At 69.7% G+C, this 115,343-nt stretch carries 97 protein-coding genes, 3 tRNA genes and 9 pseudogenes (2 of these 109 only partly in view); 47 read left to right on the top strand and 62 right to left on the bottom strand.

Annotation, left to right across the window (positions count from 1 at the left end; translation table 11 throughout):
• A protein-coding gene (locus tag OG395_RS31355; RefSeq protein WP_327245924.1) for a DMT family transporter crosses the window boundary here: on the top strand, positions 1-474 show its 3' portion. It extends 378 nt beyond the left edge of the window; the window shows 474 of its 852 coding nt (coding positions 379-852); its start codon lies beyond the left edge, outside the window; it ends in the stop codon at positions 472-474.
• Positions 475-741: 267 nt separating this feature from the next.
• On the opposite strand, the gene OG395_RS31350 is transcribed toward OG395_RS31355, so the two are convergent.
• The 5 genes from OG395_RS31350 to OG395_RS31325 form a co-directional block, all read right to left on the bottom strand.
• Positions 742-1,536, bottom strand: coding sequence for an SDR family NAD(P)-dependent oxidoreductase (locus tag OG395_RS31350; RefSeq protein ID WP_327245923.1), 795 nt, complete (start codon positions 1,534-1,536; stop codon positions 742-744).
• Positions 1,533-2,696 (bottom strand): serine hydrolase domain-containing protein, encoded by a 1,164-nt coding sequence (locus OG395_RS31345; RefSeq protein ID WP_327249510.1) that lies wholly within the window; start codon positions 2,694-2,696, stop codon positions 1,533-1,535. The genes OG395_RS31350 and OG395_RS31345 overlap by 4 nt, the downstream gene beginning before the upstream one ends.
• A gap of 329 nt (positions 2,697-3,025) precedes the next feature.
• Positions 3,026-3,793, bottom strand: a complete 768-nt coding sequence (locus OG395_RS31335) for an energy-coupling factor ABC transporter ATP-binding protein (RefSeq protein WP_327245922.1) — start codon at positions 3,791-3,793, stop codon at positions 3,026-3,028.
• Positions 3,790-4,551 carry a cobalt ECF transporter T component CbiQ gene (cbiQ, locus tag OG395_RS31330; RefSeq protein ID WP_327245921.1) on the bottom strand — a complete coding sequence of 254 codons (762 nt, stop codon included), beginning with the start codon at positions 4,549-4,551 and terminating at the stop codon, positions 3,790-3,792. Before cbiQ ends, OG395_RS31335 begins: the two co-directional genes overlap by 4 nt.
• Complete coding sequence (locus OG395_RS31325; protein WP_327245920.1) at positions 4,551-5,606, bottom strand: energy-coupling factor ABC transporter permease; 1,056 nt, start codon at positions 5,604-5,606, stop codon at positions 4,551-4,553. The genes cbiQ and OG395_RS31325 overlap by 1 nt, the downstream gene beginning before the upstream one ends.
• Positions 5,607-5,793: 187 nt before the next feature.
• Here OG395_RS31325 and OG395_RS31320 point away from each other — a divergent pair, with 187 nt between their 5' ends.
• A complete protein-coding gene (locus OG395_RS31320; RefSeq protein WP_327245919.1) occupies positions 5,794-6,147 on the top strand; it encodes an SsgA family sporulation/cell division regulator in 354 nt (117 codons plus the stop codon).
• A gap of 135 nt (positions 6,148-6,282) precedes the next feature.
• Here OG395_RS31320 and OG395_RS31315 read toward each other — a convergent pair whose 3' ends face one another.
• Both OG395_RS31315 and OG395_RS31310 read right to left on the bottom strand, forming a co-directional pair.
• Positions 6,283-8,511 (bottom strand): MMPL family transporter, encoded by a 2,229-nt coding sequence (locus OG395_RS31315; protein ID WP_327245918.1) that lies wholly within the window; start codon positions 8,509-8,511, stop codon positions 6,283-6,285.
• 116 nt (positions 8,512-8,627) lie between these two features.
• Positions 8,628-9,200: a TetR/AcrR family transcriptional regulator gene (locus OG395_RS31310; protein WP_327245917.1), complete on the bottom strand. Its 573-nt coding sequence runs from the start codon at positions 9,198-9,200 to the stop codon at positions 8,628-8,630.
• Between the two features lie 176 nt (positions 9,201-9,376).
• On the opposite strand from OG395_RS31310, the gene OG395_RS31305 reads away from it, so the two are divergent.
• A complete protein-coding gene (locus tag OG395_RS31305; RefSeq protein ID WP_327245916.1) occupies positions 9,377-12,658 on the top strand; it encodes a S41 family peptidase in 3,282 nt (1,093 codons plus the stop codon).
• Between the two features lie 120 nt (positions 12,659-12,778).
• On the opposite strand, the gene OG395_RS31300 is transcribed toward OG395_RS31305, so the two are convergent.
• From OG395_RS31300 to OG395_RS31285, 4 genes are all read right to left on the bottom strand, one after another.
• Positions 12,779-12,958: a hypothetical protein gene (locus OG395_RS31300; protein ID WP_327245915.1), complete on the bottom strand. Its 180-nt coding sequence runs from the start codon at positions 12,956-12,958 to the stop codon at positions 12,779-12,781.
• 98 nt (positions 12,959-13,056) lie between these two features.
• On the bottom strand, positions 13,057-13,950 hold the full coding sequence (locus OG395_RS31295; protein WP_327245914.1) for an SDR family oxidoreductase: 894 nt from the start codon (positions 13,948-13,950) through the stop codon (positions 13,057-13,059).
• Complete coding sequence (locus OG395_RS31290; RefSeq protein ID WP_327245913.1) at positions 13,947-14,891, bottom strand: alpha/beta fold hydrolase; 945 nt, start codon at positions 14,889-14,891, stop codon at positions 13,947-13,949. The genes OG395_RS31295 and OG395_RS31290 overlap by 4 nt, the downstream gene beginning before the upstream one ends.
• Complete coding sequence (locus OG395_RS31285; protein WP_327245912.1) at positions 14,888-16,453, bottom strand: flavin-containing monooxygenase; 1,566 nt, start codon at positions 16,451-16,453, stop codon at positions 14,888-14,890. Before OG395_RS31285 ends, OG395_RS31290 begins: the two co-directional genes overlap by 4 nt.
• A 168-nt stretch (positions 16,454-16,621) precedes the next feature.
• Here OG395_RS31285 and OG395_RS31280 point away from each other — a divergent pair, with 168 nt between their 5' ends.
• The 3 genes from OG395_RS31280 to OG395_RS31270 all read left to right on the top strand — a co-directional run bounded on the left by OG395_RS31280 (position 16,622) and on the right by OG395_RS31270 (position 17,925).
• Positions 16,622-17,272 (top strand): MerR family transcriptional regulator, encoded by a 651-nt coding sequence (locus OG395_RS31280; RefSeq protein WP_327249509.1) that lies wholly within the window; start codon positions 16,622-16,624, stop codon positions 17,270-17,272.
• Between the two features lie 111 nt (positions 17,273-17,383).
• Positions 17,384-17,518 (top strand): hypothetical protein, encoded by a 135-nt coding sequence (locus tag OG395_RS31275; RefSeq protein ID WP_327245911.1) that lies wholly within the window; start codon positions 17,384-17,386, stop codon positions 17,516-17,518.
• A gap of 131 nt (positions 17,519-17,649) precedes the next feature.
• Positions 17,650-17,925 carry a DUF2087 domain-containing protein gene (locus OG395_RS31270; RefSeq protein WP_327245910.1) on the top strand — a complete coding sequence of 92 codons (276 nt, stop codon included), beginning with the start codon at positions 17,650-17,652 and terminating at the stop codon, positions 17,923-17,925.
• Between the two features lie 6 nt (positions 17,926-17,931).
• On the opposite strand, the gene OG395_RS31265 is transcribed toward OG395_RS31270, so the two are convergent.
• Positions 17,932-18,747 carry an exodeoxyribonuclease III gene (locus OG395_RS31265; RefSeq protein ID WP_327245909.1) on the bottom strand — a complete coding sequence of 272 codons (816 nt, stop codon included), beginning with the start codon at positions 18,745-18,747 and terminating at the stop codon, positions 17,932-17,934.
• A 49-nt stretch (positions 18,748-18,796) separates the two neighbouring features.
• Between OG395_RS31265 and OG395_RS31260 the strand changes: the two genes are divergently transcribed.
• Positions 18,797-19,282 (top strand): GNAT family N-acetyltransferase, encoded by a 486-nt coding sequence (locus OG395_RS31260; RefSeq protein WP_327245908.1) that lies wholly within the window; start codon positions 18,797-18,799, stop codon positions 19,280-19,282.
• 18 nt (positions 19,283-19,300) lie between these two features.
• On the opposite strand, the gene OG395_RS31255 is transcribed toward OG395_RS31260, so the two are convergent.
• Positions 19,301-20,101 (bottom strand): alpha/beta fold hydrolase, encoded by an 801-nt coding sequence (locus tag OG395_RS31255; RefSeq protein ID WP_327245907.1) that lies wholly within the window; start codon positions 20,099-20,101, stop codon positions 19,301-19,303.
• Between the two features lie 71 nt (positions 20,102-20,172).
• Positions 20,173-20,958, bottom strand: a complete 786-nt coding sequence (locus tag OG395_RS31250; RefSeq protein ID WP_327245906.1) for an SAM-dependent methyltransferase — start codon at positions 20,956-20,958, stop codon at positions 20,173-20,175.
• A gap of 760 nt (positions 20,959-21,718) precedes the next feature.
• Between OG395_RS31250 and OG395_RS31245 the strand changes: the two genes are divergently transcribed.
• Positions 21,719-23,371: a hypothetical protein gene (locus OG395_RS31245; protein ID WP_327245905.1), complete on the top strand. Its 1,653-nt coding sequence runs from the start codon at positions 21,719-21,721 to the stop codon at positions 23,369-23,371.
• A gap of 124 nt (positions 23,372-23,495) precedes the next feature.
• Here the strand turns inward: OG395_RS31245 and OG395_RS31240 are convergent.
• Positions 23,496-23,754 (bottom strand): annotated as a pseudogene (locus tag OG395_RS31240) (glycogen debranching N-terminal domain-containing protein); the annotation flags it as partial.
• Positions 23,755-23,864: 110 nt separating this feature from the next.
• Between OG395_RS31240 and OG395_RS31235 the strand changes: the two are divergent.
• Positions 23,865-24,173, top strand: a pseudogene (locus tag OG395_RS31235) (site-specific integrase); the annotation flags it as partial.
• A 213-nt stretch (positions 24,174-24,386) separates the two neighbouring features.
• On the opposite strand, the gene OG395_RS31230 reads toward OG395_RS31235, so the two are convergent.
• The 7 genes from OG395_RS31230 to galU all read right to left on the bottom strand — a co-directional run bounded on the left by OG395_RS31230 (position 24,387) and on the right by galU (position 29,835).
• Positions 24,387-24,460 (bottom strand) — tRNA-Ala (locus OG395_RS31230).
• Positions 24,461-24,548: 88 nt separating this feature from the next.
• Positions 24,549-25,673, bottom strand: coding sequence for a divisome protein SepX/GlpR (sepX, locus tag OG395_RS31225; RefSeq protein WP_327245904.1), 1,125 nt, complete (start codon positions 25,671-25,673; stop codon positions 24,549-24,551).
• A 163-nt stretch (positions 25,674-25,836) separates the two neighbouring features.
• The gene (locus OG395_RS31220) at positions 25,837-26,442 is read right to left on the bottom strand and encodes a GNAT family N-acetyltransferase (protein ID WP_327245903.1); all 606 of its coding nucleotides are present in this window, start codon (positions 26,440-26,442) and stop codon (positions 25,837-25,839) included.
• Between the two features lie 17 nt (positions 26,443-26,459).
• Positions 26,460-26,996: a MogA/MoaB family molybdenum cofactor biosynthesis protein gene (locus tag OG395_RS31215; protein WP_327245902.1), complete on the bottom strand. Its 537-nt coding sequence runs from the start codon at positions 26,994-26,996 to the stop codon at positions 26,460-26,462.
• Positions 26,993-27,493 carry a cyclic pyranopterin monophosphate synthase MoaC gene (moaC, locus tag OG395_RS31210; protein ID WP_327245901.1) on the bottom strand — a complete coding sequence of 167 codons (501 nt, stop codon included), beginning with the start codon at positions 27,491-27,493 and terminating at the stop codon, positions 26,993-26,995. The genes OG395_RS31215 and moaC overlap by 4 nt, the downstream gene beginning before the upstream one ends.
• Positions 27,494-27,617: 124 nt before the next feature.
• The gene (gene glp / locus OG395_RS31205) at positions 27,618-28,928 is read right to left on the bottom strand and encodes a molybdotransferase-like divisome protein Glp (RefSeq protein WP_327245900.1); all 1,311 of its coding nucleotides are present in this window, start codon (positions 28,926-28,928) and stop codon (positions 27,618-27,620) included.
• A gap of 4 nt (positions 28,929-28,932) precedes the next feature.
• Complete coding sequence (gene galU, locus OG395_RS31200) at positions 28,933-29,835, bottom strand: UTP--glucose-1-phosphate uridylyltransferase GalU (protein WP_327245899.1); 903 nt, start codon at positions 29,833-29,835, stop codon at positions 28,933-28,935.
• 94 nt (positions 29,836-29,929) lie between these two features.
• Between galU and OG395_RS31195 the strand changes: the two genes are divergently transcribed.
• The gene (locus OG395_RS31195; protein WP_327245898.1) at positions 29,930-30,523 is read left to right on the top strand and encodes a 5-formyltetrahydrofolate cyclo-ligase; all 594 of its coding nucleotides are present in this window, start codon (positions 29,930-29,932) and stop codon (positions 30,521-30,523) included.
• A 59-nt stretch (positions 30,524-30,582) separates the two neighbouring features.
• On the opposite strand, the gene OG395_RS31190 is transcribed toward OG395_RS31195, so the two are convergent.
• On the bottom strand, positions 30,583-33,333 hold the full coding sequence (locus tag OG395_RS31190) for a penicillin acylase family protein (RefSeq protein WP_327245897.1): 2,751 nt from the start codon (positions 33,331-33,333) through the stop codon (positions 30,583-30,585).
• A gap of 217 nt (positions 33,334-33,550) precedes the next feature.
• Here OG395_RS31190 and OG395_RS31185 point away from each other — a divergent pair, with 217 nt between their 5' ends.
• The 6 genes and pseudogenes from OG395_RS31185 to OG395_RS31160 all read left to right on the top strand — a co-directional run.
• The gene (locus OG395_RS31185; RefSeq protein ID WP_327249508.1) at positions 33,551-35,071 is read left to right on the top strand and encodes a potassium/proton antiporter; all 1,521 of its coding nucleotides are present in this window, start codon (positions 33,551-33,553) and stop codon (positions 35,069-35,071) included.
• A 303-nt stretch (positions 35,072-35,374) separates the two neighbouring features.
• Positions 35,375-36,661, top strand: coding sequence for an MFS transporter (locus OG395_RS31180; protein WP_327245896.1), 1,287 nt, complete (start codon positions 35,375-35,377; stop codon positions 36,659-36,661).
• Between the two features lie 226 nt (positions 36,662-36,887).
• Positions 36,888-37,232 carry an FmdB family zinc ribbon protein gene (locus tag OG395_RS31175; RefSeq protein ID WP_327245895.1) on the top strand — a complete coding sequence of 115 codons (345 nt, stop codon included), beginning with the start codon at positions 36,888-36,890 and terminating at the stop codon, positions 37,230-37,232.
• A gap of 89 nt (positions 37,233-37,321) precedes the next feature.
• Positions 37,322-38,155, top strand: a complete 834-nt coding sequence (locus tag OG395_RS31170; protein ID WP_327245894.1) for an S-methyl-5'-thioadenosine phosphorylase — start codon at positions 37,322-37,324, stop codon at positions 38,153-38,155.
• Positions 38,156-38,303: 148 nt separating this feature from the next.
• Positions 38,304-38,888: a hypothetical protein gene (locus OG395_RS31165; RefSeq protein ID WP_327245893.1), complete on the top strand. Its 585-nt coding sequence runs from the start codon at positions 38,304-38,306 to the stop codon at positions 38,886-38,888.
• Between the two features lie 60 nt (positions 38,889-38,948).
• Positions 38,949-39,260 (top strand): annotated as a pseudogene (locus tag OG395_RS31160) (MscL family protein); the annotation flags it as partial.
• A 32-nt stretch (positions 39,261-39,292) separates the two neighbouring features.
• Here the strand turns inward: OG395_RS31160 and OG395_RS31155 are convergent.
• The 6 genes from OG395_RS31155 to OG395_RS31130 are packed head-to-tail and all read right to left on the bottom strand — an operon-like array spanning position 39,293 to position 44,693.
• Positions 39,293-39,520: a hypothetical protein gene (locus OG395_RS31155; RefSeq protein ID WP_327245892.1), complete on the bottom strand. Its 228-nt coding sequence runs from the start codon at positions 39,518-39,520 to the stop codon at positions 39,293-39,295.
• 39 nt (positions 39,521-39,559) lie between these two features.
• Complete coding sequence (locus OG395_RS31150; protein ID WP_327245891.1) at positions 39,560-39,946, bottom strand: DUF6755 family protein; 387 nt, start codon at positions 39,944-39,946, stop codon at positions 39,560-39,562.
• Entirely contained in the window at positions 39,943-40,659 is a 717-nt protein-coding gene (locus OG395_RS31145) for a Rieske (2Fe-2S) protein (protein ID WP_327245890.1), read from the bottom strand. Before OG395_RS31145 ends, OG395_RS31150 begins: the two co-directional genes overlap by 4 nt.
• Positions 40,656-41,258 (bottom strand): 4Fe-4S dicluster domain-containing protein, encoded by a 603-nt coding sequence (locus OG395_RS31140; RefSeq protein WP_327245889.1) that lies wholly within the window; start codon positions 41,256-41,258, stop codon positions 40,656-40,658. The genes OG395_RS31145 and OG395_RS31140 overlap by 4 nt, the downstream gene beginning before the upstream one ends.
• Before the next feature lie 7 nt (positions 41,259-41,265).
• Positions 41,266-43,590, bottom strand: coding sequence for a molybdopterin oxidoreductase family protein (locus tag OG395_RS31135; RefSeq protein ID WP_327245888.1), 2,325 nt, complete (start codon positions 43,588-43,590; stop codon positions 41,266-41,268).
• Complete coding sequence (locus OG395_RS31130) at positions 43,587-44,693, bottom strand: MFS transporter (RefSeq protein WP_327245887.1); 1,107 nt, start codon at positions 44,691-44,693, stop codon at positions 43,587-43,589. The genes OG395_RS31135 and OG395_RS31130 overlap by 4 nt, the downstream gene beginning before the upstream one ends.
• 416 nt (positions 44,694-45,109) lie before the next feature.
• Between OG395_RS31130 and OG395_RS31125 the strand changes: the two genes are divergently transcribed.
• The 3 genes from OG395_RS31125 (at position 45,110) to OG395_RS31115 (ending at position 48,336) form a co-directional block, all read left to right on the top strand.
• Positions 45,110-46,297, top strand: a complete 1,188-nt coding sequence (locus tag OG395_RS31125) for a low temperature requirement protein A (RefSeq protein ID WP_327245886.1) — start codon at positions 45,110-45,112, stop codon at positions 46,295-46,297.
• 10 nt (positions 46,298-46,307) lie between these two features.
• Entirely contained in the window at positions 46,308-47,387 is a 1,080-nt protein-coding gene (locus OG395_RS31120) for a P1 family peptidase (RefSeq protein WP_327245885.1), read from the top strand.
• Between the two features lie 178 nt (positions 47,388-47,565).
• Positions 47,566-48,336 (top strand): DUF6227 family protein, encoded by a 771-nt coding sequence (locus OG395_RS31115; RefSeq protein WP_327245884.1) that lies wholly within the window; start codon positions 47,566-47,568, stop codon positions 48,334-48,336.
• Between the two features lie 109 nt (positions 48,337-48,445).
• Here the strand turns inward: OG395_RS31115 and OG395_RS31110 are convergent, their stop codons facing one another.
• Entirely contained in the window at positions 48,446-49,999 is a 1,554-nt protein-coding gene (locus OG395_RS31110) for an MFS transporter (RefSeq protein WP_327245883.1), read from the bottom strand.
• Positions 50,000-50,060: 61 nt separating this feature from the next.
• On the opposite strand from OG395_RS31110, the gene OG395_RS31105 reads away from it, so the two are divergent.
• The gene (locus OG395_RS31105; protein ID WP_327245882.1) at positions 50,061-51,071 is read left to right on the top strand and encodes a helix-turn-helix transcriptional regulator; all 1,011 of its coding nucleotides are present in this window, start codon (positions 50,061-50,063) and stop codon (positions 51,069-51,071) included.
• An 88-nt stretch (positions 51,072-51,159) separates the two neighbouring features.
• Here the strand turns inward: OG395_RS31105 and OG395_RS31100 are convergent, their stop codons facing one another.
• A complete protein-coding gene (locus OG395_RS31100; RefSeq protein WP_266984679.1) occupies positions 51,160-52,158 on the bottom strand; it encodes a sigma-70 family RNA polymerase sigma factor in 999 nt (332 codons plus the stop codon).
• A 148-nt stretch (positions 52,159-52,306) separates the two neighbouring features.
• Between OG395_RS31100 and OG395_RS31095 the strand changes: the two genes are divergently transcribed.
• Positions 52,307-52,846 (top strand): GNAT family N-acetyltransferase, encoded by a 540-nt coding sequence (locus OG395_RS31095; protein ID WP_327245881.1) that lies wholly within the window; start codon positions 52,307-52,309, stop codon positions 52,844-52,846.
• A gap of 72 nt (positions 52,847-52,918) precedes the next feature.
• Positions 52,919-53,989 carry a questin oxidase family protein gene (locus OG395_RS31090; RefSeq protein ID WP_327245880.1) on the top strand — a complete coding sequence of 357 codons (1,071 nt, stop codon included), beginning with the start codon at positions 52,919-52,921 and terminating at the stop codon, positions 53,987-53,989.
• 4 nt (positions 53,990-53,993) lie between these two features.
• On the opposite strand, the gene OG395_RS31085 is transcribed toward OG395_RS31090, so the two are convergent.
• The gene (locus tag OG395_RS31085; protein WP_327245879.1) at positions 53,994-54,776 is read right to left on the bottom strand and encodes a dioxygenase family protein; all 783 of its coding nucleotides are present in this window, start codon (positions 54,774-54,776) and stop codon (positions 53,994-53,996) included.
• Positions 54,777-54,906: 130 nt separating this feature from the next.
• Between OG395_RS31085 and OG395_RS31080 the strand changes: the two genes are divergently transcribed.
• On the top strand, positions 54,907-55,419 hold the full coding sequence (locus OG395_RS31080; protein ID WP_327245878.1) for a MarR family winged helix-turn-helix transcriptional regulator: 513 nt from the start codon (positions 54,907-54,909) through the stop codon (positions 55,417-55,419).
• A 95-nt stretch (positions 55,420-55,514) separates the two neighbouring features.
• On the opposite strand, the gene OG395_RS31075 is transcribed toward OG395_RS31080, so the two are convergent.
• Entirely contained in the window at positions 55,515-57,047 is a 1,533-nt protein-coding gene (locus tag OG395_RS31075; RefSeq protein WP_327245877.1) for an MFS transporter, read from the bottom strand.
• A 186-nt stretch (positions 57,048-57,233) separates the two neighbouring features.
• Complete coding sequence (locus OG395_RS31070; protein ID WP_327245876.1) at positions 57,234-57,896, bottom strand: TetR/AcrR family transcriptional regulator; 663 nt, start codon at positions 57,894-57,896, stop codon at positions 57,234-57,236.
• Between the two features lie 294 nt (positions 57,897-58,190).
• On the opposite strand from OG395_RS31070, the gene OG395_RS31065 reads away from it, so the two are divergent.
• On the top strand, positions 58,191-59,468 hold the full coding sequence (locus OG395_RS31065; protein ID WP_327245875.1) for a M6 family metalloprotease domain-containing protein: 1,278 nt from the start codon (positions 58,191-58,193) through the stop codon (positions 59,466-59,468).
• Here OG395_RS31065 and OG395_RS31060 read toward each other — a convergent pair whose 3' ends face one another.
• The 3 genes and pseudogenes from OG395_RS31060 to OG395_RS31045 all read right to left on the bottom strand — a co-directional run.
• On the bottom strand, positions 59,469-61,253 hold the full coding sequence (locus OG395_RS31060; RefSeq protein ID WP_327245874.1) for a class I adenylate-forming enzyme family protein: 1,785 nt from the start codon (positions 61,251-61,253) through the stop codon (positions 59,469-59,471).
• Between the two features lie 39 nt (positions 61,254-61,292).
• Positions 61,293-61,517, bottom strand: coding sequence for a hypothetical protein (locus tag OG395_RS31055; protein ID WP_327249768.1), 225 nt, complete (start codon positions 61,515-61,517; stop codon positions 61,293-61,295).
• Between the two features lie 205 nt (positions 61,518-61,722).
• Positions 61,723-61,896, bottom strand: a pseudogene (locus tag OG395_RS31045) (IS5/IS1182 family transposase); the annotation flags it as partial.
• A 549-nt stretch (positions 61,897-62,445) separates the two neighbouring features.
• Here OG395_RS31045 and OG395_RS31040 point away from each other — a divergent pair.
• Positions 62,446-62,521, top strand: a tRNA-Arg gene (locus tag OG395_RS31040).
• 165 nt (positions 62,522-62,686) lie between these two features.
• On the opposite strand, the gene OG395_RS31035 is transcribed toward OG395_RS31040, so the two are convergent.
• The 3 genes and pseudogenes from OG395_RS31035 to OG395_RS31025 all read right to left on the bottom strand — a co-directional run bounded on the left by OG395_RS31035 (position 62,687) and on the right by OG395_RS31025 (position 65,520).
• Positions 62,687-63,199 carry a protein-tyrosine phosphatase family protein gene (locus OG395_RS31035; protein WP_327245873.1) on the bottom strand — a complete coding sequence of 171 codons (513 nt, stop codon included), beginning with the start codon at positions 63,197-63,199 and terminating at the stop codon, positions 62,687-62,689.
• Between the two features lie 108 nt (positions 63,200-63,307).
• Positions 63,308-64,311, bottom strand: a pseudogene (locus tag OG395_RS31030) (tyrosine-type recombinase/integrase); the annotation flags it as partial.
• A gap of 987 nt (positions 64,312-65,298) precedes the next feature.
• Positions 65,299-65,520 (bottom strand): hypothetical protein, encoded by a 222-nt coding sequence (locus tag OG395_RS31025; protein ID WP_327245872.1) that lies wholly within the window; start codon positions 65,518-65,520, stop codon positions 65,299-65,301.
• A 224-nt stretch (positions 65,521-65,744) separates the two neighbouring features.
• Between OG395_RS31025 and OG395_RS31020 the strand changes: the two genes are divergently transcribed.
• A complete protein-coding gene (locus OG395_RS31020) occupies positions 65,745-65,969 on the top strand; it encodes a cold-shock protein (RefSeq protein ID WP_327245871.1) in 225 nt (74 codons plus the stop codon).
• Positions 65,970-66,057: 88 nt separating this feature from the next.
• A tRNA-Phe gene (locus tag OG395_RS31015) sits at positions 66,058-66,125 on the top strand.
• A gap of 428 nt (positions 66,126-66,553) precedes the next feature.
• Here OG395_RS31015 and OG395_RS31010 read toward each other — a convergent pair.
• The 7 genes and pseudogenes from OG395_RS31010 to OG395_RS30980 form a co-directional block, all read right to left on the bottom strand.
• A pseudogene (locus OG395_RS31010) lies at positions 66,554-67,234 on the bottom strand (DUF234 domain-containing protein); the annotation flags it as partial.
• Positions 67,235-67,677: 443 nt separating this feature from the next.
• Positions 67,678-67,845: pseudogene (locus OG395_RS31005) on the bottom strand (tyrosine-type recombinase/integrase); the annotation flags it as partial.
• A 163-nt stretch (positions 67,846-68,008) separates the two neighbouring features.
• Positions 68,009-69,220, bottom strand: coding sequence for a PucR family transcriptional regulator (locus OG395_RS31000; RefSeq protein WP_327245870.1), 1,212 nt, complete (start codon positions 69,218-69,220; stop codon positions 68,009-68,011).
• A 34-nt stretch (positions 69,221-69,254) separates the two neighbouring features.
• A complete protein-coding gene (locus OG395_RS30995; protein ID WP_327245869.1) occupies positions 69,255-70,637 on the bottom strand; it encodes an NAD-dependent succinate-semialdehyde dehydrogenase in 1,383 nt (460 codons plus the stop codon).
• A 34-nt stretch (positions 70,638-70,671) separates the two neighbouring features.
• Positions 70,672-71,325 carry an RraA family protein gene (locus OG395_RS30990; RefSeq protein WP_327245868.1) on the bottom strand — a complete coding sequence of 218 codons (654 nt, stop codon included), beginning with the start codon at positions 71,323-71,325 and terminating at the stop codon, positions 70,672-70,674.
• Positions 71,322-71,738 (bottom strand): RidA family protein, encoded by a 417-nt coding sequence (locus OG395_RS30985; protein WP_327245867.1) that lies wholly within the window; start codon positions 71,736-71,738, stop codon positions 71,322-71,324. Before OG395_RS30985 ends, OG395_RS30990 begins: the two co-directional genes overlap by 4 nt.
• A complete protein-coding gene (locus OG395_RS30980) occupies positions 71,735-73,096 on the bottom strand; it encodes an MFS transporter (RefSeq protein ID WP_327245866.1) in 1,362 nt (453 codons plus the stop codon). Before OG395_RS30980 ends, OG395_RS30985 begins: the two co-directional genes overlap by 4 nt.
• A 339-nt stretch (positions 73,097-73,435) precedes the next feature.
• Between OG395_RS30980 and OG395_RS30975 the strand changes: the two genes are divergently transcribed.
• Entirely contained in the window at positions 73,436-75,118 is a 1,683-nt protein-coding gene (locus tag OG395_RS30975; RefSeq protein ID WP_327245865.1) for a thiamine pyrophosphate-dependent enzyme, read from the top strand.
• Between the two features lie 158 nt (positions 75,119-75,276).
• Positions 75,277-76,554, top strand: coding sequence for a M20 family metallo-hydrolase (locus OG395_RS30970; RefSeq protein WP_327245864.1), 1,278 nt, complete (start codon positions 75,277-75,279; stop codon positions 76,552-76,554).
• 370 nt (positions 76,555-76,924) lie between these two features.
• Here the strand turns inward: OG395_RS30970 and OG395_RS30965 are convergent, their stop codons facing one another.
• The 3 genes and pseudogenes from OG395_RS30965 to OG395_RS30955 form a co-directional block, all read right to left on the bottom strand.
• On the bottom strand, positions 76,925-77,641 hold the full coding sequence (locus OG395_RS30965; protein WP_327249507.1) for a YwqG family protein: 717 nt from the start codon (positions 77,639-77,641) through the stop codon (positions 76,925-76,927).
• A 447-nt stretch (positions 77,642-78,088) separates the two neighbouring features.
• On the bottom strand, positions 78,089-78,382 hold the full coding sequence (locus tag OG395_RS30960) for a hypothetical protein (RefSeq protein ID WP_327245863.1): 294 nt from the start codon (positions 78,380-78,382) through the stop codon (positions 78,089-78,091).
• 929 nt (positions 78,383-79,311) lie between these two features.
• A pseudogene (locus OG395_RS30955) lies at positions 79,312-79,473 on the bottom strand (site-specific integrase); the annotation flags it as partial.
• A 108-nt stretch (positions 79,474-79,581) separates the two neighbouring features.
• Between OG395_RS30955 and OG395_RS30950 the strand changes: the two are divergent.
• Positions 79,582-80,685, top strand: a complete 1,104-nt coding sequence (locus OG395_RS30950) for a hypothetical protein (RefSeq protein ID WP_327249506.1) — start codon at positions 79,582-79,584, stop codon at positions 80,683-80,685.
• Between the two features lie 581 nt (positions 80,686-81,266).
• Here OG395_RS30950 and OG395_RS30945 read toward each other — a convergent pair.
• Positions 81,267-82,022 carry a hypothetical protein gene (locus tag OG395_RS30945; RefSeq protein WP_327245862.1) on the bottom strand — a complete coding sequence of 252 codons (756 nt, stop codon included), beginning with the start codon at positions 82,020-82,022 and terminating at the stop codon, positions 81,267-81,269.
• 510 nt (positions 82,023-82,532) lie between these two features.
• On the opposite strand from OG395_RS30945, the gene OG395_RS30940 reads away from it, so the two are divergent.
• The 3 genes from OG395_RS30940 to OG395_RS30930 all read left to right on the top strand — a co-directional run bounded on the left by OG395_RS30940 (position 82,533) and on the right by OG395_RS30930 (position 85,144).
• Positions 82,533-84,059, top strand: coding sequence for an alkaline phosphatase (locus OG395_RS30940; RefSeq protein ID WP_327245861.1), 1,527 nt, complete (start codon positions 82,533-82,535; stop codon positions 84,057-84,059).
• 82 nt (positions 84,060-84,141) lie between these two features.
• A complete protein-coding gene (locus tag OG395_RS30935) occupies positions 84,142-84,675 on the top strand; it encodes a hypothetical protein (protein ID WP_327245860.1) in 534 nt (177 codons plus the stop codon).
• Entirely contained in the window at positions 84,557-85,144 is a 588-nt protein-coding gene (locus tag OG395_RS30930) for a GNAT family N-acetyltransferase (protein ID WP_327249505.1), read from the top strand. The genes OG395_RS30935 and OG395_RS30930 overlap by 119 nt, the downstream gene beginning before the upstream one ends.
• 352 nt (positions 85,145-85,496) lie before the next feature.
• Here the strand turns inward: OG395_RS30930 and OG395_RS30925 are convergent, their stop codons facing one another.
• A complete protein-coding gene (locus tag OG395_RS30925) occupies positions 85,497-85,967 on the bottom strand; it encodes a hypothetical protein (protein ID WP_327245859.1) in 471 nt (156 codons plus the stop codon).
• Between the two features lie 56 nt (positions 85,968-86,023).
• Here OG395_RS30925 and OG395_RS30920 point away from each other — a divergent pair, with 56 nt between their 5' ends.
• Positions 86,024-86,221 carry a hypothetical protein gene (locus tag OG395_RS30920; protein ID WP_442818620.1) on the top strand — a complete coding sequence of 66 codons (198 nt, stop codon included), beginning with the start codon at positions 86,024-86,026 and terminating at the stop codon, positions 86,219-86,221.
• A gap of 63 nt (positions 86,222-86,284) precedes the next feature.
• Positions 86,285-88,009 carry an IS1182 family transposase gene (locus OG395_RS30915; RefSeq protein ID WP_327245858.1) on the top strand — a complete coding sequence of 575 codons (1,725 nt, stop codon included), beginning with the start codon at positions 86,285-86,287 and terminating at the stop codon, positions 88,007-88,009.
• 153 nt (positions 88,010-88,162) lie between these two features.
• Here OG395_RS30915 and OG395_RS30910 read toward each other — a convergent pair whose 3' ends face one another.
• From OG395_RS30910 to OG395_RS30895, 4 genes are all read right to left on the bottom strand, one after another.
• On the bottom strand, positions 88,163-89,011 hold the full coding sequence (locus tag OG395_RS30910) for an isocitrate lyase/PEP mutase family protein (RefSeq protein WP_327245857.1): 849 nt from the start codon (positions 89,009-89,011) through the stop codon (positions 88,163-88,165).
• Between the two features lie 59 nt (positions 89,012-89,070).
• The gene (locus OG395_RS30905) at positions 89,071-89,208 is read right to left on the bottom strand and encodes a hypothetical protein (RefSeq protein WP_327245856.1); all 138 of its coding nucleotides are present in this window, start codon (positions 89,206-89,208) and stop codon (positions 89,071-89,073) included.
• Positions 89,209-89,622: 414 nt separating this feature from the next.
• Positions 89,623-90,522, bottom strand: coding sequence for an adhesin (locus OG395_RS30900; RefSeq protein WP_327245855.1), 900 nt, complete (start codon positions 90,520-90,522; stop codon positions 89,623-89,625).
• 120 nt (positions 90,523-90,642) lie between these two features.
• Entirely contained in the window at positions 90,643-91,596 is a 954-nt protein-coding gene (locus OG395_RS30895; protein ID WP_327245854.1) for a hypothetical protein, read from the bottom strand.
• A gap of 21 nt (positions 91,597-91,617) precedes the next feature.
• Between OG395_RS30895 and OG395_RS30890 the strand changes: the two genes are divergently transcribed.
• From OG395_RS30890 to OG395_RS30870, 5 genes are all read left to right on the top strand, one after another.
• Entirely contained in the window at positions 91,618-92,859 is a 1,242-nt protein-coding gene (locus OG395_RS30890; RefSeq protein ID WP_442818619.1) for a CapA family protein, read from the top strand.
• Positions 92,860-93,113: 254 nt separating this feature from the next.
• Positions 93,114-95,408 carry a HAMP domain-containing protein gene (locus OG395_RS30885; RefSeq protein ID WP_327245853.1) on the top strand — a complete coding sequence of 765 codons (2,295 nt, stop codon included), beginning with the start codon at positions 93,114-93,116 and terminating at the stop codon, positions 95,406-95,408.
• Positions 95,409-95,414: 6 nt separating this feature from the next.
• Entirely contained in the window at positions 95,415-96,998 is a 1,584-nt protein-coding gene (gene pgsB, locus OG395_RS30880) for a poly-gamma-glutamate synthase PgsB (protein WP_327245852.1), read from the top strand.
• Positions 96,995-97,477, top strand: a complete 483-nt coding sequence (locus tag OG395_RS30875) for a poly-gamma-glutamate biosynthesis protein PgsC/CapC (RefSeq protein ID WP_327245851.1) — start codon at positions 96,995-96,997, stop codon at positions 97,475-97,477. Before pgsB ends, OG395_RS30875 begins: the two co-directional genes overlap by 4 nt.
• A gap of 56 nt (positions 97,478-97,533) precedes the next feature.
• Entirely contained in the window at positions 97,534-98,616 is a 1,083-nt protein-coding gene (locus OG395_RS30870; RefSeq protein ID WP_327245850.1) for a C40 family peptidase, read from the top strand.
• 46 nt (positions 98,617-98,662) lie between these two features.
• Here OG395_RS30870 and OG395_RS30865 read toward each other — a convergent pair whose 3' ends face one another.
• Positions 98,663-100,564, bottom strand: a complete 1,902-nt coding sequence (locus OG395_RS30865; RefSeq protein ID WP_442818618.1) for an MFS transporter — start codon at positions 100,562-100,564, stop codon at positions 98,663-98,665.
• A 219-nt stretch (positions 100,565-100,783) separates the two neighbouring features.
• Between OG395_RS30865 and OG395_RS30860 the strand changes: the two genes are divergently transcribed.
• Positions 100,784-101,182 carry an acetyltransferase gene (locus OG395_RS30860; protein WP_327245848.1) on the top strand — a complete coding sequence of 133 codons (399 nt, stop codon included), beginning with the start codon at positions 100,784-100,786 and terminating at the stop codon, positions 101,180-101,182.
• A 74-nt stretch (positions 101,183-101,256) separates the two neighbouring features.
• Here the strand turns inward: OG395_RS30860 and OG395_RS30855 are convergent, their stop codons facing one another.
• The gene (locus OG395_RS30855) at positions 101,257-103,821 is read right to left on the bottom strand and encodes a D-alanyl-D-alanine carboxypeptidase family protein (protein WP_327245847.1); all 2,565 of its coding nucleotides are present in this window, start codon (positions 103,819-103,821) and stop codon (positions 101,257-101,259) included.
• Between the two features lie 193 nt (positions 103,822-104,014).
• Here OG395_RS30855 and OG395_RS30850 point away from each other — a divergent pair, with 193 nt between their 5' ends.
• The 3 genes from OG395_RS30850 (at position 104,015) to OG395_RS30840 (ending at position 106,265) form a co-directional block, all read left to right on the top strand.
• On the top strand, positions 104,015-104,737 hold the full coding sequence (locus tag OG395_RS30850; RefSeq protein ID WP_327245846.1) for a GOLPH3/VPS74 family protein: 723 nt from the start codon (positions 104,015-104,017) through the stop codon (positions 104,735-104,737).
• A gap of 214 nt (positions 104,738-104,951) precedes the next feature.
• Positions 104,952-105,821 carry a helix-turn-helix domain-containing protein gene (locus OG395_RS30845; RefSeq protein WP_327245845.1) on the top strand — a complete coding sequence of 290 codons (870 nt, stop codon included), beginning with the start codon at positions 104,952-104,954 and terminating at the stop codon, positions 105,819-105,821.
• 237 nt (positions 105,822-106,058) lie between these two features.
• Positions 106,059-106,265 (top strand): DUF397 domain-containing protein, encoded by a 207-nt coding sequence (locus OG395_RS30840; RefSeq protein WP_327245844.1) that lies wholly within the window; start codon positions 106,059-106,061, stop codon positions 106,263-106,265.
• Between the two features lie 107 nt (positions 106,266-106,372).
• On the opposite strand, the pseudogene OG395_RS30835 reads toward OG395_RS30840, so the two are convergent.
• A pseudogene (locus OG395_RS30835) lies at positions 106,373-106,889 on the bottom strand (hypothetical protein).
• Positions 106,890-106,969: 80 nt separating this feature from the next.
• Between OG395_RS30835 and OG395_RS30830 the strand changes: the two are divergent.
• Both OG395_RS30830 and OG395_RS30825 read left to right on the top strand, forming a co-directional pair.
• Complete coding sequence (locus tag OG395_RS30830; protein ID WP_327245843.1) at positions 106,970-107,752, top strand: SDR family oxidoreductase; 783 nt, start codon at positions 106,970-106,972, stop codon at positions 107,750-107,752.
• 429 nt (positions 107,753-108,181) lie between these two features.
• Positions 108,182-109,753 carry a sodium:solute symporter family protein gene (locus OG395_RS30825; RefSeq protein ID WP_327245842.1) on the top strand — a complete coding sequence of 524 codons (1,572 nt, stop codon included), beginning with the start codon at positions 108,182-108,184 and terminating at the stop codon, positions 109,751-109,753.
• An 82-nt stretch (positions 109,754-109,835) separates the two neighbouring features.
• Here OG395_RS30825 and OG395_RS30820 read toward each other — a convergent pair whose 3' ends face one another.
• From OG395_RS30820 to OG395_RS30810, 3 genes are all read right to left on the bottom strand, one after another.
• The gene (locus tag OG395_RS30820) at positions 109,836-110,951 is read right to left on the bottom strand and encodes an ADP-ribosylglycohydrolase family protein (protein ID WP_327245841.1); all 1,116 of its coding nucleotides are present in this window, start codon (positions 110,949-110,951) and stop codon (positions 109,836-109,838) included.
• A gap of 292 nt (positions 110,952-111,243) precedes the next feature.
• On the bottom strand, positions 111,244-113,826 hold the full coding sequence (locus tag OG395_RS30815; protein ID WP_327245840.1) for a bifunctional FO biosynthesis protein CofGH: 2,583 nt from the start codon (positions 113,824-113,826) through the stop codon (positions 111,244-111,246).
• 337 nt (positions 113,827-114,163) lie between these two features.
• Positions 114,164-114,901: a FadR/GntR family transcriptional regulator gene (locus OG395_RS30810; protein WP_327245839.1), complete on the bottom strand. Its 738-nt coding sequence runs from the start codon at positions 114,899-114,901 to the stop codon at positions 114,164-114,166.
• A 250-nt stretch (positions 114,902-115,151) separates the two neighbouring features.
• Between OG395_RS30810 and OG395_RS30805 the strand changes: the two genes are divergently transcribed.
• Positions 115,152-115,343, top strand: partial view of an MFS transporter gene (locus tag OG395_RS30805; protein WP_327245838.1) — the 5' portion only. It continues 1,182 nt past the right edge of the window; only the first 192 of its 1,374 coding nucleotides appear in the window; its start codon is at positions 115,152-115,154; its stop codon lies off the right edge, out of view.

The raw sequence follows: 115,343 nt of genomic DNA, 5'->3' as shown, positions 1-115,343 counted from the left end.
CTCGTCGGCGTCGCGCTGTGGGGTATCCGGGGCTCGGAGACCCGCCCCCACTGGCCGGCGATCGCCGCGGCGCTCGCGACGGGTCTGTCGATCGCCGGGTACACCACCGTCGACGGGGTGGGGGTCCGGGCCTCCGGCACCCCGCTCGGCTACATCGCCTGGCTGATGATCCTGGAGGGGCTCGCCGTCCCCGCGTACACGTTCTACCGCCGCCGCGCACAACTGGCCGCCCAGCTGCGGCCGTACGCGGCACGGGGGCTGGCGGGCGCGGCCATGTCGGTGGTCGCCTACGGGCTGGTCCTGTGGGCGCAGACGAAGGCGCCGCTGGCCCCGATCGCCGCCCTGCGCGAGTCGTCGATCATTGTGGGCGCGGCGATAGGGACGGTGTTCTTCAAGGAGCGGTTCGGCGTGCCGAGGATCGCGGCGGCCGGACTGATGGTGGTCGGGATCGGGCTGATGCTGCACACGAGTTGAGCGCGGCGGCGTCCGGAGAAGCAACCGTGCGGACGGCAGACGCGGAGCGCAGGCAACCGCCGCCGGTGGCGTCGGGGCGCGACAGCTGCTGCAGCTCATACGCCGTCGCCGGTGCCGACTGATCCGGAGGCTGCTGAGCCGGAACATCCCGCGGATCCTCAAGCGGAGGCGGAGGCTGCGGAACCAAGGGCCTCCGCAGGTTCTGCGGCGGCTGCGACGCGCGGGTGTCGGCGCAACCCGCGCAGCACGCCGGGCCGCCCCCAGGCCTCAGTCCTGCGCCATCGCCCTCCGGAAACCCGTGTTCACGGCGAGCAGCCCACCGTCCACCCGCAGCGTCGTCCCGGTGATCCAGGACGCGTCGCGGGAGGCGAGGAAGGCGACGGCCGCCGCGATGTCGTCCGGTTCGCCGACCCTGCCGAGGGGGTAGAGCGGGCTCACCCGGTCCAGTTCGTCGGCACGGTCCGCCCACGCGTCCGTGCGGATCGTGCCGGGGGCGACGAGGTTGACGCGGACCCCGCGCGGGCCGGCGTGGCCGGCGAGCGTACGGGTCAGGCTGCCCAGGCCCGCCTTGGCGGCGCTGTAGGCGTGGTTGCCGAAGTCCTGCTCGCCGTTGACGGAGCCGATGTTGACGATCGCGCCCCTGCCCGACGCCACCAGGTGCGGCAGTGCTGCCCGTGAGCAGCGGTACGGGCCGGTGAGCGTGGCGTCCAGATCGCCCTGCCAGACGTCGTCGGGCTCGTCCTCGAAGAGTGGGGTGTCGGGGGTGCAGCGGTACGCGTTGTTGACCAGCACGTCGAGCGTGCCGAACACCTCGACCGCACGGGCCACCGCCGCCTCGACCGCGTGCCGGTCGCCCACGTCGCAGGCCAGCGCCTCGGCGGTGGCGCCCGTCTTCCGTATCGCCGCCGCCGTGTGCTCGGCGCGGTCACCGTCCAGATCGGTCACCAGGACGCGTGCGCCCTCGGAGGCCAGCCGGCGGGCCGTGGCCGCGCCGATGCCCTGTCCCGCGCCCGTGATGAGTACGCCGTATCCGTCGAACCTGGAATCACCGGTAGGAGTCATAGCGCCGACCGTACTGCTCTGACCAGGGCCTGGGCACGGGGATCGGCGGTGACTCCCTTCTGCAGACCGTTCGTCACATAGCCGAGCGAGATACCCGATTCGGGGTCGGCGAAGCCGAGTGAGCCGCCGCGGCCCGGGTGGCCGAAGGAGCCGGGGGCGAGGAGCGGGGCGGCCGGGCCGTGCAGCATGTAGCCGAGGCCGAAGCGGGTGTTCACGACGAGCACCCGGTCCGGGCCCGCGGACTCCTCGGTGCGGGCGAGGGTGAGCGTGGCCGGGGCGAAGAGCCGGTGTCCGTCGACCGGGCCGATCATCGCGGCGTAGGCGCGGGCCAGCGCGCGGGCGGTCGCGATGCCGTTGGAGGCGGGGAGTTCGGCCGCCCGGTAGCCGGCGTCGTTCTCGTCGGGGAACGGGTCGATGGCGCCGAACGCGCGGCGGGTCAGCGACCCGGGATCACGGTAGGCGTCCACGACCGACCGCTTGGGGCGCATCCGCAGCGCCCCGCCGTTGCCGTCGAGAACGGGCGGCTCGACCGGTCCGATCCGGCCCACCCGGTGCGCCTCTTCCTCCGGGAGCCCGAACCAGAAGTCGAGGCCGAGCGGGCGGGCGATCTCCTCGGCGATCCAGCGGCCCACGGTGCGCCCGGTGACCCGTCGCACCAGTTCGCCGATCAGCCAGCTGTACGTCTGTGCGTGGTAGCCGTGCGCGGTACCGGGCTCCCACTGCGGGCGCTGCGCGGCGACGGCGTGCGCCCCGGAGCTCCCGTCGGCGGCCTCCTGCGGCGTCAGCGGCCGGTCGAGGGCGGGGACTCCCCCGCGGTGGGCGAGGAGGTGCCGCACAAGGACGCGCTCCTTGCCGGCCGCCTTGAACTCCGGCCAGTACGTGCCGACCGGGGCGTCCAGGTCCACCTGTCCGCGCTGGTGCAGCAGCAGCGGTACGGCCGCGGCGATGCCCTTGCCCGCGGAGCGGACGATCTGCACCGTGTCGACCGCCCACGGTTCGACGCCGTCGACGTCTCTCGTACCGGCCCACAGGTCGACGACCTTGCGCCCGTCCCGGTAGACGGCGACCGCCGCCCCCCGCTCCCCCCGCTGCTCGAAGTTACGGATGAAGGCGTCCCTGACCGGTTCGAATCCGGTCGCCACCGTGCCCCGTACGTCCACGCCTGCTCCTGCGCTCCCGCTCATCCCCCCATGGTGCATCGCTGCGCAGGTGAGCTGTACCGCGGGTGACCCTCAGCTCACCACGACCGAGGCATCGATGTTGCCGCGGGTGGCGTGGGAGTACGGGCAGACCCGGTGCGGACTGTGTACCCGGTGGCGAAGAGCTGCTCGGGACCGGTGCCGTCGCCGCCGGGCGCGGGCGGCATCGCCACCCGCACATCGACCTGGCCGTCGGCGCGCGCGGCGCGGGTGTGCAGCTCCGCCCGCAGCCGCTCGACCTCGTCGGCCCCGCAGCAGCGAGGCCGCGGGACGGCTGGTGTCGCCGTCGGTCACGCGCCCATGGTCACGGAGCGCGGGTCGAACCCGAAGGGCAGCTCCAGTCGGTGAGCGCGCATCAACTCCTCGTCACAGAGCAGGTCCTGAGTACGGTTGTCGGCCGCGATGGCGCCTTCGCTGAGGATGACGGCGCGCGGGCAGAGCTCCAGGGCGTACGGCAGGTCGTGCGTGACCATCAGCACGGTGACGTCCAACGACCGCAGGATGTCGGCGAGTTCGCGCCTCGATGCGGGGTCCAGGTTGGACGAGGGCTCGTCCAGGACAAGGATTTCCGGTCGCATGGCGAGCACGGTGGCGACGGCGACACGGCGGCGCTGGCCGAAGGAGAGGTGGTGCGGCGGCCGGTTCGCGTACTCCTCCATACCGACCTGCCGCAGGGCCTCGGCGACACGTTCCTCCAGTTCGGCGCCGCGCAGCCCGGAAGCGGCGGGGCCGAAGGCGACGTCCTCGCGGACGGTGGGCATGAAGAGCTGGTCGTCGGGGTCCTGGAAGACGATGCCGACGCGGCGGCGGATCTCCGCGAGATTGCGCTTCTCCACCGGGAGACCGGCGACCCGGACGGTGCCCGCTCCGGCGTCGAGGATGCCGTTGAGGTGGAGGACGAGCGTGGTCTTGCCGGCGCCGTTCGGACCGAGCAGGGCGACGCGCTCACCCCGGGCTACCGTCAGGTTCACCCCGAAGAGCGCCTGGTGGCCGTCGGGGTAGGCGTAGGCGAGGCCGCTGACTTCCAGGGACGGCGCGGGGGCGGTGGGCTTGCTCATACGGTCCATCCCAGCAGGCAGATGACGAGGGCGAGTACGGGGAGTGCCGAGGCGTGGGCCCATTGGGTCCTGGAGGCCGTCACCTCGTCGATGACCGGCATGGAACCGGCGTAGCCGCGGCTGACCATCGCGAGGTGGACGCGTTCGCCGCGCTCGTAGGAACGGATGAAGAGCGCGCCCGCCGACTTGGCGAGGACGCCCCACTGCCGTACCCCGCGCGCCTCGAAGCCGCGGGAGCGGCGGGCGATCGACATCCGCCGCATCTCGCCGGTGATCACATCCCCGTACCGGATCATGAAGGAGGCGATCTGGACGAGCATCGGCGGCAGCTTGAGCCGCTGCAGGCCGAGCAGCAGGGAGCGCAGCTCGGTGGTGGACGCGAGGATCACCGAGGCGGCGACGCCGAGGGTGCCCTTGGCGAGGACGTTCCAGGCGCCCCAGAGACCGGGGACGCTGACGGAGACGCCGAGGAGCTCCGTCTGCTCGCCCGGCACCACGAACGGCATCAGCACGGCGAACGCGACGAACGGCACCTCGATGAGCAGCCGCTTGAGGAGGAACCCGGCGGGGATCCGGGCGACCGCCGCGACCCCGGCGAGCAGCGCCGCGTACAGCGCGAACGCCCAGACCGCCTCGCGCGGCGTCAGGACGACGACCAGCACGAAGCTGAACACAGCGGCGAGCTTGCAGTGCGGGGGCAGGTCATGGACCGGCGAGTGCCCGTGCCGGTAGAGCTTGTGCGCGTGGCCCGCGCCCATCAGACGGTTTCCTTGGTGCGGATGTCGGCGGGTGCGTCCGGCGTACGCCGGCGGCGGACGGCCCAGAAGACTCCGCTGCCGGCCACGATCGTGGCGCCGACGCCGATCACCCCGGCCAGACCGCCGGAGAGGCGCGCGTCGGAGATGTCCTTGACGCCGTAGTCGGCGAGCGGCGAGTCCTTGGCCGCGTGCTCCTCGGTCTTCTTGTCGATGCCCTTGTCGGCAGCGACCTTCTCCAGGCCGTCCGGGTTGGCGGAGGCGTAGAAGGAGACGAAGCCCGCCAGCACGAGGGCGGTGACCAGGCCGGTGGCCCAGAGCCCCCGGCCGGAGCGGGCGGCGGCCGGCGCGACGGACTGCCGGGCGGGGGCGTCGACGAGCTCGCCGTCGATCCGGAGCTTGAGCGGGGAGGTGAGGCCGCGGGCGCCGTGCACCAGATCGGGGCGGACGGCGATGACGGCTCCGACGGTCAGTCCGGTGATCACGGCCTCGCCGATGCCGATCAGGATGTGCACGCCGACCATCGCGGTGAGGACCTTGCCGATCGGGATGTCGGTGGTGCCACCGATCCAGTAGATCAGCGTGAAGACGCAGGCCGCGGCCGGTACGGAGATCAGTGCGGCGACGAATGCCGCGGCGGTTGTGGAGCGGCGGGTGCGCGGCAGGACGGTGGCGAGACCGCGGAAGAGGGCGTACGAGACGACGGTGGTGGTGACGCCCATGACGGTGATGTTCACACCGAGCGCGGTGAGCCCGCCGTCCGCGAAGAGGATGCCCTGCATGAGCAGCACGACGGATATACAGAGCACCCCGGTGTACGGCCCGACCAGGATCGCGGCGAGCGCCCCGCCCAGCAGATGCCCGCTGGTACCGGCCGCGACCGGGAAGTTCAGCATCTGCACGGCAAAGATGAACGCGGCGACGAGGCCCGCGAGCGGCGCGGTGCGTTCATCCAGTTCTCGGCGGGCGCCCCGCAGACTGACCGCCACGGCACCCGCGGCGACCACACCGGCGGCGGCGGAGACGGGGGCATTGATGAATCCGTCGGGTACATGCATGGGGGAGGCTCCGCTTCCTGCGTTGCTGCACTGCTGCGCGGGGTCATGAACCTCTCAATGATAGGGCCTTGTTGCGAATGGCTCGCAAGAGCGCATTCGCAACAAGTACCCGGCTTCCTCATCGTGCTCTTCGGTCAAAATATGGGACATTAGATATCAAACATTCACAAATAGGAGGATTCGGCCCATGCCCCCCGTGATCGAAGAACAGGCCGAAGCCCGGCTCATCACCGAGGCGACCGACACCTTCTCCGTCCCCGTCGACCTGCGGTACGACGCGGCCGTCGACCCGCGTACGGTGCATCTCACCTTCCCCGGCGGCACCGACTGGGCCTTCGGCCGAGACCTGCTGGAGGGCGGGCTGCACTCGCCGACCGGGCACGGCGCGATACGGATCTGGCCGTGCGGACGGGCGCAGCTGGTCGTGGAGAGGCACTCGGCGGACGGCGTCGAGGTGGTGCAGTTCGACAACGCGCCGCTGATCCGCTTCCTGGACCGCACCCACGGCGAGACCAGGACGTCCGAGACTGCACCGGCGTGACGCCATGGATGAGCCCCCGTGCCGCTCGCACGGGGGCTCATCGTCGCTCCGGCCCCCCGTCCCCACAGGTAACCGGTGCATTCCGGGGCCGCGCTCCGCTCAGGCGCGGGCCTCGGGGCTCGGGGCTCGTACGGATCAGACGCGCGTCAGTTCGCGCTCGCCCCGGGCGTCGCCGTGCCCGTCCCCGCCGGACGTCTCGCCGAGCTGCCTGCGCAGCCCCTCGCCCTCCACATCGACATTGGGCAGCAGCCGGTCCAGCCAGCGCGGCAGCCACCAGGCGCGCTTGCCGAGCAGGGCGAGGACCGCGGGCACGATCGCCATCCGGACGACGAACGCGTCGAAGAAGACGGCGATGGCGAGCGAGAAGCCGATCATCTTGATCATCGACTCGCTGGAGCCGATGAACCCGGCGAAGACCGCCATCATGATCACGGCCGCGGCGGTGACGACGCGGGCGCCGTGCTTGAAGCCGGTGACGATCGCCTGCGGGGGCTTCTCCCCGTGGACGTACGCCTCGCGCATCCGGGTGACGAGGAAGACCTCGTAGTCCATGGCGAGACCGAAGACCACACCCACCATGAAGATCGGCATCATGGACATGATCGGACCGGTCTGTTCGACACCGAAGAGCGAGCCCAGCCAGCCCCACTGGAAGACCGCGACGACCGCGCCCAGGGCCGCGACGACCGAGAGCAGGAAGCCGAGGGCCGCCTTCAGCGGCACCAGCACCGAGCGGAAGACCACCATCAGCAACAGGAACGCCAGGCCGACGACGAGCGCCAGATACGGCAGCAGCGCGTCGTTCATCTTCTGTGAGAAGTCGATGTTCATCGCCGTGGATCCGGTGACCAGGACCTCGGCGCCGGTGTCGGACTTGATGTCCGTGCCCGCGTCACGGATGGCGTGAACCACGTTCTCCGTCTCGGTGGAGCTCGGCCGGTCCTGCGGGATCACGGTGATCATGGCGGTGTCGCCGGCCTTGTTGAAGTGGGCCGGGGTGACCGCGACGACGTGCGGGATGCCGGAGATCTCGTCGGAGACCTGCTTGACCGCGGTCTTGCCGTCCGAGCTGTTCGCCGTGTCCACGACGACCATCAGCGGCCCGTTGAAGCCGGGGCCGAATCCGTCGGAGAGCATGTCGTAGGCGCGGCGCTGGGTGGTGCTGGTGGGCTGGGAGCCGTCGTCGGGCAGGCCCATCTCCAGCGAGGCGGCCGGTACGGCGATGACCCCGAGGCCGAGGACTCCGACCAGCAGCACCCAGACCGGCTTGCGCAGGACGAACCGCGCCCACCGGGTACCCATGTTCGGCTTCGCCTGCGGCCGGCTCGAGGTCTCGGCGGCCTTGCGCGCCTTGCGCCCCATGACCCGCTTGCCCGCGAAGCCCATCAACGCCGGGACGAGGGTGAGCGCGATCAGGACGGCGATCGCGACCGTGCCGGCCGCGGCGAAGCCCATCTTCGACAGCATCGGAATGTTGACGACGGCCAGGCCGACCAGGGCGATGACGACGGTGAGACCGGCGAAGACGACCGCGGAACCGGCCGTGCCGACCGCCCGCCCCGCCGCTTCCTCGCGCTCGCGGCCCTCGGCCAGCTCGGCACGGTAGCGGGAGACGATGAAGAGCGCATAGTCGATGCCGACCGCGAGGCCGATCATCATCGCGAGAGTGGAGGTGGTGGAGCCCAGGTCGAGCACGTTGGCCAGGGCCGTGATCGTCGAGACGCCGATGCCGACGCCGATGAGCGCGGTGAGCAGCGGCAGACCAGCCGCGACGAGCGAGCCGAAGGTGATGACCAGCACCACCGCGGCGATCGCCACACCGATGATCTCGGTGGCCCCGGTCTCCGGCATCACCTGGAGCGCGTCACCGCCGATCTCCACGGTCATCCCGCTCTTCTGCGCCGCGTGGCCCGCGTCCTCCAGGGCGCTCCGGGTCGCATCCGTCAGCTCCATCGAGTTGACCTTGTAGGACACGGAGACGTACGCCGTGGAGCCGTCCTTGCTGACGGCGTTGCCGGTGTACGGGTCGGTGACCGAGGCGATCTGGTCCGAACCCGACTTCAGCTCGTCAGCGATCTTGTTGACCTCGGCCTTGTTCGCCGGGTCCGTCATCTTCTGACCGGCGTCGGCCTTGAAGACGACCCGCGCGGTCGCGCCGTCGGCGCTGGAGTCGGGGAAGCGCTGTTCCAGCAGGTCGAAGGCCTTCTGAGCCTCCGTACCCGGGATGGAGAAGGAGCTGGAGGTGGCGGTGGACGCGGAGGCGGCGCCGAATCCGGCGAGCGCCAGCAGTGCCACCCAGACAAGGGCGACATAGCGGCGGCGCCGGAAGGCGAACCGTCCGAGCTTGTAGAGGAATGTGGCCACGGAGGCGTACTCCCGGTCAGGTCGTATGGGTGGAAAAGGGCGTGAGGAACCAGCCCGACGACGAGAGCGGCGTGTCAGGTGGGGCTTGGGGAGAGGGTCGTACGGAGGGGACGGGGTCAGACGCCGAGAGCGGGGAGGATCACGGAGTCGACGTAGTCGGTGAGAAACGCGTGGTCGATGGGGCGGTCCTCGACCAGCTGTCGAGCGGTGAAGGCGCCGACCAGCATGTGCGGTACATATTTCAGCGCCGGGTTGTCCGGACGCAGTTCACCCCGGTCCACGGCTCGGCGGAGCAGCGAGTCGAGGCCGGTTATCTCCGGCTCGATGAGCAGTTCGCGCAGTGCCTGGTACAGATCGGGATTGTCGTGGACGGCTTGCATCAGGCCCCGCATCAGCGCGGAGCTCTTCTGCATCCGGCAGTCGTCGGTCCGGCCCAGCGCGGCATGGAAATCTCCGCGCAGCGAACCGGTGTCGACATCGGCGAGGTCGCCCGGCTTGTCATGGCGCAGCGCCTTGACGACCAGCTCCGGCTTGCTCCCCCACTGGCGGTAGAGGGTGGCCTTGCTGGAGTGGGTACGGGCGGCGACAGCGTCCATGGTCAGGGCGTCGTAGCCGACCTCGCGCAGCAGGTCGAGCACAGCGGCGTAGAGCTCGCTCTCGCGCTCGGGCGTGAGGCGGGTGCGTGCCACGGGTCGACCTCCTGTCCTGTCACTCGTACGTCAGCCAACCGAACGAAACTGTTTCGTACACCTCGAAGGTACACCCCCCGGCCGAGCGAAACTGCATCGTTTCGCTTGTGTGTTGCACCACAAGTTCTTCCGCACCACGAGTTGCCGCGTCCCGCTCACGCGGAAAGCATTGGGGGGTGAGTGACGACGTCGCGTATCTCCGTTTCCCGCACCTTCACAAGGGCCTGCTCTGCTTCGCGGCCGAGGACGACCTCTGGGTCTCTCCCCTCGCCCCCGAGGGGCAGCAGCCCGGCCGGGCGTGGCGGGTGACCGTCGACCGGACGCGGGTCAGTCACCCGCGCTTCTCGCCCGACGGGACCCGTATCGCGTACACGACCTGGCGCACCCTGGATCCCGAGATCCATCTCGCCCCGGTCGAGGGCGGGCCGGCCCGCCGGCTCACCTACTGGGGGGCGACCGACGCCCGGGTCTGCGGCTGGACCCCCGATCCGGACGAGACGTCGCACATCCTCGCCGTGTCCTCGCACGCGCAGCCGTTCTCGTACTTCTCCTGGGCCTACAGCCTTCCCACGGACGGCTCCCCCGGCGGCAAGCTCCCGTGGGGTCCGGTCTCCGACATCGCGGTCGCGGACATCGACGGCGAACGGCGCACGCTGCTGCTCACCGGCACACCCCCGCACGAACCGGCCGCCTGGAAGCGGTACCGGGGCGGGGCGATGGGGCGGCTGTGGCTGCACGGCGAGCGGCTGCTGCCCGATATCGGCGGCCATCTGGACTCGCCGATGTTCGTCGGCGGCCGGATCGCGTTCCTCTCCGACCACGAGGGCGTCGGCAATCTGTACTCCTGCCTGCCCGACGGCTCCGGCCTGCGCCGTCACACCGACCACGACGCCTTCTACGCCCGGCACGCGTCCAGCGACGGACGCCGCGTGGTCTACCAGTGCGCGGGCGAGGTGTGGCTGGTCGAGGACCTCGAATCACCGGACGCGGTGCCGCGGAAGCTGCAGGTGCGGCTCGGTGGGCCGCGGGCCGGGCGGCGTACGTACCAGGTGCCCGCCGCCACCAATGTCGACTCGCTGTCCGTGGACGAGACGGGCCGGGCGAGTGCCGTCTCGGTCCGCGGCAGTCTGTACTGGCTGACCCACCGCGACGGGCCCGCCCGCACCATCACCGACACCCCCGGGGTCCGGGTCCGGCTGCCCGAGATGCTCGGCAGCATGGGCCAGGTCGCCTACGTGACGGACGCGGACGGCGAGGACGCCATCGAGATCGCGTACCTGCCGCGCGCCAGCGGTGACCGGGCACCGCGCAGGCTGGCCTCCGGGCAGGTCGGCCGGGTCCACGAACTGATCGCCGACCCGGAGGGCGACCGGCTCGCGATCGCCACGCACGACGGTCGGCTGCTGCTCCTCGACACGGCCGAGGAGTCCACCAGTGAACCGACCGAGCTGATCCGCTCCATCAACGGACCGGTCCGCGATCTGGCGTTCTCACCGGACGGCGCCTGGCTGACCTGGTCGCATCCCGGGATCGGCCGCTCGCTGCGGCAGATCAAACTGGCCCGGATCATGGGGCCGGGCACCCCGGTGATCGTCGATGTCACCAACGGCCGCTTCGAGGACGAGAACCCGGTGTTCACCGGCGACGGCCGGTATCTCGCGTTCCTCTCCTGGCGCGGCTTCGACCCGGTGTACGACGTCCACACCGGCGACCTCTCCTTCCCGCTCGGCTGCCGCCCGTACCTGGTGCCGCTCTCCTCCGCCACCCCGTCCCCGTTCGCTCTCTCACCGGAGGGGCGTCCGGCGGCGGGCGGCCTCGACCCGGTCGACACGTCGGAAGAGGCTCCGGCCGAAGGGGCCACGGTCACGGTCGAGTTCGAGGGGCTGGAAAACCGGGTGACGCCGTTCCCGGTCACCGCGTCGAAGTACTCGGCTCTGCGCCCGGTCAGCGGCGGCGGGCTCGTCTGGCTGCGCTGGCCGATCTCGGGCGCGCTCGGCGAGACGTTCGCCAACCCGGCAGACATGTCGGGCCGTCCCACGCTCGAACACTTCAACATCACGAAGGCCAGGAAGACCGAACTCGTCGGCCATCTCGACTGGTTCGCCGTCAGCGGCGACGCGACCCGGCTGGTCGTCATGGACGAAGGAGAACTGCGCGCCGTACCGGCCACCGAGGTCGGCGACAGCGACTCGACGGTCTACCTCGACCTGCGGCGGATCCTGCATGATGTCGACCCGGCGGCGGAATGGCGGCAGGCGTACGGGGAAGCGGGTCGCATCATCCGCTCCTACTTCTGGGACCCCGACATGAGCGGCATCGACTGGGCGGGCGTGCTCGACCAGTACCGTCCGCTGGTCGAACGGGTCGCGACCCCCGACGAGTTCGCGGACCTGCTGCGCGAGGTCCTCGGCGAACTGGGCACCTCGCACGCGTACGTGGCACCCGCCCGCCGCAACGAGGGCCCGCCGCACTACCAGCGGGCGATCGGCATGCTCGGTGCGAACCTGGTGTGCCGGGACGGCAAGTGGGTCGTCCGGCGGATCCTGCCGGGCGACTCCTCGGACTCCAAGGCGCGTTCACCGCTCGCCGGTACGGGCATCCGGGAGGGCGCGATCCTCACCCACGTCGACGGCCGCCCGGTGGATCCGGTCGCAGGCCCCTACCCCCTTCTCTCCCAGGCGGGCGGGACCACCGTCGAACTCACCTTCTGCCCGTCCGAGGGCGAAGGGCCCTCCCGCCGTGTCGCCATCGTCCCCCTGGTCGACGAGCGCCCGCTCCGCTACCAGGACTGGGTCGCCAAACGCCGCGATGTCGTACGGGAACTGAGCGCCGGCAAGTGCGGATACCTGCACATCCCCGACATGGGCGGCTCCGGCTGGGCCCAGTTCAACCGGGACCTGCGGATGGAGGTCTCCCGCCCCGCCCTGATCGTCGACGTACGCGGCAACGCCGGCGGCCACATCAGCGAGCTGGTCGTCGAGAAACTGACCCGCACGATCCTCGGCTGGGACCTGACCCGCGACGCCCAGCCGGTCTCGTACGCCTCCAACGCCCCCCGCGGCCCGGTGGTGGCCCTCGCCGACGAAGCGACCTCCTCCGACGGAGACATGATCACCGCCGCGTTCCGCCTGCTGGACCTGGGCCCGGTGGTGGGCCAGCGGACATGGGGCGGGGTCGTCGGCATGACGGGCCGGCACCGGTTGGGCGACGGCACGGTGATCACGGTGCCGATGAACGCGGCGTGGTTCGACGCATACGGATGGTCGATCGAGAACCACGGTGTCGAACCGGACCTGGAGGCGCTGCGCACGCCGCTGGACTGGGCGGAGGGCCGGCACGCGGTGCTGGACGACGCGGTGCAGATCGCGCTCGACCTCCTGAAGTCCCACCCGGCGTCGACCCCACCGACGTACGAGGACGCCCCGAACCGCGCACGGCCACCGCTGCCGCCGCGATAGGCGCACATCAAGCCCGTCCGGCGATTGAGGACAAAAGAAGGGGGCCGGGGGCGTGCCCCCGGTTTCGGGACACGCGAAAGGCGCGTCCGGTCTCCCGAACGCGCCCCTCGCACCGACGAGTCAGGTCTCGTCGTCGTACCGGTCGCGCGCCCCCTGCGCCGCGTCCCGGGCCTTGCCCCGCGCCCGTTCCGACGCATCGGACGTCCGCTCGCGCGGCTGGCCCTTCTTCTCGCCCACGTTCTTCTTCGACTGGTCGGCGAGCTCTTGCGCCTTGTCCTTGAACTGGTCTGCGATACCCATGCTGTTCACTCCTAGCGAGGTGCTCGGGATGCGTTGGGGGGTTGACCCCGTTGGGGCCTCGACCAGACTTACACGGCAGGACATCCCACGCATTTCGATCACTTACGCTGTGTGCTCGCACCCCGCGCGACCTCGTCCGCCGCACCCCCGGCGCCCACAAGTCCCTTGCTCACGCCCTCGAGCCGCGACCCGAACCGCTTCATCTCGCGCTGCCCGACCACCCCGATGACCGCCGGCAGGTATCCCCGCACCGACTGCATGCCACGCAGCCACCACTGCGCGTACACGTGCGCAGAACGCCGCTCGATGCCCGCCACGATCCGGTCGACCGCCGGGCCCAGCGGATACGTGCGGTTCGCCGGCCACGGCAGCCGCTGCCGCAACTCCCGCATGACGTCGTCCTCGTCGGCGCCCCGCACCATGTCGGTGTCCGTCCAGGACAGGTAGCCGACACCGACCTTCACTCCCCGGTATCCGACCTCCGCCCGCAGACTGTGTGCGAACGCCTCCACGCCCGACTTCGACGCGCAGTACGCGGTCATCATCGGCGCCGGAGTGATCGCGGCGAGCGACGCGATCTGCAGGAAGTAGCCGCGGCTCTCCATCAGTACGGGCAGGAACGCCCGCCCCGTCACCGCGCCGCCGATCAGATTGACCTCGATGACCCGCCGCCACGCCTCCGGGTCCGAGTCGACGAACGGCCCGCCCGAAGCGACCCCCGCATTGGCGACGACCACGTCGACCTTGCCGAAGCGCTCCTTCACCTCCTGCGCGACCTGTGCCATCGCCACATGGTCGGTGACGTCCGCGTACCAGTGGCCGCTCTCCGCGTGCAGCCGCTCGGAGACCTTCTTCAGCTCGTCCGGCTCCAGGCCGACCAGCGCCAGCTTCGCGCCGCGCGCCGAGAGCTTGCGGGCCAGCAGCTCGCCCACGCCGCGCGCCGCGCCGGTGACGACCACGACCTGTCCTTCGAGACTGCGCCTGCCGCTCATACGACCTCCTCCTCAACAGTGCCACTGACGGTGCCGGTGACAGGGGTGACATGCCCGGCGACCAGTTCGCGGATTTTCGCGGTGACCGCCTCCGGCGCCTCCACCGGTGTCATGTGGCCCATCCCCGCCAGCTCGGTGAGCCCCAGGCATTCGGGCAGCGCCGCCGCGAGGGCGCGCGCGTGGACGGGCGGGGTCAGCCGGTCCTCCGCACCCGCGATCACGGCGGTGGGCACCCGCAACTCCCTTACGCCCGCGTCGAGATCGAGCTCGGCGAGCACATGCCCCCAGGAGACCCGGGCCGCCCGCGGGCAGGCGTGCACGATCCGGGCACAGGACTCGACCCGGTCCGGGTCCGAACCTGCGCCCATCGTTGCGTACTTGAGGATCCTTTTGGAGACAGGTGTGACCGGCCCGAGCGGGGCCCGCGCCCCGAGGATCGCGCGGGTCATCCGGGTGCGGACCGCACCGGCCCGCATCGGTACGACGAGCGACTCGGCGATCAGCCGCGAACTGCCGGTGCTGCACAGCAGTACGGCTGCCGCGTGCTCGCGCAGCCCGGCCCGCCGCGAGGCGGCCATCAGCGTCATGCCGCCCATGGAGTGCCCGGCGAGCACCGCCTGCTCGCCGCGGGCCAGCGCCGCGGTCAGCACCGCTTCGAGGTCGTCGGCGAGCGCATCGGTGCTGTACCCCTCGGGGCGGACGGCGGGCGTGCGGCCGTGGCCGCGCTGGTCGTAGACGACGACCCGGTGGTCGGCCGCCAGGTCGCGGATCTGCGCGGCCCAGAAATGGGTGTTGCAGGTCCAGCCGTGCGCGAGCACGACCGCGGGGGCGCCGTCCGGCCCGTGCAGCTCGACATGGATGCGGGAGCCGTCGGCGGAGACAGCGGTCAGTTCGCGCGTGGGCACCGGCGGGGCGTCCTCGCGCCGCAGCGGCCGGCTCATCGCGCGACCTCCTCGGCGACGGCCTTCCCGGCGACGACGGTCCCGGCGGCATCGGTCTTCCGAGGCCGGATGACCTCGTACTCCCCGAGGTCCACCGTCTGAGTCGCCCGGCGGAACTCACCTGTCGTTCCCGGCCAGACCGTGGTGTTGCGCCCGCCTGCGTCCAGATACCAGCTGTTGCAGCCACCGGTGTTCCACACGGTCCGCTTCATCCGCTCCTGGACCCGCCGGTTCCACGCCCCGACCGCCGACGTCCGCACATCGAGAGCGGCCCGCCCGCCCAGGACGTTCAGCTGGCGCAGGTAGTCCGCCATGTAGTTGAGCTGGGACTCGATCATCAGGATCATGGAGGAGTTCCCGAGCCCCGTGTTGGGGCCGATGATCGTCATCCAGTTGGGAAAGCCCGCCGCGGTCGCGCCGCGCAGCGACTGCATGCCGTCCTTCCAGGACTCGGCGAGCGTGATGCCTTCCGCGCCGACGACCCGGTCGGCGATCGGCATGTCCGTCACGTGGAAGCCGGTACCGAAGATGATCGCGTCGACCTCGGCCTCCGTGCCTCCCCCAGAGACTCCGTCCTGGGAGGTGCCCCCTCCGGCGACGACGGTCGAGCCGCGTACCTCGGCCAGCCCGGAGGCGACCACATCCACATTGGGCTGAGCGAGCGCCGGGTAGTACGTGCTGGAGAGCAGAATCCGCTTGCAGCCGATGCGGTACGAGGGCGTCAGCTCGGCCCGAAGCGCCGGATCCTTGATGGCCCGTGCGATGTTGGACTTGGCTATCCTCTCCACCAGGCCGAGCTCGTTGGGGTGCTTGGTGAAGGCGCTGACCTGCAACTCCCGTATGCCCCACAGCAGTCCGCGGCGCGCGGTGCCGGTGAACGGAAGCGCGCGGTGCAGCCACCGCTCGGCGCCGCTGATGTTCCGGTCCATGCGCGGCATGACCCACGGCGGGGTGCGCTGGAACAGGGTCAGCCTGCCGGCCTTCGGCTGGATCGCCGGCACGATCTGGATCGCGGAGGCGCCGGTGCCGATCATGGCGACGCGCTTGCCGGTCAGGTCGTAGTCGTGGTCCCAGCGGGCCGAGTGGAAGACCTGGCCGGGGAAGTCGGCGAGACCGGGTATGTCCGGCATCTTCGGGTCGGAGAGCGGGCCGGTCGCGGAGACGACGACATCGGCGACGATCGTGGTCCCGTTCGCGGACTCGATCACCCAGTTCAGCTCGTCGTTGTCCCACCGCATCATGGCCACTTCATGGCCCAGCCTGATGTGCGGGCGCAGCCCGAAGGTGTCGGCGACACGTTCCAGGTAGGCGCGGATGTGCTCCTGCCCGGAGAAGGTGCGCGGCCAGTCCGGGTTGGGGGCGAACGAGAACGAGTAGAGGTGGGACGGTACGTCGCAGGCGCAGCCGGGGTAGCTGTTGTCGCGCCAGGTGCCACCGACGGAGTCGGCCCGTTCCAGGACGACGAAGTCGGTGATGCCTTCGCGGCGCAGCCGGACCGCGGCCCCCAGGCCCCCGAATCCGGATCCGATCACCGCCACGCGTACATGCTCGTGCTGGGCCATGCTGCCGCCTCCCGCGGTACGTCACACGACTCTGCCAGCAATCGCTGGCATTGTTGGGAGAGTAGAGCAGCTCCGTACCGATGGGTAGGGGTCCGGCACGGGAAAGTTACCGGCGGTACAACATAGGGTGCGGTAGTGGCTGAAGGACGCGAGCACCGCGAATACCGCATGGAGGAGCTGGCCGAGGAGGCCGGCATCCCTGTGCGGACCCTGCGCTTCTACCGGGAGCGCGGTCTGATCGCACCACCGCGCCGGGAGGGGCGCATCGCCTGGTACGACGACCACCACCTGGCCCGGCTGCGGACCATCGCCGGGCTGCTGGAGCGCGGCCACACCCTCACCGGAATCGCCGATCTGGCCCGCACCTTCGAGAGCGGCCGCGATGTCGCCGAGGTGCTGGGGCTGGGCGAGCCGACCGAGGAGACCCCGGTCCGCCTCACGCCCGAACAGCTCGCGGACCACTTCGAGGGCGAGGTCACCCCGGAGAACCTCGCCACGGCCCTGGACCTGGGCTATCTCGCCACCGACGGCGACGAGATCGTGCACATCAGCCGCCGTCTCCTGGAGGTGTCGGCGGAGCTGGTACGCGAAGGCGTGCCGCTCTCCACGGTGCTCTCGGCGGGGCGCCGGGTCCGGGAACACGCGGACGCCCTCGCCGATCTCTTCGTGCAGGTGCTGCAGGCCCACACCACGGAGACCGAACCGCCCCGACTCCGCCCGCTCGCCCGCGCAGTGGTGGACGCCGAGCTCTCCATGGCCCTGGACCGACGGCTGCGCCGCGACGACGGCACGCAGCCACCGAAGGGGCCGGAGACGTAACCGTTCCTGGGCAGTGAGCAGGAGTGAGTCCTGGCTCACCGGCACGCTCCGAACGGGCTTGGGCGCGCTGGTCCTCCGCTTTCGCGTCCCGGTCGGCGGCGCATATCCCGTATGCGCTCCGTCCCAGGCGGGCGGAATCCCTCACGACCCGAGCAGTGGCGCGGTCACGGCTGGGTGACCACCGGCCGCAACCGGCTGCTCATCGACGCCCCCGACACCCTGAAGCGACAGCGCGCCGGCACCTGACCGCCTGGCGGACACCCGCGCCTCATGGGACGGCAGAAACGCACCGCGGTACACGCCGGATGGCGCACAGGAGCTGCCCACCCCGACGAAATCACGTTGCCCGCCCTTCCCCCGTACGCAAGGCTTCCCCCATGTCCGACAACAATCCGAGCAGTTCACACGGGGTTGCAGCCCTGTTCTCCCACGGGCGGCTGATCACGATCCCCCGCAAGCCGGGCCGCCGCGAGCAGCTGCTCGTCCACCTGGCGCAGACCCTGTTCGAGCCGGACCGCACGTACAGCGAGCGCGAGGTCAACGAGGCGCTGCTCACCGTGCACGACGACTACCCGGCGCTGCGCCGTTTCCTGGTCGTGGCAGGCCTGCTGACCCGCCCCAAGGACGGCAGCAGCTACCGGCGGGCCGGTTAGCAGGCCCTACAGCTCGAAGACGGCCGTCACCGGCGCGTGGTCGCTCCACCGCTCGCCGTGTGTGGCGGCCCGCTCCACCCATGCCTTTCTCGCACGCCCGGCGAGACCGGGGGTGGCCACCTGGTAGTCGATGCGCCAGCCCGTGTCGTTGTCGAAGGCCCGCCCGCGGTAGGACCACCAGGAGTACGGCCCTTCCTCGTCGGGGTGGAGCGCCCGCACCACATCGACGTACGCAGCCTCGTCGAAGACCCTGGTCAGCCACTCCCGTTCCTCCGGCAGGAAGCCGGAATTCTTCTTGTTGCCCTTCCAGTTCTTCAGGTCGGCCTCCTGGTGGGCGATGTTCCAGTCGCCGCACACCAGCACCTCACGGCCGCCGGCCGCGGACCGCTCCCTGAGCCCCTTCAGATACGGCAGGAACGCGGCCATGAAGCGCTCCTTCTCGTCCTGCCGCTCCGTACCGACCTCACCGGACGGGAGATACAGGCTCGCCACCGTGACACCCGGCAGGTCGACCTCGACGTACCGGCCGCTGTCGTCGAACTCCTCGCCCCCGGTGCCCCCGAAACCGCCGAACCCTATCTGCACCCGTTCCGGCGCCCGGCGCGTGTAGAGAGAGACCCCGGCCCGCCCCTTGGCGGCCGCCGGTGCGTGGACGGCGTGCCAGCCGTCGGGCTCGCGCACCTCGTCGACGAGCTGGTGCGGCTCGGCACGCACCTCCTGCAGGCAGATCACATCGGCTTCGGTCCCCGCCAGCCACTCGACGAAGCCCTTCTTCGCGGCGGCGCGGAGCCCGTTCACATTCACGGTGGTCACGGTGAGCATCAGGGCACAATACCGACCCCAGCGACCGCATACCTGTACCATTCACCGCATGAATATCCAGCCTCGGTCGTTCGACCACCCCGACGCCGTCAAACTCAACGACCAGGTGCAGCTCGAATACGCGGAGCGCTACGGGGACGAGGGCGATGTCACACCACTCACGCCGTCCATGTTCCGGCCTCCGCGCGGCCTCTACCTCCTCGCCTACGACGAGTCGGGCACACCGGTCGCCACCGGCGGCTGGCGTGCGCAGGATCAGAACGAGGAGGGCTACCTGGACGGCGACGCCGAGCTCAAGCGGATGTTCGTGATCCCGGAGAGCCGCGGACGGGGTCTGGCCCGCCGCATCCTCGCCGCTCTCGAGGCGGACGCCCGGGCGGCGGGCCGCACCCGAATGGTGCTGGAGACCGGCGACCAGCAGCCGGAGGCGATCGCGCTGTACACCTCCAGCGGCTACACCCCCTGCGAGAAGTTCGGCTACTACCGCACGTACGAGAGCAGCCGCTGCTTCGCCAAACCGCTCCAGGAGTCGTGAACCGGGCCCTGTCCTGATCTAGAGCCCTCCGAGGAACCCGAGCAACGCGGCGTTGAACCGCTCGGGCTGCTCCAGATTCGGCAGATGCGCGGCACGGTCGACGACCACGAGCGCGGAGTGCGGGATCAGCCGGTGCAGGGCCTCCCCGTCCGCGACCGGCGTGTACGTGTCGTCCGCACCGAAAACGAGCAGGACCGGCACCTCGGCCCCCGCGAGCGACTCCCGGTAGTCGGGCCGCTCGGCCCTGCCCCGCAGCGCTGCCGCGGCGCCCTCGGGAGCGGTCGTACGCATCATGGCGAGCACCTGCGCGGCGACCCCGGGCAGCGCCGTGACGTTGTACGGGGCAATCATCCTGTCGATCACCTCGTCCGCGTACCCGGCCATCCCCTCGCCGAGCAGCCGGTCGGCCAGCCGGTTACGGAAGGCTTTGCCGTCGTCGGTCTCGGAGACCGGGGAGGTGTCGGCGAGGACCAGCGCCGACACCCGGTTCCTGTGCAGGCGGTGGAACTCCATGGCGATCTGCCCGCCCATGGAGAGCCCGCCGGCCACGGCCCGTTCGACGCCGAGATGGTCGAGGAGCGCGGCCATGTCGTCGGCGAAGTCGGCGAGCAGGGTGCGGCCCGGTACCACGGCGCTCTCCCCGTACCCGCGCAGATCCGACGCGATCACCCGGTACCCGGCCCGCTCCAGCGCCTCGGCCTGCGGTGCCCACATGGTCCGGTCGAACGGATGACCGTGGATCAGGACGACCGGCAGACCGCCGGACGGCCCCCGGTCGTCGTACACAAGGGTCGTACCGCTCTTCGTCCGGAACTCCATGCCGATTCCCCCTGGTTGTGCCCGGCGGCGGACGCCGACCCGGCCGCGAGACAGCGTCGCACCCCGATGCCTCACCGCACGCGGGCAACACCCACATAGAACCCGCTGCGTTCGTTCTCCGGCGCCGGCTCCTCCCGGTACCACTCCGCGGCCGGCACGAGCCCCGGCTCGACGAGATCCAGACCGCCGAAGAACGGCTCCACCTCGCTGTGGCTGCGCATCCGCAGCGTGATGGCGCCCTTCTCGTAGGCGGACTCGGTCTCGGCCCGGAGCTCCGGGTGCTGGTCGGCCGTGCCGTGCGACAGCACCAGATAGCTCCCCGACGGCAAGGCGTCGACCAGGGTGCGGGTGATGCCGTACGGGTCCTGATCGTCGGGCAGGAAGTGCATCAGCGCGATCAGCGACAGGGCGACCGGCCTGCGGAAGTCCAGCAGTCGGCGGGCGTGATGGAGGATCAGCTCCGGCTTCCGCACATCCGCGTGGATGTAGTCGGTGGCCCCTTCCGGACTGCCGACCAACAGCGCTTCCGCATGGCGCAGAACGATGGGGTCGTTGTCCGCGTACACGATCCGGGCGGCGGGCGTGATCGCCTGGACGATCTGATGCAGGTTCGGCGAGGTGGGGATGCCGGTGCCCACGTCGAGGAACTGATCGATGCCCTGCCGCGCCAGCCAGGCGGAAGCGCGATGCATGAAGGCCCGGTTCCGCGCCGCGTTGCCCCGCGCCTCCGGAGGCAGCTTCTGCCCCACGGCCTGATCGACCGGGTAGTTGTCCTTGCCACCCAGCAGCCAGTCGTAGACGCGCGCCGGGTGAGGTTTGCTGGTGTCGATCTGGGGCGTGGGCGGGCCGGCCGTCACAGGACGCTCCTCCGTACGGGGAATCACGGGCAGGGGGCTGCGCCTCAATCCTGCCGCAAGATGTCCGCGCGGGAAGTACCGGATAGGCCGAACTGCCCTGGGGATCAAGCCGACTTCGTCGTGCGGTGGACCTGTGGGGATTTGAACCCCAGACCCCCTCGATGCGAACTACCGGCACGGCGGTTGCTGAGGGCTGTGGGGCTGTCCGCAAGAGGGGCATGTCGCGGCCCTACGGAAGGCGGACGTGGAGCTCATCCACGGTCCTGACGTCTGGCCGCTCCATGAACCCCGCGAAGGGCCAGCGGTTCGACAGCTCCCCTGGGCCGCGATCACGGAGTCCATCCAGTACGTGACGGGCCCGGGCTGCTCGACACCCGCTTGAGGAGTTCCGTCTTCGCACCTCCGGGCCAGGCTCTCCGAGCGCAATCCTTGCTTGCAAGGTATGCGGATGCTTCCAGCTGGACGGCGGGGTGCGCCCCCATTGCCGTCAACAGTTGCCGCCAGGGGCTCGTTCGGCAGCGCGTGAACGGGGGACCTTGCTGATGCGGTAGACCCCCTCCTCACCAAGCAGCGCCCCCTCTACTGGACAGAACCCGTCGGCGGAAAGGTGATTGCTGCATACCCGTTGGCGACCGCTCACGCGCCTCGGCAAACACCCGGCAAACGCCCGTCCAACACTCGCTTTGGTTGTCCCTACAACCTTCCAGCCCTTCCAGAGGTCTGGAGGGCTGATTAGATCTTGATTCCCTGGGGGGAACACATGAGAAGACGCACCCTCTCGGCGCTGTGCACACTCGGCGCACTCGCTGGCGTGCTGGCGGCTCCGACGGCGGCACAGGCGGCCGACCCGCACCCGTCGGGCCCTTCGGTCCGGACCGACGAGACCCGGATCTACGTGGACTTCGGTACGCGCACGCTGCCGAAGGACCTGAAGGTGCTCCTGCGCAAGACGGGTACCGACACCCCGGTGGCGACCATCACCGAGTTCGGCTTCCTGGAGGACATGGACCCCTGCAATCCGTCCTGCCAGGACGACCCCGGTGAGACCGCCGTCGAGACCACCCCGCTGCGCCTGGCGGACCTGGGCCGGTACGCGGTGGACGTCGAGTACGACGGCACCGGGGGTGAAACGATCCTCCACAAGGACGAGGCGGTCTTCGACTACCACCTGATCCCGCAGGTCAAGACGTTCGAGGTGAGCGGGAAGCCGGACCTGGAGCACAGGACGGTGACCGTCAAGGCGGACGCGACGCTGCGCGACCCGCGCGACGACTCCGAGACGCCGATGGCGAAGGGCCGGCTGGTGCTGGAGACGACCGCGGCGAGGACGGGACTGACCACCGACGCCGCGGGTCATGTCGAGACGCCGTTCACCTTCACGGGCGCGGAGAAGCACGACACGACGACGTGGCAGAACGACGTCAGGATGGTCCTCCGGCCGGCCGGCGCGGACGCCGCGCACGGTCTGACCCGCCAGGTCGAGGTCGGCTACACCACGACCGACATCACGCTGGACTCGCCCACGGTGAGGGGCGCGGACGGGACGGACGCCCCGTTGACCGGCCGGGCCACCTACCGCGGCACCAACGGCGTCTCCAAGCCGGTCCCCGTCGGCACGCCCATGTCGGTGTACACCGTACGGACCTTCAAGACCGGGGAGGACGGGCGCTTCACCACCCAGGTCCCCGTCTACGGCACCCAACGGCAGACGATCGCCCTCCTCGGCACGCCATGGCTGTCCAACAGGTACGCGTACGTCAGCTCCGACCCGACGACGAGCGCGGGCTTCCACAGGCTCCCCACGGTCACTGTCAGCCGGTACAAGAAGGTCACGGTGTCAGGTGTCTTCGACCGCTACGACCTCCCGGCCTCGACGACCCTGAAGGTGAATCTCCAGTTCAAGGCGAAGGGCACCACGACCTGGGTCACCAAGAAGACCATCGACAGCCCCGCCATCGCGGGCGACAGCTCCCGCACGGTCACGGCCGCGGACCTGCCCTACCAGGGCGTGGGCGTCTGGCGGTTCCAGTTCCCCGGCACCAAGCAGATCCCGGCCGGCCCCGCCCCGGAGTCGTACACGGTGTACCGCCAGATAACGGCCTTCCCGGAGTTCAACGCGAACCCCGAGCCGGTCAAGGCGGGCGCCCCCCTCACGATCACCGGCAAGCTCAACGCGAAGAACGAGGACAACGGGCAGTGGTCCGCGTTCGCCGGCGCGCGGATCGACATCTACTTCCGCGCGAAGGGCACGACCACCTGGCGCGGGGTCGGCGTCGCCGTGACGGGCAATGACGGCAGGTTCACAAAGACCTTCAAGGCGACCAAGGACGGCGACTGGCAGGCCAAGTACGACGGCAACGAGTGGAGTCACTTCTACAGCTACAGCCGCCTGGACTTCGTGGACGTCCAGTGAGCACGGCCCGCGTGAGGTGACCGCACCCGCCCGCTCGCGTCCCGGTGCTCTTCCGGGCAGCGGGCGGGCGGCTGGGGCCGCAGTGCGGCCAGGACGCCGCGCGGCCCTGGTGGGATGCGCCCGGTCACGAGGGTGACAGCACCCCGACGGCCCCCACCGCCGTGAGCAGCGCCGGCGGCGCGCGGCCGACCGGGCCTCCCGCACACACGCGTGCGGATACGGCACTGGCTGAGCATGGGTGTCCCTCGCGTACCCCGCGAGGACCTCCGGCAGCCGTGCCCGCCGGCCGTCGCTGCGTCGACCGGTGCCTCGGCGGCCGCGCGGGCCTCGTCGTGCAGGCCGTAACGCGCCGGCCCGAGCGCGATGACCGCGTTGTCGTGCGGCCGGCGTGGTCACGGGCCACGGGCCACGGGCCACGGTCAGCTTGGTGACGAAAGTGGACGGCTCAGCCAACTCCCGTTCCGTCCACAGGCCCTCTTCTGCCTCCCGCCTGATGGCACGTAAGAGGAACCCGAACGGCGCTGGCAGCATCTGGCAGCGCAAGGACGGGCGGTACGAAGCCCGTGTCTATGTCCCCCAGCCCGACGGCACACGCAAGCGCAAGACCGTCTACGGCAGCACGTGGGAGAAATGCGACACCAAGCGTCAGGAGTTGGTCTTGCGGGACCGACGGGGAATCCCGACGCCCACCCGGTCGGCCACGCTCTCCGAGTGGCTGCCGCACTGGCTGGAGCATTACGTTCGGCCGCGTCGCAAGCTCAGTGCGTACGACAGGTACGAGGCACACATACGGCTCTACTTGGCCGGGTGCTGCACGTCCGTCAGCAGACACAGCGTCGCAGGGGAACGCTCTACGACGAACTCGGCCGCATGACCCTCACCGACCACGCCCGCCAGATGATCCGAACCGCCTGGACCCTCGGCGCGCAAGATCAGAAGTAGTTGCCGTACTTAGCTGCTGTACGACGACAAAGAGCCCCTACCGAATTTCCCCGGTAGGGGCTCTGAGCTGCGGTGGACCTGTGGGGATTTGAACCCCAGACCCCCTCGATGCGAACGAGGTGCGCTACCAGACTGCGCCACAGGCCCTTGCAACGAGTGAAACTCTAGCACCCTCACAGGGGTGCTTGGAAATCCGCTCCCTTGCTGGTCAGCCGGGTCGGCGTCGGAGCGGGTCTCACTCGTTGGCGGCGCGGGGCCGGTCGCCGTCGTCGTACTGGTCGAAGAGCGGGGTCCGGCCGTGGTCGCGGAAGCGGCGGGACGAGCCGGTGCGCTGGCGTGGTGCCGGTTCGACCGGAGGCGCGGCGGGGGGCGCGGCGCCCGTCTGGGTCGGCTCGGCCGTGCTGGAGCGGGCCGCGCTCCAGGTCTCCGGGTCGCCGACCTCGACGCCGCCCGTGGCGCGCGGGGCGACCGGTGCGGTGACGTAGGTCGGCAGCGGGACCGGGACCGGCTCCCAGCTGTCGCCCTGGACCCTGCCGCGTTCACGCTGCTGGTCGACCCATTCCGCATGATCCGTCTGCTCGACCAGAGCGCGGCGACCGGCCTCCTGCGGAGAGACCGCGGGGGCGGGCTCGGGCTCCGGGTGGCGCGCTTCGGGCTCCTCGTCGGACTCGGCGGGGGCCGTCGTCGCGGGCTGGTGCCTGCGGGGACGGTTCTCGCGCAGGCGCTGCGCCGCGACCTCTGCCCTGCGCCGGTCCATGGTGAAGACGAACCGGCGCCGTTCCTGGGCGCGCAGATGAACGATGTACATGCTCAGCAGCACGGCCGGCACCGCGGGCGCCCACAGGAAGCGGAGGCCGCCGACCGCCGCGACGACCGCGCCGAGGGTGAAGGCGAGGAAGAGGATCGACGTGGTGCGCCTCCGGCGCGCGAGGACCTGCGAGCGCTGGGCACGCCGGGCGCGCTCGGCGTCGGCCCCGCCGGGTCGTGTGCGCCGTGCGGGCACGGGCGCGTGTACGGGTCTGTCCTGGGCCTGCGGCTCCGGTGCGCGCGCCGGGTCGTGCACCCGGGCTTCGGTGTGCGCCGGAGGCGCGGCAAAGGCCCGGACGTCCACGGAATCCATTCGGTCCGTGTCCGCGTCCGGGTCGGCGTCGGGGTCCGCCTCCTCGGCGGTGCGTTCCCGCAGCTCCTTGGCATATCGGCGCTCCATGGCCGCCCGTCCGGACAGCAGCCGGATGGCGGTGCTGAAGCGTTCCGTCGGACGGGCTTCATTGAGCTCGTCCTGCCTGCGGAGCCACATCGGCACCAAGTAGGCGGCCCAGGCCCCGACGATGACTGCATAGATGAGGCCGCTGCTGCTCACGTCTCACACCGTAGAGGGGTTTGCACGGAGGCATCCGCCAATTGGCCCGGTGTGTCGCACGATCCGGCGGATATCGCGGACTTTTTTTGTGATTGTTCAGACCGGCAGTCGGCGTTTGCGCGTTCGTTAGCAGCCACACGCCGATCAATTTCGAACACTTATTTTATTTCGTGTGGCGTTCCGGTCGTGCCTGGTGCCAGCGCCGGAGCAGTCCGTCGGGCACCTCCTCCGCCGTGAGCGCAAAGATCAGATGGTCCCGCCAGGCACCGTCGATGTGGAGATAGCGCGGACGCATCCCTTCCTCGCGGAATCCGAGTTTCTCCACGACCCTCCGGCTGGGCCCGTTCTCCGGCCGAATGCACACCTCGATGCGGTGCAGTCCGACCGTCCGGAAACAGTGGTCGACAGCGAGCGCGACCGCGGTCGGCATCACACCGCGGCCTGCCACATCCTGATCCACCCAGTAGCCGACGTGTCCCGAGCACATAGACCCCCAGGTGATCCCGGCGACCGTCAACTGCCCGACCAGGCGCCCCTCGTACTCGATGGCGAAGGGCAGCATCCGGCCCGCGTTGGCCTCGGAACGCAGATGGCGGATCATCTGACGGTACGTGGGGCGCCGGGCGACCGGGCCGCCCGGGGCGGGCGGTGGAACCGTCGCCTCCCAGGGGCGCAGCCAGTCGCGGTTGCGCCGGTTGACCTCGCGCCACACGCGCTGGTCCCGCAGCTTTATCGGCCGGAGGGTGATCGCGCCGTCCGTCAGGATCACCGGCCAGGTCGGGACGTTCAGCTCGGGCTCCCGGGTCGGGGGTGGTCGCCGCCGCGGAGCTGGTCGACGGCGTGCACCAGAAGACGTTCGAGGACGGCAAGTCCGTCCCGCACCCCACCGGTGGAGCCCGGCAGGTTCACGATGAGGGTGCCGCCCGCCACACCCGCGAGGCCACGGGAGAGCGCGGCCGTGGGGACCTTCTCGCGGCCCTCGGCGCGGATCGCCTCCGGGATGCCGGGGATCTCGTGGTCGAGGACGCGGCGGGTGGCGTCGGGGGTGCGGTCGGTGGGTGAGATGCCCGTACCACCGGTGGTGACGATGGCGTCGTACCCGGCGGCCACCCCGGCTCGCAGGGCCTGCTCGACGGGGTCGCCGTCGGGGACGACCTGCGGCCCGTCGACGGCGAAGCCGAGCGCGGTGAGCGCCTCGACGATCAGGGGACCGCCCCGGTCGGCGTAGACACCGGCCGAGGCGCGGTTCGAGGCGGTCACGACGAGGGCGGCGTACGGGGCGGTCGGCGCACCGCCGAACGGCGCCGCGTCGGGCGCCGTCATGCGTCCGCTCCCTCCGGCGCCGGGCGCCGGTAGTCGCCGGACTTGCCGCCGGACTTCGCCTCGACCCGGACATCCGTGATGACCGCGCTCTTGTCGACCGCCTTGATCATGTCGATCACGGTGAGCGCGGCGACCGAGACGGCGGTCAGCGCCTCCATCTCCACGCCCGTGCGGTCCGTCGTCTTCACCGTGGCGGCGATCTCCACCGCGTCGTCGGCGACGCTCAGATCGACCTTCACGCCCGAGACGGCGAGCGGGTGGCAGAGCGGAATCAGCTCCGGGGTGCGCTTGGCACCCATGATCCCGGCGATGCGGGCGGTGGCGAGGGCGTCGCCCTTGGGGACTCCCTCGCCACGGAGCAGTTCGACGACGCGCGGCGAGACGAGGACCCGGCCGCTGGCGCGCGCGACGCGCGCGGTGACGTCCTTCTCGGACACGTCGACCATCCGGGCCGCGCCCGCCTCGTCGAGATGCGTCAGCCTGTTCTGCGTACTCACTGAACTCCGCCTAGCGGTAGGGCGCCGGTTGCCCGCTCGGCCTGCACCGGGGTGCGGCCGGGGGTCCGGGGGGTGTCCCCCGGTAAGGCACAGCGGCAGACACCGTACCGCCACCGGCCGGCGTTCAGCGGAGCAGGATCACCTCGGTGACCGTGCCGGGCTCCGCGGAGGTGACGTCCTCGGGCAGCACGATCAGCGCGTCCGCCTGGGCGAGGGCCGCGATCAGATGCGATCCGGAGCCGCCGACGGGCGTGACGGTGCCCGCCTCCGCGTCGTACGTGCCGCGCAGGAACTGGCGCTTGCCGGACGGCGAGGAGAGCGCCTTGTCGGTGTTCAGCGTGGCCTGGACGGTCGGGCGGGTCACCTCTTGCAGGCCCATCAGCGTGCGGATCGCGGGCCGCACGAACAGCTCGAACGAGACGTACGAGGAGACGGGATTGCCCGGCAGCGCCAGCAGCGGTGTGTGCTCCGGGCCGATCGAACCGAAGCCCTGCGGCTTGCCGGGCTGCATGGCGAGCTTGCGGAAGTCGATGCCGCTGCCCGGCTCGTCCTCGTCGCCGACGGAGGACAGTGCTTCCTTGACCACGTCGTACGCACCGACACTGACCCCACCCGTGGTGACGACGATGTCCGCGCGGATCAGCTGGTCCTCGATCGTGGCGCGGAGCGAATCGGCGTCGTCCTCGACGGCTCCGACCCGGTAGGCGATCGCTCCGGCGTCGCGCGCGGCGGCGGTCAGCGCGAAGCTGTTCGAGTCGTAGATCCGGCCGCCGGTCAGCTCCTCGCCGGGCTGCACGAGTTCGCTGCCGGTGGAGATGACGACGACGCGCGGCCGCGGGCGCACCTTCACGGTGGAGCGGCCGATCGCTGCGAGCAGCCCGATCTGCGGCGGCCCGATCACCGAACCGGCCCGCAGGGCCAGATCGCCGGGCTGCACATCGCTGCCGCGGGCCCGGACGTGGGCGCGGGCCGCGACCGGGCGGTGGACGCGGACCTCCCCACCCGCGACCTGCGGGGCGTCGCTGTGGGCGCGCATGGTGTCCGCCGGGCCGCCGCCCGTACCGCCGTCGGTCCACTCGACCGGGACGACAGCCTCGGCACCGGCCGGCAGCGGTGCGCCGGTCATGATGCGGGCGGCCTCGCCCGGTCCCACGGTCTGGTCGCCGGAGAGCCCGTCGCTGCCCGCCGCGATGTCACCGATGACCGTGAGCACCGCGGGGAACTCCTCGCTGGCGCCCTCGACATCGGCGATCCGGACCGCGTACCCGTCCATCGAGCTGTTGTCGAAGGGCGGCAGGGCGATCTCCACCATGACGTCCTCGACGAGGACACAGCCCTGGGCCTCGGGCAGTTGCAGCTCGATGGGTTCGAGCGGCCGCACGGCGCCGAGAATGTCTTCCAGGTGCTCGTCCACCGACCAGATCGTGCTGCTCAAAGTGCTACATCTCCTCGGTGACATAACTGCGGAGCCAGGCCCGGAACTCCGGGCCCAGATCTTCACGTTCGCACGCGAGTCTGACAATGGCACGCAGATAGTCGCTCCGGTCGCCGGTGTCATAGCGGCGTCCCTTGAAGACGACACCGTGCACCGGGCCGCCGATCTTCTCGTCCGCGGCGAGCAGCTGCAGCGCGTCGGTCAGCTGGATCTCGCCCCCGCGGCCCGGCTCGGTCCTGCGCAGTATGTCGAAGACGGCGGGGTCGAGGACGTAGCGCCCGATGATCGCGAGATTGCTGGGCGCGTCGGCCGTTTCGGGCTTTTCGACCAGGCCGGTGACCCTGACGACATCGCCCTCGACGGTGGTGTCGACGGCTGCGCAGCCGTACAGATGGATCTGCTCCGGCTCGACCTCCATCAGCGCGATGACGCTGCCGCCCTCGCGCTCCTGGATCTCGACCATGCGGGCGAGCAGCGGGTCCCGCGGATCGATCAGGTCGTCGCCGAGGAGAACGGCGAACGGCTGGTCGCCGACGTGCGGTGCGGCGCACAGCACGGCGTGGCCGAGGCCGCGCGGGTCGCCCTGGCGGACGTAGTGCATGGTGGCGAGGTCGCTCGACTGCTGGACCTTCTGGAGCCGTTCGGCGTCTCCCTTGCGGGTGAGCGCCGACTCCAGCTCGTAGTTGCGGTCGAAGTGGTCCTCGAGCGGACGCTTGTTGCGGCCTGTGATCATGAGTACGTCGGAGAGACCGGCCGCCACCGCCTCCTCGACGACGTACTGGATCGCAGGCTTGTCGACCACAGGCAGCATCTCCTTGGGAGTGGCTTTGGTGGCCGGCAGGAAGCGGGTACCGAGTCCCGCGGCCGGGATGACAGCCTTGCTGATCCTGGGGTGCGACTGAGTCATGCGCGCAACCATAACCGGTGAGTATGGGCGGAAGATGAGCCTCCGGTTAACTTTGTACTTCTATATGCACATACGAGAGATGCGCAGGTGCACGTTGAACACCGACATGTCCGGAAAGGCCTCGCTCAGGCGTCAACTACTCGCCTCGCGAGCCCTCCTGACCAGCGAAGACGTCGAAAATGCCGCGATGGTTCTGTCCCGGGGCGCAGTCGGTCTCACCGAGCTGGCCGGGGCCCGTACCGTCGCCGCCTATGTCTCGGTCGGGAGTGAACCAGGGACTCGCGCGCTGCTGGACGCGCTGCGCGCACGGGGCGTACGGGTACTGCTGCCGGTGCTCCTCCCGGACAACGACCTGGACTGGGCGCCGTACGAAGGTGCCGGCCGCCTTCTCCCGGCGGGCCGCGGGCTCCTGGAGCCGGACGGTCCGCGGCTCGGGCCCGACGCCGTCCTCGACGCGGACGCGGTCCTGCTGCCGGGCCTCGCGGTGGACGGACGCGGGATGCGGCTCGGCCGGGGCGGTGGTTCGTACGACCGGGTGCTGGCCCGGCTCGCGGCCGCGGGGGCGCACCCCTCGCTGATCGTCCTTCTCTACGACAACGAGGTGGTCGCGACGGTTCCCGTGGAACCGCACGACCACCCCGTGGACGCCGTGGTGACGCCGGCCGGAACGCGGCGCTTCAGCGGCTGAGCCCGGCCGGCACCGCGCCGGGCCCGTCGGCCCGAAACCGCGGTGCCGGGTCCGCCGCCCTACGACGGCTTGAGCGTCAGTGTGTCCTTCGTCGACTTGGCCACGGCGTTCGTTCCGAAGGACCAGTCGAGCAGATCCCCGTCGGCCCACTTGTCGGTCTGATCGGTGTAATGCGCGCTGAACGCGTGGCCGGACGCGCCGGTGAGGTTGATCCAGCGGGACTTGTCCCAGTCCCCCACGTTGACGACCATGCGCATCGACGGGACCCAGATGACCTCGTAGCCGCCCGCCGCGTTCCAGCCGCTGGCGTTGACCGCGGCCTCGCCGCCGCCCAGGTTCCACGGCCCGCGGTTGAGGGCCCGCTGGAGCAGATCGGGGCCTTCGGTACCGAGAGTCTGGTTCTTCAGGGTCAGCTGGTGCAGTCGGCCCCAGCTCCAGGTGGAGATGTCCTTGCCGAGCTTGGCGGTCAGCTCCCAGCGGGCGTCCTTCATGGCGCGGGCGAACAGCTGATCACGGTTCTCGGTCGCCTCGTCCTTGCGGTTTCCCGGCGCCTTCCACCAGTCGTTGTTCTCGTCGTCCTTGAGGTTCATGACCACCTGGTACCAGCGGTCCCCGCCGTCCGGCTGCGCCGAGTCCGCGTCGCGCTGACCGCACTCGCGCACCGGCTTGTCCTGCTCGTCGACCGGCCCCGTGCTGTCGGCCGGGAGCACGGTGAGGCACTCGCCCTTGACCCGCATCTCCTTGGGCAGCTTGTCGCCGAAGGCCAGCTTCAGGATGTTGCGCCAGACCGCGTTGAAGTACGCGGCGGCCGCCGAGTCGGGCTCCTGGTGGGAGTCCCAGCCCTCCAGGAGCTTCTGCGCCTCACGCACGCTCTTGTCGGAGACCTTGATCTTCAGCAGTTCGGGCACCAGCTCCGCGGCGATCTCGCTGGTGTTGTCCATCTGCATCTTCTGCATGTCTTCGGTCGAGATCTTCTCGCCGCCCTTGATCTTCCCCGCAATGAGGTCGTTGATCCGCTGGCTGCGGGTGCCGTAGCCCCAGTCCTTGGTGAGCAGGTGGGGGTACTTCTCGTCGATGACGGCCTGGTTGGCGGTGACGATGTAGCCGCGCTTCGGGTTGTACTCGTACGGCAGCTGGGCGAACGGGATCGGGGCCTTCTCCCAGCCGTACTTCGAGGTCCATCCGGGGCTCGGCGTCGTGCCGTCGCCCGTCTTGCGGACCGGGATCTTGCCGGGGGCCTGGTAGCCGATGTTGTTCTTGTTGTCCGCGTAGATGAGGTTCTGCGAAGGCACCTCGAAGTGCTCGGCCGCCTTGCGGAAGGACTTGAAGTCCTTGGCCCGGTTGAGCTCGAAGACGGCGTCCATGGACTTGCCGGGTTCCAGCGCGGTCCACTTCAGGGCGACCGCGTAACCGGCGGCGCGGTCCGGAGCCCCGCTGGGGACGGGGGCCTTCTGGCCGACCTTCTCCAGCTCGCTGCTGCGGTCGGAGATCAGCGGACCGTTGTTGGTCTCGCGCACGGTGATGTGCCGGCTCGCGCCCCCCGCGACCTTGATGGTCTCCTCACGGGTGACGAACGGCTTCACCTTGCCGTCGTACTGGTAGCCGTCGCCGGAGACCTTCTCCAGGAAGAGGTCGGTGACGTCGGCGCCGAGGTTGGTGAAGCCCCAGGCGATGTCCTGGTTGTGACCGATTATCACGCCCGGCATGCCGGAGAAGGTGTACCCGGCGGTGTCGTACTGGCAGGTCGCCGAGATCTGACGGCAGTGCAGCCCCATCTGGTACCAGAGCGAGGGCAGCTGCGGCGCCAGGTGCGGGTCGTTGGCGAGCAGCGGCTTGTCCGTCGTCGTGTACTGGCCCGAGACGACCCAGGAGTTGGACCCGATGCCGTTGCCGTTCGGACCGAGCAGCGCGGGGATCTGGTCGAGGGTGTCGGAGAGCGAGGCGAGCTGCGTGTTCACTCCCTCGGTGGCGCCCTGCACGGTGTCCGCGCCGATGCCCGAGGTCGGCTTCGCCTTCGGGTCGAACGTGCCGGTGACCGGCGAGATCGCACCCTCGCTGACGATCGGATCGTGCTTGTCGTACCGGTACGCCGGGTACAGGTCCTTGATCTGCTTCTTGCTGAGCCTGCTGGTCATCAGCGAGCGGTCGATCTCGTCCTGCATGTTGCCGCGCAGGTCCCAGGCCATCGCCTTGAGCCAGGCGACCGAGTCGACCGGGGTCCACTTGGTCGGCTTGTAGTCGTTGGTGAGGCCGAGCGCGGCGTACTCGACGGAGATGTCCTTGCCGTCGCGCCCCTTGAGGTAGGCGTTCACCCCGTCCGCGTACGCCTGGAGGTTCTTCTTGGTGCCCGCGGAGAGGACGGTGTCGTACTCCCTCTGCGCGACCTTGCGCCAGCCCAGCGTGCGCAGGAAGGCGTCCGTGTCGACCTGCCCGGAGCCGAACATCTCGGAGAGCCGGCCGGCCGTCATGTGACGGCGGACGTCCATCTCCCAGAAGCGGTCCTGCGCCTGCACGAAGCCCTGGGCGCGGAAGAGGTCGGCGTCGGAGTCCGCGTAGAGCTGCGGGATCCCGTAGCTGTCGCGCTTGACATCGACGTTGCCGGCGAGGCCGTCGATCTTGATGGAGCCGTTCGTCTGCGGGTACGAGGCCCGCACAGTGGTTACGGACCAGAACGCGCTGTAACCGATACCCGCGACAAGCGCCAGCACCAGGACGATCACGATCAGGCGGGCGCGTCGCCCCTTCTTCTTGCCGGTCTTCGCACCGGCAGAACCGGAAGAGCCGGAAGAGGCGGTTGTGTTGGCGGGCATCGCTGTCCTTCGAGGGGCAGGGTGGTCCTGGGGAGTGCAGGAGCAACCATAGGCGCAGCACCGAAGCGGCTCCGACGCGGTATCGGGATGCTTCGAATCGAGGAGCGATCGCACGAATGCTCGAAGCCGTCAAGAAAACGTTAAAGATTAGGTAAGGTAACGAAGTACCGGCCGCCGGAAGACGATTCGGCAGGCGTACGCAGGGAAGGAACGGCCACTGACTGTCCACGCGCTCAACGAACTCCTGCTCGTCTGCTCACTCGTGCTGCTCGTCGCCGTCGTGGCGGTTCGCATCTCGTCCCGCAGCGGCCTCCCCAGCCTGCTCCTGTATCTCGGCATCGGGATCGCCATAGGGCAGGACGGGATCTTCCACGTCAAGTTCGACAACGCCGAACTCACCCAGGCGTTCGGCTACGCCGCTCTGGTCGTGATCCTGGCCGAGGGCGGCCTGGGCACGAAGTGGAAAGAGATCAAGCCGGCGCTGCCCGCCGCCGCCATGCTCTCGGTCGTCGGCGTCGCGGTGAGCGTCGGCGTCACCGCGGCAGGGGCGCACTATCTGGTCGGCCTGGACTGGCGGCAGTCGCTGATCATCGGCGCGGTCGTCTCGTCGACCGACGCCGCCGCGGTCTTCTCCGTGCTGCGCAAGGTGCCGCTGCCGGCCCGGATCACCGGTGTACTGGAGGCCGAGTCCGGCTTCAACGACGCCCCCGTGGTGATCCTGGTGGTGGCCTTCTCGACCAGGGGGCCGGTGGACAGCTGGTACGTACTGGTCGGCGAGATCGCCCTGGAACTGGCGATCGGCGCGGCCGTCGGTATCGCCGTCGGCTGGCTCGGCTCGTTCGGACTGCGTCATGTCGCCCTGCCCGCGTCCGGCCTCTACCCGATCGCGGTGATGGCGATCGCCGTGTCCGCGTACGCGGCGGGCGCCATGCTCCACGGCAGCGGCTTCCTCGCCGTCTATCTGGCCGCGATGATCCTCGGCAACGCCAAACTGCCCCACTGGCCCGCCACCCGCGGCTTCGCCGACGGGCTCGGCTGGCTGGCACAGATCGGCATGTTCGTCCTGCTCGGACTGCTGGTCGCCCCGCACGACCTGCTCGAGGACTTCTGGCCCGCGGTGATCGTCGGTCTGGTGCTGACAGTGGTGGCGCGCCCGCTGGAGGTCTTCATCTCGCTCATCCCGTTCCGGATGTCCTGGCAGGAGAAGACCCTCATGTCATGGGCGGGGCTGCGCGGCGCCGTACCCATCATCCTGGCGACCATTCCCATGGTGTCCGGGATCGAGGGCTCCGCCCACGTCTTCAACATCGTCTTCGTACTCGTTGTCGTCTACACGCTGATTCAGGGACCGACCCTGCCCTGGCTGGCCAAGGCCCTGAAGATCGCCGAGGACCCGTCCGAGGCCGCCGACCTGGGCATCGAGTCGGCGCCGCTGGAACGGCTGCGCGGTCATCTGCTGTCGGTCGCGATCCCCGCGAAGTCGAAGATGCACGGCGTGGAGGTCGCCGAACTGCGACTGCCCGCCGGAGCCGCGGTCACCCTGGTCGTACGGGACGGCAAGAGCTTCGTCCCCGCGCCGTCGACGGTGCTGCGGCGCGGGGACGAACTGCTGGTCGTCACGACCGATCCGGTACGCGACGCGGCGGAGTCGCGGCTGCGGGCAGTCGGCGAGGGCGGCAAGCTGGCCAGCTGGCTGGGGACCGACGGGGACAGCAGGGGCGCGAGGGCCCATCACTGACCATCCGAAGCGCACGACCAGGAGTCTGCGCACAATCGCAGGCAAGCAGGCAATCCTGCCTGTAGCATGAAGGAAACCTGATCGATACATCTGGTCACTCCACCTGATCGACCAACTCTGCCTGATGCAGAGCTGGCGCGACCGTATGGCGGTCGTGGCGTCCTCCGCCTCTGCAGCGAGCGCCCGGCATCTACCGCAGTTCCGCGCGAAGAGGACAGCTCTCGGCAGCCCCCGTACGGGACCGGCACCCACAGGTGCGGACCGGCGGGGGCACCGCTACCAGGCGGCAGAAAGGCATGGACCGTGGCGTCCACGGTCTCCGACCGCCCCGGTTACCAGCAGCTGCTGCGCACCCCGGGTGCGTGGACCTTCCTCCTGCCGGGCTTCGCCGCACGGCAACCCTTCGCCATGCTGACCATCGGCATCGTGCTGCTGATCCAGCACACCACCGGTTCGTACGGCAGCGCGGGCGCCGTCGCCGCTGTCACCGGCGTCTCCATGGCGCTGTTCGCGCCCCAGAGCGGCAAGCTCGCCGACCGCATCGGCCAGCGCGCCGTACTGCTGCCGGGCGTCCTCGTGCACGCGGCGTCCGTATCGGCACTGACCGCGCTCGCCCTGACGGACGCGCCGCTGTGGCTGCTGTTCCTGGCCGCCGTTCCGACAGGTGCGTCCGTCCCTCAGATCGGTCCCATGGTGCGGGCCCGCTGGGCGGCCCTGCTGGGCGCGGCTCCGGGCCGGGAGGCCTCGCCGCTGATGTCGACCGCCGCCGCCTTCGAGTCGGTGACGGACGAGTTCACCTTCGTCATCGGGCCGGTCCTCGCCACCGCGCTGTGCACCGGCGTGCACCCGGCGGCCGGGCTGGTCACGGAAGCCGCGCTGACGCTGGTGGGCGGGCTGCTCTTCGCGGCGCAGCACCGCACCCAGCCCGCGGTCCGAGCCGCCGCGGCCGGCGCCTCCGGACAGCGCGTCTCCGCTCTGTCCGTGCCGGGCGTACGGGTGCTCGCGGTGGCCTTCCTCGGGATCGGCGCGGTCTTCGGCGGCATGCAGGTCTCGCTGACCGCGTTCGCCGAGGAGATCGGCCGGCCCGGCGCGAACGGCCTGCTGTACGGGATCTTCGCGGCCGGCAACATGCTGGCCGGGATCGCCTGCGGCGCCATCGCCTGGAAAAGCGGGCCGCGGCGCAGGCTGATCGCCGGGTACGCGGCGCTGACGCTGACCGCTTCGGGGCTGTGGGCGGTGCACTCCGTGCCGCTGCTGGCCGGGCTCGGGCTGCTCGTCGGGCTCTCCATCGCACCCGCGCTGATCAGCGGATACACGCTGGTCGAGACGCTGGTTCCGGCGTCCGCGCGGACCGAGGCGTTCACCTGGCTGACGGGTTCGGTCGCGCTCGGCCAGGCGGCTGCGGTGACGGTCGCCGGACGGCTCGCGGACGCCCATGGCGCGAGCACCGGCTTTGTGGTGCCGCTGGTGGGAACCATGCTTGCGCTGGTCACCCTGGTGGCACTGCGTTCGAGGCTGACACCGGCCCGCACGACCATCACGGCCGCACGCGGCGCGGTTCACCGCGATCCTGTCGCGGCCAGAAAGTGACGATTCATGCGCTCGCATCACGCTCATGCTCAGCGGAATACGTCAGCGTGACTCCTCCGCCACATAATGTGACAGCTTCTCACTCAGGCAGACGGCCCTCATGACGGCCAAGCCCTGACCGCTGCCCTGCGGGCAGGTGACAGACATTACTGCAAACAGCGGCTCGTAGCAGTTACCATTGACGACTGTTAGCACTCATCGAGTGAGAGTGCCAGGAGGAAGACAAGTGCCGACCTATCAGTACCAGTGCACCGAATGCGGCGAGGGCCTCGAGGCGGTGCAGAAGTTCACCGATGACGCCCTGACCGTGTGCCCGAGCTGCGAGGGACGCCTGAAGAAGGTGTTCTCGGCGGTCGGCATCGTCTTCAAGGGTTCCGGTTTCTACCGGAACGACAGCCGCGGATCGTCGTCGAGCAGCACGCCGTCGTCTTCGTCCGCGAAGGCATCCGGTTCCGCTTCGCCTTCCTCGACGGGGTCGGACTCGAAGTCGTCCGCTTCGTCCGCCTCCGCTTCGTCCTCTTCCTCGCCGACGTCCTCCGCGTCGCCGGCGAGTGGTACGTCGGCCGCCTGAGCCGAGGTACCCAGCCTCTCTTCACCGGGGACCCCGCCGATCCACTCGGCGGGGTCCCCGGCGTTTTTGCGCCCCGCTACTGTGATCGCATGGTGAACGCAGAGATCGGTGTCATCGGCGGCTCGGGCCTGTACTCCTTCCTGGAGGACGTCACCGAGGTTCGCGTGGACACCCCGTACGGACAGCCGAGCGACTCCCTCTTCCTCGGCGAGATCGGCGGCCGCCGGGTCGCCTTCCTCCCCCGCCACGGCCGCGGCCACCATGTGCCGCCGCACCGCATCAACTACCGCGCCAACCTGTGGGCCCTGCGCTCCGTGGGCGTACGTCAGGTGCTCGGCCCGTGCGCGGTCGGCGGGCTGCGACCGGAGTACGGCCCCGGGACGCTGCTCGTTCCGGACCAGCTGGTGGACCGCACCAGGACCCGTACCCAGACGTATTACGACGGGGAGACCCGGCCGGACGGGGTGGCGCCGAACGTGGTGCATCTGGGCTTCGCCGATCCGTACTGTCCCGAGGGGCGCAAGGTCGCGCTGGCCTCGGCCCGCGGCAGGGACTGGGAGCCGGTGGACGGCGGCACACTCGTCGTCGTGGAGGGGCCGCGCTTCTCGACCCGGGCCGAATCGCGCTGGCATGCGGCGATGGGCTGGTCCGTGGTCGGGATGACCGGGCATCCGGAGGCCGTGCTCGCCCGCGAACTGGGGCTCTGCTACACGACGATGACGCTGGTGACGGACCTGGACGCGGGTGCCGAGGCAGGCGAGGGCGTCTCCCACGGGGAGGTGCTGAAGGTGTTCGCCGCCAATGTGGACCGGCTGCGATCGGTGCTCTTCGACGCGGTGACCGCGCTGCCCGCGGAGGGGGATCGCCACTGTCCCTGTGCGCACGCGCTGGACGGGATCGAGACGGGACTCGAACTGCCGTAGGAGGGTGCCCCGGTGGCGGGTGGGTGACGGAGTTGTCCACACCGTGGGGGCTGTCCACAGGGCGCAGCGGGAATCTCGCGGAAGGCGGAGAGTGAGGGCGTCGGCGTTCGTCCGGACTCCGCGCTCCTCACGACTGGTGGTGTTGGCCATGTTCCCGCCCGCTTCTGCGACCTCCTCCTCGCTTCATGTACGCCCGTCCGTCCCGGGTCCGCCGGTGTCGGCGCCCGCGCCCTGCGGGGTGCCCTCGTTCACGCCGTTGCGGGTGCGCGGGGGCGGGGGGCGTCGGCTGCGGCGTGCGATGTGGCGCCAGCGTCGCGCGATGGCGGCCGGGCTGGCGCTGACGGCTGCGGCGCTGGCCGCCGCGGGACTGGGCGGCGGCGAGGCCCCGGCCGGTGCGGGGGGCGCAGCAGGTGCCGGGCCGGTGAAGCGACGGCCGGTTCCGCTGGTGTCGGCGCCGGTCCGGATCGCGGATGCGGCAACCGTCCGGCTGCTGCGCCCCGGCGACCGGGTCGATGTGATCGCGGCCGGGGGCGCCGGGGCCGAGGCCAGGGTGGTGGCGAAGGGGGCCCGGGTGGCGGCGGTGCCGCGGGCGCCGGGCGACGGCTGGGCGGAGGATCCCGTGGAAGGCCCTGCGGCGGGCGGCGCGCTGGTCGTGCTGTCCGTGCCGCGGAGCACAGCCGCATCGCTGGCCGGCGCGGGGATCTCGGCCCGGCTTGCGGTGACCCTGTGCTGAACCGGACCCACCGCACCCTGCGCACTGACGCACGGTCAGGCAACCGGCCCGAAGGCGAGGATCGGGGGGTTCTGCCGCGTACTTCCTCAGGTCGGGGAAGAGTGCGCTCCCCCTGCGGCTCCCGCGGAGGAGGACTCACTCGCGAGCGAGAAGAAGAAGGCCGGTCCGGGGAAGGGCCACAACGCCTTCCTGCTGCGCGGCCATGTGATCGACCTGGCGATCACGGTCGTCAGCGGCGCCGCATTCGCCGACATCGTGAACGCGATCGTCAAGACCGTCATCAACCCGCTCGTCGGCGCGTTCGGCACCCAGGATCTGGAGAGCTACAGCTCCTGCCTCAAGGAACCCTGCGTCACCGCCCCGAAGACAGGCGGGCCAGGACCCGGGGCGCGGGCACGAGTAGCTCAGACGTGGTGGGGCGGCTTCTCGTCGAGGAAGCGCGCAAGGTCGGCGGAGCTGTCGCCGCCCGGGGCCCGCTCACCCCACCCTCGGTCCGTATCGTCCGCGGACTGCTGGTCCAGTGGATCGTCGAAGATCAGAGCCGGCTTGGGCTTCCTCTGTTCCGGTTGTACGGGGTGTGCCGGCTGTGTCGGTTTCGAATCGCGCGGTCCGGAGGTGGGGGCGGTGCTCATGTCTCCAGGGTACGGCGGCTCTCCCGGGTACGGCAGCGGTCAGCGGTCCTTCGGGTCGAGCATCCAGAGCCCGAGGACGACGGCGAAGGACAGGCAGAGGAAGCCCGCACCCCACCAGGCCGTTGCGGTGTTGCCCTCCATCCATTCGTCGACGACGACGGTCAGGCCCCAGAGCTGGCCGATGACCACGGTCATGGCCAGGGCCAGCCGGGCCGTCAGTTTCGAGGAGCGCTCGGGTTCCTGGTCGGTGCCCGCTCCCGGGCCGGGACCGGTGCGGCGGACCCGGGGGTCGCCGTAGCCGCTGGTGGAGCGGATCTGCGGATAGCGCTCATGGACGGGGCGGTTCAGCTCCGGCCGGGCGCTGCCCGGGTGGTACTCCGGGTAGGCCCGCGGGTCCGGGCCGGCGGGCTGCTGGGCGTCGGTCATGTCCGCCTGCCGGGGGGCTCGGCTTCGGTTGCCTGGGTACGGTGCGCCTTCCCGCTGGGAGCCTGCGCGGGAGGTGCCTCCCCGCCACCCCGGACGGAGGGGCAGCCGATCCGGGAGGCGAGGTCCGGGCGCTCGGAGCTGATCTGGCGGCACAGTCCCTGTTCGATGCTCTCGCCGGAGCGGGTGGTGCCGATGGCCCAGACGCTGCCGTCGGTCTCCTCCGTGAGCACCACCTTGGGCAGCGCACGGGGCGGCGGTCCGGCGGTGACCTCGCCGGTGCGGGCGTCGAAGACGCCGTCGTGGCAGGGGCAGTAGAGCTCCCCCTCCGCACCACGGTCCTTGCGCCAGAGGACCGCGCAGGCGAGATGGGTACAGATCGCGGAGTAGCCGACGAGGGTGCCGTCGTTCAGCCGGACGGCGACCGCCTTGTCCTCTTCGTCCGGGTAGCTGAAAGCGAGGGACTCGCCCGGCAGGAGCTGGGCGGCGATCTTCGTCGGCCCGGGTGCCTTGCCGCCCTCGGGTTCCCCGTGGCGCGGAAGCATCCCGGAGGCCACGCCGAGCCCGCCGACCGCCAGCCCGCCGGAGACGGTGGCGACGATCCGGAGATAGTCCCGCCGGGAGGTGAGGGAGTCGGCGGCGATCCGGTCGTGCAGTGCCTCGCGCGGGTCCCCGCCGTGCCGGTCCCCGGCCGGTGGCTGTTTGCTCACACTCATCGGCGGACGTCCTTCCCGTTGATTTCGACGACGGGAAGACCTCCGGGCACCGGCCACTGGACCTTGTCGGCGGGAACGACCATCGCGACGCCGGTACGGACCTCCGTCGTGCCGAAGATGAAGGTGTCGGCGATCTGGACACCGGGCCGCTCGGCCTGGAGTTCCTCGGCCGTTCCGTAGAACAGCGCCCCCGTCGGACAGACGGTGGCGCACATGGGGGCGAGGCCGTAGGCGGTGCGGTCGTAGCAGAGGTTGCACTTCATCTGCAGCTTCGCCTGGAGGTCGATCTTCGGGACGCCGAAGGGGCAGGCATTGACGCAGTTGGCACAGCCGATGCAGCGGGTGGTGTCGGCCTGCTGCACCACACCATCGGCGGTGACCAGGATGGCGTCGGCCGGGCAGACCTCGGCGCACGGGGCGACCGGGTCCTCGCAGTGCATACAGACCGTAGGGAGGGAGGCGACGGAGTGGCCCTCGTCGGTGTAGTCGAGGTGGATCATCGATTTACCGCGGTGCGAGTCGCACTCCCGGCAGGCGGAGACACAGGCCTGGCAGCCGATGCAGCGCCCTGGGTCGATGAAGATCGTTCTTCCCATCATCCGGGTCTCAGCCCCTCTCCGACGTGCCACGGCCCTGTGGGGACGTGGGCGGCCACGGGTCGGTGCGGGAGACCTGGGCCTCCGGATAGGCGACGTGGCCGGGTGCCACGGGAGGTGCGGGGACCTCGTCGATCTTTTCGGCGTGCTCGATGCGGCAGGCGCACACCTTGTATTCGGGGATCTTGGAACGGGGATCGAGGGCGTCGATGGTGAGTGCGTTGGCAGCGGTGGGTACCGGCCAGTGGTACGGGATGAAGACGGTGTCGGGGCGGATCGCCTCGGTGACGAGGGCGGGGAAGACCTCGCTTCCGCGCCTGGTGACGACGCGGACCGGTTCGCCGTTGCGGAAGCCGTGGGAGGGGTGGATCTCGGCCCAGGGGCGCGGGGTCTGTTCGACGAGGCCGCCCAGGCGTCGGGTCTGGTTGCCGGAGAGGAAGTGGGCGACGGTGCGGCCGGTGGTGAGCGACATGGGGTGCTCGTCGTCGTACGGGTCCATCGGCGGATGCCAGTCGACGACCTGCAGATGGATCTTTCCGTCGGGGTGGTAGGTCCGGCCGTCCTCGAAGAGCCGGGGGGTGCCGGGGTGGTCGATGGAGGGGCAGGGCCAGGCGATGCCGCCGGTCTCCTCCAGCCGTTCGTAGGTGATGCCGTAGTAGTCGTTGACGGTGCCGGCGGAGGCGATCCGCAGCTCGTCGAAGACGGCGCGCGAGTCGGCGAACGCGAATTTGTCGCCGACGCCGAGCCGCCGGGCGAGTTCGCACATCACCCAGGTGTCGGTGCGTACCCCGGGAGGTGGGTCCTGGGCCTTGTTGTGCTTGACGACGCGGGCCTCGGCGTTGGCCATCACCCCTTCGTCCTCGGCCCAGGTGGTGACGGGGAAGACGACATGTGCGTTGACAGCGGTCTCGGAAAGGAAGAAATCGAATTGGGCATGGAATTCGGCGGCGTCGTACCCCTCCTTGACCACTTTGTAGTTGGGCAGGGAGACGAAGGGGTTGTTGCAGATGCCGATCAGGCCCCGGATCTCGCGGCGCTGCATCTGCCAGACCATTTCCATCATCGAGGTACCGGCGGGCGGGAGTTCGGACTCCTCGATGCCCCAGATCTCGCAGATCTGCCGACGGTGCTCCGCGTTCATGATCGAGCGACCGCCGGGCAGGAGGTCCGACTTCTGGCCGTGCTCGCGGCCGCCCTGCCCGTTGCCCTGGCCGGTGATGGTGCCGTAGCCGGCGCCGGGCTCGCCGATGTGGCCGGTGGCGGCGCAGAGGTTGATCACGGCGAGGCAGTTCTCGACGCCCTGCGAGTGGTGCTCGATGCCGCGGGCGTGCCAGGCCATGGCCTTGGGGGCGCGGGCGAAGGTCCGGGCGACCTGAACGATCTGTTCGGCGGGGACACCGCAGATCTCGGCGCCACGGGACGGCGGGTACTCGGCGGCCTTGGCCCTGACCTCGTCCCAGCCGGTGGTGTGGGCGGCGAGATAGGCCTCGTCGGTGAGGCCCTCCTCGATGACGACGTTCAGAACGGAGGTGAAGAACGCCGAGTCGGTGCCCGGCTTGAGGGCGACATGGATGTCGGCGGTGCGAGCGATCGCGGTCTCGCGCGGATCGATGACGATCAGGCTCGCGCCGCGGTCCCGGGCTCCCCACACATACTGGGTCATCACGGGGAAGCATTCGCCGACGTTGGAGCCCGCGATCAGCAGGCAGTCGGTGAGCAGGATGTCGGAGAACGGGTTGCCGGCCCGGTCGATGCCGAAGGCGAGCTTGTTGGCTCCCGCCGCGCTGACCATGCAGAGCCGGCCGTTGTAGTCGACATGCCGGGTCTTGAGTGCCACCCGGGCGAATTTGCCGACCAGATACGTCTTCTCGGAGTACAGGCTGGCGCCGCCGAGCACCCCGAAGGCGTCGTTGCCGTACGTCTGCTGGATGCGCTTGACCTCGGAGACCGTGAAGTCGAGCGCCTCGTCCCACGAGGCTTCACGGAACGCCTCGTCACGAGAACGGCGCATCAGCGGGGCGGTGAGCCGGTCGGGGTGGTTGACCTGCTGGTACGCGTTGACGCCCTTGGGGCACAGCCGCATCCGGTTGATGTCGTGATTGCGGGGTTCGACGCCGAAGACCTTTCCGCCGCGGTCGACACGCAGATACATCCCGCACTGGACGCCGCAGAAGCAGCAGTGGGTGGGGACGAGGGTCTCGCCGTTCTGGTCGGCGCGCCACTGGTCGGCAGGGATGCCGCCCGCGTCCCGGAAGGCCCGGGTGCCGGGCGGGGCGAGGGACGGGTCGAGCGGAACGGCCCTACGGGGGTCGTCGGCTCGCGGATCCGCGGTCACTTGAAGCCCTTCTTCACATGGGAGAGATAGGCACTGCCGCGCAGGACCCTCTTGCAGCGCGGGCAGTATTCGGCCCACTCGTCGAAGTCCAGGCTGAGATCGCGCATGGTGCCGCGGAGGTTCTCGACGTACGGTCCGGTGTCGATGGGCTCCTCGCAGCGGCGGCAGGTGAAGATCTCCTGGTCCTGCAGGCCGGTGTACTTGAACAGCTGCATACCGACCGCGGCCGGGCGCTGGACGATGTGGAAGAACTTCCCGAACGGGAGGTAGATGAGGGTGAAGACCACCGACACCATGTGGAGGATCGCCAGGAATTCGTATCCGCCGCCGTGCAGGAAGATCGACGAGAAGGTGAGCAGCAGCCCGGTCACGGAAATGACGATCAGCGCGATCAGCGGGACGAGGTCGTAGGCGAAGCGCTGGCCGGTGATGGCGCCGCGGTCCTTCATCCGACGCCACAGGAAGTAGCAGGCACCGGGGATGACGAGCACGGCGGCGATGTCGAGGCCGTGGAACATCAGCCAGCCGAGGACGTTCAGCGAATCGAAGCCGATGATCTTGAAGCCCCAGATGCGCATCTCGTAGCCGGGGCCCGAGCCGCTGCCCGAGGTGAAGGTGAACCAGCCCCAGGTCAGCGGGAAGGTGATCAGCGACGCGAGGACGCAGCCCCAGAAGATCAGCTGGTGGGCGGCCCAGCGGGCGTGGGAGCGGGCGCCGAGGAACTTCTGGAAGCCCAGATAGGTGGCGATCATCTTCGGCAGGGCGGTCGGGGCCTTGCGGAAGTTGGCCATGGAGAAAAAGGTCCGCCGGCCCTGCCGGAACAGGCGCCGGGCGCCTGGCGCGGAGATCCAGACCGTGTAGCGGTAGGCGACACCGAAGGCGAGGAAGACCGTGGCGACCGCGTACGGGAGGAGGGCGGAGTCGAAGTTCTCCAGAAGCCGGCTGCCGAAGAGGATCGCGAGGATCAGCAGGACGGAGACGACGACGCCGGCCGCGGTCGCGCGGAAGGTGACGGACAGGAGAACGCCGGCACCGGCACCGTCCGGGGCGGGCGGTGCCGGTGCACCTGTGGCTGCGGCTGCGGCTTCTGGTGGCTCGGTCACTCAGCCACCGTAGGGATGAATAGGGCCATTAGTCCTGTTTGGGCCATCGGCAGGGTGAGCCCGTCGCCCGGACGGCGCGCAGCCGGGTTTCGGGCGGCGCGCAGGCCGTGCGACGCGAAGGGAGGAAGCGGACGGTGGACCTCCTTGGCCCGCACCTTCCGACGTCGTCCGTACGCCTCTCCATCCGCTGCCTTCCAGACACTCCCGGTGTCCGCTGATCGGGGCGCCACTGACCCTCGATCCGGCAGGCACCGCCCGGCTCCGGGCTTCACTCCCCTCACACCTGCGGTTTCGTTCGGGACTGTGGACCACCGTCCACTGGATGAATGCGTTCGCAGGAATCTCCGGGAGGCTTTCCCCGATCGGGCTGCGCGTCCCGGCGCCCGCCCTCGGGGTGGTCTGCTGTGCTGAGGCGCATGCCCCGGATGACCGCTCGCAGCCGCACCGAGGAACACCGCGCGTCGACCCCGCTGGAGCTCTTCTTCGACCTGTGTTTCGTCGTCGCCGTCGCCCAGGCGGGCGGCCGTCTCGTGCACGCCGTCGTCGAGGGGCACCCCGGCACCGGGGTCGCCCACTACCTGGCGGTGTTCTTCGCGATCTGGTGGGCCTGGGTCAACTTCTCCTGGTTCGCCTCCGCGTACGACACCGACGACGCGTTGTACCGCGTGGTCACGTTCGTCCAGATCACCGGCGTGCTCATCTTCGCCGCCGGGGTGCCACGCGCCTTCGACAACGGGGACTGGACGCTCGGCGTCATCGGATATGTGGTGATGCGGCTCGCACTGACCAGCCAGTGGCTGCGGGTGGCCCACTACGCCGACGGTGCGGAGCGCACGGTCGCACAGCGGTACGCCACCGGCATCGTCCTGCTCCAACTGGGCTGGATCGGCATGCTGTTCGTGCCCGCCGGTGCGAACGGCGCCCGTACCGCAGTCTTCGTCGTGCTCGCCCTGTGCGAGCTGGCGGTCCCGACGATCGCCGAGCGCGACCTCGGGACGAGCTGGCATCCGCACCACATCGGCGAGCGGTACGGGCTGTTCACCATCATCGTGCTCGGGGAGACGATCGCCGCCGCGACGGTCGCCGTCCAGGATGCGGTCGACGAGCACGAAGCACTCGACGAACTGCTGCCGGTCGCCGCGGGCGGGCTGCTGCTGGTCTTCGCCGCCTGGTGGATCTACTTCGCCGTGCCGATCCACAGCTATCTCCGCGGCAGCAGGCAGGCGTTCCTCTGGGGATACGGCCACTACGTGATCTTCGGCTCCGCCGCCGCGATCGGCTCGGGCATCGAGGTCGCGGTGGAGGAGGCCATCGGCAAGGCGCATGTGTCGACGACGGCCGCCTCGGCCGCCGTGACGGTGCCCGCCGCGGTCTATCTGCTGACGGTGTGGCTGATCCACGCCCGCCACTTCAAGCGCGACCTCGCGGAGCAACTGCCCCTCCCCCTGGCCGCGGTGGCCATCCTTGGCTGTACGTTCGCCGGGGAGTGGGCGGTCTTCGCGGCCGGTCTGGTGGCGGCCGCGACAGTGGCCGTCGGGGTGTCGCTGTCGCGACGCCCGGCACCCGGCGCACCGGGCGCCGTGGTTTCGCCGAACCGGACGTGAGGAGCACGGGATGACCGGACAGGATGCACAGTTCCCGCTTTCACCGGCGGCAGGGACGATGGACGCGCTGACCGATGTCGCCGGGCTGCGCGTCGGTCATGCGCAGGTGCCGGGCGACGGCGCGCTGAGCGGCACCACTGTCGTCCTCGCCCCCGAGGGCGGCGCCGTCGCGGCTGTCGACGTACGCGGCGGTGGCCCCGGCACCCGGGAGACGGACGCACTCGACCCGCGCAATCTGGTGCAGCGGATCGACGCCGTCGTCCTGACCGGTGGCAGCGCCTACGGTCTGGACTCGGCGTCCGGTGTGATGGCCTGGCTGGAGGAGCAGCGGCGGGGTGTACGGGTCGGCCCCGATCCGTCGCAGGTGGTGCCGGTGGTCCCGGCCGCGTGCATCTTCGACCTGGGGCGGGGCGGCGACTGGCGGGCCCGCCCGGACGCCTCGACCGGCCGCGCCGCCGTGGAGGCCGCAGCCGGTACGGAGCCGGGGGCCCCGGTCGCCGAGGGCGGGGTCGGTGCGGGTACGGGCGCGGTCGCCGGTCAGCTCAAGGGCGGCGTGGGCACGGCGAGCGTGCGGCTGCCGTCCGGAATCACGGTCGGCGTGCTGGTCGTGGTGAATGCGGCGGGCTCCGTGGTGGATCCGGTGACCGGGGTGCTGTACGGGGAGTACGGCGCCGCGGAGCCGCCCGTGCACCCCGCGGCGGGGGTCCACGAAGCCGCCGTCCGCCGCCTGGCCGAAGCGCGGGAGGTGAACGCGCTCCCCACGCTCAACACCACGCTCGCCGTCGTCGCCACCGACGCGGATCTCACCCGGGCGCAGGCACAGAAGCTCGCGGGCACGGCGCACGACGGGCTGGCGCGCGCCGTGCGGCCCGTACATCTGCTGACCGACGGGGACACGGTCTTCGCGCTGGCCACGGGCGAGCGTCCGCTGTCGCAGGAGAACCCGATCGCTCTGAACGAGCTCCTGGCAGCGGGCGCGGACACCCTGGCCCGCGCCGTCGTGAAGGCCGTACGGGCGGCGGAGGGCGTCGACCTCCGCCCCGGCGCGGGCGTCCACCCCTCGTACAGCGATCTCTACGGCCCCCGCTGACCCACCCGCCGCGGTCGGCGCCCACCGACTCACCATCCACAGAAGGAAGTTCGGACGAATCGCCAGGAACCTTCCGCACGCGTCATACGTTTTCAGGAACCCCGGTCACGATGTCGGACCCAGGGACTACGTTAAGCACGCATCAAGTAACACGCGGCAACGGCCTGGAGACAGCACCTTGAGCGATCCGTACGAGACAACCGAGCAGCATCTCGACCGACTCCTACGACGGGCACTCAACTCTTTCGACCTGCCCGACTGCACGGTCGAGCAACTCGGGACCGCGCTGGCCCACAGCAGTTCCCTGCACTCCTCGCACCACAGTTCCGTGCTGCATCGCGAGACCTACCGGCACACTTACCTGCTGGCCGACGGCTCCGCGCTCACCTTGTGGGAGCTGGTCCACAGCACCGCCAGGAACGCGGCGGATCCCCGGTCGCGGAGGCAGCCCGCCCCCCAGCACCACGAGTTGTACGACGACGAGGCGGACGTCCATGTCGCCGCCGCCCGGCTGTCCGGCAGTTTCTCCGACGTACCCGTGTTCGGCGAGGACGGCCCGCAGGCCGACCTGGAGACACTGACGGTCCTGATGGCCGCTCCACCGGCCCCGCTGCCCCGGATGTACGCGCCGGACAACTCCGCGGACCACGCCCGCCGGGTCCTGCGCCGCGCGGAGAACAGTGACGGTCCGGGCGAGGAGACCGCGCGCCTCCTGCGGGCCGCCTTCGCCCACCACATCACCCAGATCTTCGGCAGGCAGTGCCGGGTCGACGGGCGGGACGCCGGATTCACGCTGTACGAGCACGCGTTCCTGCTCCTCGACGGCAGTGAGACGAGCCTCTGGGAGGTCGAGCACACGGCTACGCCGGACGGTCGCCACATGTGCGAGGTGTACGGGGACGAGAAGACGGCACGCGAGGCGATGGAGAGCCGTACGCGCATCTGCTGACCGCTGCGCCGCCCGCCGCCCGTTCACCGAGGGAGGCCGCCGAGCGGCACGCGAAGGTGCCCGCGCCCCCGAGGGGGGTGCGGGCACCTTCGCGTGCGGGCAGGCATCTTCAGGACGTCAGCACGGGCTCCTTGGCCACCTCGCCCGGCGCACTGTCGGCGTCCTGGACGTCCTCGCCGCCCTCCACGTGCCGGCGCGGCCGGGCGGGCAGCGCGAACATCACCAGGAAGATCACCGCGAGAACTCCGGCCACCCACCAGAGCGAGTGCTGGAACGCCTCGACGAACGCCGGCCCCACTGCCTCCGGCGCCAGCCGGTCGCTGATCGATCCGAAGAAGACGACCGAGACCAGGCCGAGCCCCAGCGCATTGCCCATCTGCTGGACGGTGTTGATCAGCCCGGACGCCGACCCCGAGTGCTCCTTCGGCACCTCGGACAGCACCGCGTCCGTCAGCGGGGCCACGATCAGCCCCATCCCGATCCCCATGACCACCAGCGGCAGAGCCATCTGCCAGGGCGCGATGGACATGCCGTACCGGTCGGACTCCCAGATGTAGAGCAGCAGGCCGACGACCATCAGGAGCGCGCCCGCCTGCAGCACCTTGCGGCCGAACCGGGGCACCAGCTTCTGTACGGAGATCCCGGCGGCGAACGAGACGGCGATCGAGAACGGGATGCCGGTCGTGCCGGCCCGCAGCTCGCTCCAGCCGAGGCCGATCTGCATGTACAGCGTCCAGACCAGGAAGAAGATGCCGAGCCCGATGCCGAAGGTCAGCTGGACGGCGATACCCGCCGCGAAGCTCTTGACCCGGAACAGCGAGAGCTCGACGAGCGGCGAGCCGTCCTTGCGCGCCTTCTCCCGCTCGAACAGCACCAGGGCCAGGAAGACCAGCGCGCTACCGGCCATCAACGCGTACCCCCACAGCGGCCAGCCCAGCTCGCGCCCACGGGTCAGCGGGTAGAGCAGCATCAGCAGCCCCAGTGTCACCAGCGCGACACCGACCAGGTCGAGCCGGAGGGCCTTCGGAGCCTTGGACTCCGTGATGAACTTCCGGCCCAGGACCAGTCCCGCGATGCCGACCGGCAGGTTGATCAGGAAGATCGGCCGCCACTCCAGACCGGCGATGTTCCACTCGGTGAGCAGTGCGCCCAGCAGCGGTCCCATGACCGCGCCGAGGCCGACGACCGCTCCGAAGAGGCCGAAGACCTTGCCGCGCTCGTGCGCCGGGAAGGTGGCGTGCACGATCGACAGCACCTGCGGGACCATCAGCGCGGCGGTGCCGCCCTGCAGGATGCGGGAAGCGACCAGCATCTCCGGGTTCGCGGCGAAGCCGCAGAGCGCCGAGGCCAGCGTGAAGCCGCCGATGCCGATGAGGAAGAGCCGCTTGCGGCCGTAGATGTCGCCGAGCCGGCCGCCGGTGATCAGACCGGCCGCGAAGGCCAGGGCGTATCCGGCGGTGATCCACTGGATCGAGCTGAACGTGGCACCGGTGTCCTGCTTGATGCTCGGGATGGCGATGTTGACGATCGTGACGTCCACCAGGTCCATGAAGGCCGCGGTCATCACGATGGCGAGCGCGAACCACCGGCGCCGGTCCGACGGGTCCGAGGACACCGCGGGAGCGGCCGCCGTGGACGGCAGAGGGGATTCGGAAGAATTCATGCGATGAAGCTAGAGGCCCATTAGGTCAGGTCATGACCCAATGGGCGGGCATCCTGGATCCATGACCGATACCCCGGCACGACTGCTGAATCTGCTGTCGCTCCTGCAGACGCCGCGCGAGTGGCCGGGCAGCGAGCTCGCCGAGCGGCTCCGGGTCAGCCCGCGCACCATCCGCCGCGACATCGACCGGCTCCGCGACCTCGGCTACCCCGTCGAGGCGTCGCGCGGCTCGGTGGGCGGCTACCGCCTGGTCGCGGGCGCCGCCATGCCGCCGCTGCTCCTCGACGACGAGGAGGCGGTGGCCATCGCCGTGGGACTGCGGGCGGGCGCCGGGCATGCCATCGAGGGGGTCGACGAGGCGTCCGTGCGGGCGCTGGCGAAGCTGGAGCAGGTGCTTCCGTCACGGCTGCGGCACCGGGTCTCGGTCCTGCAGAACGCGACGGTGCCGCTGGCCCGCGGCGACGGTGCGACCATCGACCCGCAGACACTGACGGTGATGGCGGCGGCGGTCACCGGGCAGGAGCGGCTGCGGTTCACCTACCGGGCGGGGGACGGCGCCGAGACGAAGCGGCTGGTCGAGCCGTACCGGCTGGTGAGCACGGGGTGGCGGTGGTACCTCGTGGCGTACGACCTGGGGCGCGAGGCGTGGCGTACGTTCCGCGTCGACCGGGTGAGCGAGCCGTTCGCCACGGGGGCCCGCTTCACCCCGCGCGAGCTGCCCACGGGCGACGCCGCGGAATTCCTCGCCGGCTCCATCCAGCGCCGCCAGCCGGAGCTGGCTGTCGAGGTGAGCTTCGCGGCCCCGGCGGAGTTCGTCACCTCCCGGCTGCCCTCGGCGTTCGGCCCACTGGAGCCGACCGGCGAACGCAGCTGCCGGCTGCATGTGGTCATGGCGGACTCGCTGGAGTGGGTGGCGCTCCGGCTGGCGCTGGTCGACTGCGAGTTCACCGCTCACGCGCCGCCGGAGCTGGTGGCGCACCTGAGTGAGCTGGGTGCCCGCCTGACTCGCGCGGCCGTGCCTCCGGAGTCACCACCGGCAAAGCGGCCTGCGCAGCCCGGCGCAAAAGAATGAGCCCCGGCGCCAGGGGGGGGTGGGCGCCGGGACTCAGCTCAGGGGGTCCGTACGAAGCGACCCATATCGGAGGCTACTGGACGCGGGGTCACGCCGCAGCGTCAAAACCCGTGTCGTGAGCCATTCGCTTCAGTTCGAGCAGCGCGTGCTTCTCGATCTGACGGATCCGCTCCCGGGTCAGCCCATGTTGCTTGCCCACCTCGGTGAGGGTCCGCTCACGGCCGTCCTCGATGCCGTACCGCATGCGGATGATCGACGCGGTGCGGTGGTCGAGCTTGCCGATCAGGTCCTCCAGCTCCTCGCTGCGCAGCAGCGTCATGACGGACTGCTCGGGCGACACGGCGGAGGTGTCCTCCAGCAGATCGCCGAACTGGGTCTCGCCCTCGTCGTCCACAGACATGTTGAGGCTGACCGGGTCGCGGGCCCAGTCGAGGACGTCACCGACGCGCGTGGGCGTGGAGTCCAGCTCTGCGGCGATCTCCTCGTGCTCCGGGTCACGCCCGTGCTCACGATTGAACTCGCGCTGCACACGGCGGATCCGGCCGAGCTCCTCCACCAGGTGGACGGGGAGCCGGATCGTACGGGACTGGTCGGCTATGGAGCGGGTGATGGCCTGACGGATCCACCACGTCGCATACGTGGAGAACTTGAAGCCCTTGGCGTAGTCGAACTTCTCGACCGCGCGCACCAGGCCTGCGTTTCCCTCCTGAATCAGGTCCAGCAGGGGGAGACCTGCCCGTGGGTAGCGGCGGGCGACAGCAACCACGAGTCGGAGGTTGGATCGGATGAAGATGTCCTTGGCGCGCTCGCCCTCGGCGACCAGCGCCTCCAGCTCCTCACGCGTCGCTCCACCGGCTTCGCTCTCCACCGCACCGTCGAGGATCTGCCGCGCATATACGCCCGCCTCGACGGTCTGCGACAGTTCGACTTCCTTGGCGGCATCGAGCAGCGGCGTGCGCGCGATCTCGTCCAGGTACATGCCGACCAGGTCGCGATCGGCGATCTCTCCGCCCACGGCGCGAACACTGCTTGCCCGGTTGGTCCCGCCACTGGCGGACGAACGACGGGCGACGGCACGGGTTGCCATGCGTGCTCCCTTGCTGAGTAGGTCGCGACACCCTCTCGGGTGCCCTGCATCCGATGGAAACAACGACTGGAATCCGGACAGAATTCCCACGGTGCCCACTCATTTTCGCGATCATGCAGTACCCTGTCCGGTTGCGAGGGGGGTGCACATGCCGGGATTCCGTACAGAAGTGCAGGTCAGACCCGGCGTCGAGGGCGATCTGGCGGCTCTCACGGACATCTACAACCATTACGTACGTGAGACCGCGCTCACATTCGACACCGCTCCCTTCACACCCGAACAGCGGCTGCCGTGGCTGCGCTCCCACCCCGAAGACGGCCCGCACCGCCTTCTGGTTGCTCAGGATGTCCGCATTGCCCGTCCCGCATCACTCCTGGGCTACGCCACCAGCAGCGCCTTCCGCCCCAAGGCGGCATATGCCACGTCGGTCGAGGTGAGTGTGTACTGCGCACCGTGGGCCACCGCGCGCGGGATCGGCACACTCCTCTACACGGCACTCTTCGAGGCGCTCGCCGCCGAGGACCTGAACCGCGCGTACGCGGGCATCACCCAGCCCAACGACGCCTCGGTCGCACTGCACAAGCGGTTCGGCTTCCACCATGTCGGTACGTACACCGAGGTGGGCCGGAAGTTCGACACGTACTGGGACGTGGCCTGGTACGAGAAGCGGCTGGGACCGGAGGCCTAGGACCCGGTGGGGTCGCGACGTAGGTCCGCAGCCCGTTACCAGCGGCGGGCCCCGCGCCTAGCGTGTTCCGGCATGACCGACACGACAGACTCCACAAGCGCACCGGACACGGCGCCGGTCGACCCCACCGGCACGCTCGACGAGGCGCTGGACCGGCTCCATGCCGCGGGTCCCGAGCGCAATGGCTGGCTGAGCAACCACGGCCCGATGGCCGTCGAGGCGCTCGTACGGCACGGCCAGGCGCCGGCCGTCCACCGTTGGCTCGACCACTACAGCCACAAGCTGGAGGACATGCCGGCCCCCGCGACCCGGATCACAGCGGAGAACTGGCACGAGGCCCTGGGCGACCCGCGGAGGATCGCCGACTGGACGGTGTACTTCGCGCAGGAGACGGCCGGGCACCCCTGGCAGGACGTCCTCGCCGAATGGTGGCCGCGGCTGCTGCCGGGCATCGCCGCAGGCGCCACCCACCCCGTGATCCGGGTCGGCCACGCCGTGCGCACCCTGCTCGCCGGTGGAGCGAACGCGCCCCGGGTCACCGAGCTCGCGCACGGCCTCGGCTACTGGGCCGCCCGCCACCAGCCGCTGCCCGCGCTGAACCCACCGGCCTCGCTCGTGCCCGCGCCGAGTGCCGCGGCCGCGCTGGACGCCGTACCGCCGGTGGCCGACCAGAGCGGCGGCATCCGCGACCGGCTGGCGCAGCTCACCGCGTTCCCGCTGTGGCCGCAGCAGTTCGCGGACGACCCGGAGGTGGCACGCACGCGGCTGGCGGAACTGGTCAGGGCCGCGACCCACCGCTACGCGACCCACGGCCATGGCGAACCGATCATGCTGGTGCACGCCGCGACCGCACCCAACGCCGTGCTGCGTACCCTGCCCGCCCTCCCCCGTGAACTGTGGCCGCAGAGCCTGGCCGCCGCCTGGGCCGCGAGCGCCGCGGTCACCGCCGCGTACAGCCCGGCCGACCCCGTCCCGTGCACCGCATCGCCGTCGGCATCCTCCGCCGACGAGATTTTCGCGCGGGCGGCGGCGCACGGTGACGACCACACCATCAAGTTCACCGACACCGCACTGGACGTCGGTGACACGACGGCCCTGGCCGCCGCGCTCCGCTCGATCGAACTGAACCCCCCGACCCTCTGACCACTCAGCCGAACTGCACCGACCGCTTCGCGAGCCCCATCCAGAACCCGTCGATGATGCTGCGCCCTTGATCCAGCTCGCCCTCCGAGGCACCCAGCGTCACGAAGAGCGGCGCGAAGTGCTCGGTGCGGGGGTGGGCCAGCCGCCCGGCCGGGGACTTGTGCTCGAAGTCCAGCAGCGCGTCGATGTCCTGCGCCTGCAGCGCCCGGTGCCCCCAGTCGTCGAACTCCACCGACCAGCCGGGGTTGCCGCCGCCCGCGTGCCGCAGGGCTGCGAGGTTGTGGGTGAAGAAGCCGCTGCCGACGATCAGGACGCCCTCGTCGCGCAGGGGCGCGAGCTTGCGGCCGATGTCCATCAGCTTCTGCGGGTCCAGCGTCGGCATGGAGATCTGGAGCACGGGGATGTCGGCGCCCGGGAACATCTCCACCAGCGGAACGTACGCCCCGTGGTCGAGCCCGCGGTCCGGGATGTCCTGGACCGGCGTACCGGCGCCGCGCAGCAGCTTGCGTACGCTCTCCGCCAGCTGCGGGGCACCCGGGGCCGCGTACTGCACGCGATAGTAGTGCTCCGGGAAGCCCCAGAAGTCGTAGACGAGCGGGACGGTCTCGGTCGCGCCGAGGGCAAGCGGAGCCTCCTCCCAGTGGGCGGAGACCATGAGGATCGCGGTGGGGCGCGGCAGCTCGGCGGACCAGGCGGCCAGCTGACCGGGCCAGACCGGGTCGTCGGCCAGCGGCGGCGCACCGTGGGAGAGATAGAGGGCGGGCATGCGCTCCGCGGTGACAGTCATGACACTCCCCATCCACTACTACTCAAACCAAGTCTTCTGCGGCGACGGGATCCAGCTCATTGAAGCTTCAAGTTCCCATCCCAAGAGACCTTAGCTCTATCTAGTTCAACTTTCAAGAAAAGGTCGTACAGTGGAGTACATGACCACGGCATCCACCGGCGGGACCCGCTGGCTCTCCGACGAAGAGCAGAGCGTTTGGCGCGCCTACCTTCACGCAACCACGCTCCTGGAGGACCACCTCGACCGCCAGCTGCAACGCGATGCCGGCATGCCGCACATCTATTACGGACTGCTCGTCCAGCTCTCCCAGGCGCCCCGCCGCCAGATGCGGATGACCGAGCTGGCCAAGGACGCCAAGATCACCCGCTCCCGCCTCTCGCACGCCGTCGCCCGGCTGGAGCGGAACGGCTGGGTGCGCCGCGAGGACTGCCCGTCCGACAAGCGCGGCCAGAACGCGGTCCTCACCGACGAGGGGTACGAGATGCTCCGCCGATCCGCGCCGGGTCATGTCCGCGCCGTACGCCAGGCGATGTTCGACCGGCTCACACCGGAGCAGGTGCGCTCGTTCGGCGAGATCATGCAGGTCATCGCCACCGGCCTGGAGCCGGAGGGTACGGACGCCGACCTGCCCTGGCTCCGCTGAGCCGCCCTCGCACACCGATACGGGTCTGCCCCGGTTCCGCCGAGCGGAGCCGGGGCAGACCCGTATTCACATCACTTCACCTCGCGCGTCCCGCGTCAGTGCGCGACGACCGGCACCCTGAACTCGTCCTCGACGCCATCGGCGTCACCGGAGCCCGAACCGGAGCCGGCCGGGGCGGTCGACGGACGCCCGGCGTTGATGAACGTCACCGCGATCGCGGAGGCCACCACCAGGATGCCGACCGCCCACCAGATGGCGCCGGTGAAGCCGTGCACCATCGACTGCAGCTTCAGCAGCTGCGGGTCGGTCGCGCCGAGGGCGGCGTGCGAGGTGGCGTACGCCGTCGCGGCCGAGGCGGCGACGGTGTTCAGCAGCGCGGTACCGATCGCGCCGCCGACCTGCTGCGAGGTGTTGACCATCGCGGACGCGACACCCGAGTCCCGCGGCTCGACCCCGTGCGTGGCCAGCGACATGGCCGGCATGAACGCCGTACCCATGCCCAGACCCAGCAGGACCTGCGCCGGGAGGATGAGCGCCGCGTACGAGGAGTCGATCTCCAGCTGCGTCAGCAGCAGCATGCCCACGGCGGCGGTCAGGAAGCCCGGGCCCATCAGCTTGCGGGCCGGGACCCGCGTCATCAGCCGTGCGCCGATCTGCGTCGAACCGGTGATCATGCCCGCGATCATCGGGAGGAAGGCGAAGCCCGTCCTGATCGGCGAGTAGCCCCTCACGACCTGCAGGTAGTACGTCAGGAAGAGGAACAGCCCGAACATCGCGATGATGGCCAGACCCAGCGAGAGGTAGACGCCACCGCGGTTACGGTCCATCACCACGCGGAGCGGCAGCAGCGGCGACGCGACCTTGGCCTCGGTCAGGACGAACGACAGGAGCAGCACACCGGAGGCGACGAACATGCCGATGGTCAGCGGGTCCGACCAGCCGGAGGACTCGGCACGGGTGAATCCGTACACCAGCGAGACCAGACCCAGCGCGGAGAGGACCACGCCCGGAATGTCGAGCGAGGAGCGGTTACGGCTGCCGGCCGGCTCACGGATCACGAAGTACGCACCCGCGGCGGCGACGACGGCGAACGGGATGTTGACGAAGAACGTCCAGCGCCAGTTCAGCGTCTGGGTGAGGAAGCCGCCGAGGATCAGGCCGACGGCGCCACCGCCACCGGCGATCGCCCCGTAGATACCGAACGCCTTGGCGCGCTCCTTGGCGTCGGTGAACATCACGGCGAGCAGCGAGAGCGCGGCCGGGGCGAGCAGGGCGCCGAAGACACCTTGGAGCGCACGCGAGCCGAACAGCATGCCCTGGTTCTGCGCCGCGCCACCGAGTGCGGAGGCCAGCGCGAAGCCGATCAGACCGACGACAAAGGTGCGCTTACGGCCCCAGAGGTCGGCGATCCGGCCGCCGAAGAGCAGCAGTCCGCCGAAGGCGAGGGCGTAGGCCGTGATGACCCACTGCTTGTTGGCGTCGGTGATGCCGAGTGCCGTCTGGGCGTGCGGCAGCGCGATGTTCACGATCGTGGCATCGAGCACGACCATCAGCTGTGCGAGCGCGATGAAGGCCAGCGCTTTCCAGCGACTGGGGTCGGGAAGTCGGATATCAGCTGTTTTTGACATGGGAGTAGCCGCCTAAGGACGCGCATGGACGCGAGGAGTCGTGATCCGTGACCGTGAAGACGTGCACCCGGTCAACGGTGAAAGTGGGAGAGATGAGGGTGATGGGAGTGGACGTGAAGTAAGTCGGGTGGTGAGGGCCTGGCGGACAGACGGCCCGGAGCCTGTCTCAGGCGCCGGGCACGGGCGTCATGAGCGATGCCGCAGATCCTCCAAGGTCGCCGCCGTCCCGGGCAGTTCGGACCGGGCCGGAGCCTCCAGGCCGTCCAGGAACAGCTGGAGATGACGGTGGGTGAAGCGGTCGATGTCCAGGCAGGCGATGCCGGGCAGCGGCCGGGTGAGCTGGGAGAGGCCGACCAGTACGTCACCGACGGCGATGTCGGTGCGCAGGCGCCCCGCGGACATGGCGCGCGCCACGAGCCCTTCGACGGCCTCTTCGAGGCGGCGACGCTCGGCGAGCAGTTCGGGATGGTCCTTGTCGAAGCCGCCGGACAGCATCGGGCAGAGCGCGCCGATGCGTTCGTCGGCCGCCGCGTGCACGAAGCGGCAGAGCGCGGCGAAGGGGTCGACCTCCTCGGCCACCGCCTCCTCCGCACGATCAGTGGTGCGGGAGGTGACCGAGAGGACGACCTCATGGGTCAGCGCTGCCCGGTCGGGGAAGTTCCGGTAGAGCGTGGCGTTGCCGACGCCTGCTCGGCGGGCCACCTCGTCGAGCGGCACATCCGGACCGAACTCGACGAACATCTCGCGCGCGGCCGCGACGATCCGCTCCCGGTTGCGCAGCGCGTCGGCCCGCGGGCGGGGCGTACGGCGCGGCACGGTTCCGGCGGCGGTGCGGGCAGCGGTTTTCACGAGACAGTCCCTCTCTTCCTCTTCCGGGTCTTCCTGGTCGTTCCTGCGAAGGCCCCTGCGCGCACAACTTCGCGCAACCGGGGACCGCCTCCCCGTTTAGCGGGGGACACCAAGTTCAAACGGGGAATCCATCCCCGCTTATTTCCCACCCCAATGTGACCTGCGTCACATCACGCGGGCGGGGAATTACACCGATCGGCGCACCCAACGGGCGGCGTCGCACCGCCCGCCCGAGGGTGATTCAGAGAGCGCAGTCAGGGTCGGCCGACTGCCGCGGACCCCGAAGGCGCCTCTATGCAGCAGCCCCGCCGCCGGATACGCAACCAGCGCCACCCGGTCGCACTGGCGGGGGCAAGCGCCCTGGTCATCGGGGCACTGGCCTCGGCCAGCAGCACGCTCCCACCGTTCAGCCACTCCAGCGCGGGGCCGGTGGCCAGCACCGAGGCGGCAGGGGTCGGACCGTGCCGGATATCCGCGACGATGGGCGTGCAGATGTCGGAGGGGATGCCGACACCGACGGGGTACGCCCATTCCACGGGCCAGATCCACGCACTGAACCTGATGATCGACTTCCCGGACGCGCCGGGAGCGGGGTCGGCGATGAAACGGCTCGCCGAATTCTTCCCGCAGACCACCAACTGGTTCCGGACCAGTTCGTACGGCCGGCTCATCTACCGGCCCGACGCCCCTGTGAAGAGCTGGCTTCGGATGCCTCTGCCGTTCTCGGCGTACGGGATAGGGCGCGGCTCACCGTACGAGCCGGGCTACCGGCACCTGGTCCAGGACATCGTGGCCGTCGCCGACCGGAAGGTGGACTTCGGCGCGTACGACCTGGTCAACATCCTGGTCACACCGAACGCCGGGCCCTCCGCCCTGGACACCGTCCTGTCCGTGACCTTCTCAGGCAACGACGACGCGCCGCTCGCGGACGGCACCCCGCTCTCCAACACGTCCTTCATCTACAGCCGCCAGGACGACGGCTCGGGCTCGTACGCACAGACCGGCTACCGCGTCCTGCCGCACGAGAACGGCCATATCTTCGGCCTGCCCGACCTCTACACCACGGAGGGCGGCGGTTCGGTCGGGCACTGGGACATCATGTCCGAGGACTGGGGGGCCAACAACGACTTCCTCGGCTGGCACAAGTGGAAACTCGGCTGGCTCGACAAGAACCAGGTCAGCTGCGCGTCCAAGCCGGGCACCACCGACCACGTCCTCACGCCCCTTGCCACCCGGGGCGGCCGGAAGCTGGCCTTCGTGCCCCTGACCGAAGAATCCGGCTACGCGATGGAGGTACGGACCCAGGCGGGCAATGACCAGGCGATCTGCCGGCCCGGCGTGCTGATCTACAAGGTCAGCTCCGACGTCGACACGGGGCAGGGTCCGATATCCGTCGCGGACAGCACCAAGGACAGCGGCGGCTGCACGCGGCTGCCCAATGTGCATGCCGAACTCTCCGACGCCCCGTTCCAGCCCGGCCAGACCTTCACCGACCGGACCAACGGAATACGCATATCCGTCGTCGACAAGGACTCCAAGGGGAACTACCGGGTCCGCGTCACCCGCTCCTGATCACGCCCCCTCCTCGCTGCGCCTGAGGGCGCTGACCTCCTCGTCGACCACCCCGCGCAGCTCACGTTTGAGGATCTTCCCGGTCGGGTTCCGGGGCAGTTGCTCGTCCCGCACGAGGACATGGGCCGGAACCTTGAAGGCGGCCAGGCTCCGCCCGACGTGCGCCCGCAGCTCGTCTGCCGTGACGGTGGCACCAGGCCGCAGTCGGACGACCGCGGCGACCTCTTCGCCCAGGACCGGATGCGCCACTCCCAGCACCGCCGCGTCCTCGACGTCCGGGTGTTCGTGGAGCGCGGCCTCGACCTCCACGCAGTACACGTTCTCGCCGCCGCGGATCACCATGTCCTTGATCCGGTCGACGATGCCGACCCGCCCGTCGCGCACCAGCGCGAGATCACCGGTCCGGAACCAGCCGTCCGTGAACGCCTCGGCAGTCGCCGCCTCGTCGCGCCAGTAGCCACGGACCAGCGACTGGCCGCGCAGCCACAGCTCGCCGATCTCGCCCTCGGGCAGCGCCTCGCCCGCGGGACCGGTGATCCGCACCTCGGTGACGGGTGTCGGCCGGCCGACACTGCCCGGGTGGAGCCGGTAGTCGGCGCCGAAGTTGGCCAGGACGCCGCCGCTTGTCTCGGTCAGGCCGTAGCCGTTGCGCGGCTCGATCCGCTCGCCGTAGCGGGCGGTGAGCCGTGCGACCAGGTCGGGCGGGGCGGCGGCGCCACCGGTGTTCAGCATCTGGAGGCTCTCCAGCCGGTCGTCCGCCCGCTCGGCGGCGGCGATCAGCTGAAGGGCGGTGACCGGGACGCCGGCGTAGTGCGTGACGCCGTGCTCCCGGATCAGCCGGAGCGCCTCCTCGGCGTCCCACTTCCGCATGACCACGAGCGAGCCGCCCGCCGCCATCGCCGCGTAGAAACTGGTGAACGCGGCGACATGGAAGAACGGGAAGGTCATCAACGTGACCGGGGCGGGCCCCTGTCCCGGAATGACCCCGCGGCCCAGCGCGGAAGCGGCCGCATGGAACCGCGGGTTGAGTGCGGCCCCCACCTGGGCGAGCTGGGTGGCGACAGCGCCCTTGGGCCGCCCGGTGGTGCCCGAGGTGTACATGATCGTCGCGTCGTCCTCTGGCCGGATCTCGACCTCGGGCGGTGCGGCGAGCGGGTCGGGCGCGGGCAGGTCCTCGTACCGCTCGGCCCCCACCGGCACCACACCGTCCCGGTGGTGGAAGACGACGACGCGCGCCCCGGCCTTCTCCGCCCAGGCGGCGACCCGCGGCAGCCGCTCACCGTCCACCAGCAGCACCCGCGGCTCGCAGTCGTCGAGCGCGTATGCGAACTCGCCCTCCGTCCACCAGGCGTTGAGCGGTACGGCGACCAGACCGGCCAGCTGCGCGGCCCAGAAGGCGATCTGCCACTCGGGGTGATTGCGCATCGCGACAACGGCCCGGTCGCCGGGGCGAAGCCCGTACTCCTCGGTCATCCGGCATGCCAGTGCGGATGCGGCGGCGAAGAACTCCCCGTACGGGTAGCTGCGCTCGGCACCGATCAGGAACGGCCGGTCCCCGAAGGCCCAGGTGGTCTCGGCGAACTCGCGGAGGGTCCTGGGCCCGCTCGCGTAGACGAGCGAGCCCGCCTGCACGCCGTCCTGAGCCCGCACGACAGCGAACGGCGCGCCGGGTCCGGTGAGCGCGGCGTCGATCCGCGCGGCGGACGCTGCGGCAGCGGAGGGCGAGTCGGCGGAGGACGGGGAAGCTGCGGAAGCGGCGGCGGGGGTCGGATCGGTGTGCGGCACGAACGACCTTTCCAAGCGCCTGCTCAGGACTCCGCGACGCTATGCCCGCCCCCACCCCCCGTCAAGACACCGCCCCGCCCCGCGCTCCCCCTCCACCTGCCCCGCTGCACGCCCCCTCCACACCTTGCCGGTCCCGGGCAACAGCTTCATCTCGTCGACCACCGCCCGCTCGGTGATGGCGGTACGCGCGGTGACCGTGCCCGCCTCGATTCCCTCGGCACCGCGTATCTGGACGGTGCGCTCACCCCGGTCCGGAACTTCCACACGATCCCGTTCAGGACCGTCAGGTCATCCAGCCGTGGCGGCCCAGCCCAGGCCGGGGCAGCAACGGCTGCACGAGTTCCCACTCGGCTTCGGACAGTTCACGGCGGCGTACAACGAAGCGCAGACGCATGAATCACCGGCATTGGAGCTGAGGGGTGCAGAAGGGGGGCTGCGGACATGGCTTGGCGGCCGTTGCCCTGTGGATTCACCCGGCGACGGCGAGGTTGTGCATGGCGGCAACGGCGCGGTGGAGGCCGTCTCCCTTCTGGCGGCAGTCGCGGAGGATCTTCCGGTTCTTCCTGCGGGCGAAGGCGCGCTCGACTCGGACCCTTGCCGTTCGGTGTTCGGCGTTGTCCTCCTCCTGCCCGCGCAGGAGGGGCGGCGCTACGAATACTCCTGTTGCGCACACGACGTCGCAGAACCCGGTGGAGGAACACACGATCCGCATCCGCGTCGACGAGACCGTTGACGGTCGCCGGGTCGACCCCAGCACGCGGCAGAGGCGGTTCAACCGCACCGAGCACCTCCGGCAGGTCCCGGCCGACACCCCCGCAGGCCGACGTCCGAAAGGCTTCCGCCAGGACAGTGAATCCACGCATCGCGATTCGACCAGAGCTACCCCCACAAGAGAGTTGCCGCGTACGGAGCGAAGGCGGCTCTGCTCATCGACATCGGCTACGCCTGGCTCAACATCTCCCTCAGCCGCGCCAGGATCAACCAGGCCGCGGCCGCCTGATCTGATCCTGATCCACCAGCTCACCCTCGCCGGGAGCAGGCACCCGGCAACCCCAAGTGCAGACCGCACCCCACCCGCTACACTGTCCGCGGCGGCTCAGCCCTCTTCAGCTGCGCCACCGCAACCCTGTGGGAATCTGCATGACTCGCTCATCTGTTCGATCGAGTTTGAGGCAGTTTCCAACAGATCCCCGCCTTCGTAGCTCAGGGGATAGAGCACCGCTCTCCTAAAGCGGGTGTCGCAGGTTCGAATCCTGCCGGGGGCACCAGCCAAAAGGCCCCGGACCGATCATGGTCCGGGGCCTTTTGACGGCACCAGTTGACGGCAGTCGCGTCTCAGCGCCGACACGTCGAGTTATCACGTGGGCTTCATGACGTGCCCCAGCGCGACGAGACCCATGCCGACCGCGAGTAACGACAGGCAGTGCTGCTGGTCAGGTGGGGGTTTCGAGTCCAGCCAGGAGGTAGGCGATGTCGAGTCCGGTGGTGAGGTACTGCTCGAAGGTCTGGTTGTTCAGGGCCCAGGGTGATCGTCGCTGTCGGATAAGGTCGATGGCGGTGTTGGCGTCCTGGCCAAGCTCGATCAGGGTCTGTGCGACGACGAGGGCGGAGCGGTTGTAGCCGGAGTGGCAGCGCACGAGAACGGTGCGGTCGTTCCGTACGGCCTCTGCGGCGGTCACGGCCAGCCGTTGGACCGAGTGGAGCTGCTCGGCCGTGAGCGGGTTGTCGGGGATCTCGCTGATCAGATGCTCGACTCCAGGGGTCGGTCCGTGGCCTGTTCGAGTGAATAGGCTGATGACCAGGTCGAATTGAGCGTCAACGAAGGCGGTCTGCACAGCACCGTCGGGGTCGGCCCAGAAGTGTCCGCCAATCCATAGCCGTGGCCTGACTTCATTCCACGGTGCTTGTGGTTCGGGGGCATCGCGGTCCTTCTGACGTGTCTTCACCGGCACTCCTCTCCCAGAGAACCAACGACACGGTCAGGCGCTCGTGTTCCCTCATTGAGCCCGTGGTCAGCCAAGGAGCTGACCACGGGCAGAGGCTATAGACCAAGCTCAGGTGGCTGGCAGACGGCGCTTGAGAAGGCGGTCCATATGGCTGATCGCCTCCCGCTGCGTGTCGTGCACGACGTGGGTATAGACGTCCATCGTGATGCTGATCTGGCTGTGCCCGAGGATCTCCATGATGACCCTCGGCGCGACGCCGGCCGCCGTCAGCAGCGTGGCGCAGCCGTGCCGCGCGTCGTGCAGCCGGACCACCCGCAGACCGGCATCAGCCGCAACCCGAGTGAAGGGCCGGCAGACGTTCCGGGGCTCCACCGGCCGGCCGTTCCTGGTCGCGAAGATGTATCCGCCGTCGGACCAGGCGACGCCCGTCGCCGCGAACGTCTCCCGCTGCCGCAGGCGGTGCCAGCGCAACGGCGCGACGCACAGCGCGGGCATCGGGACGACCCGGCGCCGCCGGCTCTTGGGCTCGTCGTCGTAGAGCGTGCCCTGCGGCGCTGGGTCTGGTGACGAACGTGCAGCACCCGGTTATCCAGGTCCACGTCCGACCAGCGCAGGCCCACCAACTCACCGCGCCGGAGCCCCATGCAAATAGCCAGCTCGAACGCTGCATACAGCGGATCGCGGCGCGCAGCCTCCAGGAAGGACAGGGTCTCCTTCAGGGACCACGGGCTGATCTCCCGCTGCTTCACCCACGGCGGCTCAACCAGGGATGCGGCGTTCCGCGTGATCAGTTTCTCGCGGACTGCCGCCGTGAGCGCGGTACGCAGCACCCGGTGGGATTCCTTCGCAGTAGCCGGCGTCTGGGCGGCCTGCACCCGAGTGATGAACCGGCGCACGTCGGCGACGCTCAGCGTCTCCAGCCGCTTGGTGCCGAGCATGGGGATCAAATAGAGGCGAACGTGCGCCTCGTACTTGTCGTACGTGCTGAGCTTCCGACGTGGCTGAACGTAGTGCTCCAGCCAGTAGGGCAGCCACTCGGACAGCTTGGCGGAACGGGTGGGTGTCGGGATGCCCTGCCGGTCGCGCAGGACCAACTCCTGCCGCTTGGTGTCACCTCCCTTCTGATCGATACGCCCTCGGCTCACCGCCGGACCACACGCGCGGCCAGCTGAGTTGCTTCAGGGCAAAGAGAGGTCGTGCCACATCCGTGCCAGAACGGAGGGGGACTCACGGGGAATCGGGGGATGCAGAGGTGCGTGCTACCCGACTCCGCGCAAGTAGGGAACGCGCAGGTCACGCCGTACAGCGCCCAACCTCGCTCCTAAAGCGGTAGCCCGTGTCAAGGGATGCTTCCAGTCTCCAAAACGGTTTACACACTGCCAGGTTCCGGCATTGTGCCCCGCCGTGACCACTGAGATCATTACGGAGAGTGCCTAGGAGAAGGCGCCGGGATGGCCAATGCTGACAACTCCCGACGGCCTCAGCGTGTGCGTTGACGAGTCGAGACGGCACAGCAACCGCCCCTATCGGCAGTTGATTTGAACCACTGAGACTGCGCCGGCCGCGCGCACAATCGGCTGCTCGGGAGGTGAACGCATGACCAAGTGCGGAAACGGCGAGATCTGGCGAAACGGGCAGTGTGAGCTGACAGGAGCTACAGCGGCCTACACATACTCCGTAACTTTGCTCCTTGGGGCAGGAGCGATCGCCGTAGGAATCCACCTTCGGCGACGCGGCAAGCAGGCTCCACCAGCTCCCGTCGTACAAGGGCCGGACAGACATGGTCTCCGGGCGACCGACAAGATCATCGCTAAGGTCGCCCCCTTCTTTCTGATCTTCTGGGGGTGCGCTTTCGTGCTGGCTACCATCGTCACCCTGATCGACCGGTGATCTTTAAAGTGCGCAGCGCCATCACGATGCTTGGGGCAACAGACGATGCCCGCCAGAGCCACCGTGCCCTCCGCGTGTCCGATCCGTGCCCGACTAGGCGGGGAACCACGCTCAACCACGGGCGCTAAGGCAAACTCCAGGGTTCCCCTTGGCATCCGTCCCCGCTGGTCAGCTCACCGATGGGGCCCTAGGCGCGGTGATTCCCAAGCTCAGGTGAAGGGTGAAATCTGCCGGTCCGCCAAGTGCTCAAGTGTGGCTTCAAGGCACGCCTCGGCGGACGCCAGATCAGCCCTGAAGAACCCCTCCGTCCCCAGAGCGCCGCCGGAGACGATCACCATCCAACGGTGCCCCTGTCCGCGCTCACCATCAGCCTTGAAGACCACTGAGCATCCTCGCTCGGCCAACCAATCCATCAGTTCCACGACGTCCACAACCGCCCCCTTCCAGGCCCGTCGAGGACAAGCCGTAGCGCGCCAGACTGGCACCAGAACAACCGGTCAACAGCGGTCACCACGAGCTACGCAGACACCGCTCAGCTCACCCTAGATGGCACTGTTACCCCAGGTCAGCGCATCGATCACACTCAAGCGATCAGTGATTCCCAAGCTGAGAGCCAGGCACGTGCCGGCGCAGACAGACCCGTAGGATTCCCCTCATGGTGACTGCGACTGTCCGCGAGTGGAACGACGAGGAAGGGTGGGGAGTGCTCGACTCCCCCGAGACGCCCGGTGGCTGCTTCGGCCACTACTCCGACATCCAGGCGACCGGCTTCCGCACACTGTCGCCCGGGCAGCAGGTGGACCTCACATGGGAAGCCCCCGGCTTCAAGCAGGACGGCTACGACTACCGTGCGGTAAGCATCGTGCCCCAGCCCGCCTGACATCCATACCTGACATCAACGTCGGCGAACGCTGCCACACCGAAGCGGCCACGGCCGGACCAACAACGGGCCGTTCAACGCCGTTTCCGCACCCTGCACCGCACGGTGATCGAACCCCTAAAGCGGGTGTCGCAGGTTCGAATCCTGCCGGGTGCACAAAGCGTTACCACTCTGACCTGGGGTTTCTCCCCCAGGGAGGGGCTTTACTCGGCCTCGGACTTCTCGTCCGGGGCCGTTTGCGTGAGCGGAAGGACGTCCTCGTCGAGGGTGTCGGCACGGTGTCGAGGTCACGGTGACCCTGGTCGAGGGCGGCTCCGCCCGGGTCCGGCCAGTGTGCCGCGCATCGTGCGCCGCTCGACGGCTGGCTGACCCGCGCAGTCGACCGACATCCTGGTGCGCCCCTGCTCCTCAGTTGCGTCCAGGCGGTCCTTCGCAAGGCAGGGCCGCGTATCGGGGCCAGAGACGCGGCCGACCCGAGTTCGGCCGGCAGTACGTAGGCCTCCGGCCCGACATGTATCCCGGCGTGCTCAGGAGAACCGTGCCGCGAGGAGTTCCGCCGGGCCGTACGCGGCATCGAGCCCCGCTCAGTCGGTCCTGCTGCGCGAGACAGCGATCACAGGCACGGGAGCAGGTGTGAGCGCGGCGCGGTGCCGGTGCAGCGCCGCGAAGTCGTGCCGGTCGAACGGGACGTTCTCCAGGCACTTCACCGAGCCGACGAACAACAGCTCCTTGGCGATCGGCGCGCGGTCCGCTGCCACGACGTCGATCTCCACATCGTTGGTACGGGTCCAGTAACCGCCGATGGCGGGAGCGGCGGGGAGGTTCGCGTCGGGCAGCAGCCGTGCCAGCGCCTTGCGCACCAGAGGTTCAACGGCCCTGCCACGCCAGCTGGTCCAGTTTTCGCAGATGCGCCGCAGCGTCAGATCACCCCGTCCTCGCTCGATCTCCTCCATCGCCGGCCCCAGGAACTTCAGCCAGAAGCGGAGGTAGGGATCCGCGACCCGATAGCGACGGTCCTTCGACGGCCGCATGGACACGGGAAGCTCCGCCGCGATCACCCGCTTGTCCGCAAGGATTCCCAGCGACCGCTGTAGCGGGGTCGCCCCGATACCCCCGGCGGCGCGGGCAATGTTTGAGAACGTCCGCTCACCGCTGCCGATCGCCGATCGCCGATCGCCGATCGCCGAGAGGACGGTGCGGGCTTGCACCTGTTGGCGGAACTCCGCAGCGAGCGAGCGCTCCGCCGACACCAGCAAGGCCGAGATCTGCTGTCCGCGGCCCGCCCGGCGAGTTGGGATGCCGCCGCAGGTACTAACCAGTTAGAAACATGCGCGTCAGTGACAGGCGGGCTGGGAAGGGTGCCGCTTCCCTCGCTACACCCACGGGAGAGAAACAGCCTTCGGCGCCACAGCATGGTCCGCCGCTGGACGCCCACGGCCGCCGGATGCGTGAGCGGTGCGTGAGCGGACGGAGAGTTGATCTCCGAAATTTCTCCCGCCGGATCAGCATCATCCGGCACGGACTCCGGGCCGGGATGCTCCGCTTCGGGCTCGGCCTCCGCTTCGGGGGCGGTGTTCTCGGAGGTGGCGCGGGCGCGCGGGTCGAGCCGGGCTGCGGCCTCGGCGATCGCCAGGTCCGCTTCGGGGAGCAGGCTCGTGTACGTGTCGGCCGTGATGGTGATCGAGGAGTGGCCGAGCATCTCCTGGATGTCCTCCAGGTCGGCCCCGGCCGCGTGGGCCGGCGTTGCGGCACCGTAGCGCAAGTCGTGGAGCCGGACCGGCGGAAGACCGATCTCCTCGCACAACTCGACGAACCGCCGTGTGGCGCGTTGGCGGGGTGGAGCATCTCGCCGTTGCCTCGTGGCACTTCTTGCCACTGTTCCGGCTGGTCGAACGCATCGCCCCCGGAGCCGATGCAGGACGGGGCGCCGCTGCAAGTTCGGAGTCTGCGACTGGATCGACGAACTGCGCCGGCGAGCGTGGCACCGACCTTTCCCCTGGCGGTGTCGGCTTCGTCGCGTTGCGCGCCGGCACCGGGCGTCACATCTGTTGCAGGCGATGCGCGCTGAGGGCCAGGATGACCAGGGCCGCGTCCTCGGGGCGTCTGGGGTCGCGGCCGGTGAGTTCGGCGAAGCGGTTGAGGCGTTGTTGGATCGTGTTGCGGTGGCAGTACAGGGCGGCGGCCGTGTCGGCCACCGATCCGCTGCCCGACAGATGGACCTGGACGGTTTCCAGCAGGCGTTCCGCCTCCGCCGCAGGAACCGCGGGAACTCCCGTGTACAGGCCGCCGAGCACGTCGGACGCCAGGTCCCGGCCGAGGTCGCCGGCGCGGTGGACCAGGACGTCGAGCCAGTTGTCCTCCAGCCGGTGCGGTTCTGTGGCGTCGGGCGGCAGCACGCGGGCCGTGGCGGTCGCGAGCGTCACCGCGCGGGGCACCTCGGTGAGTCCGGTCACCACGCGGGAAACGCCGCACGGCGTCCCGTGCAGCTGTGTCAGCACCGCTTCCCGGGTGAGGCGTGGGCCCAGCTGGACCACCAGGACCATGTCCGAGGCGACCGCCTGCTGTTGCAGAGGGGCGTCGAGGTTGCGGAGGGCGTTCGCGACTCCCCGTAGCGACGCCTCGCCGCCTCCGGGCGCTACCGCGCACAGGAACTGCCCGGGCACCTGGAATCCGAGAGCCCGCGCCGCGTCCTGCACCACGGTGGGGTTGCGGCCGTCGGTGTCCAGGAGCCGGCTGAACCATAGACGCCGCTCGTCCTCCGTCCGCCGCCCCATCTCCAGGACGGTGCGCTGATAGGCGGTCATGATGCCGGTGACGTGGCGCTCGACCGCCTCCCACACGTAGTAGGCGGAGGTGACCAGCTGCGCCCTGCCCTCCTCGCCCGCACGCCGCACCAGGGCGGCCCAGACGACCCGGAAGTCCACGCGGGCGGCCTGCAGCAGCGCATCCAGCGGAACGCCCTGCCGGGCACGCTGTTCGCCGACCCGCTCGGAGACGCCGGCGATGTGTTCCGGCACCGGCAACTGCGCGACGGTGCGCAGCAAGAGCTCGAACGCCTGCCAGGCGCTGTCGCGGAACTCGTGCCGGGAGACCAGGTCCGAGTAGGAGGCGCGGACCGGCCCCACGTACTCGGCCCACTCGTCGACCAGGCTGTCGATCTCCTCCAGGCACTCGCGGGCCAGAGCGACGACATGTGGGTCCGGCGAGGGCAGGGCGGCCGGGTGCGGAGTCGGGGTGTGCATGTGCTCCATCGTGCCTCCTCCCCGTCGGGGTGGAAACGCCGAGTCAGCTCGCCCGGCCGCGTACGCGGATCACCTTCCGGTTCACGAACTCCGCCATTCCGTACGCCCCCAGCTCCCGCCCCACGCCGGACAGCTTGACCCCGCCGAAGGGGAGGTCCTCCTGGGTCTGGGAGGAGCCGTTGATCGAGACCATGCCGACGTCGAGCGCGTCGGCGACCGCCTTCGCGGCGGCGAGGTCGCGGCCGAACACGACGCTGCCGAGGCCGTACGGGGTGTCGTTGGCGAGGCGGATCGCCGTCGCGGTGTCGGGGACGCGGTGGACGACCGCGACCGGGCCGAAGATCTCCTCCTGGTACGCCCGCATGCCGGGGGTGACCCCGGTGAGGACGGTCGGTTCGACGAAGGCACCCTCGCGGGCCGGCCGCTTGCCCCCCGTCACCGCCGTCGCGCCCCGCTCCACCGCGTCGTTCACCTGCGCGATCACGGCCCGGGCGGCCTCCTCGGAGGAGAGGGGGCCGAAGGAGACGCCGTCGTCGGTGGGGTCTCCAACGGTCAACGCCCGCACCGCGTCCGTGAAGGCGCCGAGGAAACGGTCGTAGAGGGGGTCTACGACTATGAACCGCTTCGAGGCGGTGCACGCCTGGCCCGCGTTGCCCATCCGGCCCTCGACGGCCGCGGCGACGGCGGCCTCCAGGTCGGCGTCGGGAAGGACAACGAAGGGGTCGGAGCCGCCGAGTTCGAGGACGTACTTCTTGAGGTGGCGGCCCGCGACCTCGCCCACCGCTCGCCCGGCCCGCTCCGAGCCCGTGAGCGACACCCCCTGGACCCGAGGGTCCGCGATGACGCGGGCGACCTGCTGGTTGGTGGCGTACACGTTGATGTACGCGCCCGCCGGCAGTCCGGCCGCCCGCATGATGTCCTCGATGGCCTGCGCCGACTCGGGGCAGTTCGGGGCGTGCTTGAGGACGACGGTGTTGCCGAGGACGAGGTTGGGGCCCGCGAAGCGGGCGACCTGGTAGTACGGGTAGTTCCACGGCATCACGCCGAGCAGCACGCCCAGCGGCTCGGACCGTACGACCACGTCGTCGCCGCCGCGGATGTCGAGCCTCTGGTCGGCGGCCAAGTCGGGGCCGTGCTCCGCGTAGTACGCGAAGATCGCCGCCGACAGGTCCACCTCACCCAGGGCTTCGCGGGTGGTCTTGCCCATCTCGCGGGTGACGATCGCGGCCAGTTCCTCCCGCCGGTTCTCGAACTCCCGGGACACGGCGAGTACGGCGTCGGCCCGCTCTTTGACCGGGCGTCGCCGCCAGGCCGTGAACTCCGCTGCCGCCGCCTCGACCGCGCGGTCGACCGTGGCGTCGTCCGACGTCGGGTACCGCCGCACGAGAATGTTCGTGGCCGGGTCGACGATCTTGTATTCCGTCACGCGTGTCTTCTTCCTTCGCATAGTCAAAGGTGGATCAGCCGAGGTGCAGAAGCGTCCGGAGGTCCTCGCCCGCGCGGATCCGCCGTAGGAGCTCCGGCTCCGCCGCGTCCGACAGTTCCGCCTCGTGCACTACAGCGGCCAGCGCTGCCGGCGGCAGGGCGATCACGCCGTTGGCGTCGCCGATGACGATGTCCCCCGGCGCGATGCGGACACCGCCGATGTCCACGGGCACCTGGTGCCGCCCGCCCCGACCGTCAAGCCTCTTGGTGGTCAGGCAGCTGGTGCCCCGGGCGTGGACCGGCAGGCCGAAGGCCGGGTCCGTGAGCGCGTCCACATCCGTCACCACTCCGTCGACGAGGATGCCCGCGGCCCCGCGCGCTCGCGCCGCCGCTACCGTGACGGCGCCGATCGGCGCGTGGGTGTGGTCGCCGCGCATGTCGACGACCAGCACCTCGCCGGGGCGCAGCGCGACGAGCGCGCGGTTCACCGCCACGGCGTCCGGGGCGTCGAGGGCAAGGGTGGCGGCCGTACCGGCCATCCGCCGTGGCCGGCCAAGTCGCCGGACGGCCGAGTCGACGAAGCCTTCTTCCAGGAAATGGCCAAGCGTCGGGAGGTCCACTCGACGCAGGCGCTCCAGCAACTCCCCGTGTGCGAGTCCGGCCTGATCGGGGGCACGGGTGACGCTCACTCCCCCGCTCCTTCCTTGACCACCGCGATGCAGTCGATCTCCAGGGACACGCCCCACAGCCCCACGCAGACCGTCGTCCGCGCCGGCCGGCGGTCGGCGAAGAACGCCTCGTACGCCTGGTTGTAGGGCGCGAGCTGGTCCGGCGAGCTGAGATAGGTGTTGACCTTGACGATGTGGTCGAGATCCGAACCCGCCGCGTGGAGAACGGCTTCGAGGTTGCGCAGCGTCGCGTGCACGTCGTCCTCGAAGGCGCCGTTCGACTCCCCCGGGGCGGCGGGTATCTGACCGGTGGTGAAAACGAAGCCACCGGCGGACGTCGCCTGGACGTAGGGACCCACGGCGGCCGGGACGCCCGGCGCCGAGTCGATCCGCGTGATCCCGCGTCCATTTGTCGCTGTTGTCGCTGTGCTCATGCGACCGCCCCGATCGGGCGCGCGGCGGACCGGGACTCCACGCCCGGCTCGTCGATGTCCCCGAACCGTGTCTCCGCGAGCAGGAGCAGGGCCAGCAGGGACAAGAACGCCGCGCCGAGCACGTACCAGGCGATCGAGGAGCTGCTTCCGGTGGCCGACAACAGCCAGGCGGTGACGGCCGGAGTCGCCGCGGAGCCCAGCAGACCCGACAGCATGTAGGCGACCGAGAGGCCCGAGTACCGGACCCGGGTGCCGAAGAGCTCGGCGAGGAAGGTCGCGATGGGGCCGTAGTTGGCGGAGAACGCGAGCATCATGAGCGCGTAGGCAACGAAGACCCCGAGCGCCGATCCGGTGTCCAGCAGCCAGAAGAACGGGAAGGCGAGTACGGCCTCCGCCGCGATGCCCGCGTAGATGACGGGCTTGCGGCCCACCCGGTCGGACAGCCGGCCGAAGTACGGGATGGCCAGGAACGCGATGGCGCAGGCCACCATGACCGCCCACAGCATCAGGTTCTTGGAGTGTCCGAGGTCGTTGGTCCCGTAGCTCACGCCGGAGGCCACCATCAGGGTGAAGGTCGACCCCGTGGACAGGGTCGCTACGCCGCCCAGCAGCACCTGGCGCCAGTACCGGCTCATCAGCGCGAAGAACGGGATCCTGGCCTTGACGCCCTCCTCCCGGACCGCCTGGAAGGACGGCGTCTCCTCGATGTGGAGCCGGATGTAGAAGCCGATCCCGACGAGGATCGCCGAGGCCAGGAAGGGGATCCGCCAGCCCCACGAGTACAGCGCGTCACTGCTCGTGGTCGAGGCGACCAGCAGGAACGCCCCGTTGGCGAGCAGCGTTCCGATCGGCACCCCGATCTGGACCATGGAGCCGAAGAATCCGCGCCGGTTCTCCGGTGCGTGCTCGACGGTCATCAGTACGGCACCGCCCCACTCGCCGCCCAGCGCGAGACCCTGCACCACGCGGAGGCCGAGCAGCAGGAGGGGCGCGGCCACGCCGAGGGTGGCGTAACCGGGCACGAGGCCGATGGCGAAGGTGGCCACGCCCATCGCCGTCAGGGAGATCAGCAGCATGGACTTGCGGCCGAGACGGTCTCCGAAGTGGCCGAAGAGCACGGCGCCCACCATGCGCGCCAGGTAGGCGGAGGCGAAGGTCAGAAACGAGAGGATGGTGCCTACGGCCCCGTCGAACTCGGGGAAGAACACCTTGCCGAAGACCAGCGCGGAGGCGGTGCCGAACAGGAACAGGTCGTACCACTCGACCGTGGTGCCGACCATGCTGGCGAGGGAGATCCTGCGCATCTTCGTCGCGTCGAGCCGGCTGCCGGTGGTCGGCGGGAAAGCGGGAGCGGTCATGGGGACTCCGGTCTGAGGTCTGAGCCGAGGAATCGTCTGGGGGACTGGGGGCTGAGCGGGCGCCGTCCGGTTGGCCAACGGTGCATCGACGACTCGCCGACCACAAGGAGCAGAAGCACACCGCCTCGGGGCGACGACTGTGCACATGACCAATGCGCCACGTCGCGCTCCGAATTCCGGATGAAAACTTTCGTGTTACGGACCGGGCCCCCTCACCCACGCCTGTTCATCTGCACATCGCAGCGCCGCTATCCGGGGGCCTTTGCCCCGTGTCTCCGGCCGCCTCGAAAGCAACACTGGCCGGGCAACCGCGGCCTCAAGAGAAGGAACAGACCCCCGATGGCGAACGTCGCACCCGAGCCCACCGACTCCCCCGAGCGCCCCCTCTCCGCCGGCCATCTGATCGTCGCGCAACTGGAGCGCGAGGGCGTCCGGCGGGTGTACGGGGTTCCCGGTGAGTCCTTCCTCGACGTTCTGGACGGCCTGCACGACTCGTCGATCTCGACGGTGGTGACCCGGCACGAGGGCGGTGCGGGCTTCATGGCGCTGGCAGAGGGCAGGCTGACGGGCCTGCCCGGGGTGGCGATGGTGACCCGGGGGCCGGGCGCCGCTAACGCCTTCATCGCCGTCCACACCGCGTACCAGGACGCGACCCCGATGCTCCTCTTCGTCGGGCTGGTCCCGGTGCCCGACCGCGGCCGGGAGGCATTCCAGGAGTTCGACCTCAGCGGGTGGTTCGGCAGCACGGCGAAGAAGGTCGTCATGCTGGACGACCCCACCGCCGCCGCCCGCGTCGTCGCGGAGAGCGTCCACGCGGCCCGCAGCGGCCGGCCCGGCCCGGTGGTGATCGGCCTTCCCGAGGACGTACTCACCCTCCCCGCGGGCCCCGCCCTCGGGGTTAGGCCGCTTGCGGTGCCGCGGCCCGGCGCCTCAGAAGCGGAGCTGAAGGAGCTGGTGCGCCGGTTCGAGCGCGCGCGGCGGCCCCTGGTCGTCGTAGGCGGAGAGGGCTGGACCGCGGAGAGCGGCCAGGAACTCATGCGCTGGGCGACACGGCACTCGATCCCCGTACTCGCCGACTTCCGCGCGTACGACGCCGTCCCCCACGACCTCGAAGGCCTCGGCGCCTACGCCGGCTCGCTCGGCTACGGCCGTGGCGACCACGCGGCCCGGCTGCTGGACGAGGCCGACCTCACGGTCTTCCTCGGCGCACCGCGCGGTGACGTGCTCAGCGACGGATACGCCCGCGGCCTCGACTCGGAGACGGTGCTCGTCCTCCCCGGCGACGCACAGGGTCACTGCGGCCGCATCGACCAGTTCATCTCGGCCCACGCGCCCGCCTTCGTCCTCGACCTCGTCACCACGCCGGCGGCGCCGGACGCCGACGCCGCGTGGTTCGGGGCGGCCGTGGACACCCAGGCCCGCTTCGCCACTCCCCCCTCCGAGCCGACCGAGGAAGACACCCACGACACCTACGTCGACCTCACCGCGGTCATGGGCGTGCTGCGGGAGGAGCTCACCCACGACGCCGTCATCACCTACGGCGCCGGAAACCACGCCCTCTGGCCGGCCCGCTACCTCCCGCACCGCGCCCCGGCCTCCCTCGTCGCCCCCCGCAACGGCGCCATGGGCATGGGCATACCGGCCGCCGTCGCGGCATCGCTGGCCTTCCCCGGACGCGAGGTCGTGTCGGTCGCGGGTGACGGCTGCTTCCTGATGAACGGTCAGGAACTGGCCACCGCGGTGGGGCACGGCGCCACCTTCGTCGCCCTGGTGGTCGACAACGGCTGCTACGCGACGATCCGCGAGCACCAGGAGGGCGCCTACCCGGGCCGCCCGTCCGGCACCCAGCTGACCAACCCGGACTTCGCGGCATGGGCCCGCTCGTACGGTGCGTACGGCGAGACCGTGACCTCGCACCGCGACTTCCGCGAGGCGTTCCGGCGGGCCCGCGCGAGCGGCCTCCCGGCCGTGCTGCACCTGATCCAGGACCCGGCGGTCCGCGCTCCGGCGACCACCGCCTGAGCCCCGAAGCCGCCCGCCGATGAGCCGCGAGGCCACCCGCCCGATGCCCCCGCGCCGCCCCACGATCGCCGGCGCCCCACCCGCCTCCGCCAAGGTGACCTGCCTCCCTCCGTGGACGCGTTCCCGCACCCCACCCCGCAAACCGACAGGACGTGATCATGAGCAACCCCGTCACCTCTTCCACGGCTCCGACCGCACACGACGTCACCCTGCTGGAGGACTTCGCGACTCTCTCGGCGTTCGGTGCCACACCCGGCGGTGGGGTCGACCGACAGGCTGCCACCCCCGCCGACGCAGAACAGCGTGCCTGGCTCCACCGGTGGCTCACCGCCCGCGGCGCCGAAGTGCGCTACGACGGTGTCGGCAACCAGTTCGGTCTCTTCACCGTCACACCCGGAGCCCCGTACGTCCTCACCGGCTCGCACCTGGACAGCCAGCCGCTCGGTGGCCGCTACGACGGTGCGTACGGCGTCCTGGCCTCGGCCCACGCCGCGCACCGGGCCGTGGAACGGTACGGCGTCTCGGACGCCGCACCGAAGTACAACGTGGCCGTGGTCAACTGGTTCAACGAGGAAGGCTCCCGGTTCAAGCCGAGCATGATGGGGAGCTCGGTGTTCACGGGGAAGCTGCCGCTCCGGACCGCCCTCACGACGACCGATCCTGCGGGCATCACGGTCGAAGCCGCTCTCCGCGAGATCGGAACGATCGGCGACTACGCCGGGCCGGACGTGGCAGCGTACGCCGAGATCCACATCGAGCAGGGCCGCGACCTGGAGAACAAGGGGACCACGATCGGCCTGGTGGACGCCACCTGGGCGGCACGCAAGTACCAGGTCGTGGTTCGCGGCGAGCAGTCGCATACCGGATCGACGATCATGGCGGACCGACGCGACGCCCTGTTCGGCGCCTCACTCCTCGTCGTGGCGGTGCGCGAACTGGCCGAGCAGAGCACGGACGTCCCGTTGCACACCTCGGTGAGCGAGATGACCATCGAGCCCAATTCTCCCGTGGTGGTCGCGCGCGAGGTGCGCATGCACGTCGATCTGCGTTCGCCCGACGAAGCGTTTCTCGACTCGGCGGCCAAGAAGCTGGCCGAGTCGATCCCCGGCATCGAGGAGCGTGCGTCGGTCACCATCGAGCAGGTTCAGACACACGGTTGGGGCGTGGCGCCGTTCCCGGCGGCCGGGGTCGAGCTCGCAGCCCAAGCAGCCGACGAACTGGGGCTCAGCCACCAGACCATGATGACCATCGCGGGACACGACTCGGTGAACATGAAGGATGTCGCGCCCTCGATCATGCTGTTCGTGCCCAGCATCGAGGGAATCTCCCACAACGAGGGCGAGTTCACGAACGACCAGGACATCAGCGCGGGCACCGATCTGCTGACCGAGGTGGTCCGCCGGCTCATGTCGGGTGCTCTGGACGGCGCACGGTGACCCGCGGGGCAGAAACGGATTACGCCTCTCCCGCGCGGTCCTTGTGGACGCGGTCGGGCTCCTCACAGCCGACACCGCACAACTCCAGCGGAACGGATTCAGCACACATGAGGCCGGGAAGCCCCGTGAACACGTGAGAAGTGCAGAGGGGTGTTTTCCCGGGCCAGGCATCCTGCAACCACTGTTTCCGCAGGTCACAGCCCTCACCCGGGAAAACCCCTAAAACGGGTGTCGCAGGTTCGAATCCTGCCGGGGGCACCAGCCAAAAGGCCCCGGACCGATCATGGTCCGGGGCCTTTGACATCTACTTATTCCAAGTGGACACGACGACGGCGATGCGGTCTCCGGTACCGATCTCCTGCTGTGCAGATCAACAGCAGAGAACCTGTGCCACGGCCTGGCTGAAGTCGCCGGTCGCGAGCGCCTTGACCGGGATCGTGAAGTACAACGTTCCGGCGTCCCCCCAACCCCATCCGAGTTCGGTGTCCTCGGCAAGCTGGAGCAGATGGACGGCTGGGCCGTCGGCGTCGCGGGCCGACACCTTGAGCGTGTACGAGGTGTCCGGCCAACCGAAGGCGCAGTGACTCCCGGCGGTGTTCCCGTCGAGATCTCCCATCTCATCGAGAATGCGTGATGCGGCGCCCCAGTGCTGGTCCCTGTCGAACTCCACGTCCTCGTCCTCGACGTCCCAGCAGTCCGGGAGCATGGCTGCCTCAGCCGCCTGGACAGGTACAGCCGGGTAACGTCTCGCTGGTTCGGGTGCCCTCGTCTCTACTGCCCGTGCCGGATCGACGGAAATGACGCGGTATGCCGCAGACTCGGACATGTCCAGTTGGCGGTACTCCTCGTACGGCAAGTCTGGATCGAGGTAGAAGAAGTTGAGCAGGCCGGGTCGTGTGGGCAGTTCGTTGCCCAGCCAGGCAGCCAGAGCATCGGTGTCCAGCACGGCATGCAGGGACAACGGAACCCCGCTCTGTTCGGGCCAGCAGGTCCCCGGTTCGAGGAGAGCAGGCCCACCAAGTCGGCATTGCCCAGTGGCCTGGACAGTTCCCGCTGGGCGGACCAACTGAAAGCCTCGACGGGCCATGGCAGCAAACTGCCGACCGGCCTTCTCGCCGAGCCGTTCTGTGCATGCGCGGCTCAAACCGGCAGGGTCATCGAACTGCATGCCGGGATCTTCTCAACCTCCGCTCGGTCTCTACCACCTTGGGTCCGAGGCGCGCCCCTTGCCCGCAGACGGACTCCGACATCTATGCCTGACATCAACGGCGTCGGACAGAGGCGTACATGAGCACGCCTGTCTTGCCGCTGTGGTGCAAGGTCTCCCTGCCAGGGGCAACTGCGGATCGAACTCCTCAAGCGGGTGTCATCGCATCCAAGGAGCGCCCTCCCGGGGCCGCCTCGGGGCCGTGGAAGGGCGCTCAACGATGACCAGCGGTGACAACTGCCGACAGCTCAGCAGCAGGTCACAGCGTTGATCGATTACGTGATCGCAGGTTGGGAACCCGGCGTGTCACTTCTTCGGCTTCTGAACTCACGGACCGCCGAGCAATGAGTACACGACGACGTCGTGGTGGTTGCGTTGCAGAAGAAGGATGACGGGACACTCCGGGCCGTTGCCCCAGGTCTGCCCATAAACCTGCCAGCCAGCCGGCTCCACGACGAAAACAGGAGTAACCATGCCGTCGCCCTTGGGCAGAGCCTTCCCGTGGCCGTCCAGCTCGTACTGGCGCCCGCAGAAGCTCATGCGAGCTGGAACCTCCCACCAGGCGAACGTGTGGTAACTCAGGCGGTAGTTGATCAGCCATCCGCCGGCTACCAGCAACACCAAAGCAACCGCTACCCAGAGGACTCTGCGGACCCCTCGGCGGATTGAGGGCGTCGCCGTCAAAGCCATAGAGCAAAGACGATCACTTTCTGCAAGGGGGCGTCAAGAACCCAAGGGCACCCTGTTCGACGGCAGTTGACGGTAGAAGCTGCCCGTGCCCCGTCCGTGCCCGATCGTGCGGGGAACCACGGTGACGAGCGGACACCCCTCAGCACAACGGCCCCTGACCGTCTCACCTGGTCAGGGGCCGTTTCACGTGGCGGTGGGTGTGGGATGTGAACCCAGGGTGACTCGCGCCACGACGGTTTTCGAGACTGTCGCTCAGGCTTGCGCCGTCGACAAGCCTGCCCGATCCGCGGGCCAGCGTAAGGGGCCGTGATCACTCGCGCCAAAGCGGCTCCCGGCCAAAGTCGCTACGCCGCCCGCGCTGTACAGTCCGGGCTGGTGGTTCGATGACTGATAAAGACTCGGTGCAGGGCAGGCTTCACAGAGCCAGTAGCCGTTTTGGGTGGACACTCATGGTGACCCTGTCGATCACCCTCGTGGCACTCACCCTCCTGGGCATCCTGAGCCTTTTCCTGGTCCCACTTTTTTCATCCTGGGCGGCACCGTCGACCATTGATCGAGCCGTAGGTGTTGACGCGGTCAAGCACCGGCGGGAGAGGGAACGAGCAACGGGGCGGGGGCTGGCCGTTCCACTCTCGTGCCAGAACGGACGGGAACTCAGGAGGAACGGGGGGTCCGCAGGGGTGAGTTCGGCCGGAGTCTGCCCAAGGTAGGGAATCCGCAGGTCACACGCATGACCGCCCAACCTCGCTCCTAAAGCGGGTGTCGCAGGTTCGAATCCTGCCGGGGGCGCCAGCCAAAAGGCCCCGGGCCGATCATGGTCCGGGGCCTTCGACATCATTTTTTGACATCACCGAGGGCGGTCACTCACGGCCGGGGCGCCTCTTGAGCAGCCGGTCCATGCAGCTGACGGCCTCGCGCTGCGTGTCCTGGACCACGTGCGTGTAGACCTCCAGGGTGATGCCGATCTGGCTGTGTCCGAGGATTTCCATCACGACGCGGGGCGCGACCCCGGCCGCGGTGAGGGGCCCTCACCGACGGCGATCATGGAGCCAAACTGAGCTGTGTGATGATGCACGGAAGATGACCAGCCCTGGGGAGGGGCCGGGTGCGTGGGAAGGGCGGGGCCCATCGTGGGCAAGGGCGGGGAGTCCATACCGGACGAAGAGTGGGAGCGCTTCCTTCGTGAAGCCGAGGCGGGGACTAAGGGCGCGCCCGAAGAGCCGTCGGCGCGGGCCCGGATGGTGGCACGGCAGTTACGGGAGGAGACCGACCGACCGGAGCCGTGGCGGAGTCACCAACCGACCCGGCGGCAAGAAGGTAAGGGCTGGTACGCGATCGGTCTGCTGGTTGCGGTCGCCTTGCTGATCGTGGCGCTGGATCCAGGGCGGGTGGCTGGATGGTTCGGAGGCGGAGGCGGAGGCGGCGAGAGTGCGCCGCTCACCGTGGAGTCGAAACGTCCGGATCAACCGCCGCCGACAGAAGCGGCAGCCCAACGTCCGACCATGGAGCAGCCGTTCAGGGGGTCGCCCGCTGCGCAGTGGGGTGACGGGAAGGCTGGGATCGGCCTGCCTGAGGCACGCGCGACAGGCTGGATGAGCAAGGGGCAGGTCGCGCAGGCGCTCAAGAAGACCCGGGACTTCCTCACCGCGTCCAGTCTGGATCCTGGTGTGCTGCGCGGGGAACAGCCGAGGAAGGCGATTGCGTTGATCAATCCCCATCAGCAGGATGTCCAGGACTACCTGAGTACCGCGTTCCCTGCGCCCAGCCAGAAGAACGATCCTCTGCTGCTGTTCAGCCGGTTCGAGAAGACAAAGGTCCGGCTTGTCGGGGATGTGGTCAAGACACGAGGGCGGATCACGTACCAAGAAGGTAAGCGCGGTGCGGTCGAGGTGACCACCGATGTCACGTACGTCTATCCGGTCGTACGCACTGCAGCGGGAAGCGACGAAGTCGCGCGCACCATCGTGCGCCGCGAGGTCGTGATGAGTTGGGACGACCCGGCGAAGGTCATCATCGAGCGGGGTACGTTCTCCCTCGTCTCCTACAAGGTGGACACCACCAACGGCGGCTGCGATACCTTCACCGGCTACCTCACCCCCAAGTTCAGCGCAGAGCGCGCGGCCTCGCGCCCGGGAGACGGCCCCGAGGTCGACCCGTACGACCGGAGCACGTCGATGGAAACGCGCATGCGGGAGGCCGGCGATGCGGGGTGCCGGACTGCCACACGGTCGTGAGTGGCCGTTGCAGGGAATCAGAACTGCATGGTCGGGAGCCTCAAGCGTCGCGGGTCGGTGAGTGTCTAACTGCGTGACAACACCTACGCACACTGCACGAGCGGGCAGCCCCGGCCGACACCGCGCTCGACGCTCGCTAAAACTCCCTACGCCGTTGAACGCCAGACCGAGTGGGGCGACGAGTACCCCTGGCCGTGTCTGCACCCATACCCAGTACAAGCACCATCCGCCGCCTCATCCGGACATCCTCTCCAGTGCCCTGCAGCCGTTCCGATCGGCCAGGGGATTGCCTCCCCCACCAACAGACTTGGAAGCGTGCACCCCAGGTCCAGGGTGCCGTGCGGGTCGTACCAGCCCCAACGTCGGACTGAGCCACGATTGAAGCACACGGTCCAAGCCCTCGCGACGGACGTGAGTGTCCAACTACCTGACGGGGCCGACGCACAGCGGCGAACAACCGCGGACGTCTGCGGACCGTCGCAGCAGGTGAGAGACATACCAGCACGAGGGCAGGCGCCCAGCAAGGTTCGTTCGGGACGAAGAGCTCGTGGGTCTCAAACCCCGCCACCCCGACACGGTTCTCAGCTAGTACCGGCGATGACCTGCCCGCCGACGGAGAGGCGCTGCTCGCATTCCGGGCAGGTCGCCTCACCGAAGGCATAAGTCAGGGCGCGCGCGACCTCCTCGTGGCCGTCGGTCAGGGCAAGGTCGTAGAGACGGCGGCCGAGACCCTCCAGAGCGCGGGGGTCAGCCGGATGGAGAGGGAAGGTTTCGATGTCGTCGGAGAGGGCGTAGTCTTCCGCCGCGCTGAAGAAGCCCCGCTCTCCGATGATCACCCACAGCGACGCGCACCCGTCGGGATCGGGGCACTCGAGTTCGTATTCCTCGTTGACGACACCCCAGATCAAGTCCTGTGCCCAGTGGATGTCGCCCTCCAGGTTCAGGACCGCCTCAAGCAGGTGGCAGTAGTCATTCCGGTCGGCGGTGACCTGCCGCCACCGGTTTGCTGCGGCCAGCAGGCGTGCGACTTCCGGCGCGTGCCGGTCGCGCAGGTTCCGGGTCTCGTACCGCTGGTCCGCCTGGACGAGAAGGGCGCCGGCCAGGAGGAGGGCCGAAACTGCCGTGTCGGCATGGTCGTCCTCCGCCATGTCGGTCAGCGTGTGCAGCACCAACGGTTGGGCGACATCCAGAGAACCGTTGTGGTAGAGCTCCGTCCAGAGGTCACTCCAGGCCTGACTGTCCCGACCCTTGGCGGCACGTTCCAGCAGGGCCCTCAGGCGGTCGGTATCGGCGTCGTCCGCGCGGGGAACAGGAGAACTCGTCGTCATCTTCGGCATCCAAGCAGACTGCCGCGAGCGCACTTTCGCAGACCCGTCGATTGCGGTGGAAGTGTGCCGGTCGGCGATTCAAGCCAAGACAGCCGACCACGCCCCCCGACAGACCCTCCAGCGTGCTGCCGACCAACGCGCACTCGACGACGCCTACTTCACCGCCAGAACCCTCACCTGGCACATCCAACGCCTGGGCACAAGGCCGATCTGGGTGCCGTCAGGACGTCGGCCACCGCCCCCTTGACCGCTCTCACTCGAGTACGCGCTCGTAGTCGCGTTTGTCCTCTGGCCTGAGGCAATCAGAGCGGCTCATGTATGCCCCCGTACCGTGTGGTGCACCGGCACGGGGCCGTCCATCTAAATGTTATCCAGTTGCGCAATTTTTAAAGTATTGGATTGAGGTTCCACATCGGTACGGCGCCCGGTATTGGTGCCGCGTTCATGTCCTGCTCCTACCGTTGCCTGGCCCGGCCTGTCCCGGTGCCTCGTCCAACGCCCGAGGAGGGCACTCCGCAAATGCGCAGCAGACCAAGCAAGATCCTGGCGGTACTCGCCGTGACCGGCGCACTTGCCGCCAGCACCGCGGCGACCGCCAACTCCGCGCCCCAGCAGGGCGACCATGGCAAGCAGTCCGAGATCCGTAACGTCATCTACCTGCTCGGCGACGGCATGGGCCGTACCCATGTCACCGCCGGGCGCGAGCGCTACTACGGCGCCGAGGGCAAGCTGAACATGGAGCGGCTGCCGAGCTACGGCGCGGTGGCGACGTCCGCCGTCGAGAAGGGCAGCAACCAGCCGGCGCTGGTCACCGACTCCGCCAGCGCGGCCACCGCGTGGTCCTCCGGTGTGAAGACGTACAACGCGGCCATCGGAGTCGACTCGTACGAGAAGAAGCTGCCCACGCTGATGGAGCAGGCCAAGAAGTCGGGCTTCGCGACCGGCAACGTGTCCACCGCCGAGATCACCGACGCCACCCCGGCCGCCCAGATGAGCCACGCTCTGCTGCGCGGATGCCAGGGCCCGGTGTACTCCGACGCGGCGTGCCTGCCGAAGAAGGACGACGGGTCCTACGAGGACAAGCCCGCCGACAAGACCCTGATCACGCCGATCGCCCAGCAGATCGCCCGTAACGGCACCGCCGACGTGATCTTCGGCGGCGGCCTCGCACGCTTCGCGCCGGACGACCAGAAGGCGCTGGGGGCGCAGGGCTACCAGGTGCTCGGCAGCTTCGGCGACCCGGCGCTGCCCGCCCAGACCGCTGAGAGCCAGAAGGTCGCGACCAAGGCCGATCTCGACAAGGTCAAGGGCGGCAAGGTCGTCGGGCTGTTCAACCGCGGGAACCTGACGGTCGAGAAGTCCAAGGCCGAACTGCCCGCCGACGCCCCGGAGAAGAAGGAGCCGACGCTCGCCGAGCTGACCAAGAAGTCGATCTCGCTGCTCGACGGCCGGTCCAAGAAGGGGTTCCTGCTCCAGGTCGAGGGCGCGCTGATCGACAAGCGCTCGCACGCCAACGATGCGTCGCAGACCCTGGGCGAGATCAAGGCGTTCGACGACGCGGTCAAGGCCGCCACGGACTTCGCGAAGAAGGACGGCCACACCCTCGTCGTCGTGACGGCGGACCACGAGTGCGCCGGCTTCAACATCATCGAGAAGGGCACCTTCACCAACGCCGAGGCGGCGGCCCCGCCGGCCAACAACGACTCGGGCAACACGGCCAACAACTCCGTGCCCGCGCGCTCGTCCTCGGCCAACGTCAAGGACCCGGCCCGCTCCTCCGGCATCGTCAACGGCTCGGGTGCCGGCGACGCCAAGAACTTCGGCCCGGCCACCTTCCGTACCCCCGACGACCCGGCGGGCGTGAAGGACGGCAGCGAGCACGCCAGCCTCTGGCTGACCTACCTGTCCGGTAACCACACCGGCGCCGATGTGCCGATCTACGCGTACGGACCGGGTAACAGCGCCTTCGCCGCCAGCCAGGACAACACCGAGCTCTACGGCAAGATGTACCGCTCGCTGTTCGGCACCGCACCGCACGGCCACTGACCCTCACTCAGCCACGCGACCAGGGGCCGGGAGGGGGTGCCCCTCCCGGCCCCTGGTCGTTCGTATCCCAGGAGCATGTCCGATGAGACACCCGATCCGCATCACGACGGCCGCCGTGCTGGGCGCTGTCGTGCTGACCACTCTCACGGGCTGCGGCACCTCCGCGGGGACCAACCCGGGCAAGGGCGAGCCGCTCGCGGCCACCGCCCTGCCCCTGCCCCCTCCCCGTTCCGCGCCGTCCCCGGCCGCGACGCTCCCGGCGCCGCCCAAGCAGGGAGAGGTACGTGTCGAGGAAGGGCCGTTCACCGACCGCGTCCGCCTCACGCGGCTCACGCTCACCGGCGAGTCCGCCGTCAGCGGGCATCTGGCGATTACCTCCGACGTCAGCGATGTGCTCGCGCTGGAGCTGAGTGCCGCCTATTACGATTCCAAGGGTCGTTTCATCGGCACCGGCAGCTTCCAGTACCAGGAAGAGGGGCAGGACGCGGAAGGCGGCCATCACCACGACGGACCGCGCGCGGCGAGCGAGGGCATCGACTTCAAGGCGCCCGCCACCAAGCTCACCGGCACCGCGGCAGCCGCCGTCGTCTCCGTCCCCGTCCTGGTCAACGAGTAGCCGGGCTGGTCAACGAGCAGCCGGGCGTCCGGTACGACCGGGCGCCGGACGGAAGGTCGCTCCTCACTGTCGCCCCGCATGGGGCGTCGTCGATGACTCCGAGACGGTCTTGGCGACCGTCAGCAGGGGCCCCATCGACCGCGATTTCCGGACTGACGACGACCGCCCGGAAACGACGTTCTACCTCTACAAGGTGATCGTCTCCCGTCGTGCAGAGGGGCGACGACTCGGCGAGCGCCTGGTGGATTCGGCTTCCGATCCGGCAGCCTTGGAGGGGCGCGACCGGGCGCGTACAGATACGTGGCGCACCAACAGGGGCCTGCACAGCCACTACGAACGAATCGGCTTCGAGCACGTGCGGACAGAGAGCCCACCGCATCGTCGTTCTGGGTGGCTGGCGCAGCGTCCAGTCACCACGCTGAGCCCTGCCGATTCGCCCTTGGCGGTAGGTTGGCGCGCCGCTGCGTGAATCGGAGTCCCGTCTCAGTCTGTCTCGCTCACCGCCGTACACCGTCGTTCATGGCGGTATCCGCCCCCTCACGGTGCCAAGTTCAGTCCCACCGCGAACGGTCGTGAACGACTGGCGGCGTCGTCGCGGTTGTTTCGCTGGTGCACCGGACGGGGCGCGGCGGCGCATCCGGTGGCGGGTCGACGGGCGAGCCGTAGCCGCTCGGGGTCCCGCAAGTCCAGTCGGCCTAGTACTGCAGGGACACATCTGGCTGCGACCTGCGGCGATGCGCAAGGGCCGCCGCCTGTCGCCTCTACCACCCGGCCCCTTCCCGTGTGGTCAGGCTGATGTGTCCCTGTCCCTGTAGTACTAGTCAGCCGTGCATCGCGGTGCTGTAGACGTACAGGGCGATCACACCGGCGACGCAGGCGAGGATCACCCATGAACCGAAACTGGTGTGTTTCCCACTGCCTTTGGGCCGCGCGGCCTTCCCGGACTGATTGGACCGCTTGGACCGCTTGGGCGATGCCCGTCCCGGCGCGACCGGCGCCACATCGGCCGCCGCCTCGGCGAGCAGGCGACGGCAGGTCGCGGCGAGCACGCCTGTACCGGCGGAGAGGGGCACCACGGCCTCCGAACGCGCCGGAGCGGTGGTACCGCCGTCCAGGATGCGCCCCGCGCGTACGAGGACCTCGTCCCGGCCGCCCGCCGGAGCGAGGCTGATCCACCGCCGTACATGCTCACCCCGGATGACCACACCGCCGGACCGCTCCCGGTACACGGTGTGTTCCCGCCACAAAATCTCCGCCAACTCCCCGGCGGTGTCTCTCAGTTGTGCGCTCACAACCCCTCCCCCTCCGCCCCGCGGCGAATCGAACAGGCATCGCACTCTAGCGGCAGGTGCAGAGCGGGGGTGCAGAGCGGGGGTGCAGCGCCGTCGAACTGCGCGACGGCGACCCCGCGCGCTACGGCGGCCAGGGCGTCACCAAGGCTGTCGGCCACGTCAACGGCGAGATCACCGACGCACTGACCGGCCGCTCCTACGCCGACTTTGAGTACGCCGCCGACTCTGGTGCGCAATTCTCGGCGGCTGCTTGACCGGTAGGTGATGATCGTTCCTGCGGTCGTTACGTGTCGTCCGGCCGTGGAGGGTGGGTTGTGATGTCGTTGCGGCCGATGGGGCTGCCGCCGGTCCCGGAGCAGACGGTTCGGGTCGCGCGGGCGGCGTTCCCGCAGGAGAGTTTGGCGATCCGGGTGCGGGACCGGCTCGGGGAGGTCTTCACCGATGAGCCGTTCGCTGAGGCGTTCGGGGTGCGTGGGGCGCCGGGCCTGTCGCCGGGGATGCTGTCGCTGGTCACGGTGTTGCAGTTCGCGGAGAATTTGACCGATCGGCAGGCCGCGGCGATGGCGATACGGGCCATCGACTGGAAGTACGCCCTCGGCCTGGAGCTGACGGACACCGGCTTCGACCACAGTGTGCTGCCCCGGTTCCGGGCCCGCCTGGTCGGCAACGGCATGGAACGTGTCGTCTTCGACCGGCTCCTTGAGCACTGCGTTGATGCCGGGCTGGTGGCCGCGGGAGGAAAGCAGCGCACCGATTCCACCCATGTGGTCAGCGCGGTACGGGACTTGAACCGGTTGGAACTGGCCGGGGAGAGCGTGCGGGCTGCGCTGGAGGCGCTGTCGGCCGCGGCACCGGACTGGCTGGCCCGGGCCGTGGACGTGCCGGAGTTCGCCCACCGCTACGGACCTCGGGTCGACAGCTGGAAACTGCCCGGCTCCAAGGTCAAGCGCGACCAGCTGTCCCAGGTCTACGGCCAGGACGCGTTGCGGCTGTGCCGGGCCGTCTGGTCGCCCGACGCGCCGGCCTGGCTGCGGGAGATCGGGGCCGTGGACATCATGCGCCAAGTCCTCGTGCAGACCTACACCGTCCGCACCAGCAGCCGGGGCAAGGAGGTGGTCAGCAAGCGGGAAGCCGACGAGGACGGTGTCCCGCCCGGCCATCTCCGCCTCGCCTCGCCCTACGACCCCGACGCCCGCTGGTCCGCCAAGGGCGACGACCTGTTCTGGCTCGGCTACAAGGTCCACCTCACCGAGAGCTGCGACAACACTCCCCCCGAAGCCGAAGCCGAAGCCGAAGCCGAAGCCGAAGCCCGGGGACTGCCGAAACTGATCACGGATGTGACCACCACCCTGTCGACGGTGCCGGACGTGAAGGCCACCGCGCCGATCCAGCAACAACTCGCCGACCGCGGCCTCCCGCCCGCCGAGCACTACCTGGACTCCGGCTACCCCTCCGCCGAACTGATCGAGGCCGCACGCAGCCGCGGAACCGTCATGGTCACTCCCGTCCTCCTCGACCGATCCGCCCAGGCCAAGAGCCACACCGGCTACGACAAGAGTGCCTTCCGGATCGACTGGAAAGCCCGCCAGGTCCGCTGCCCCCAGGGCAACACCAGCACCGGATGGCACCCGGTGCGACAACGCGAACGAGACGCCATCGTCGTCGAGTTCGCCAAGACGGACTGCCAGGCATGCCCCGTCCGACCCGAGTGCACCTCGGCCCGGCGCGGCAACCGCATGCTCACCCTCTACCCCGAGCACCTGCACACCGCCCTCGCCGCCGCCCGCACCGAACAGAAGACCAAGACCTGGAAGGACAAGTACGCCCTGCGGGCCGGAGTGGAAGGAACCATCAACCAGGCCCTCGACATCACCGGCATCCGCCGGGCCCGCTACCGCGGGCTGCCGAAAGTCCGCCTCCAGCACGCCTTCTCCGCCACCGCGATCAACGTCGTCCGCCTCGACGCCCACTGGACCGAGCATCCACTGGACCGCAGCCGCACCAGCAACCTCACCCGCCTCAGCTACCGACTCACAGCCTGACCACCCACCCGGAATTGCGCACCAGAGTCGCCGCCCGCATGTTGCTGACCAGGGAAAACAGCACCAGTGAGCAGCGACGAGCACCCCCGGGCAAGGATTCGATCCCACTCCTGAAGCGGGTGTCGCAGGTTCGAATCCTGCCGGGGCACAGCATCAAGGGCCAGTTCGGAGGGGTGACTCCCTCGAACTGGCCCTTTCGCTGAGGTTCTGTACCTGTGTGTACGTCGGTACGTCTCCGCTCACCGCCCGGCCCGCCCTGATCTCCGCCGCCGCCCTCAGCGCCGCGCCCAGCGCCGCCCGGTACAGCAGCGATCCCAGGCTCACCCTGCTCACCCCCAGGTCGCCGAGTTGCGCAACCGTGGGGCCGGACGGGGAGTAGAGGATGTTGAGCGGCGCGTCGAGGTCCTTGACCAGCGCGGCGATCGCCGCCGCGCCGGTCAGACCGGGGACGAACACGCCGTCGGCGCCCGCCTGTTGATAGGCGTCGAGCCGGTACATCGTCCCGGCCGTCCGCTCTGCGCCCAGCCAGTGCGTGTCGGTGCGCGCGTTGACAAAGAGGTGCGGCACGGCGGCTTTCACCGCCGCGATCTTCGCCGCGTGCAGGCCTACAGGGGCGAGCGTGCCGTCGGCCCTGCCGTCCTCCAGATTGATGCCGACCGCCCCCGCGTCCGCCAGGTCCCGGGCCAGCTCGGCCACCTCCGACGGATCGTCGCTGAACCCGCCCTCGGCGTCCACCGAGAGGAAGTACGGGCCTGCACCCAGCCGCCGGGCCACGAGCAGTGTGTCCGCTCGCGTCGCCCCCGTGCCGTCCGGCAGTCCGGCCGCCGCGGCCACCGCGAGGCTGGTGGTGCCGATGGCGGGGAAGCCCTGTTCGGCCAGGGCCGTCGCGGAGGCGTGGTCCCAGGCGTTGGGCAGCAGCAGTGGTGCCGCCTCCGGCGTGCGGTGCAGAGCGGTGAACGCCGTGAAGGCGGCGGAGGCGGTGAGGTCGCCGGAGTCGGTCATGGTTCAACGCTAGGGGGGCGACTCTTCGGCCGTCGTCGAAGTGTGTCTCGACGCGCCGCTCAGGACGACGTCACGCGTCTCGTCCTCGGGCGGCGGCCCGGCGCGACGCAGGCCGGGCACCAGTAGCCCTCCTGCTGGATGTGGACCCGGCCGTGCTCCGCGATGTACGGGGAGGCGGCCTTCGCGCTGTGCAGCACGTGGCCGAACAGGTCGGTCCCGATGTCAGGCGGCGGGTCCGTACCGATACCCCGCGGATGGCATCGACTGTTCGATCGCGGGGTTCCGTAGTCTCCCCGGCCGCCCCGACGCCATGGCCCACGCCGGGATCCGGATCGTCCTGGGTACTGGAGCCCTGCGTACTCGCGCTGCTCCGCGACGGGCTCCGCTGCGGTGCGGAGCTGCTGGACGGACTGTCCGACGTCGGCGTGATGACCACCGGCCAGGTGACGATCCATCCCCCGCTTTCCCGGCCGCGCCGGGACGAGCCGTCGCCACGCTGTGCGGGAATCGCCCGTCGGGCCCCGCGGCGCTCCTGCGCGCCGACCGGTTCGGGCCGCGCCTCGCCGGCCGAGTTCGACCTGCGGGCGGGTGGGCTCAGCAGCCCCGCGCCCTCAGCGGCAGGCCACCTTCATCTGCGCGGCGGCGTGGTGCGCGCCCACCAGTTCCTCGTCGCCCCAGTCGCGCCCCCGGTCGACCAGCTGCACCGCGAAGGTGTTGCCCTTGACCGGGTAGCTGCTGACGTCGACGGGGCTGCCGCGATGCCCGGTCTGGCGTACGGCGAAGCCGGTGTAGGCGGAGTCGGCGTCGTCGGGGTCCGAGAGCACCCGGTACACGGTGGGGTTGCCCGCGACATCGCGGTCGCGGCCACTGCTCGGTACGAAGACCGTCAGCGCGCACTCCTGGTAGCCGCTGCCCAGGTGCCAGGACCAGGTGGCGGTGTTGCCCCGGTCCTCGGTCGGGCTGCCGGACATCGGCACGGCGCTGAACCGCCCGTCGCACGAACTTCCCCGGTATCCACCCGAGTCGACCGTGTACCAGCCGTCGTCATCGTCCTCGTACCGGCCGTGTTCGCGGTACGCGCCCGTCGCGCAGCCGGGGCCCGCCCAGGCCGTGTACGCGTAACCGCCTTTGCGTGGTGGTGATTTGGTGGGCCGGGTCGGACTCGGTGATGGGCTTCGCGGGGACGGGGAACCGGAAGGGCCGGGCGTCGCACCCGGATCCGGACTCTCGGTGCCCGACGGGCCGATCCGGGTGGGCGCACCGCCCCTGATGTCACCCGGCGAAACTCCCTCACGGCCCACCGCCCCCGTACGCCTGCCGCCGTCCCCTCCCGGCGTGAGGATCGAACCGGCCGTGACGAGCGAACCGGCGACCACCACAACTCCCGCCGCCAAAAAGGCTTTTCTCCTCCGGGGTAGCGTGGACATCCGGCCCATGAGCGTCTCGCGAGCGATCCAGGAACCGTCCCCGCCGGCCGAGCGGGCCACCGATCCGCAGTCCGGACAGGCCATTCCCGGCAGCGCACCTCGCTGTTCGCCACCGCACTGTTGGCACCTCATGGCAGCACACCATGCCAGGACCGCGTACCGAGAGGGAGAGATCGTGCACGGTTTACTTGCTCTCGCCCTTTCTCAGCGTGGCAGCCCTGCTGCCATCGCCGCCACCGCACGCCGCATCCGACCCTCGTCGTCGCGCACGCTCCGGCTGAACTCCATGTGCAGGAACGGTACGCCGCTCGCCGCGGCCCGCCGTCCCTGTTCATTGCTGCGCCCCTCCAACGCGCAGCGGCGTACCCAGGCCCGGCAGACATCGAATCCGTCCCGCCGCAGGGCGGTTGCCGTACGGCGAGCCGCGGTCAGCCCCTGGTCGCCCTTGCCGGTGGATGCGATCACTTCGTAGTCCGGTTCGGTGGCGTCGGCGAAGCCGTGCACCTGGAGGCCCGGCAGCCGGCGTTCGGCCAGCTCGTCGCAGACCGCGTCGAAGACGCTGTCACTGCGGTGCGCCACATCGGCCCGGTCTCCCTTCCCGGCGTTCCGGTGCGCACCAGCCAGCACCAGCAGCCCACCGGGCCTGGCGCGCAGCACCCCGAGGCCGAGCTGTTCGCTTCCGGTGTCGGCAACCGGATGCGGGACCTGGACCGACCAGCGGGTCGGGGCGCCGAGGTCGACATAGACGCGGCCCCAACCTCGTTTGGCCTCCGCCGCCCGGTCGGCGATCTCGGCGAAGCGGCGGCCGGTCCCGGTGTCGGCGAACTCGCGGATCCCGAATTCGACCTCGGCCAGCCGCCGCGCCGCCTCGGCCCGGCGGCCGTCCAGGAGGAGCCCGACCCCCTCGGCGACGGCACGGCGCTGCGCGCGCAGGGGCGGTTGATAGTCACTGTGCGCGACGGTGCCCCTGGTGAAGTCGGTGATGCGCCGGGCCAGATCGTGGCTGTAAGAAGGGGACGGCGGGGAAGCCGCCCCGCGCCGACCCTGGTCCTGGGTCGGGACGAGAACCACGGCCAGTACGCCGAGCGTGACCGCTGTCACCACGATACCGAGCAGTATTGCCTTGATCGTTACCTTCTCGACAGGATCCGTTGTCATATCTAAGTAAAAATATCAGGGGTGTCACCACTCCCTCACGGCTCCTTCGCAAACCGCGCCACCGTGCTCGCGCTCCTCGCGGCCACCGCCGCCGGCTGCTCCCTGCCCGGCAGCGACAGCGGCGCCGCCGACGCGAGGTCGGGCCCGTCCTTCACCGTCGCCGCCGCGGGCGACATTCTGATCCACCCGCAGCTGACCGAACAGGCCCGCAAGGACGCCGAAAGCAGTGCGGCCGGGAGCACGGACACCGCCACCGACGGGCTCGACTTCGGCGCGATCATGGCCGGGGTCAAGCCGGTGATCAGCAAGGCCGACCTGGCGATCTGCCACTTCGAGCCAGTCATCGGCAAGCCGGAGGGCCCGTTCCAGAGCTACCCGGACTTCCTCGTTCCACCGCAGATCACCAAGGCGATCAAGAGCACGGGCTACGACACCTGCTCGACAGCCTCGAACCACACCCTCGACCACGGCCCCGAGGGCGTGAAGCGCACGCTCGACACCCTCGACGGCGCCGGGCTCAAGCACACCGGCTCGGCACGCAGCAGTGCGGAGGCCGCCAAGCCGCTGATCCTGGATGTCAAGGGCGTGAAGGTCGCCCAGCTGTCGTACGCCTTCGGGTTCAACGGCCGCGAGATACCGGCCGACAAACCCTGGCTCGTGAACCAGAACTCGTTCGACAGGATCGCCGCCGCCGAGAAGGCCGCCCGCAAGGCCGGCGCCGAGGTGGTGATCCTCAGCATCCACTGGGGCCGCGAACACCACCCCGACCCGAGCGCCCCGCAGCTGAAGCTGGCCCGTCGGCTCGCCGAAGAGACCGGGATCAACCTGGTGATCGGCCACCACGCGCACGTGGTGCAGCCGATGGAGAAGGTGGACGGCACCTGGGTCGCGTACGGCCTCGGCAATCAGCTGGCGCGGCACGACGTGCCGTCCGGGCTGACCGAGGAAGGCGTCATCGGCTGGTTCGAATTCCACAAGCGGGGCGGTACGTGGGACGTGGACGCCCGCTACGTACCGACGCTCGTCACCATCCCGCCGGACGTCGACGAGAGCGACCGCGCCTCCGTCGAGGCGGCCGAGGCGCCCGGCGCGGTAACGGACCATCGGCTGGTAAATCTGGCCGAATCCCTGCGCAACGGCAAGTCGCTGTCGCCCGAGGAGCGGGCCCGGTACCGGCTGGCCTTCGAACGCACCCAAGGCACGATGCTCAACCGGGGTGGAGCCAAGGACGGTCTGAAGCCACTGGAGGGCCTTCCGGACTGATCACCTGATCCGCCTGGTCATCACCTGGTCATCCGGCCTGCCGTTGGTCCCACGTCGGCTCGCGGCCCTCTCCTGGGCGGCACACAGTCAACTCACACGCGACCCACAGGTAGGGCTTCAAACGTCGCGTGCGTCACATCGGCGACTCTCCGTACAACCTTTCGCCAAGCTTTCCAGTCCTGAAACTGCTGGAACTGGTCGTTCTGTCTCCATGGCACGCATCGGCGCGGGCCGGAACCCAAAGGGGAACACTCATGGCCGCTTCGTCCGCGAAGCGGCGGCACAAGGTCCGACGCCGGGCCGACATGTCGCTGCTGGGTGGCATCCGTCCCCCCATCGCGGTCCTCTCGGCCCTGCTGCTCTCCCTCGCGGGCATCACCGCCCTGGGCCTGGGCAGGGCGAGTCAGGGATCAGTCCCCGAGGCGGTGCTGACGTCTCAGCAGCGCTTCGCCGAGGACGGTGCCGTCGCCATGCGCGCCTCGATCGACGAGAGCGCCACCGACCTGACGCGCACCGCGGGACTCTTCAGCGCCGGGGAGCCGGTCTCTCCGGACGCCGTCCTCGACAAGATCGGCAGTGTCTACCAGAAGTGGACGGGCACGGCCGTAGTGGAGATCAAGTCGGGCCGGTTGCTCGCCGCACGTGGCGAGAACGTGCCCGTCACCGCCGTCGACACGAGCAGGCTCTCCGCGAAGGACGGGCTCGCCCCACGCATGGTGCGGCTGCAGAACGGCGAGACCCGGCTGCTCGCCCTTGCCCTTCTGTCCTGGCCCGATCGGCCGCAGCAACTGCTCATCGCATCGAGCAGTCTGCGCTTCCCCGGTATCAGCCTCGGACAGTTCCGCTCCATCGCCGTCATCGACAGCGATGGGCACATCCTCAGCAGTGACGGCATCCCCGAGCCCGAGCAGGTCCTGACCGATCTGCAGCGCGACGGCGTCAAGCGCTCCAACAAGGAGCTCAAAGCCTTCTCCAAGGTTGCTGCCACCAAGGCCGCGCAGCACCCGCTCACGGCGAAGGAGCCCGGTTCCGGTGGTTTTCCCGGGGTCAGCGGCAGCCTGCTCGGCAGCTCCTTCCAAGGTGACCGTTCCATTGCGGGATACGCCACGCTCGCCGGTCCGCAGCCGGGCGAGGGCACGGTCGCAACCGCGCTGGGGCTGACTGTCGTGGCCATGGTCGACGTCGCCGTGGACCCCACCCGGACCGTCGGCCCGCTCTTCGGACTGATCGCGGCGGCGGCCCTGCTGCTGATCGGCGCCCTCGCGGTAGCGCTGCTGATCGGTACGGTCCAGCGCCCCCTGCTGCGGCTCTTCCTGGAGAGCCGCCGGCTCACCCGCGGGGATCTGGCCCGCCCGGTCACCGTCCCGAAGTACGGCGAGGCCGCACGGATCGGGCAGGCCCTGGAACGGCTCCGCCGCCAGCTCGTCGGCGAGACCGCGGGCCCGCCTCCCGGCTCCTCCCGCCGCGGCCGTTTCGGCACCCGCGGTCTCATCGTCGTCTGCGGCGTCCTGCTGCTGGCCTGGTCCGCACCGATGCTGCTGCTCTTCAACCGTGCCGACTCGACCGTCGCCGTACCCGAACAGATCATCAGCGACCAGCGCGAACGCACCGACACGCTCTCCGACCGGGTGCGCCGCGCGCTCAACGAGGGCCACGCCGATCTGGTGTCCGTCTCTGCACTGATCGGCGACCGGACCAGCCCCGACGACATGAAGAAGGTCCTGGAGCGCACCCGCACGGAGCATCTGCGCTACCGGTCGCTGTACATACGCTCCGCCGACGGCGCGATCCTGGCCCGGGCCGGTGAATCACCGCACCGGCTGTCCGCCGGTGACGGCGCCAAGGACAACAACAAGCCGTTCGCGCAGCCGATCGGCGTCCTGAACAGCTCCGGCAAGGAGCCCGTCATCGCCGGATACGCCGAGATCCCGGGCCGCAACGGAGCCGCAGTGATCGGCGAGTTCCGGATCGACTTCATCAACTCGCTGCTCAAGCGCCCCGGCCTCGGTCAGATCCGGGTGGTCGACGGCGAGCGCCGGGTCCTGGGAGGCAACACCGGCTATCTGGCCTTCCAGAAGCTGCCGAAGCGGCTCGACGAGCTGGCCACCGGCACCAACCAGAAGACTGGTCTCAGCGCCCGCGCCAGCGGCATCATGTACCGCGACGGCGGCGGCGTCCAGGTCGCTGGTGCGGCGCCGTTCGTCGGCGGCGGAGCGGCAAAGGAACTCGGCTGGACGGTGGTCAGCTGGCAGCCCGCCGCCGGACTCGCCATCCCCGAGTACCGCCTGCAGAACCGCACCGTCCTCGCCGGAGTACTCGGCGTCACCGCCGCCGGGGCCTGCCTCGGCTGGCTGTACATCGTCGTCGTACGTCCGCTGCGTGAGCTGGCCGTCAAGGCCGAGGCGCTGGCCGCCGGCGACCGCCGCACCGTGCTCTTCCCGCATCACCACGACGAGGTCGGCGCCGTCGCACGAAGCCTCGAACTCGTCCGGCAGCAGCTCCAGGAGCAGCGCAGACACGACAGCGCTCCCCTGGCCGGAAGGAACTGATCGGCCGTGCTCTTCCTCTATACCGTGCTCGTGGTCTGCAGCGCGATCCTGCTGATCGCGGGCATCGTCGAACAGCGACGCCACTTCGCCAATCTGGAACGGATACCGACCCGGGTACTGGTCAACGGCATCCGCGGCAAAAGCTCCATCACCCGACTGTGCGCGGGCGCTCTGCGCGGCGGTGACCTCGTCACCGTCGCCAAGACGACCGGCACCGCGGCCCGCTTCATCCACCCGGACGCCACCGAGGAGCCGGTCTACCGCAAGTTCGGCATCGCCAACGTCGTGGAGCAGATCGGCATCGTGCGCCGCGCCGCGTCGTACAACCCGGACGCGCTCGTCATCGAGTGCATGGCCGTCATGCCCGCGCTCCAGGAGATCAACCAGTCGAAGCTGATCCGTTCGACGATCGGCGTGCTCTGCAACGTCCGTGAGGACCATCTGGCCGAGATGGGCCCGACCCTCGACGACGTGGCCCGCTCCCTGTGCCGTTCCATGCCGGAGGGCGGCATCTGTGTCACTGCCGAGCAGGACCGCTTCGACATCCTCCAGGAGGAGGCGGATGCCCGGGACTGCAAGCTGATCTACGCGGACCCGAACACCGTCAGCGACGAGGAGCTGCGCGGGTTCAGCTGGTTCACCTTCAAGGAGAACGTGGCGATCGCGCTGACCGTCGCCGAACTCCTCGGCGTGGAGAGGGAGACCGCACTCCAGGGTATGTACGACGCGCCGCCGGACCCGGGTGTCCTCTCGGTCGAGCGGTACCTCACCCACGACGACAAGCGGCTGCGGTTCGCGAACGTCTTCGCGGCCAACGACCCCGAGTCGACGCTGATGAACATCAACCAACTGCTCGACCTGGGTGCGATCAACCGGCCGTTGAACGTTGTCATCAACTGCCGCCCCGACCGGGTCGAGCGCAACGGCCAGATGGGCCAGATCATCCCCGACCTCCAGCCGGAGAAGGTCTTCGTCATCGGCCACCCGGCGAAGAGCGCCATCGACGCGATCCCCACCGAGTGGCGGAGCACTGCGGTCGACCTGGGCGGTGACAAGAGGGACCCCGAGGAATTCATGCAGCAGCTGCTCGCCCAGCTCGGCCCCGATTCGTCGCTCGTCGCGATCGGCAACATCCACGGGCAGGGCGAACTGCTGCTTGAGCAGCTGGCCGAACTGCCTGCGGACGAGACGCCGGACGAGACCCCGCGTGACGTACGCGACGACGGGCCGGCCACCGCCGCCTTCCCCGTGATCCCGGCCCAGCCGAACCCCTCCGACCGGTCCGAAGCCACCGATGTACGGCATGACGAGACGCTCGCCCTGCCGCGGTACACCCCGCGCCTCGACCCGTTCGCGCCGTACTCGGAAGCGTTCGAGGCGCGCTACCAGCAGCGTCGGCAGAGCGTGCTCCCGCTCTCCGCACCGCCCCAGCAGGCGCCGCCCGCGCAGCAGCCCACGGCCGGGATGCAGTCGCAGCCTCCGTCGCAGAGTTCGGCGCAGCCGACCTCGCAACCGTACGTCCGCGGCCCGTTCGAGCCGGTCAAGCCGCCCGCATCGGCCCAGCAGCAGAACCCAGGAGAGCCCCGTTGATCCCCTCCGTCCTCACCCCTGAGATAGCCGCGATCGGTATCGCCCTGGGGCTGATGTTCTCGCTGGTCTGCTATCTGACCACCAACCTCTCCCCCGGTGGCATGATCACACCGGGCTGGCTTGCCCTCACTCTCGTCGAGGACCTCCAGCGCGCGGCCATGGTGGTCGGCGTCACCGTGTTGACGTACGTTGCCGTGCTCGGCCTCCAGCGCGTGGTGATCCTCTACGGCAAGCGGCTGTTCTCCACCGTCGTCCTCACCGGCGTCATCTTCCAGGCGACGCTGATGATCGTGCTGTCGCTGGAGTTCCCGCTGATGTACACCAACCAGACGCTCGGCTTCATCGTCCCGGGCCTGATCGCCTATCAGCTCGTCCGGCAGCCCAAGGGCGCAACACTGCTCGCGACCGGCACGGTGACGCTGACGGCCTACGTCGTGCTCACCGCCGGAATCCTGCTGGGCGCGCTGCCCTCCGTCTGACCGGCACGCCGACCGACACCGCCCGACGACCAATCCAACCCGGAGCTGACCGACTCATGAGTGCCAAGACCAAACGCGGCCCCCGCCCGGTGCTGCATGCCGTCACGGTGATCGCCCTGCTGGCCGGAAGCGCCTACCTCACCGTCGAACTGCGCAAGGACGAGCAGGCCAAGGCCCCGGCCGTGCAGGCCGTCACCGACAACCCGGCGCTGCGGTCCTCCGGCGCCGGTACGGACACCGGCGACCAGCGCTGGGAGCGGCTGCAGAACCCGTCCCGCACGCTGTTGCGCGGCGCGACCGGCGAGGTCCTCGCCAGCTTCACCGATGGCGCGCGCACGGCCACGCTCACCGGCCCCAGCCGTACCTTCACCGAGCCCGCCACCACCAAGTCCCGGATCGTCACCGAGGACTGGGTGCGGCTGATGCCGTACCAGTGGAAGAAGGGTTCGCAGAAGGAGAAGTGGTTCAAGGACTGGTTCAAGGAATTCTTCGGCAGCGAGGAGGACGACCTCTTCGCCATGGCCTTCCAGTACGTGGACCAGGCGCCGGTCAAGAAGGACGACGAGGGGGTCCCGTACGCCGGGGACGCCAACTTCGGGCCGATCAACCCGAACGGCAGCCCGGGCAACGACTACCGCCTGGAGGAGTCCGACTTCTACGACTACCTGGGCATCCCGTACACGTTTCGCAACGGCACCACCATGCAGCCGCGCTCCGAGCGCGCCCGCTCCATGGACTGCTCGGGCTTCATCCGTACGGTCTTCGGTTACCGCGCCCGCTACCCGCTGATGGCCACCGACACCCAGGGCGACGGCCTGCCGCGTACCGCCAACGGCATGGCCCGCTCCGACCGCGGCACGGACATCATCGAGCTCACGGGCATCGCCCCCGCGGACCGGCCGAAGAACATCGACGTGCTGCAACCGGGCGACCTGGTCTTCTTCAAGCTCGACCAGCGCACCAAGCAGCGCCTCGACCACGTCGGCATGTACATGGGGCACGACACCGATGGACACAAGATCTTCGTGTCCAGCCGCGAAGAGGTCAACGGACCGACCATCGGCGACAAGGGGGGCACCTCCCGGCTCGACGGAAACGGCTACTACGCCGCGACGTTGCGCAGCGCGAAGCGCCTGTAACGCCCGGCCGCACCGCTCACCGCAGCCCGGAGGCCCGCTGCACCGCTCAGCGCAGCTCTTCCGGGCACGGGGTGCCGGGCGAGAGCTGGTACGGCGCCGCCAGCCGGTACACCCCGGCGCGCGGCGCGAGCAGTTCCGTCCACTCGTCGCCGTCCGCGTCCTCGTCCACCTTGATCAGGCAGCCGTTGGTGTTGACGAAGGTCCGCGGGCTGTCCTGGTCCGTGCGCTGCTTGGACGCCTCGGTCTCCTGCGGGCGTTCCACGCTCTTGCCCTCGTCGTCGACCAGGGCGAGCCAGCGCGAGTACGGAATCCGGATCAGCACCCGGCCCGCCCGCTTCACATGGATGGTCAGCTCGCCCGCACCGGCCCGGTCGACGGTCGCGGGCGGATCGGCCAGCGGCACCGGGCTGTCGACCTCGAAGAGCTGCCAGTTGGAGTCGGACCAGACCTTGCGCAGATAGGGCTGCCCCTTCCGGACGAGCTCCGCCTCCTGCACCGCACCGGTGGCGTCCGGCTCCCCCTTGGGCAGCACCACGTAGTGCACGGCCCAGCGGTCGAGCCACTGGCGGTAGTTCACGGGGTTCAGGGTGTCGTCGTAGAAGAGCGGGTTGCGCTCCATGTCGGCCTGCCGGTTCCAGCCGCGGGCCAGGTTGACGTACGGCGCGAGCGCGGACGCCTCCCGGTGGCTGCTGGCGGGCACCACCTCGACCCTGCCCCGCTCCGCGCCGATGTTCTGGAGCTCGTTGACGAGCGGCGCCAGTTCGCGCGTCCAGGAGGCGGCCGGGGCGGTGCGGACGATGTCGTCGGCACCCTTGAAACCGATCCAGACGTTCATGCCGACGAACGCGAGGAGGAGCGCGTACCAGCGGCGGGATCGCGGCACTGCGTACGGCAGCGCGGCAAGCAGAGCCACCCCGGCGAACAGCATCGCCATCCGCGTGACGTTCGACCCTATCTGCGAATCGATCACATAGGTCAGCAGCGTCCCGACCCCGTAGACGGCAGCGGCGGTACGGACCGTGCTCCACTCGCGCGGCACGAGGAAGAAGACGAGGACGGCGAAGAGGAACGGCAGCGACAGCGTCGCGATCGACATCGGCTGCGTACCCGAGAAGGGGAACAGCCATGAGGACAGCGCCACCACCACGACCGGTGCCAGTCCCAGCGCGTACGCCCCCGGGCGCCGCTTGTTCAGGAACAGCGCCGCCGCCACCACGCCGAGGAAAAGTCCCGCGACAGGGCTGCCCGCGGTGGCAAGACCGGCGAGCGGCGCGGCGACGGCCGCCTTCGCCCAGCGCTTGTGGCGCCACCGGTACGGCCAGCAGAACACCGCGGCCACCGCGCCCAGGGCGAACATCATGCCGAGCCCGAACGTCACCCGCCCGGACATTGCGTTGCACAGGAACGCGAACACCCCGGCGAGCGAGCAGGCGAGCGGGTTGCGGACGGCCGGGACCCGGACCAGGATCAGCGCGGTCAGCCCCGCCGACACCGTCCCGGCGATCATCATCGTCGTACGGACGCCGAGCACCGACATCAGATACGGCGACACGACGCTGTACGAGACGGGGTGCATGCCCCCGTACCAGGCGAGGTTGTACGCGGTGCCCGGATGCCGGCCGACGAACTCGGCCCAGGCATCCTGCGCCGCGAGGTCGCCGCCGCTGTTCGCGAAGAAGAAGAACCAGAGGATGTGCGCCACGGCAGCGACGGCGGTGGTGATCAGGACAGGATGGGCCACCGTCCACGTCCGGAGCCTGACACGAGGCCCGCGATCGGCCTGCTGCTCCGGTGCCGTACGGCGCGGTGTCGCCGAAACGGGCGGGTGTACTCGCGGCTTGTCGGGGACCGGCGTGGTGGGGCTCCCCGCGGGGGTGGTGCTGCCGTCCGCGCGCGTCGGCTCAGCGGTAGTCACTACAGCTCTCCACGTCTTTCTTCTCCCACCCATCTGCGGGCATGCCAGCTGCCCTCATGTGTCAGGACGCCGTCCCTACGTCCGGCAGTTGCTCGGCCGGACGATTGAGCGAGGGTGGCTCACCAGATGTCCGTTTCGGGACGCTAGCACGTGCGATCGAGATGAGTGGCTGAGATGTGCTCTGTCACGGACCGATCGAAATATGCAGCCTTCGTGAAGATCAACTCGCCAAGAACAAGGAGTTCCGTGCACATGCGCAAGTCCCGTGCGATCGCTTTGACCGCCGCAGCCGGCGCGCTGGCCGTTGTCGGCACAGCGGCTCCGGCCTACGCGGCGACCAGCCCTGCCTCGATCTGCGACTCGGGCTACAGCGTCATCGACTCCAAGTCGTTGTCCTCGAGCCCCGCGGCGACGACGTACCTCCTGTGGAACGGCAGCACGAACTGCGTCGTGACCATACGAGGGACTGCTGGCGGCGCCACTCTGATGCACGCCAAGGTCAAGGTAGAAGGCGGAAGCTGGAAGGTGGACGAGGGTGACTACACCTCGTACGCCGGTCCCGTCCGGGTCGCCGCGGCCGGCAAGTGTGTGATGTGGGGCGGTGGCATCAATGAAGCCTCCTACACCAGCGGCTGGGAGCACTGCGGCTGATTTCGCAACCGCACGGACGGTGGCCCCAGGGACTTGCTTCCTGGGGCCACCGTCCGTCGTGAGTTCAGCAGGGGTCACCCGACCCGGGTCAGCTTCGCCCCGAAGCCGGGCTCGGCCAGGTCCATCTGGAGCGCGACCGGAGCCGAGACCTTGCCGGTGCCGGTGCCGGCTGTCACCTCACCGACCACCGTGCCCGAAGCCGCCGAGTGCGGGACCTGCTCGTCTCCCTCACCGATGTTGAGCTTCACCTGGAGGCCGCCCCAGCCGATCGCCTTGAGATCCTTGGTGGCGATCACGGGGGTCTTGCCGCCGAGGCCGTCATCGACGTAACCGACGACATCGCCCTTCTTCACGACCGTGGCGGAGTCGACGCCCTTCTGTGCGGTCTGGATCAGCTTGAGGCTGTTCTGGATCGCACGCTGCAGCTTCGCGTCCAGAGTGCCGTCCACCTGGGCACCCATCACCACGCCAATGATCCGACGGCTCTTGCCATCGATGACCGTGTCGGCGGCCCAGAGCAGGTTGCCGCCGGCCGGGGTTGATGAGCCGGTCTTGATCCCGCTCACACCGGGCTCCAACAGGATCCCGTTGTTGTTGTAGATCGTCTTCCCTACGCCCGGGATATCGGCCTGGGGCATGTTCACGATCTCGCGGAAGACATCGTTCTGCATGACTGCCTCGGCCAGCTTGAGCTGATCGGCGGGGGTGGACACGGTGGACGACTCGAGACCGCTCGGGTCCGTGTACGTCGTGTTCGTCATGCCCAGATCCTTGGCCGTGGCGTTCATCTTCTCGACGAAGGCCTTCTCGGTCGTGGCGTCCCAGCGTGCGAGCAGACGTGCCGCGTTGTTACCGGACGGGATCATCAGCAGCTGGAGCATCTGCTTCTGCGTGTACTTCTGCCCCTCCTTGATGGGGGCGGTCGACTCGTCCGGGCGGTTGGCCTCCTCGCCCGCCTTCTTGTCGACCTCGATCTCCTTGCCCACCTGTTTACCGGTGATCGGGTGTTGCTTGAGGATCACGTATGCCGTCATCACCTTCGCAACGCTGGCGATCGGCATGGGCTTCTGCTTGCCGTAGCTGCCAATGGTGCCGACGCCCTCGACCTCGACAACACCCTGGCCCTCGGCGGGCCACGGCATGTCGATCTTCCCGCCCGCGAAGGTGTATGTGGGGTCTGCGGAGCGCACCAGCGTGGGCGCCGGCAGGGGGCGCACGGCCTGTACAACCGCAAACGCGATCAGCAGAAGCAGGACCAGCGGGGTCCAGATCTTGACCCGGCGGACGGCCGTACGGACCGGCGTCTCCGGGGGCGGGGGCGTGTTCGTCAGCTCGGCCAGCAGGTCGAGCGGCGGCCTGGGCGGCATCGGCTGCTGCCGGGTGCGCTCGGCGCCGCTGAGCGAGGGAGCGGGGTCCTGCGCCGGGCTCGGCCGGGTGGCCGGCGTGGCTGCGGATCCAGTCGTCTCGGGCTTGCGGGGCGCCGGGGCGGGGCGTGCGCCGTCGCGGCGGAGCGGTACGAACTGGCTGGTGCGCTCGGCGGGGCTCTCGGGCTCCGGCTTCTCCTCGGGCTTCGCCGAGGGGCGGGTGATCTTCAGCGCGGTCGTCGGCTGGTCGATCCGGTCGCGCCGGATCGCCTTGAAGACGGCCGTGGGCTGATCGATTCCGCGCTTGTCCGCAGTGGGCTCGGTGCCGTCGGTGTCGCCGGTGTCCTCGGCGGGGTCCGCGACGTCCCCGCCGGTGGCCTCGGCGCCCTTGGCCGCGCCGTCATCGGCGTCGTCGTCAGCGTCGTCAGCCGCCGCGGGTTCGCTGTCACCGGCGTCGCCGGCGTCCTCGGCGGGGTCCACGTCATCGGCGTCGGCGCCCTCGGCCGCGTCGTCACCGGCGTCGTCAGCCGCCGCGGGCTCGCTGTCACCAGCGCTCTTGTTGCCCTCGGATACCGCGGCGTGGCTCTCCTCGCGCTCCTCCGAGACCCGGGTCTCATCGGAAGCGTCGCCGGAGACCGCAGGCTCGTCCTCGTCCGCGTCAGTGGTTGCGGCGTCACCGGACGCCGCAGGCTTGTCGGCGGCCTCGTCATCCGCATCGTGATGGGTGTCGGCGTCCGCTTCCGCGGCGTCGTCCGCCACTTCAGCCGCATCCGCCGCGTCCGCGCTCGATGCAGCCGCCTCGTCCGCGGTCGCGTCGGCGGAGTCCGTCCCACTCTCGCCCGCCTCTTCCGCCGGCGCCGGCGTGTCGCTCTCCGCGACCGTCTCGGGCTTCGCGGCGTCATCGGCGTCGTCGGCGGCCTCGGGTTCCTCGGCAGCAGCGCCTGCGGCGTCGTCGTCACCCTTCCCCACCCACGCAGCCACCGCCGCACGCAGCCGCGCGTCGCCCTCCTCGGGCTCGGCGGGCCCGGATGGCGTGGAGGTCGCCCCGGGGCCCTCAGAGGCGTTCTCCGTGCCCTCGACGCCCTCGGCGTGCTCCGCGTCCTCGCCGTTCTCGACCGGCTTCGTACGGAAGACCGCCGTCGCCGTGTCCTGCTTGCCGCCGGACTCCGCCGGGGAAGCCGGTTCACGGAAGACGGCAAGCCGCGGATCGCCTTCGCTCCGAGCCGTTCCCGACGACTTCTGCTGCTCCGACTTGTCGGGGGACTCGCCCGCCACCGATGCCTCCTCCTGCGCTGCGGGGTCCCCCCCGCGCTGTCCGAACCATCTACCAGTGTCCTGTGTGAACCCGCGGCCGCGCTGCTAGACGAGAACGACATACCTACTGGTTCCCGTACGAAGCACCCAGGCGCTCTCGACAGACCAATGTGAGAGGGGTCACCCTGTCATTCATCCACGCGGGGAGGCATGGATGGGCAGGAGCCGCAGAACAATTCCGGAGGAGCTTCTGCTGCTCGCTCTGGACCCGACCACGGGTACCACAGCGCAGCCGCAGTCGCTCGACCTCGGCCTCGCCGGAGCTCAGCTAGTGGAGCTGGCTCTGGCAGGACGGATAGCCCCTGACGGGGATCGTATCGCCGTGGTGATGCCACGGCCGACAGGAGATCCGACACTGGACTCCGCACTGGAACTGCTGCGCCGACGCGGCAGCCCGGTTCGGGCCGTCCACTGGATTGGCGGGCCCCGACTGGGGTTGCGCCAGACCTATCTCTCGCATCTGGAGCGGTGCGGCATGGTGCATGCCGTCGCGGGCCAGATGTGCGGGGTACTGCCGACGACTCGCTACCAGGCGACGGAAACGGCGATCAGCCGGGAGATCAGATCCCGGCTGGACAGTGCGATCCGCACCGGTGTACCGCCGGACCCGCGGACCGCGGCGCTCGCCGCACTGGCCCACGCGGTCGGACTCGGCAAGCACCTCTACCCCGGGAACGAGGGGCGCTCATCGCGCTCCCGGCTCCGGGACCTGATCAGACACGACCCGATGGGCGGTCTCGTGGCGCACGCCGTGATGGACGTCCAGAACGGGGCGATCGCCCAGCCGCGCCGCAACCAGGCGGCGGGAGGGCCGTTGCAACCGCAAGTGCAGTCGCAGTCCCGTCGCGACAGCATGGTGCACACCGTTGCCCACTAGGGCAGCGCGCCGCACCACCGCAACAACAGAACCGCATACCGCCGCACCGACGTCCCCAAGACCCGGTTCGGGAGCCGCACCACGCGCGGGGCAGCCGGTCCACCGGCTGCCCCGCGCGCCTGCGTGTGGCCATTTCCCAGCGCAACCGACCCCACGGGTGGCAATCTGCTGAGCAGTAGATACGCACAGCTACATAGCCGGAGGTGCCGTTTCCGTGCCGTCCAACGTCAATCCCACCGTCAGGCGACGCCGGTTGGGCCAGGAATTGCGCCGACTGCGCGAGCTCAAGGGCATGACGGCCGAGGAGGTGGCGGAGCGACTGCTGGTCTCGCAGTCGAAAATCAGCCGCCTGGAGAACGGCCGCCGTTCGATCAGCCAGCGTGATGTCCGCGATCTCTGCGGGGTGTACGAGGTCGAGGACCACCGGATCGTCGACTCGCTCATGCAGATGGCCAAGGACTCCCGCCAGCAGGGCTGGTGGCATGCCTTCGGCGACATCCCGTACAGCGTCTACATCGGTCTGGAGACCGACGCCGAGTCACTGCGGGTGTACGAACCGCAGGTGGTCCCCGGCCTGTTGCAGACCCGGAGTTACGCCGAGGCACTGATCAACGGCGCGCTGCCGGAGGCACCGCAGACCGACATCGACAAGCGCGTCAGCGTCCGTGCGCGCCGCCAGGACCGGATCACCACCCAGGAGGGGCCGCTGCGACTCTGGGCGGTCGTCGACGAGGCCGCGCTGCGCCGGATGGTCGGTGGCAGGCAGGTCATGATCGAGCAGCTGGAACAGCTCGTCGAGCTGTCACACCTTCCCCATGTGACGATTCAGGTGCTGCCGTTCGACATGGGCGCCCACCCGGGCATCAACGGGCAGTACGCCATTCTGGAATTCCCGGATGCCGCGGACTCCAGCGTCGTCTATATCGAGGGCGTCACCAGCGACCTCTATCTGGAGAAAGCCAATGATGTGCAGCGGTACAGCGTGATGTACGAACACTTGCGGGCACAGGCACTGAACGTGGAACAGACCCGGCACTACATCGCCGACATCGCGAAGACGTACGCCCAGCTCAGCACCCACTGACCGACAGAACCAGACATTCCGCAAAGTCCGGTATGCGGGAAAAGGAACGATGTTACGGGTGAGGCGACGGCACGGTACACCGTCGCCGCATCAAAGCGGAAGACCCGCATGGAATATGCCATCCGGTCGAGTGAACGGCCCTCTCACCCGGCGATGTTGGCGAGTAGCGTCGATCACGCCAACGGATACGCAGTTGGTGCGACTCACACAACTCTCTGAATCCGAACCGGAGTGAACATGGCTATTCGTCAGGGTGCCACGGACAATTGGACGAAGTCGTCGTATTCCGGGGGCAACGGCGCTTGCGTCGAGGTCAAGTCCCCCCTCGTCCAATCGATCGCGGTGCGCGACTCGAAGGCCCCCGAGGGTCCTTCGATCGCCTTCGTGCCCGGTGCGTGGAACGCCTTTGTGTCCGACATCGCCAAGGGCTCCGTCGACGTCTGACCCATGCCCACCCACAGAATGCGGTGCGGCACCGAAACGGTGCCGCAGGAAGCCCTCTCGACCGGTCCGCCGTCCTGGCCGAGGGGGCCCACCGCCGGACGGACCGTTCAGCGCAGCTGATCCACGTACCTGTCCGTGCCGGGCACGGTCGGGATGAACGGCGCCACCAGCTCCACCCGCCCCAGGCCGGATTCCGCAACCGCCGCGTCGAGCCCGGTGAAGTGCTCCGCCCAGCACTCCCGCGGGTCCTCCTGGAGGAACCAGAGCAGGGTGAGCCGGGTGACGACGCCCTCGACCTGCTTCACATAGGTCATCGTAGCGCCCGTCCGTCACCCAGTACGTGGACAGGTAGCATCCGGCGCCGACCGGCTGCGCGACCGCGGACTTCTCCGGGTAGCGCAGCTCCTGGAGCTCCCGGGTGGCCACCCAGCGCCGCCCGGCGAACATCCAGGGCATCGCCATCGCGCCTGCGTAGTAGTGGTCGTCCTCGTACCAGCGGTTGTACGCGTACTCATGGCCCGGGTGCGGTTCCACCATGGTGATCAGCGTGTGGCCGGGATGGACTCCGTACGGCCCCAGCGCGGCCAGTTCGGCGTACGTATCGCTGCGCGTCTCGTCGCTCATGCCGTTCCCCTTCCGTACTCCGCTACAGCGCCCTACTCTGACGCCCCGTCAGAAGAACTGCCAGAGCCGGGAGGCACCCGATGCTGCTCGCAGGGAAGACCGTCATCGTGTCCGGCGTAGGCGCCGGGCTGGGGCATCAGATCGCGGCGACGGTGGTTCGGGACGGCGGGAGCGCCGTCCTCGGAGCGCGTACCGCGGCCAATCTCGCCAAGTCGGCCGCCGAGATCGATCCCGGAGGCCGTCACACGGCCCATCAGGCCACCGACATCACCGACGAGGCGCAGTGCGAGGCGCTCGCCCGGCTGGCGCTGAGGCGGTTCGGGCGGATCGACGCGGTGGTCCATGTCGCGGCCTGGGACAGCTACTTCGGCGGGGTCGAGGACGCGGACTTCGCCACCTGGCAGTCGGTGATCGACGTCAATCTGCTCGGCACGCTGCGGATGACGCGCGCCTGTCTGCCCGGGCTGAAGGAGCGGGGAGGCTCCGTCGTCGTCATCGGCACACAGTCGTCGGTCGCCGCGCCCTCTCAGGTGCAGCAGGCGGCGTACGCGGCGTCGAAGGGCGCGCTCACCTCGACGATGTACTCCATGGCGCGGGAGTTCGGTCCGCACCGGATCCGGGTGAACACCGTGCTGCCCGGCTGGATGTGGGGTCCGCCGGTGCAGGCGTACGTGCAGTTCACCGCGCACACCGAGGGCGTGCCGGAGGCCGAGGTGCTGGGCCGGCTCACCGAACGAATGGCGCTGCCGGAGCTGGCCACGGACGGCGATGTGGCGGAGGCGGCGGTGTTTCTGGCCTCCGACCGGGCCCGGGCGATCACCGGGCAGTCCCTACTGGTCAACGCCGGCGAACTGATGTGCTGAGGCGCCGCAGCGGCGAGGGCGCCGAGGTACTGATGCGCCGATGCCGGCAGCGGTGATCGGCAACAGCCCCGGTTCCCGTCCTTCTCTCCTGTTCCCCTGTTCTCCTCCTTCTCGGCCGCACGGGACCCGCATCCCGTGCGGTCTTTCTGCGCTCTACGGTGCTTCTGATCGTTCTGCACAGCCTGACGAAGTGCCCGCTCATCGTGTGGCCGTCGTCACGTTCACGACAACGCCTCCGTAGGTCAAGAGCAAGTAAAATCGTTCGACTTGCTGATTCGCGTTCACATCTCTGATCGCCAAAAACCTTGACCGAGGGACCGAACAGGCGGTTCAATCCCCGATGTCCCCGCTCCCGCACGGGGCCCCGCTGAGCGGCCGTACTGACGAAGTGCGCACCCCGTTCATAAGGCGGACCCCAGGAGGGGGCACATGAACAGTCTCGACTGGGTCGTGCTCATCGGCTACTTCGGCGTGATGATCGCGATCGGACTCTGGTCCCACAAGCGTGTGGACAACGTCAGCGACTTCTTCACGGCCGGCGGCAAGATGCCGTGGTGGCTGTCCGGCATCTCGCACCACATGTCCGGCTACAGCGCCGTGATGTTCACCGGGTACGCCGGTATCGCCTACCAGTACGGCGTCACGTCGTTCGTGACCTGGTCGCTGCCGATCGCCATCGGCATCGGCATCGGCGCCAAGCTCTTCGCGCCCCGGCTCAACCGACTGCGCTCGCGGCTGCATGTCGCGTCGCCGCTCGAATACCTGAAGAACCGCTACAACATCCAGACGCAGCAGGCGCTCGCCTGGTCCGGCCTGCTGCTGAAGATCGTGGACGTCGGCGCCAAGTGGGCGGCCATCGCCACCCTGCTCTCCGTCTTCACGGGCATCTCCATCACTCAGGGCATCTTCATCACGGGCGCCATCACTGCCGTCTACTGCACGGTCGGCGGCCTGTGGGCGGACGCGCTCACAGAACTGGGGCAGTTCGTCATCCAGCTCTTCGCCGGCGTCGCGATGCTCGTCACCGCCATGGCCAAGCTCGACGGTGTCAGCACCCTCTGGACGGTCTGGGACAAGCTGCCCGAGGGCCACACGAACCCGACGGCCGGCCCGTACACGGTGACCTTCCTGCTGGCGTACCTCTTCATCAAGACCTTCGAGTACAACGGCGGCATGTGGAACCAGGCCCAGCGCTACATGGCCACGGACTCCGCCGCCTCCGCGACCCGCTCGGCCCGGCTCTCCGCCGTGCTGTGGCTGGTCTGGCCGACGGTCCTGTTCTTCCCGATGTGGTGCGCCCCCCTGCTGGTCCACGCGCAGAAGCCGGACGCCTCCGACAGCTACGCCCTGATGACGGAGCAGCTGCTGCCGCACGGTCTGCTGGGTCTGGTCGTCGTCGGCTTCTTCTCGCACACGATGGCCATGTGCTCCTCGGACGCCAACGCCATCTCGGCGGTCTTCACCCGGGACATCGCCCCGGTCCTCTCGAAGGCGGCCCGCAGCTGGAGCAGCCGCACGGGTCTGCTGGCGGCCCGAGTGTCCACGCTCGGCTTCCTCGGTCTGTCGATGGCGCTGGCCACCCAGATCAACTCGCCGACGTTCAAGGACATCATCTCCGTCGTCATCAAGTGGGTGGCCGGTCTGATGGGTCCGATCGCGATCCCGTTCATGCTGGGCCTTCTGCGCAGGTTCCGTAAGTCGGGCCCGACGGCCGCGCTCGTCAGCTGGGCGGCGGGTCTGCTGGCGTTCTACTTCACCAACTACAACTTCGACGGTTCGGTGAAGACGGATGTCGCGCTCCAGTACCAGGTGGCACTGCCGCTGGCGATCTCGCTGGTGCTCTACATCCTGATCGGCTTCATCAAGCCCGAGGACACCCCGGAGCGCGACGCGCTGATCGAGAAGATCAACACGGACGGTGACGGGGACGCCGGGGGCGCGAAGGTTCCGGCGCAGGCCGGTTCCGGCGACGCCGCGGTCGCGGAGGGTGTGAAGGACTGATCCCTTCAGCCAGTGCAAGGGGCGGGGTGCGGACGCGGCGGCGTCCGCGCCCCGCCCCTTTCCCGTGCGTCCCGTACGCCGGTCAGCCGCGCGGGTAGCGGGTCAGCCAGCCCTGGGCGGCAGCCGACGGGCTGTGGAGCGTCGGTCCCTGGGTCATCTCCATGGCGAAGTCGTCGGCGAGTTCCAGGAGCGTGGCCCGGCCCTCCAGTTCGGCGAGCCAGGCGGGCGGCAGTGCGGTCTCGCCGTGCAGCACACCGAGCAGTACCCCGCAGAGGGCCCCGGTGGCCGCGGACGGGCCGCTGTGGTTCACCGCGAGCCGCAGCCCTTGCCGGACGTCCTCGCCGACCAGTGCGCAGTACACGGCGACGGCGAGGACCTCCTCGGCGGAGTCCGTGTCGCCCAGCGCCTCGATGAGGGCCGGGCCCGGGATGCCCTGGCGCACGGAGCCGAGGGCCTGCTGCAGGGCGTCGGTGACCTGTTCGTGGCCGGGGCGCTCGGCGAGCAGCGCCAGGGCCTGCTGGACGGAGCCGTCCAGCGTCTGGCCGCGGGCCAGCCCGTGCACCACGACGGCGAGGGCGCCCGCGGAGAGCAGGGCGGTGGGGTGGCCGTGGGTCTGGGCGGCGCATTCGACGGCCAGTTGCAGGACGAGCTGCGGTTCCCAGCCCACCAGCAGTCCGAAGGGGGCGGAGCGGGTGAGTGCGGCCGAGTCGCGCGCGGCGGGGTTCTTGGGCTGGTCGAGGGTGCCCATGGTGGTGTCGCCCAAGCCGTTGAGGCATTCGCGGGTGGGGGCACGGCGGGCGTAGAGCCACTCCTCCTGGGCGAGCCAGCCGTTCTCCGTGCGCCGCTCGTCCGGACCCCAGTCGCTCTGGGTGGCGGCCCAGCGCAGGTGGGCACGGTACACATCGGTGGGCGGGTGCCAGGCGCCGGTGTCGCGGCGGACCTGGGCGCGGATCAGTCCGTCGACGGTGAACAGGGTGAGCTGGGTGACGGCGGTGACCGCACCTCGTCTGCCGTGGACGGGCACGAAGTCGGTGACGGCCTCGACGCCATGGGCCGCGCGGATCTCTTCGAGCGAGAGTCCGCTCACGGCCGCGCCGAGCGCGTCGCCGATGGCACCGCCCAGCAGGCAGCCGCGCACCCGGCTGCGGAAGTCCTGCTGTTCGGCGCGGCCCCAGATGGCTGTGGCTCCTGTGCTCACCGCGCCCCTTCCCCGTCCGCGTACGACTGCGCAGCACTGTAATCGAACGGGAACGGCTGGTTCAGGGGCGGAACGGTATGTACGGAGTGGCTCCGGCGGTCACTTTTGAACAGCTATCTGCGGGGACCTCCGGGGATCTCCGGGGTCCGGGCCACGTCCGCGGACGCGGGACATCCCCGACCTGATGCGGGACCTGCCCGGCGGGCCGACGACCACCCGCAGACGTCCCCGGACGGCCGGGGCGTCTCCGGCCGCCCGGCCGGCGAACGCGGCCGGGCAGCCGGCGAACGGATCAGTCCGGCAGCACCGGCAGCAGCTCGGGGAGGTGTCCGTCGGACGTGGCTGCCGCCCGCTTTCGTTCCTCGGGGACTTCCCCGTACAGCGTGTTGCGCGGCTTCGCCGGCCGGCCCGCCAGTTCGGCGATGGCGACCAGGTCCTGGATCGAGCGGTAGGAGCCGTAACTCGACCCCGCCATGCGGGAGATGGTCTCCTCCATCAGCGTGCCGCCCAGGTCGTTCGCACCGGAGCGGAGCATTTCGGCCGCGCCCTCCGTGCCGAGCTTGACCCAGCTGGTCTGGATGTTGGTGATGTGCGGGTGCAGCAGGAGCCGGGCCATGGCGGTGACGGCCCGGTTGTCACGGTCGGTCGGGCCCGGGCGGGCGATGCCCGCGAGGTAGACCGGTGCATTGGTGTGGATGAACGGGAGCGTCACGAACTCCGTGAAGCCACCGGTCTCCTGCTGGAGGCGGGCCAGGGTCCGCAGATGGCCGAGCCAGTGGCGGGGCTGGTCGACATGCCCGTACATCATGGTCGATGAGGAGCGCAGCCCCACCTCGTGGGCCGTCCTGATGACTTCCAGCCAGGTCGCCGTCGGCAGTTTCCCCTTGGTGAGGACCCAGCGGACCTCGTCGTCCAGGATCTCCGCCGCCGTGCCCGGGATCGAGTCGAGTCCGGCCTCCTTCGCGGCGGTCAGCCAGTCGCGGATGGACATGCCGGTGCGGGTCGCGCCGTTGACGACCTCCATCGGGGAGAAGGCGTGCACATGCATGCCGGGGACGCGCGCCTTCACCGCCCGCGCGATGTCGAAGTACGCCGTGCCGGGCAGGTCCGGGTGGATGCCGCCCTGCATGCAGACCTCGACGGCACCGACGTCCCACGCCTGTGCGGCCCGGTCGGCGACCTGGTCCAGGGAGAGCGTGTACGCGTCGGCGTCGGTGCGCCGCTGGGCGAAGGCGCAGAACCGGCAGCCGGTGTAGCAGACGTTGGTGAAGTTGATGTTCCTGGTGACGATGTACGTGACGTCGTCGCCGACCACGTCACGGCGCAGCGTGTCCGCGATCCGGCACAATTCGTCGAGCGCCGGGCCGTCCGCGTGGAGCAGGGCGAGGGCCTGGTCGTCGGTGAGCTTCGTCGGGTCGTCGGCGGCCTGGCCGAGCGCGACCTTCACGTCGGTGTCGATCCTGGACGGGACCATTCCGGGGGCGGCGGCCTCGCGGAGTGCCTCCCAGTCCCCGTAGACGTCGTCGAAGTCGTCGCGGCGGTCGCCGGTTCGGCCCTCGGTGTCGATGGTGCGGTGCAGATCGGTGCGGCCGGAGGCGTTGAAGCCCTCGTCGGGCTCCTGCCACGGCAGACCGACGGGGATCGCCTCTTCCTTCGCCAGCCCGGTCTCCGGGTCGGCGAGCGCCCGGACGTGCGGGAGGAGGCGGGGGTCGAGCCAGGGCTCGCCGCGCTGGATGAACTCCGGGTAGATGGTGAGCCGTTCACGGAGTTCGAAGCCCGACTCGGCTGTCTTCGCGGCGAGTTCGTCGATGTGCGGCCATGGACGCTCGGGGTTCACATGGTCCGGGGTGAGCGGTGAGACGCCGCCCCAGTCGTCGATCCCGGCGCCGATGAGCAGTGCGTACTCCGCGTCGACGAGGTTCGGCGGGGCCTGGATGCGGGCGGACGGGCCGAGAATGTGCCGGGCCACGGCAATGGCGGCGGCCAGTTCCTCCAGTTCGGCGTCCGGCATCCCGCGCATCGCCGTGTCCGGCTTGGCGCGGAAGTTCTGGACGATGACCTCCTGGATGCCGTGGTAGGCGCGGGCGGTCTTGCGCAGCTCGAAGAGGGATTCGGCGCGCTCCTCGTACGACTCGCCGATCCCGATCAGGATGCCGGTCGTGAACGGGACGTTGGACCGGCCCGCGTCCTCCAGCACCCGCAGCCGTACCGCCGGCTCCTTGTCCGGGGAGCCGTGGTGCGGGCCGCCCGGCTCGGACCACAGGCGGGTCGCCGTCGTCTCCAGCATCATGCCCATGGACGGGGCGACGGGCTTGAGGCGCTGGAGGTCGGTCCAGGTCAGCACGCCGGGGTTGAGGTGCGGAAGGAGTCCGGTCTCTTCGAGTACCCGGATCGCCATGGCGCGTACGTACGCGAGGGTGTCGTCGTATCCCTCGGCCTCCAGCCACTCCCGCGCCTCGAGCCAGCGGTCCTCGGGGCGGTCGCCGAGCGTGAACAGTGCTTCCTTGCAGCCCATGGCCGCGCCCTTGCGGGCGATGTCGAGAACCTCGTCGGGCGACAGGAACATCCCGTGCCCGGCCTTGCGGAGCTTGCCGGGGACAGTGACAAAGGTGCAGTAGTGGCACTTGTCGCGACAGAGCCGGGTCAGCGGGATGAAGACCTTGCGCGAGTACGTGATGACGCCCGGCCGGCCCGCGGCTTCGAGGCCCGCGTCCCTCACCCGGGCGGCGGACGCGGCAAGGTCCGTCAGATCGTCGCCGCGTGCCTGGAGCAGGACGGCGGCCTCGGTCACATCGAGGGCGACACCGTCACGGGCCCGTTTGAGCGCGCGCCGCATGGAGTTGGTGGTCGGGCGTGCGCGCTGAGGATCGGTCATGAACCGAGCATACGAGCGAGGTGGGCGGGCCGATGAAGCCCGTCCGGGGTTCGGGGGCGAAACGGACGCCGCTGCCGTGGCCCGTCCGGCGACACCCCGGTCCCCGGGGCGCCCCCTCCGGTACCTGGACGCCCCCCAGCCCGTCCGGCGCTTGAGGACGGACCGGGGCCCGGTCCCGGGGCGCCCTGTCGGGGCCGGTGAGCACCTGGGCCTGTGGGGGTTCGCCCGGCGCGAGGCGACCGTCGATTCCGGCTCACCGGATCCAGGGTTCCGTCCTCGAACGCCGGACGGGCCGAAAAGGGCCTTCGGGCGCGCGCCCGGAGGCGAGGACCGGTTGTCAGCCCTCTTGGTCCGCGCGGAGCGACAGGTTCAGTCGGTCGCTCGCCAACCGCATGTGTTCCGCCATCGCCGCATCCGCCGCCTCGGGATCACCCGCCCGGATCGCGTCGAGCACCGCCCCGTGCTCATGAAGCGTCCCGCTCACCGTGCCCTCGATGTCGCCTGCCCGCTCCATCCAGACCTGGAGCAGCGCCCGGATGGAGTGCAGGATGTCGCTCAGCACCGTGTTGCGGGCGATGTTCGCGGTCTCCAGGTGGAACGCGATGTCGGCGTCGATGAACGCCTTGACGTCCGTGCCCGCCTCCCGCATCCGCGCCAGATGGCCTTCGAGTCGTTCGACGTCCGCCGGCTCCGCCCGTTCCGCGGCGAGGCGTGCGGACATGCCCTCCATGAACGTACGGACCTCCACGAGGTCCTGCGTACGGCGCTGACCGAGCATCAGGCCCCAGTTGATCGCCCGTGGCAGGAACTCCGACGTGCCGTCGCGCACGTACGAGCCCGAGCCCGGCCGGATCTCGATGATGCCGAGCACGTCCAGCGCGGAGAGTGCGCCCCGGACGCTGGACCGGGCGACGCCGAGCGCCTCGGCGAGCTGCCGTTCGGCGGGCAGTCGGGTGCCTGGCTTCAGGTTGCCCTCGGAGAGGTGGTCGAGGAGCCGCTTGGCCACCTCGCTGACCGAGGACTCGCGTACGACGGGGCGCAGGAGCGAGGTGAAATCTGGCGCTTCGGGCTGCATGGACACGTCGTCCAGTACATCAGACGTCGCCCGATGTGCACGGGTCGGGCGGACCATATCGCGCTCATCGGTCCTGTTGGGGTGCTCGTCGGAGCGACGTACGTCACTTTGGTTAATTGGTGACCAATTTTGGATTCGGGGCTAGCGTGTGAGCTGTTCGCCGGTCGGACCGCCGCGGCTACTGCCGGCCCCGCCCGCTGCCGACAGTGACCAGAGCCGGACAAAGCTGTCCGGGAAGCGAGGAGTCTCCATGGGCGCCACTGCGCATTCAGTCGAGAGATCTGCCGTCGAGCGGTCGACGATCAAGAAGGTCTCGATCCGGCTCGTCCCCTTCGTGGCCCTGATGTTCTTCGTGAACTATCTGGACCGGACGGCCGTGTCCTTCGCCGAGCCGAACGGCATGGGCCAGGACCTCGCGCTCACGGCGGCGCAGTTCGGCTTC

The organism is Streptomyces sp. NBC_01320, assembly GCF_035974375.1.
Lineage (GTDB): Bacteria > Actinomycetota > Actinomycetes > Streptomycetales > Streptomycetaceae > Streptomyces > Streptomyces yanii.
The sequence above is the reverse complement of the archived record's forward strand: the minus strand, read 5'-3'. Positions and strand labels throughout refer to the sequence as shown.

Excerpts from the sequence above, each read along its gene's own strand:
- OG395_RS31090 (WP_327245880.1), top strand. The coding sequence starts at position 52,919 with ATGACCGACACGACAGACTCCACAAGCGCACCGGACACGGCGCCGGTC.
- OG395_RS30885 (WP_327245853.1), top strand. The coding sequence starts at position 93,114 with ATGGCCGCTTCGTCCGCGAAGCGGCGGCACAAGGTCCGACGCCGGGCC.
- OG395_RS31280 (WP_327249509.1), top strand. The coding sequence starts at position 16,622 with ATGGAGGAGCTGGCCGAGGAGGCCGGCATCCCTGTGCGGACCCTGCGC.
- OG395_RS31350 (WP_327245923.1), bottom strand. The coding sequence starts at position 1,536 with ATGACTCCTACCGGTGATTCCAGGTTCGACGGATACGGCGTACTCATC.
- OG395_RS31120 (WP_327245885.1), top strand. The coding sequence starts at position 46,308 with ATGACCGGACAGGATGCACAGTTCCCGCTTTCACCGGCGGCAGGGACG.
- OG395_RS31155 (WP_327245892.1), bottom strand. The coding sequence starts at position 39,520 with ATGAGCACCGCCCCCACCTCCGGACCGCGCGATTCGAAACCGACACAG.
- OG395_RS30935 (WP_327245860.1), top strand. The coding sequence starts at position 84,142 with ATGAGACACCCGATCCGCATCACGACGGCCGCCGTGCTGGGCGCTGTC.
- OG395_RS31215 (WP_327245902.1), bottom strand. The coding sequence starts at position 26,996 with ATGACGGCGCCCGACGCGGCGCCGTTCGGCGGTGCGCCGACCGCCCCG.
- OG395_RS30940 (WP_327245861.1), top strand. The coding sequence starts at position 82,533 with ATGCGCAGCAGACCAAGCAAGATCCTGGCGGTACTCGCCGTGACCGGC.
- OG395_RS31300 (WP_327245915.1), bottom strand. The coding sequence starts at position 12,958 with ATGGGTATCGCAGACCAGTTCAAGGACAAGGCGCAAGAGCTCGCCGAC.
- OG395_RS30825 (WP_327245842.1), top strand. The coding sequence starts at position 108,182 with ATGAACAGTCTCGACTGGGTCGTGCTCATCGGCTACTTCGGCGTGATG.
- OG395_RS30840 (WP_327245844.1), top strand. The coding sequence starts at position 106,059 with ATGGCTATTCGTCAGGGTGCCACGGACAATTGGACGAAGTCGTCGTAT.
- OG395_RS31075 (WP_327245877.1), bottom strand. The coding sequence starts at position 57,047 with ATGTCAAAAACAGCTGATATCCGACTTCCCGACCCCAGTCGCTGGAAA.
- OG395_RS31320 (WP_327245919.1), top strand. The coding sequence starts at position 5,794 with ATGCCCCCCGTGATCGAAGAACAGGCCGAAGCCCGGCTCATCACCGAG.
- OG395_RS31255 (WP_327245907.1), bottom strand. The coding sequence starts at position 20,101 with ATGGAGTTCCGGACGAAGAGCGGTACGACCCTTGTGTACGACGACCGG.
- OG395_RS31260 (WP_327245908.1), top strand. The coding sequence starts at position 18,797 with ATGAATATCCAGCCTCGGTCGTTCGACCACCCCGACGCCGTCAAACTC.
- OG395_RS31245 (WP_327245905.1), top strand. The coding sequence starts at position 21,719 with ATGAGAAGACGCACCCTCTCGGCGCTGTGCACACTCGGCGCACTCGCT.
- OG395_RS30915 (WP_327245858.1), top strand. The coding sequence starts at position 86,285 with ATGTCGTTGCGGCCGATGGGGCTGCCGCCGGTCCCGGAGCAGACGGTT.
- cbiQ (WP_327245921.1), bottom strand. The coding sequence starts at position 4,551 with ATGGGCGCGGGCCACGCGCACAAGCTCTACCGGCACGGGCACTCGCCG.
- OG395_RS30830 (WP_327245843.1), top strand. The coding sequence starts at position 106,970 with ATGCTGCTCGCAGGGAAGACCGTCATCGTGTCCGGCGTAGGCGCCGGG.
- OG395_RS31100 (WP_266984679.1), bottom strand. The coding sequence starts at position 52,158 with ATGGCAACCCGTGCCGTCGCCCGTCGTTCGTCCGCCAGTGGCGGGACC.
- OG395_RS31110 (WP_327245883.1), bottom strand. The coding sequence starts at position 49,999 with ATGAATTCTTCCGAATCCCCTCTGCCGTCCACGGCGGCCGCTCCCGCG.
- OG395_RS31150 (WP_327245891.1), bottom strand. The coding sequence starts at position 39,946 with ATGACCGACGCCCAGCAGCCCGCCGGCCCGGACCCGCGGGCCTACCCG.
- OG395_RS31190 (WP_327245897.1), bottom strand. The coding sequence starts at position 33,333 with ATGCCCGCCAACACAACCGCCTCTTCCGGCTCTTCCGGTTCTGCCGGT.
- OG395_RS31290 (WP_327245913.1), bottom strand. The coding sequence starts at position 14,891 with ATGAGCCGGCCGCTGCGGCGCGAGGACGCCCCGCCGGTGCCCACGCGC.
- OG395_RS30865 (WP_442818618.1), bottom strand. The coding sequence starts at position 100,564 with ATGGGTGGGAGAAGAAAGACGTGGAGAGCTGTAGTGACTACCGCTGAG.
- OG395_RS31125 (WP_327245886.1), top strand. The coding sequence starts at position 45,110 with ATGCCCCGGATGACCGCTCGCAGCCGCACCGAGGAACACCGCGCGTCG.
- OG395_RS31295 (WP_327245914.1), bottom strand. The coding sequence starts at position 13,950 with ATGAGCGGCAGGCGCAGTCTCGAAGGACAGGTCGTGGTCGTCACCGGC.
- OG395_RS30980 (WP_327245866.1), bottom strand. The coding sequence starts at position 73,096 with ATGACCGCTCCCGCTTTCCCGCCGACCACCGGCAGCCGGCTCGACGCG.
- OG395_RS31275 (WP_327245911.1), top strand. The coding sequence starts at position 17,384 with ATGCGCTCCGTCCCAGGCGGGCGGAATCCCTCACGACCCGAGCAGTGG.
- OG395_RS31105 (WP_327245882.1), top strand. The coding sequence starts at position 50,061 with ATGACCGATACCCCGGCACGACTGCTGAATCTGCTGTCGCTCCTGCAG.
- OG395_RS30900 (WP_327245855.1), bottom strand. The coding sequence starts at position 90,522 with ATGGCCTGTCCGGACTGCGGATCGGTGGCCCGCTCGGCCGGCGGGGAC.
- OG395_RS31145 (WP_327245890.1), bottom strand. The coding sequence starts at position 40,659 with ATGAGTGTGAGCAAACAGCCACCGGCCGGGGACCGGCACGGCGGGGAC.
- OG395_RS30945 (WP_327245862.1), bottom strand. The coding sequence starts at position 82,022 with ATGCCGAAGATGACGACGAGTTCTCCTGTTCCCCGCGCGGACGACGCC.
- OG395_RS30810 (WP_327245839.1), bottom strand. The coding sequence starts at position 114,901 with ATGCAGCCCGAAGCGCCAGATTTCACCTCGCTCCTGCGCCCCGTCGTA.
- OG395_RS31095 (WP_327245881.1), top strand. The coding sequence starts at position 52,307 with ATGCCGGGATTCCGTACAGAAGTGCAGGTCAGACCCGGCGTCGAGGGC.
- OG395_RS30850 (WP_327245846.1), top strand. The coding sequence starts at position 104,015 with ATGGGCAGGAGCCGCAGAACAATTCCGGAGGAGCTTCTGCTGCTCGCT.
- OG395_RS30895 (WP_327245854.1), bottom strand. The coding sequence starts at position 91,596 with ATGACAACGGATCCTGTCGAGAAGGTAACGATCAAGGCAATACTGCTC.
- OG395_RS30970 (WP_327245864.1), top strand. The coding sequence starts at position 75,277 with ATGAGCAACCCCGTCACCTCTTCCACGGCTCCGACCGCACACGACGTC.
- galU (WP_327245899.1), bottom strand. The coding sequence starts at position 29,835 with ATGACTCAGTCGCACCCCAGGATCAGCAAGGCTGTCATCCCGGCCGCG.
- OG395_RS31270 (WP_327245910.1), top strand. The coding sequence starts at position 17,650 with ATGTCCGACAACAATCCGAGCAGTTCACACGGGGTTGCAGCCCTGTTC.
- OG395_RS30965 (WP_327249507.1), bottom strand. The coding sequence starts at position 77,641 with ATGGCCCGTCGAGGCTTTCAGTTGGTCCGCCCAGCGGGAACTGTCCAG.
- OG395_RS31285 (WP_327245912.1), bottom strand. The coding sequence starts at position 16,453 with ATGGCCCAGCACGAGCATGTACGCGTGGCGGTGATCGGATCCGGATTC.
- OG395_RS30975 (WP_327245865.1), top strand. The coding sequence starts at position 73,436 with ATGGCGAACGTCGCACCCGAGCCCACCGACTCCCCCGAGCGCCCCCTC.
- OG395_RS30910 (WP_327245857.1), bottom strand. The coding sequence starts at position 89,011 with ATGACCGACTCCGGCGACCTCACCGCCTCCGCCGCCTTCACGGCGTTC.
- OG395_RS31170 (WP_327245894.1), top strand. The coding sequence starts at position 37,322 with ATGGTGAACGCAGAGATCGGTGTCATCGGCGGCTCGGGCCTGTACTCC.
- OG395_RS30870 (WP_327245850.1), top strand. The coding sequence starts at position 97,534 with ATGAGTGCCAAGACCAAACGCGGCCCCCGCCCGGTGCTGCATGCCGTC.
- OG395_RS31085 (WP_327245879.1), bottom strand. The coding sequence starts at position 54,776 with ATGACTGTCACCGCGGAGCGCATGCCCGCCCTCTATCTCTCCCACGGT.
- OG395_RS30860 (WP_327245848.1), top strand. The coding sequence starts at position 100,784 with ATGCGCAAGTCCCGTGCGATCGCTTTGACCGCCGCAGCCGGCGCGCTG.
- OG395_RS30985 (WP_327245867.1), bottom strand. The coding sequence starts at position 71,738 with ATGAGCACAGCGACAACAGCGACAAATGGACGCGGGATCACGCGGATC.
- OG395_RS30815 (WP_327245840.1), bottom strand. The coding sequence starts at position 113,826 with ATGACCGATCCTCAGCGCGCACGCCCGACCACCAACTCCATGCGGCGC.
- OG395_RS31265 (WP_327245909.1), bottom strand. The coding sequence starts at position 18,747 with ATGCTCACCGTGACCACCGTGAATGTGAACGGGCTCCGCGCCGCCGCG.
- OG395_RS31000 (WP_327245870.1), bottom strand. The coding sequence starts at position 69,220 with ATGGAGCACATGCACACCCCGACTCCGCACCCGGCCGCCCTGCCCTCG.
- OG395_RS31325 (WP_327245920.1), bottom strand. The coding sequence starts at position 5,606 with ATGCATGTACCCGACGGATTCATCAATGCCCCCGTCTCCGCCGCCGCC.
- OG395_RS31065 (WP_327245875.1), top strand. The coding sequence starts at position 58,191 with ATGCAGCAGCCCCGCCGCCGGATACGCAACCAGCGCCACCCGGTCGCA.
- OG395_RS31335 (WP_327245922.1), bottom strand. The coding sequence starts at position 3,793 with ATGAGCAAGCCCACCGCCCCCGCGCCGTCCCTGGAAGTCAGCGGCCTC.
- OG395_RS31140 (WP_327245889.1), bottom strand. The coding sequence starts at position 41,258 with ATGATGGGAAGAACGATCTTCATCGACCCAGGGCGCTGCATCGGCTGC.
- OG395_RS31165 (WP_327245893.1), top strand. The coding sequence starts at position 38,304 with ATGTTCCCGCCCGCTTCTGCGACCTCCTCCTCGCTTCATGTACGCCCG.
- OG395_RS31020 (WP_327245871.1), top strand. The coding sequence starts at position 65,745 with ATGGTGACTGCGACTGTCCGCGAGTGGAACGACGAGGAAGGGTGGGGA.